The sequence below is a fragment of the Streptomyces platensis genome (assembly GCF_008704855.1).
Taxonomy (GTDB): Bacteria; Actinomycetota; Actinomycetes; order Streptomycetales; family Streptomycetaceae; genus Streptomyces; species Streptomyces platensis.
The window spans coordinates 7,041,594-7,154,765 of sequence record NZ_CP023691.1 but is presented as its reverse complement, the minus strand read 5'-3'; the positions used below and the strand labels follow the sequence as shown (position 1 = coordinate 7,154,765).

At 69.8% G+C, this 113,172-nt stretch carries 102 protein-coding genes and 12 pseudogenes (2 of these 114 running past the window's edge); 51 read left to right on the top strand and 63 right to left on the bottom strand.

Annotation, left to right across the window (positions count from 1 at the left end; genetic code table 11):
• Window positions 1-348, bottom strand: the 5' end (the start) of a protein-coding gene (locus CP981_RS31635; RefSeq protein ID WP_085922672.1) for a glycerate kinase. The gene continues 777 nt to the left of window position 1, outside the view; only the first 348 of its 1,125 coding nucleotides appear in the window; its start codon is at window positions 346-348; its stop codon lies off the left edge, out of view.
• A 214-nt stretch (window positions 349-562) separates the two neighbouring features.
• Here CP981_RS31635 and CP981_RS31630 point away from each other — a divergent pair, with 214 nt between their 5' ends.
• Complete coding sequence (locus CP981_RS31630) at window positions 563-1,066, top strand: NUDIX domain-containing protein (RefSeq protein WP_425282224.1); 504 nt, start codon at window positions 563-565, stop codon at window positions 1,064-1,066.
• A gap of 40 nt (window positions 1,067-1,106) precedes the next feature.
• Entirely contained in the window at window positions 1,107-1,916 is an 810-nt protein-coding gene (locus tag CP981_RS31625; RefSeq protein ID WP_208853010.1) for a DUF4037 domain-containing protein, read from the top strand.
• Between the two features lie 96 nt (window positions 1,917-2,012).
• On the opposite strand, the gene CP981_RS31620 is transcribed toward CP981_RS31625, so the two are convergent.
• The 6 genes from CP981_RS31620 to CP981_RS31595 all read right to left on the bottom strand — a co-directional run bounded on the left by CP981_RS31620 (window position 2,013) and on the right by CP981_RS31595 (window position 9,280).
• Window positions 2,013-2,567: a methylated-DNA--[protein]-cysteine S-methyltransferase gene (locus tag CP981_RS31620; RefSeq protein ID WP_085922675.1), complete on the bottom strand. Its 555-nt coding sequence runs from the start codon at window positions 2,565-2,567 to the stop codon at window positions 2,013-2,015.
• A 10-nt stretch (window positions 2,568-2,577) separates the two neighbouring features.
• On the bottom strand, window positions 2,578-4,050 hold the full coding sequence (locus CP981_RS31615; RefSeq protein WP_085922676.1) for a DNA-3-methyladenine glycosylase 2: 1,473 nt from the start codon (window positions 4,048-4,050) through the stop codon (window positions 2,578-2,580).
• An 88-nt stretch (window positions 4,051-4,138) separates the two neighbouring features.
• Window positions 4,139-4,681, bottom strand: a complete 543-nt coding sequence (locus CP981_RS31610; RefSeq protein WP_085922677.1) for an O-acetyl-ADP-ribose deacetylase — start codon at window positions 4,679-4,681, stop codon at window positions 4,139-4,141.
• A gap of 123 nt (window positions 4,682-4,804) precedes the next feature.
• A complete protein-coding gene (locus tag CP981_RS31605) occupies window positions 4,805-6,226 on the bottom strand; it encodes a phytoene desaturase family protein (RefSeq protein WP_085922782.1) in 1,422 nt (473 codons plus the stop codon).
• A gap of 40 nt (window positions 6,227-6,266) precedes the next feature.
• Window positions 6,267-7,193 carry an inositol monophosphatase family protein gene (locus tag CP981_RS31600; RefSeq protein ID WP_085922678.1) on the bottom strand — a complete coding sequence of 309 codons (927 nt, stop codon included), beginning with the start codon at window positions 7,191-7,193 and terminating at the stop codon, window positions 6,267-6,269.
• A 221-nt stretch (window positions 7,194-7,414) separates the two neighbouring features.
• Entirely contained in the window at window positions 7,415-9,280 is a 1,866-nt protein-coding gene (locus CP981_RS31595; RefSeq protein WP_085922679.1) for a gamma-glutamyltransferase family protein, read from the bottom strand.
• Between the two features lie 260 nt (window positions 9,281-9,540).
• On the opposite strand from CP981_RS31595, the gene CP981_RS31590 reads away from it, so the two are divergent.
• Together CP981_RS31590 and CP981_RS31585 are read left to right on the top strand one after the other, a co-directional pair.
• The gene (locus CP981_RS31590; protein ID WP_143658809.1) at window positions 9,541-10,494 is read left to right on the top strand and encodes a hypothetical protein; all 954 of its coding nucleotides are present in this window, start codon (window positions 9,541-9,543) and stop codon (window positions 10,492-10,494) included.
• Between the two features lie 37 nt (window positions 10,495-10,531).
• Entirely contained in the window at window positions 10,532-11,296 is a 765-nt protein-coding gene (locus CP981_RS31585; RefSeq protein WP_085922681.1) for an SIR2 family NAD-dependent protein deacylase, read from the top strand.
• Window positions 11,297-11,349: 53 nt separating this feature from the next.
• Here the strand turns inward: CP981_RS31585 and CP981_RS31580 are convergent, their stop codons facing one another.
• Window positions 11,350-12,468 carry a methyltransferase domain-containing protein gene (locus tag CP981_RS31580; RefSeq protein WP_085922783.1) on the bottom strand — a complete coding sequence of 373 codons (1,119 nt, stop codon included), beginning with the start codon at window positions 12,466-12,468 and terminating at the stop codon, window positions 11,350-11,352.
• A gap of 435 nt (window positions 12,469-12,903) precedes the next feature.
• On the bottom strand, window positions 12,904-13,107 hold the full coding sequence (locus CP981_RS31575) for a hypothetical protein (protein WP_244329874.1): 204 nt from the start codon (window positions 13,105-13,107) through the stop codon (window positions 12,904-12,906).
• Window positions 13,108-13,445: 338 nt separating this feature from the next.
• Here CP981_RS31575 and CP981_RS31570 point away from each other — a divergent pair, with 338 nt between their 5' ends.
• A complete protein-coding gene (locus CP981_RS31570) occupies window positions 13,446-14,681 on the top strand; it encodes a helix-turn-helix transcriptional regulator (RefSeq protein WP_167536170.1) in 1,236 nt (411 codons plus the stop codon).
• Window positions 14,682-14,766: 85 nt separating this feature from the next.
• On the opposite strand, the pseudogene CP981_RS31565 reads toward CP981_RS31570, so the two are convergent.
• The 3 genes and pseudogenes from CP981_RS31565 to hydA all read right to left on the bottom strand — a co-directional run.
• Window positions 14,767-15,012 (bottom strand): annotated as a pseudogene (locus CP981_RS31565) (cytosine permease); the annotation flags it as partial.
• Between the two features lie 1,258 nt (window positions 15,013-16,270).
• On the bottom strand, window positions 16,271-17,272 hold the full coding sequence (locus CP981_RS31560; protein WP_085922683.1) for a TIGR03842 family LLM class F420-dependent oxidoreductase: 1,002 nt from the start codon (window positions 17,270-17,272) through the stop codon (window positions 16,271-16,273).
• Between the two features lie 11 nt (window positions 17,273-17,283).
• On the bottom strand, window positions 17,284-18,690 hold the full coding sequence (hydA, locus tag CP981_RS31555) for a dihydropyrimidinase (RefSeq protein ID WP_208853009.1): 1,407 nt from the start codon (window positions 18,688-18,690) through the stop codon (window positions 17,284-17,286).
• Between the two features lie 370 nt (window positions 18,691-19,060).
• On the opposite strand from hydA, the gene CP981_RS31550 reads away from it, so the two are divergent.
• On the top strand, window positions 19,061-19,945 hold the full coding sequence (locus CP981_RS31550) for a substrate-binding domain-containing protein (protein ID WP_085922684.1): 885 nt from the start codon (window positions 19,061-19,063) through the stop codon (window positions 19,943-19,945).
• A gap of 130 nt (window positions 19,946-20,075) precedes the next feature.
• On the opposite strand, the gene CP981_RS31545 is transcribed toward CP981_RS31550, so the two are convergent.
• Window positions 20,076-21,389 carry an aspartate aminotransferase family protein gene (locus tag CP981_RS31545; RefSeq protein WP_085922685.1) on the bottom strand — a complete coding sequence of 438 codons (1,314 nt, stop codon included), beginning with the start codon at window positions 21,387-21,389 and terminating at the stop codon, window positions 20,076-20,078.
• Window positions 21,386-22,228 (bottom strand): nitrilase-related carbon-nitrogen hydrolase, encoded by an 843-nt coding sequence (locus tag CP981_RS31540; RefSeq protein ID WP_085922686.1) that lies wholly within the window; start codon window positions 22,226-22,228, stop codon window positions 21,386-21,388. The genes CP981_RS31545 and CP981_RS31540 overlap by 4 nt, the downstream gene beginning before the upstream one ends.
• A gap of 192 nt (window positions 22,229-22,420) precedes the next feature.
• Between CP981_RS31540 and CP981_RS31535 the strand changes: the two genes are divergently transcribed.
• Together CP981_RS31535 and CP981_RS31530 are read left to right on the top strand one after the other, a co-directional pair.
• Entirely contained in the window at window positions 22,421-22,852 is a 432-nt protein-coding gene (locus CP981_RS31535; RefSeq protein WP_085922687.1) for a MarR family winged helix-turn-helix transcriptional regulator, read from the top strand.
• A 131-nt stretch (window positions 22,853-22,983) separates the two neighbouring features.
• Window positions 22,984-23,538 carry an isochorismatase family protein gene (locus CP981_RS31530; protein ID WP_085922688.1) on the top strand — a complete coding sequence of 185 codons (555 nt, stop codon included), beginning with the start codon at window positions 22,984-22,986 and terminating at the stop codon, window positions 23,536-23,538.
• 47 nt (window positions 23,539-23,585) lie between these two features.
• Here the strand turns inward: CP981_RS31530 and CP981_RS31525 are convergent, their stop codons facing one another.
• Together CP981_RS31525 and ggt are read right to left on the bottom strand one after the other, a co-directional pair.
• Window positions 23,586-25,073 carry an amidase gene (locus CP981_RS31525; protein WP_085922689.1) on the bottom strand — a complete coding sequence of 496 codons (1,488 nt, stop codon included), beginning with the start codon at window positions 25,071-25,073 and terminating at the stop codon, window positions 23,586-23,588.
• Between the two features lie 173 nt (window positions 25,074-25,246).
• Window positions 25,247-27,079 carry a gamma-glutamyltransferase gene (ggt, locus tag CP981_RS31520; protein WP_085922690.1) on the bottom strand — a complete coding sequence of 611 codons (1,833 nt, stop codon included), beginning with the start codon at window positions 27,077-27,079 and terminating at the stop codon, window positions 25,247-25,249.
• Between the two features lie 230 nt (window positions 27,080-27,309).
• Here ggt and CP981_RS31515 point away from each other — a divergent pair, with 230 nt between their 5' ends.
• Window positions 27,310-28,053, top strand: a complete 744-nt coding sequence (locus CP981_RS31515; RefSeq protein WP_085922691.1) for a hypothetical protein — start codon at window positions 27,310-27,312, stop codon at window positions 28,051-28,053.
• Between the two features lie 61 nt (window positions 28,054-28,114).
• Here the strand turns inward: CP981_RS31515 and CP981_RS31510 are convergent, their stop codons facing one another.
• Both CP981_RS31510 and CP981_RS31505 read right to left on the bottom strand, forming a co-directional pair.
• On the bottom strand, window positions 28,115-30,046 hold the full coding sequence (locus CP981_RS31510) for an APC family permease (RefSeq protein ID WP_425282177.1): 1,932 nt from the start codon (window positions 30,044-30,046) through the stop codon (window positions 28,115-28,117).
• Between the two features lie 519 nt (window positions 30,047-30,565).
• Entirely contained in the window at window positions 30,566-31,303 is a 738-nt protein-coding gene (locus tag CP981_RS31505) for an SDR family NAD(P)-dependent oxidoreductase (protein WP_085922693.1), read from the bottom strand.
• 264 nt (window positions 31,304-31,567) lie between these two features.
• Between CP981_RS31505 and CP981_RS31500 the strand changes: the two genes are divergently transcribed.
• The 5 genes from CP981_RS31500 (at window position 31,568) to CP981_RS31480 (ending at window position 37,399) form a co-directional block, all read left to right on the top strand.
• A complete protein-coding gene (locus CP981_RS31500; protein ID WP_085922694.1) occupies window positions 31,568-32,203 on the top strand; it encodes a class I SAM-dependent methyltransferase in 636 nt (211 codons plus the stop codon).
• A gap of 124 nt (window positions 32,204-32,327) precedes the next feature.
• Window positions 32,328-34,646 (top strand): MMPL family transporter, encoded by a 2,319-nt coding sequence (locus CP981_RS31495; RefSeq protein ID WP_085922695.1) that lies wholly within the window; start codon window positions 32,328-32,330, stop codon window positions 34,644-34,646.
• Between the two features lie 78 nt (window positions 34,647-34,724).
• Entirely contained in the window at window positions 34,725-35,696 is a 972-nt protein-coding gene (ligD, locus tag CP981_RS31490) for a non-homologous end-joining DNA ligase (RefSeq protein ID WP_085922696.1), read from the top strand.
• A 134-nt stretch (window positions 35,697-35,830) separates the two neighbouring features.
• Window positions 35,831-36,922 (top strand): glutathione S-transferase family protein, encoded by a 1,092-nt coding sequence (locus CP981_RS31485; RefSeq protein WP_085922697.1) that lies wholly within the window; start codon window positions 35,831-35,833, stop codon window positions 36,920-36,922.
• A gap of 177 nt (window positions 36,923-37,099) precedes the next feature.
• On the top strand, window positions 37,100-37,399 hold the full coding sequence (locus CP981_RS31480; RefSeq protein WP_085922698.1) for a hypothetical protein: 300 nt from the start codon (window positions 37,100-37,102) through the stop codon (window positions 37,397-37,399).
• A 34-nt stretch (window positions 37,400-37,433) separates the two neighbouring features.
• On the opposite strand, the gene CP981_RS31475 is transcribed toward CP981_RS31480, so the two are convergent.
• Window positions 37,434-38,762 (bottom strand): aminotransferase-like domain-containing protein, encoded by a 1,329-nt coding sequence (locus tag CP981_RS31475; RefSeq protein ID WP_085922699.1) that lies wholly within the window; start codon window positions 38,760-38,762, stop codon window positions 37,434-37,436.
• Window positions 38,763-38,882: 120 nt separating this feature from the next.
• On the opposite strand from CP981_RS31475, the gene CP981_RS31470 reads away from it, so the two are divergent.
• A complete protein-coding gene (locus CP981_RS31470) occupies window positions 38,883-39,695 on the top strand; it encodes an alpha/beta fold hydrolase (RefSeq protein WP_085922700.1) in 813 nt (270 codons plus the stop codon).
• A gap of 230 nt (window positions 39,696-39,925) precedes the next feature.
• Complete coding sequence (locus tag CP981_RS31465) at window positions 39,926-41,530, top strand: alpha/beta fold hydrolase (RefSeq protein WP_085922701.1); 1,605 nt, start codon at window positions 39,926-39,928, stop codon at window positions 41,528-41,530.
• A 71-nt stretch (window positions 41,531-41,601) separates the two neighbouring features.
• Here CP981_RS31465 and CP981_RS31460 read toward each other — a convergent pair whose 3' ends face one another.
• From CP981_RS31460 to CP981_RS31440, 5 genes are all read right to left on the bottom strand, one after another.
• Window positions 41,602-42,465 carry an amino acid ABC transporter permease gene (locus tag CP981_RS31460; RefSeq protein WP_085922702.1) on the bottom strand — a complete coding sequence of 288 codons (864 nt, stop codon included), beginning with the start codon at window positions 42,463-42,465 and terminating at the stop codon, window positions 41,602-41,604.
• Window positions 42,462-43,106 carry an amino acid ABC transporter permease gene (locus tag CP981_RS31455; RefSeq protein WP_018090409.1) on the bottom strand — a complete coding sequence of 215 codons (645 nt, stop codon included), beginning with the start codon at window positions 43,104-43,106 and terminating at the stop codon, window positions 42,462-42,464. The genes CP981_RS31460 and CP981_RS31455 overlap by 4 nt, the downstream gene beginning before the upstream one ends.
• 19 nt (window positions 43,107-43,125) lie before the next feature.
• Window positions 43,126-44,055 (bottom strand): glutamate ABC transporter substrate-binding protein, encoded by a 930-nt coding sequence (locus CP981_RS31450; RefSeq protein ID WP_085922703.1) that lies wholly within the window; start codon window positions 44,053-44,055, stop codon window positions 43,126-43,128.
• Window positions 44,056-44,069: 14 nt separating this feature from the next.
• Complete coding sequence (locus CP981_RS31445) at window positions 44,070-44,813, bottom strand: amino acid ABC transporter ATP-binding protein (protein WP_085922704.1); 744 nt, start codon at window positions 44,811-44,813, stop codon at window positions 44,070-44,072.
• 174 nt (window positions 44,814-44,987) lie between these two features.
• Entirely contained in the window at window positions 44,988-45,428 is a 441-nt protein-coding gene (locus CP981_RS31440; RefSeq protein WP_085922705.1) for a DUF6278 family protein, read from the bottom strand.
• Window positions 45,429-45,643: 215 nt separating this feature from the next.
• Here CP981_RS31440 and CP981_RS31435 point away from each other — a divergent pair, with 215 nt between their 5' ends.
• Complete coding sequence (locus CP981_RS31435) at window positions 45,644-47,458, top strand: SGNH/GDSL hydrolase family protein (RefSeq protein ID WP_085922706.1); 1,815 nt, start codon at window positions 45,644-45,646, stop codon at window positions 47,456-47,458.
• A 72-nt stretch (window positions 47,459-47,530) separates the two neighbouring features.
• On the opposite strand, the gene CP981_RS31430 is transcribed toward CP981_RS31435, so the two are convergent.
• From CP981_RS31430 to CP981_RS31415, 4 genes are all read right to left on the bottom strand, one after another.
• A complete protein-coding gene (locus tag CP981_RS31430) occupies window positions 47,531-48,316 on the bottom strand; it encodes an exodeoxyribonuclease III (protein ID WP_085922707.1) in 786 nt (261 codons plus the stop codon).
• Window positions 48,317-48,354: 38 nt separating this feature from the next.
• On the bottom strand, window positions 48,355-48,996 hold the full coding sequence (locus CP981_RS31425; RefSeq protein WP_085922708.1) for an MBL fold metallo-hydrolase: 642 nt from the start codon (window positions 48,994-48,996) through the stop codon (window positions 48,355-48,357).
• Window positions 48,997-49,016: 20 nt separating this feature from the next.
• Window positions 49,017-50,300 carry a bifunctional 3-oxoadipate enol-lactonase/4-carboxymuconolactone decarboxylase PcaDC gene (gene pcaDC / locus CP981_RS31420; protein WP_085922709.1) on the bottom strand — a complete coding sequence of 428 codons (1,284 nt, stop codon included), beginning with the start codon at window positions 50,298-50,300 and terminating at the stop codon, window positions 49,017-49,019.
• 298 nt (window positions 50,301-50,598) lie between these two features.
• Window positions 50,599-51,687 (bottom strand): IS110 family RNA-guided transposase, encoded by a 1,089-nt coding sequence (locus CP981_RS31415; protein ID WP_244329873.1) that lies wholly within the window; start codon window positions 51,685-51,687, stop codon window positions 50,599-50,601.
• A 407-nt stretch (window positions 51,688-52,094) separates the two neighbouring features.
• Here CP981_RS31415 and CP981_RS38250 point away from each other — a divergent pair, with 407 nt between their 5' ends.
• The gene (locus CP981_RS38250) at window positions 52,095-52,535 is read left to right on the top strand and encodes a hypothetical protein (protein WP_208853008.1); all 441 of its coding nucleotides are present in this window, start codon (window positions 52,095-52,097) and stop codon (window positions 52,533-52,535) included.
• Between the two features lie 67 nt (window positions 52,536-52,602).
• Here the strand turns inward: CP981_RS38250 and CP981_RS31405 are convergent, their stop codons facing one another.
• Complete coding sequence (locus CP981_RS31405; RefSeq protein ID WP_085922711.1) at window positions 52,603-53,550, bottom strand: LysR family transcriptional regulator; 948 nt, start codon at window positions 53,548-53,550, stop codon at window positions 52,603-52,605.
• Between the two features lie 170 nt (window positions 53,551-53,720).
• Here CP981_RS31405 and CP981_RS31400 point away from each other — a divergent pair, with 170 nt between their 5' ends.
• The 3 genes from CP981_RS31400 (at window position 53,721) to CP981_RS31390 (ending at window position 57,162) form a co-directional block, all read left to right on the top strand.
• Complete coding sequence (locus tag CP981_RS31400; protein WP_085922712.1) at window positions 53,721-54,614, top strand: oxidoreductase; 894 nt, start codon at window positions 53,721-53,723, stop codon at window positions 54,612-54,614.
• 394 nt (window positions 54,615-55,008) lie between these two features.
• Window positions 55,009-56,502 carry an MFS transporter gene (locus tag CP981_RS31395; RefSeq protein ID WP_158092611.1) on the top strand — a complete coding sequence of 498 codons (1,494 nt, stop codon included), beginning with the start codon at window positions 55,009-55,011 and terminating at the stop codon, window positions 56,500-56,502.
• Between the two features lie 183 nt (window positions 56,503-56,685).
• Window positions 56,686-57,162 carry an ATP-binding protein gene (locus CP981_RS31390; protein WP_085922714.1) on the top strand — a complete coding sequence of 159 codons (477 nt, stop codon included), beginning with the start codon at window positions 56,686-56,688 and terminating at the stop codon, window positions 57,160-57,162.
• Between the two features lie 254 nt (window positions 57,163-57,416).
• Here CP981_RS31390 and CP981_RS31385 read toward each other — a convergent pair whose 3' ends face one another.
• On the bottom strand, window positions 57,417-57,953 hold the full coding sequence (locus CP981_RS31385; RefSeq protein ID WP_085922715.1) for a hypothetical protein: 537 nt from the start codon (window positions 57,951-57,953) through the stop codon (window positions 57,417-57,419).
• A gap of 737 nt (window positions 57,954-58,690) precedes the next feature.
• Between CP981_RS31385 and CP981_RS31380 the strand changes: the two genes are divergently transcribed.
• On the top strand, window positions 58,691-59,239 hold the full coding sequence (locus tag CP981_RS31380) for a DUF5994 family protein (RefSeq protein ID WP_085922716.1): 549 nt from the start codon (window positions 58,691-58,693) through the stop codon (window positions 59,237-59,239).
• Window positions 59,240-59,447: 208 nt separating this feature from the next.
• Here CP981_RS31380 and CP981_RS31375 read toward each other — a convergent pair whose 3' ends face one another.
• Window positions 59,448-59,696, bottom strand: coding sequence for a hypothetical protein (locus CP981_RS31375; RefSeq protein ID WP_244329872.1), 249 nt, complete (start codon window positions 59,694-59,696; stop codon window positions 59,448-59,450).
• A 223-nt stretch (window positions 59,697-59,919) separates the two neighbouring features.
• On the opposite strand from CP981_RS31375, the gene CP981_RS31370 reads away from it, so the two are divergent.
• Window positions 59,920-61,158, top strand: a complete 1,239-nt coding sequence (locus CP981_RS31370; protein ID WP_085922717.1) for a PP2C family protein-serine/threonine phosphatase — start codon at window positions 59,920-59,922, stop codon at window positions 61,156-61,158.
• A 423-nt stretch (window positions 61,159-61,581) separates the two neighbouring features.
• Window positions 61,582-62,819 (top strand): annotated as a pseudogene (locus tag CP981_RS31365) (PP2C family protein-serine/threonine phosphatase).
• A gap of 43 nt (window positions 62,820-62,862) precedes the next feature.
• On the opposite strand, the gene CP981_RS31360 reads toward CP981_RS31365, so the two are convergent.
• The gene (locus CP981_RS31360; RefSeq protein ID WP_085922719.1) at window positions 62,863-63,213 is read right to left on the bottom strand and encodes a VOC family protein; all 351 of its coding nucleotides are present in this window, start codon (window positions 63,211-63,213) and stop codon (window positions 62,863-62,865) included.
• A gap of 1,005 nt (window positions 63,214-64,218) precedes the next feature.
• Between CP981_RS31360 and CP981_RS39285 the strand changes: the two genes are divergently transcribed.
• Window positions 64,219-64,371 (top strand): helicase associated domain-containing protein, encoded by a 153-nt coding sequence (locus tag CP981_RS39285; protein ID WP_280117046.1) that lies wholly within the window; start codon window positions 64,219-64,221, stop codon window positions 64,369-64,371.
• Between the two features lie 37 nt (window positions 64,372-64,408).
• On the opposite strand, the gene CP981_RS31345 is transcribed toward CP981_RS39285, so the two are convergent.
• The 4 genes and pseudogenes from CP981_RS31345 to CP981_RS31330 all read right to left on the bottom strand — a co-directional run.
• Window positions 64,409-64,759, bottom strand: coding sequence for a hypothetical protein (locus CP981_RS31345; protein WP_085922720.1), 351 nt, complete (start codon window positions 64,757-64,759; stop codon window positions 64,409-64,411).
• A 1-nt stretch (window position 64,760) separates the two neighbouring features.
• Window positions 64,761-65,831, bottom strand: a complete 1,071-nt coding sequence (locus CP981_RS31340; RefSeq protein ID WP_143658810.1) for an AbiJ-related protein — start codon at window positions 65,829-65,831, stop codon at window positions 64,761-64,763.
• A gap of 254 nt (window positions 65,832-66,085) precedes the next feature.
• Window positions 66,086-66,439, bottom strand: a complete 354-nt coding sequence (locus CP981_RS31335) for a transposase (RefSeq protein WP_244329871.1) — start codon at window positions 66,437-66,439, stop codon at window positions 66,086-66,088.
• Window positions 66,440-66,624: 185 nt separating this feature from the next.
• Window positions 66,625-66,789: pseudogene (locus CP981_RS31330) on the bottom strand (winged helix-turn-helix transcriptional regulator); the annotation flags it as partial.
• A 29-nt stretch (window positions 66,790-66,818) separates the two neighbouring features.
• Here CP981_RS31330 and CP981_RS31325 point away from each other — a divergent pair.
• Window positions 66,819-66,953 (top strand): annotated as a pseudogene (locus tag CP981_RS31325) (NADP-dependent oxidoreductase); the annotation flags it as partial.
• Window positions 66,954-67,122: 169 nt separating this feature from the next.
• Here CP981_RS31325 and CP981_RS31320 read toward each other — a convergent pair.
• Together CP981_RS31320 and CP981_RS31315 are read right to left on the bottom strand one after the other, a co-directional pair.
• Entirely contained in the window at window positions 67,123-68,013 is an 891-nt protein-coding gene (locus CP981_RS31320; protein ID WP_143658811.1) for a hypothetical protein, read from the bottom strand.
• Window positions 68,014-68,024: 11 nt separating this feature from the next.
• Window positions 68,025-68,876 carry a papain-like cysteine protease family protein gene (locus CP981_RS31315; RefSeq protein WP_244329870.1) on the bottom strand — a complete coding sequence of 284 codons (852 nt, stop codon included), beginning with the start codon at window positions 68,874-68,876 and terminating at the stop codon, window positions 68,025-68,027.
• Window positions 68,877-69,661: 785 nt separating this feature from the next.
• Here CP981_RS31315 and CP981_RS31310 point away from each other — a divergent pair.
• Together CP981_RS31310 and CP981_RS31305 are read left to right on the top strand one after the other, a co-directional pair.
• Window positions 69,662-70,207 carry an alpha/beta hydrolase gene (locus CP981_RS31310; protein WP_244329869.1) on the top strand — a complete coding sequence of 182 codons (546 nt, stop codon included), beginning with the start codon at window positions 69,662-69,664 and terminating at the stop codon, window positions 70,205-70,207.
• Between the two features lie 70 nt (window positions 70,208-70,277).
• The gene (locus CP981_RS31305; RefSeq protein ID WP_208853007.1) at window positions 70,278-71,849 is read left to right on the top strand and encodes a DUF5722 domain-containing protein; all 1,572 of its coding nucleotides are present in this window, start codon (window positions 70,278-70,280) and stop codon (window positions 71,847-71,849) included.
• A 59-nt stretch (window positions 71,850-71,908) separates the two neighbouring features.
• Here the strand turns inward: CP981_RS31305 and CP981_RS31300 are convergent, their stop codons facing one another.
• Both CP981_RS31300 and CP981_RS31295 read right to left on the bottom strand, forming a co-directional pair.
• Window positions 71,909-72,211 (bottom strand): PLD nuclease N-terminal domain-containing protein, encoded by a 303-nt coding sequence (locus CP981_RS31300; protein WP_208853006.1) that lies wholly within the window; start codon window positions 72,209-72,211, stop codon window positions 71,909-71,911.
• A gap of 58 nt (window positions 72,212-72,269) precedes the next feature.
• Complete coding sequence (locus CP981_RS31295) at window positions 72,270-72,764, bottom strand: transposase (protein ID WP_244330094.1); 495 nt, start codon at window positions 72,762-72,764, stop codon at window positions 72,270-72,272.
• A 440-nt stretch (window positions 72,765-73,204) separates the two neighbouring features.
• On the opposite strand from CP981_RS31295, the gene CP981_RS31290 reads away from it, so the two are divergent.
• On the top strand, window positions 73,205-75,073 hold the full coding sequence (locus tag CP981_RS31290; protein ID WP_085922723.1) for a virginiamycin B lyase family protein: 1,869 nt from the start codon (window positions 73,205-73,207) through the stop codon (window positions 75,071-75,073).
• A gap of 393 nt (window positions 75,074-75,466) precedes the next feature.
• Here CP981_RS31290 and CP981_RS39605 read toward each other — a convergent pair.
• The 4 genes and pseudogenes from CP981_RS39605 to CP981_RS31275 form a co-directional block, all read right to left on the bottom strand.
• A pseudogene (locus CP981_RS39605) lies at window positions 75,467-75,661 on the bottom strand (IS30 family transposase); the annotation flags it as partial.
• 147 nt (window positions 75,662-75,808) lie between these two features.
• Window positions 75,809-76,177: an aromatic-ring hydroxylase C-terminal domain-containing protein gene (locus CP981_RS39415; protein ID WP_341873691.1), complete on the bottom strand. Its 369-nt coding sequence runs from the start codon at window positions 76,175-76,177 to the stop codon at window positions 75,809-75,811.
• Window positions 76,108-76,800 (bottom strand): FAD-dependent monooxygenase, encoded by a 693-nt coding sequence (locus tag CP981_RS38935; RefSeq protein ID WP_280117045.1) that lies wholly within the window; start codon window positions 76,798-76,800, stop codon window positions 76,108-76,110. The genes CP981_RS39415 and CP981_RS38935 overlap by 70 nt, the downstream gene beginning before the upstream one ends.
• Window positions 76,801-77,126: 326 nt before the next feature.
• Window positions 77,127-77,417 carry a hypothetical protein gene (locus tag CP981_RS31275; protein ID WP_085922724.1) on the bottom strand — a complete coding sequence of 97 codons (291 nt, stop codon included), beginning with the start codon at window positions 77,415-77,417 and terminating at the stop codon, window positions 77,127-77,129.
• An 88-nt stretch (window positions 77,418-77,505) separates the two neighbouring features.
• Here CP981_RS31275 and CP981_RS31270 point away from each other — a divergent pair, with 88 nt between their 5' ends.
• On the top strand, window positions 77,506-77,979 hold the full coding sequence (locus tag CP981_RS31270; RefSeq protein WP_244329867.1) for a MarR family winged helix-turn-helix transcriptional regulator: 474 nt from the start codon (window positions 77,506-77,508) through the stop codon (window positions 77,977-77,979).
• Window positions 77,980-78,334: 355 nt separating this feature from the next.
• Here CP981_RS31270 and CP981_RS31260 read toward each other — a convergent pair whose 3' ends face one another.
• Window positions 78,335-79,243: a LysR family transcriptional regulator gene (locus CP981_RS31260; protein ID WP_158092613.1), complete on the bottom strand. Its 909-nt coding sequence runs from the start codon at window positions 79,241-79,243 to the stop codon at window positions 78,335-78,337.
• A 65-nt stretch (window positions 79,244-79,308) separates the two neighbouring features.
• Here CP981_RS31260 and CP981_RS31255 point away from each other — a divergent pair, with 65 nt between their 5' ends.
• Window positions 79,309-80,271 (top strand): DMT family transporter, encoded by a 963-nt coding sequence (locus tag CP981_RS31255; protein ID WP_425282176.1) that lies wholly within the window; start codon window positions 79,309-79,311, stop codon window positions 80,269-80,271.
• A 197-nt stretch (window positions 80,272-80,468) separates the two neighbouring features.
• A complete protein-coding gene (locus CP981_RS31250) occupies window positions 80,469-80,756 on the top strand; it encodes a hypothetical protein (RefSeq protein ID WP_143658813.1) in 288 nt (95 codons plus the stop codon).
• Between the two features lie 8 nt (window positions 80,757-80,764).
• Here CP981_RS31250 and CP981_RS31245 read toward each other — a convergent pair whose 3' ends face one another.
• Window positions 80,765-81,070 carry a hypothetical protein gene (locus CP981_RS31245; protein ID WP_085922729.1) on the bottom strand — a complete coding sequence of 102 codons (306 nt, stop codon included), beginning with the start codon at window positions 81,068-81,070 and terminating at the stop codon, window positions 80,765-80,767.
• Between the two features lie 51 nt (window positions 81,071-81,121).
• The gene (locus tag CP981_RS31240) at window positions 81,122-81,739 is read right to left on the bottom strand and encodes a TetR/AcrR family transcriptional regulator (RefSeq protein WP_085922730.1); all 618 of its coding nucleotides are present in this window, start codon (window positions 81,737-81,739) and stop codon (window positions 81,122-81,124) included.
• A 123-nt stretch (window positions 81,740-81,862) separates the two neighbouring features.
• Here CP981_RS31240 and CP981_RS31235 point away from each other — a divergent pair, with 123 nt between their 5' ends.
• Window positions 81,863-83,344 carry an amidase gene (locus tag CP981_RS31235; protein ID WP_085922731.1) on the top strand — a complete coding sequence of 494 codons (1,482 nt, stop codon included), beginning with the start codon at window positions 81,863-81,865 and terminating at the stop codon, window positions 83,342-83,344.
• Window positions 83,345-83,647: 303 nt separating this feature from the next.
• Here CP981_RS31235 and CP981_RS31230 read toward each other — a convergent pair whose 3' ends face one another.
• Window positions 83,648-85,342 (bottom strand): IPT/TIG domain-containing protein, encoded by a 1,695-nt coding sequence (locus tag CP981_RS31230; protein WP_280117044.1) that lies wholly within the window; start codon window positions 85,340-85,342, stop codon window positions 83,648-83,650.
• Window positions 85,343-86,589: 1,247 nt separating this feature from the next.
• Here CP981_RS31230 and CP981_RS39600 point away from each other — a divergent pair.
• From CP981_RS39600 to CP981_RS31210, 4 genes and pseudogenes are all read left to right on the top strand, one after another.
• Window positions 86,590-86,988: pseudogene (locus CP981_RS39600) on the top strand (glycoside hydrolase family 15 protein); the annotation flags it as partial.
• Between the two features lie 349 nt (window positions 86,989-87,337).
• Window positions 87,338-87,652 (top strand): annotated as a pseudogene (locus CP981_RS31220) (SDR family oxidoreductase); the annotation flags it as partial.
• 109 nt (window positions 87,653-87,761) lie between these two features.
• Window positions 87,762-88,826: an NAD(+)/NADH kinase gene (locus CP981_RS31215; RefSeq protein ID WP_085922733.1), complete on the top strand. Its 1,065-nt coding sequence runs from the start codon at window positions 87,762-87,764 to the stop codon at window positions 88,824-88,826.
• A gap of 311 nt (window positions 88,827-89,137) precedes the next feature.
• Window positions 89,138-89,365, top strand: a pseudogene (locus CP981_RS31210) (DNA alkylation repair protein); the annotation flags it as partial.
• A gap of 12 nt (window positions 89,366-89,377) precedes the next feature.
• On the opposite strand, the gene CP981_RS31205 reads toward CP981_RS31210, so the two are convergent.
• Window positions 89,378-89,545 carry a hypothetical protein gene (locus CP981_RS31205; RefSeq protein ID WP_190838408.1) on the bottom strand — a complete coding sequence of 56 codons (168 nt, stop codon included), beginning with the start codon at window positions 89,543-89,545 and terminating at the stop codon, window positions 89,378-89,380.
• An 8-nt stretch (window positions 89,546-89,553) separates the two neighbouring features.
• Between CP981_RS31205 and CP981_RS31200 the strand changes: the two genes are divergently transcribed.
• The 3 genes and pseudogenes from CP981_RS31200 to CP981_RS31190 all read left to right on the top strand — a co-directional run.
• The gene (locus CP981_RS31200; protein WP_280117072.1) at window positions 89,554-89,787 is read left to right on the top strand and encodes an MmyB family transcriptional regulator; all 234 of its coding nucleotides are present in this window, start codon (window positions 89,554-89,556) and stop codon (window positions 89,785-89,787) included.
• A gap of 265 nt (window positions 89,788-90,052) precedes the next feature.
• Entirely contained in the window at window positions 90,053-91,015 is a 963-nt protein-coding gene (locus CP981_RS31195) for an alpha/beta hydrolase (RefSeq protein WP_085922734.1), read from the top strand.
• A gap of 114 nt (window positions 91,016-91,129) precedes the next feature.
• A pseudogene (locus tag CP981_RS31190) lies at window positions 91,130-91,282 on the top strand (NmrA family transcriptional regulator); the annotation flags it as partial.
• Window positions 91,283-91,484: 202 nt separating this feature from the next.
• Here the strand turns inward: CP981_RS31190 and CP981_RS31185 are convergent.
• The 5 genes and pseudogenes from CP981_RS31185 to CP981_RS31160 form a co-directional block, all read right to left on the bottom strand.
• On the bottom strand, window positions 91,485-92,129 hold the full coding sequence (locus CP981_RS31185; RefSeq protein ID WP_085922735.1) for a LysE family translocator: 645 nt from the start codon (window positions 92,127-92,129) through the stop codon (window positions 91,485-91,487).
• A 7-nt stretch (window positions 92,130-92,136) separates the two neighbouring features.
• Window positions 92,137-92,457, bottom strand: coding sequence for a hypothetical protein (locus tag CP981_RS31180; protein ID WP_143658814.1), 321 nt, complete (start codon window positions 92,455-92,457; stop codon window positions 92,137-92,139).
• Window positions 92,458-92,509: 52 nt separating this feature from the next.
• Window positions 92,510-92,653 (bottom strand): annotated as a pseudogene (locus tag CP981_RS31175) (IS5/IS1182 family transposase); the annotation flags it as partial.
• A gap of 332 nt (window positions 92,654-92,985) precedes the next feature.
• Window positions 92,986-94,629, bottom strand: a complete 1,644-nt coding sequence (locus CP981_RS31170) for a PLP-dependent aminotransferase family protein (RefSeq protein ID WP_107429494.1) — start codon at window positions 94,627-94,629, stop codon at window positions 92,986-92,988.
• A gap of 778 nt (window positions 94,630-95,407) precedes the next feature.
• Window positions 95,408-96,128 (bottom strand): annotated as a pseudogene (locus CP981_RS31160) (transposase family protein).
• Between the two features lie 175 nt (window positions 96,129-96,303).
• Between CP981_RS31160 and CP981_RS31155 the strand changes: the two are divergent.
• Together CP981_RS31155 and CP981_RS31150 are read left to right on the top strand one after the other, a co-directional pair.
• Window positions 96,304-97,152 carry an oxidoreductase gene (locus CP981_RS31155; RefSeq protein ID WP_085922738.1) on the top strand — a complete coding sequence of 283 codons (849 nt, stop codon included), beginning with the start codon at window positions 96,304-96,306 and terminating at the stop codon, window positions 97,150-97,152.
• A complete protein-coding gene (locus CP981_RS31150) occupies window positions 97,152-97,766 on the top strand; it encodes a TetR/AcrR family transcriptional regulator (RefSeq protein ID WP_085922739.1) in 615 nt (204 codons plus the stop codon). Before CP981_RS31155 ends, CP981_RS31150 begins: the two co-directional genes overlap by 1 nt.
• A gap of 204 nt (window positions 97,767-97,970) precedes the next feature.
• Here the strand turns inward: CP981_RS31150 and CP981_RS31145 are convergent, their stop codons facing one another.
• Both CP981_RS31145 and CP981_RS31140 read right to left on the bottom strand, forming a co-directional pair.
• On the bottom strand, window positions 97,971-98,276 hold the full coding sequence (locus tag CP981_RS31145) for a hypothetical protein (RefSeq protein WP_143658815.1): 306 nt from the start codon (window positions 98,274-98,276) through the stop codon (window positions 97,971-97,973).
• Window positions 98,277-98,429: 153 nt separating this feature from the next.
• Window positions 98,430-99,872, bottom strand: a complete 1,443-nt coding sequence (locus CP981_RS31140) for an FG-GAP-like repeat-containing protein (RefSeq protein ID WP_085922741.1) — start codon at window positions 99,870-99,872, stop codon at window positions 98,430-98,432.
• 661 nt (window positions 99,873-100,533) lie between these two features.
• Between CP981_RS31140 and CP981_RS31135 the strand changes: the two genes are divergently transcribed.
• Together CP981_RS31135 and CP981_RS31130 are read left to right on the top strand one after the other, a co-directional pair.
• Entirely contained in the window at window positions 100,534-101,220 is a 687-nt protein-coding gene (locus CP981_RS31135) for a hypothetical protein (RefSeq protein WP_085922742.1), read from the top strand.
• Window positions 101,217-101,693 (top strand): hypothetical protein, encoded by a 477-nt coding sequence (locus CP981_RS31130; protein ID WP_085922743.1) that lies wholly within the window; start codon window positions 101,217-101,219, stop codon window positions 101,691-101,693. Before CP981_RS31135 ends, CP981_RS31130 begins: the two co-directional genes overlap by 4 nt.
• Before the next feature lie 860 nt (window positions 101,694-102,553).
• Here CP981_RS31130 and CP981_RS31120 read toward each other — a convergent pair.
• Window positions 102,554-102,928 carry a MerR family transcriptional regulator gene (locus tag CP981_RS31120; protein ID WP_085922744.1) on the bottom strand — a complete coding sequence of 125 codons (375 nt, stop codon included), beginning with the start codon at window positions 102,926-102,928 and terminating at the stop codon, window positions 102,554-102,556.
• Between the two features lie 45 nt (window positions 102,929-102,973).
• On the opposite strand from CP981_RS31120, the gene CP981_RS31115 reads away from it, so the two are divergent.
• The 3 genes and pseudogenes from CP981_RS31115 to CP981_RS39590 all read left to right on the top strand — a co-directional run bounded on the left by CP981_RS31115 (window position 102,974) and on the right by CP981_RS39590 (window position 104,674).
• Window positions 102,974-103,855 carry an SDR family oxidoreductase gene (locus tag CP981_RS31115; protein ID WP_085922745.1) on the top strand — a complete coding sequence of 294 codons (882 nt, stop codon included), beginning with the start codon at window positions 102,974-102,976 and terminating at the stop codon, window positions 103,853-103,855.
• Between the two features lie 103 nt (window positions 103,856-103,958).
• Window positions 103,959-104,144: pseudogene (locus tag CP981_RS39595) on the top strand (helix-turn-helix domain-containing protein); the annotation flags it as partial.
• Between the two features lie 158 nt (window positions 104,145-104,302).
• Entirely contained in the window at window positions 104,303-104,674 is a 372-nt protein-coding gene (locus tag CP981_RS39590) for a hypothetical protein (protein ID WP_085922746.1), read from the top strand.
• 21 nt (window positions 104,675-104,695) lie between these two features.
• Here CP981_RS39590 and CP981_RS31100 read toward each other — a convergent pair whose 3' ends face one another.
• The 3 genes from CP981_RS31100 to CP981_RS31090 all read right to left on the bottom strand — a co-directional run bounded on the left by CP981_RS31100 (window position 104,696) and on the right by CP981_RS31090 (window position 107,356).
• Window positions 104,696-105,301, bottom strand: coding sequence for an ATP-binding protein (locus tag CP981_RS31100; RefSeq protein ID WP_244329865.1), 606 nt, complete (start codon window positions 105,299-105,301; stop codon window positions 104,696-104,698).
• Window positions 105,302-105,637: 336 nt separating this feature from the next.
• The gene (locus CP981_RS31095) at window positions 105,638-106,606 is read right to left on the bottom strand and encodes an AraC family transcriptional regulator (protein WP_085922747.1); all 969 of its coding nucleotides are present in this window, start codon (window positions 106,604-106,606) and stop codon (window positions 105,638-105,640) included.
• Between the two features lie 213 nt (window positions 106,607-106,819).
• On the bottom strand, window positions 106,820-107,356 hold the full coding sequence (locus tag CP981_RS31090; RefSeq protein ID WP_150522379.1) for a hypothetical protein: 537 nt from the start codon (window positions 107,354-107,356) through the stop codon (window positions 106,820-106,822).
• Between the two features lie 797 nt (window positions 107,357-108,153).
• On the opposite strand from CP981_RS31090, the gene CP981_RS31085 reads away from it, so the two are divergent.
• Complete coding sequence (locus CP981_RS31085) at window positions 108,154-108,669, top strand: PLAT/LH2 domain-containing protein (RefSeq protein ID WP_244330092.1); 516 nt, start codon at window positions 108,154-108,156, stop codon at window positions 108,667-108,669.
• A gap of 252 nt (window positions 108,670-108,921) precedes the next feature.
• Entirely contained in the window at window positions 108,922-109,173 is a 252-nt protein-coding gene (locus tag CP981_RS31080; protein WP_425282175.1) for a hypothetical protein, read from the top strand.
• Window positions 109,174-109,393: 220 nt separating this feature from the next.
• On the opposite strand, the gene CP981_RS31075 is transcribed toward CP981_RS31080, so the two are convergent.
• Both CP981_RS31075 and CP981_RS31070 read right to left on the bottom strand, forming a co-directional pair.
• On the bottom strand, window positions 109,394-109,882 hold the full coding sequence (locus CP981_RS31075; protein WP_085928151.1) for a hypothetical protein: 489 nt from the start codon (window positions 109,880-109,882) through the stop codon (window positions 109,394-109,396).
• Window positions 109,883-110,093: 211 nt separating this feature from the next.
• Window positions 110,094-111,605, bottom strand: a complete 1,512-nt coding sequence (locus CP981_RS31070; RefSeq protein WP_208853005.1) for an MFS transporter — start codon at window positions 111,603-111,605, stop codon at window positions 110,094-110,096.
• A gap of 110 nt (window positions 111,606-111,715) precedes the next feature.
• Here CP981_RS31070 and CP981_RS31065 point away from each other — a divergent pair, with 110 nt between their 5' ends.
• Window positions 111,716-112,096, top strand: a complete 381-nt coding sequence (locus CP981_RS31065) for a winged helix-turn-helix transcriptional regulator (RefSeq protein WP_244329864.1) — start codon at window positions 111,716-111,718, stop codon at window positions 112,094-112,096.
• Window positions 112,097-112,180: 84 nt separating this feature from the next.
• Here the strand turns inward: CP981_RS31065 and CP981_RS31060 are convergent, their stop codons facing one another.
• Entirely contained in the window at window positions 112,181-112,525 is a 345-nt protein-coding gene (locus tag CP981_RS31060; protein WP_085928149.1) for an ArsR/SmtB family transcription factor, read from the bottom strand.
• Between the two features lie 172 nt (window positions 112,526-112,697).
• On the opposite strand from CP981_RS31060, the gene CP981_RS31055 reads away from it, so the two are divergent.
• On the top strand, window positions 112,698-113,172 hold the 5' portion of the coding sequence (locus CP981_RS31055; RefSeq protein WP_244329863.1) for an MFS transporter. Its footprint extends 746 nt past the window's final position; the window shows 475 of its 1,221 coding nt (coding positions 1-475); its start codon is at window positions 112,698-112,700; its stop codon lies beyond the right edge, outside the window.

The following is a 113,172-nucleotide window of genomic DNA, read 5'->3' as shown; positions in this document are numbered from 1 at the left end:
GGCGCGCAGCAGCTCACCGGTGCCGTACGTGGTGGCCGTCAGGGGCGCGAAGACGCCCTTGGGGAGGTGCTGGAGTCCGGAGGCCTCCGCCATCTCCACCACCGCGGTGCCGTCGCCGCGCAGCGCGAAGGTGGCCGTCACCGGCACACCGGTGGGACCGGTCACCTGCACCCTCTGGGGCGCGAATCCAGCGGCGACAGCCGCCTGTGTCGTGCCGTCGCCGCCGTCCGCGACCGGGACGGCCGAGACCGTCAGCCCGGGGACCGCGCGCCGCAGACCGGCCGTGACATGTCCGGCGACCTCGGCGGCCGTGAGCGAGCCCTTGAATTTGTCCGCGGCGATCAGCACATGTGCTGTGGATGTCCTTGATGCGTCCGCCACCGTGTTTCCCCTTGCTTTCGAACGGGCAGTCGCGCCGCTGTGACCTTATCCGGCACGCGCCACGGCGAACAGGGCACACCGGTCAGCGGTGCCGCCGAGCGCCCCCGGTGTGCGCCCTCGAAGATCCGCCGGGCGGGCGCGGCCCCGGACCCGCGGCGTCTAGGCTCGCGCCGTGACGACCATGGACTACGCCGCTTACATCGCCGGTCTGCCTCGTGTGATCGCGGGCGCGGGCACCCTCTTCCGCGACGCGGAGGGCCGTCTGCTGCTCGTGGAGCCCAACTACCGCGACACCTGGCTCCTGCCCGGCGGCACCGTCGAGGCGGACGCCGGCGAATCGCCCCGGCAGGCCGCCCGCCGCGAGACCGCCGAGGAGATCGGCCTGGACATCGAGCCGGGCGCGCTGCTCGCCGTGGACTGGGTGCGCGGCAAGGACCGCCCGCCGCTGGTGTCGTACCTCTACGACGGCGGGGTGCTGGACGCCGCTCAGCTGTCCGCGATCCGCGTCCAGGAGTCCGAGCTGCTGTCCTGGCGCATGGTGCACTGGGACGAGGCCCAGACGCTGGTGAACCGGGAGATCGCGCTGCGTGTCGGCGCCGCGCTGAAGGCCCTCGCGGCCGGCCGTGGCCCGGCAGAACTGGAAGACGGTGTTCCGCCGAACGGGTATGACGGCCCGTCGAAATGAGGTGGACACCGGGGCGGCCCTGCTCCTTAGGCTGACCGCCATGGAAGCCATCGCAGCCAAGATCGCACAGGTGCCGGGAATCGTCGGGGTGATGCTCGGCGGAAGCCGGGCCCGGGGCACCCACCGGCCGGACTCCGACTGGGATCTGGGGGTCTATTACCGGGGTGCGCCGGACCTGGCGGCGCTGGAGGCGCTGGCCGCGGAGGTGACCGGCGGTCCCGTCGAGGTGTTCGGGCCGGGGTCCTGGGGCCCCTGGGTCAACGGCGGCGCCTGGCTGGAGCTGCCCGACGGCCGTCAGGTGGACTGGATCCTGCGGGACGTCGACCGGGTGCGGCAGGTCTGGGAGGAGTGCCGCGCGGGCCGCTTCGAGATCGGCGTACAGGCCGGTCACCCGCTCGGCTTCTGGTCCCCCGCCTATCCGGGCGAGGCGGCGCTGGGCCGGGTGCTCGCCGACCCCGGGGGCGAACTGGCCCGGCTCCGGCAGGAGACCCAGGACTATCCGGAGCCCCTGCGCAAGGCACTGACCGGCGGCGCCGTCTGGGACGCCGGGTTCTCGGTGGCGATGGCCGGGAAGTCGTACGCGGCCCGGGACGTACTGCACTCGGCCCTGTGCCTCTCCCGCGCCGTCGGCTACCTCGTCCAGGCCCTGCACGCTCACCACCGCACCTGGTGCCTCAACGAGAAGGGCGCCCTCGCCGCAGCCGCGGCCCTGCCGGACACCCCACCCGGCTTCGCCGCCCGCGCCACCGCCCTGCTCGGCGAACTCGGCCGCACGGAAGAGGAGTTGGGCCGCTCGCTGACGGCGGCGGAGGAGCTGGTGGCGGAGGTTCGCGGGGTGACCGGGGGCTGAGAGGGGGGCCAGGACGGGGCCGCGGAGCGAGGGCATCGGCCCGACGCAGGCCCGTCCCAGCTCAGGCCGCGTCGAGCAGGGCCGGCCGGAGCGCCGTCAGGCGCACACCTCGGCCGGGAAGAGGGTGTCGGCCGTGCGCTCGAAGGCGAGCAGACGGCGCTTGCGGTCGAGGCCGCCGCCGTAGCCGGTGAGGCTGCCGTTGGCGCCGACGACGCGATGGCAGGGGACGATGATGCCGACCGGGTTGCGGCCGTTGGCCAGGCCGACCGCGCGGGACGCCGACAGGGCGCCGAGCCGCTCGGCGAGCTGCCCGTAGGAGAGGGTCTCGCCATACGGGATGGTGCAGAGCGCGGCCCACACGCGGCGCTGGAAGGGTGTGCCGCGCAGGGCGAGCGGCAGGTCGAAGGTGGTCAACTCGCCGCGGAAATAGGCCCGGAGCTGAGTGATGGTCTCGGCGAACGGGGGCTCGTCCGGGTCCGCCGGGTCGCCGAAGGTCTCCTGGGGCGGGCGGTGGCGCTGGTCGGTCATGTAAAGGCCGCTGAGGGACTCACCGGTGGCGACGAGGGTGAGCGGCCCCACCGGGGTGTCGTCCAGGACGGTGTGGGTGACGGGGGCGGCGGGTTCGGGTGCGTGCACGGTCACGGCTGTCATGGCTGGGGGCTCAGTTCGTCGGGAGGTGGTTGATGGGGTGGTCGTCGGTCGCCCACAGGTACTGGACGGCGTAGGCGCGCCACGGGCGCCAGAGCGCGGAGTGCCGGATGAGGGCCGCCGGGGTGTGCGGCAGGCCGAGGCCGGCGGCCGCACGGCGCAGACCGAGGTCGGTGGGGGTGAAGGCGTCCGGGTCGCCGAGCGCGCGCATGGCGATGCACTCGACGGTCCAGGGGCCGATGCCGGGCAGCGCCGCGAGCTGCGCCCGGGCGGCGTCCCGGTCGCTGCCGACGCCCAGTTGCAGCGCACCGGAGCCGAGGGCGGCGATGACGCCGGTGAGGGTGGCCCGGCGGGTGCGGGGCATCGCCAGCTGCTCCGGGTCCAGTCCGGCGAGCGCGGCGGCGGACGGGAAGAGATGGCTGAGGCCGCCGTCCGGGTCGTCGATCTGTTCGCCGTGCGCACGGACCAGCCGTCCGGCGTGGGTGCGGGCCGCCGCGGTGGAGACCTGCTGGCCGAGGACGGCGCGGACCGCGAATTCGTCCGCGTCGACCGTTCGCGGGACCCGGCGGCCGGGGGCCTTGTCGACGAGCGGGGCCAGCAGCGGGTCCTCACGGAGCAGCCCGTCGACGGCTTCCGGGTCCGCGTCGAGGTCGAGCATCCGGCGGCAGCGGGCGATGGCACCGGCCAGATCGCGCAGATCGGTGAGGGAGAGGCGGCAGTCGATGTGGTCGGGGCGGGGCGAGAGGGCCACGATGCCGTGCCCGTAGGGGAGGTGCAGGGTCCGGCGGTAGGCGCCGTCCCGCCACTCCTCGACGCCGGGGACCGCGGTGGCGGCGAGATGCCCGAAGAGGTTGTCGGGGTTCAGCGGCTGCCGGAAGGGCAGCCGCAGCGCGAGCGCACCGGGCACCGTCGCCCTCGGGCCCGGCCGGGCGCGCTGCCGCAGCTCCGTAGGGGACAGTGCGAAGACCTCCCGTACCGTCTCGTTGAAGGTGCGGATGCTGGCGAAACCTGCGGCGAAGGCGACCTCGGCCATCGGCAGTGCGGTGGTCTCCACCAGGAGCCGGGCGGTCTGCGCCCGCTGGGCCCGGGCCAGGGCGAGCGGCCCCGCCCCCAGCTCGGCCAGCAGCTGCCGCTCGGTCTGCCGGGTGCTGTAGCCGAGCCGGGCCGCGAGGCCGGGGACGCCCTCGCGGTCGACGATGCCATCGGCGATCAGCCGCATGGCACGGGCGACGAGATCGGCCCGCTCGTTCCACTCCGGGGACCCCGGGCTGGCGTCCGGGCGGCACCGCTTGCAGGCCCGGAACCCGGCCTGCTGGGCGGCGGCCGCGCTCGGATAGAAGCGCATGTTCTCCGGCTTGGGAGGCACCACGGGGCAGCTGGGACGGCAGTAGATACGGGTGGTGAGCACGGCCGTGAAGAACCAGCCGTCGAAGCGGGCGTCCTTGGACTGCACGGCCCGCAGACAGCGCTCGGTGTCGGTGTGCATGACCTCAGGATTCCTCACCCGGGGCGCTCCGGCTGGCGAGAATCCGACATCAACGTGGGGTGACCAGGGCGGCCTGCCGCCCAGCCCATCAGCCCGCCCCGCCCTCCTCCGCCAGGGCCGTCTCGTATGTCTCCCGGGCACGGTCGTCGAAGACCACGAAGCGGATCTCGTCGAAGGCGTCGGGGGACGCGGCGACCGCGGCGCGGACGGTGGCGACGGCGGTGCGGGCCCCGTCGGCGAGCGGCCAGCCATACACGCCCGTGGAAATGGCCGGGAAGGCGACCGTCCGCGCGCCCAAGTCGCCGGCGACCCGCAGGGACTCGCGGTAGCAGGAGGCGAGGAGCTCGGAGCGGTCCTCGCTCTTCGCCCACACCGGGCCGACGGTGTGGATGACCCAGCGGGCCGGCAGCCGGCCGGCGGTGGTGGCGACGGCCTGGCCGGTGGGCAGACCGCCGCCGTAGTGCGCGGCGCGCAGGGCGCGGCACTCGTCGAGGATCTCCGGGCCGCCGCGCCGGTGGATCGCGCCGTCCACTCCCCCGCCGCCGAGGAGGGACGAGTTGGCGGCGTTGACCACGGCGTCCACGGCCTGTTCGGTGATGTCGCCCTGGATGAGGGTGAGGGAGGTGCTCATGGCGACGAGCCTAAGGCGTGTTCCGGCGGATCTCCGGGAACGACGAGCGGGGCGGCCGGGGGCGCCGGAGAGCTACCGTTCCCCGGCCCCGCAGCCCGGCGGCCGGGCCGAACGGCCCCTCGCTCAGCGGTGGTTGGCGCGCAGGCGGCGCCAGACCGTCTTTGCGGCGTAGTGGCCGGACATGCCGTGGACGCCGGGGCCGGGCGGGGTGGCCTGGGAGCAGAGGTAGATGGCGGGGTGGGCGGTCTCGTACGGGACCCGGGCGAGCTTGGGGCGGATGAGCAGGCGCAGGCCGGCCGCGGAGCCGGTGTTGGTGTCGCCGCCGACGTAATTGGCGTTGCGGGCGGCGATTTGGGGCGGGCCGGCGACCGCGCGGGCCAGCACGAGGTCGCGGAAGCCGGGGGCGAAGCGCTCGATCTGCCGCTCCACGACCTCGGTGGCGTCGCCCTCCCAGCCGTTGGGGACATGCCCGTACGCCCAGAAGGTGTGCTTGCCCTCGGGGGCGCGGGTGGGGTCGATCAGGCTGGGCTGAGCGGTGATCAGGAAGGGGACGGCGGGGTCCTGGCCGTGGCTGGCGGCGTTGAGCGAGGCGCCGATCTCGCCGCTGGTGGGGCCGATGTGGACGGTGCCGGCGCGGTGCGCCTCCTTGGCCGTCCACGGGACCGGGGCCGACAGCGCGTAGTCGATCTTGAAGACGCTGGGGCCGTACTTCACGTCGCGGTAGGCGTTGCCCAGTCCGGCGATCCGGGCGAGTGCGGTCGGTGAGGTGTCGAAGACGTACGCGCGGGCCGGCGGCAGGTCGTCCAGGCGCTTGACCTCGAAGTCGGTGTGCACCACGCCGCCATGGGCGCGCAGCAGACCGGCGAGGGCGTCGGAGATGGCCTGGGAGCCGCCGCGCGGGACCGGCCAGCCCTTGTGGTGCGCGGCGAGCGCGAACATCAGGGCCATACCGGAGGTGCCGATGCCGCTGAGCGGGGCGTTGGCGTGCGCCCCGAGTCCGGCCAGCAGTCCGCGGGCCTTCGCGCCCTGGAAGCGGCGGTTGAGGAGGCTGACCGGCTGCATCCCGACCAGGCCGAAGCGGGCGTAGGTCACCGGGTCGTGCGGCAGGCCGAGCCACTGGGTGCGCAGGAAGTCGTGGGCCATGGTGTCCCACTTGCCGACGAAGGGCGCCATCAGCCTGCGGTAGGCGCCGGCGTCCCGCGGGCCGAAGGACATGGCGGTCTCGCCGACGGAGTGGGCGAGCACGGCGGCCGTGCCGTCCGGGAAGGGGTGCGCCATGGGGAGGTCGGGGTGCAGCCATTCGAGGCCGTAGCGGTCCAGCGGCATGGCGGAGAAGGCGGGCGAGCCGATGCCGGTGGGGTGCACCGCCGAGCAGGGATCGTGGCGGAAGCCGGGGAGGGTCAGTTCCTCGGTGCGGGCGCCGCCGCCGATGGTGTCGCGGGCCTCGAAGACCTCCACGGACATGCCACGGCGGGCCAGTTCGGCGGCCGCCGTCAGGCCGTTGGGTCCCGCTCCGATCACCACGGCATCGAGAATCCTCGGCACCTGCGCCACTCCCCTCACGTCCGGCCCTCGACGTCGAGGGTCAGTTGGCGGCTGCCAGCAGTCCGAGGATACGCCGCGCCGTTTCGGCGTCCCGCGCCGCGGTGAAGGGCAGCGCATTGCCGCCCTCGATACGGAACGGCTGCCCGGCGACCGTGCCGCTGGCGCCGCCCGCCTCATGGACCAGCAGCAGCCCGGCCGCGTGGTCCCAGGAGTTCTCCCAGCTGAAGGCCGTGGCGTCGATCTCGCCGCGGGCTATGTGCAGATACTCCAGGCCCGCCGAGCCACAGGGGCGCGGGGCGATACCGCCGGTCTCCAGGGTGGCGAGCACCCGCTTCTGCTCGTCGTCGGTGAAGTCGTAGTGGGAGGTGGCGACATCGAGGACGGCACCGGAGGACGGACTGCCGGCCTGGAGCGGTACGCCGTTCAGCCGGGCGCCGGCGCCGCGGCGGGCGATGGCCATCAGGCCGAGTGCGGGCCCGTACGTCCAGGAGGCCAGCACCTCGCCGCGGTGGGCGAGCGCGACGAGCGTGCAGAAGCCCGGGTCGCCGTGCACGAACTGGCGGGTGCCGTCGACCGGGTCGACGATCCAGACGGGAGCGTCACCGTGCAGCGCGTCGAGCACACTCGGGTCGGCGTGCACCGCTTCCTCGCCGACCACCCGGGAGCCGGGCAGCAGGGCCGTGAGCGAGGCGGTGAGGTGCTCCTCGGCGAGCCGGTCGGCGACCGTGACGAGGTCGTGCGGCCCGCTCTTCTCGACGATGTCCTCGGCGGCGAGCTGCCGGAAGCGGGGCATGATCTCGTCGGCCGCGGCGCGGCGGATGGCGGCCTCGACGGCGGCCCAGTCCAGGGCCGAGAGGTCGAGCGACGGGCTCTCCTGGGCCGGGGCCGGGGTCGCGGCGGGCAGGGTGGCGGCAATCGGGGTAATCGCGGTCTCTCCTGCTTCTTGGGTACGAAGTGCTTCGATCATGTGTCCTATCGAAACACGAGCCACTGACACCAGGGCTGGACTCCAGGTGAATTCCGGATGCCGCGGCGGGCACGGGCCGGGGACCGGGCCTGGCCTGGCCCGGCCTGGCCTGGCCTGGCCCGGCCGCCCGGTGATCTCCGGACGCGCACCCGTCCCCGGCCCGGTGCAGCGCCTCACCGCCTCACGGCCTCACCAGCTCACCACCTCAGCGCCTCAGCGCCTCACCGCCCGGCCGCGTACCCCTGCATCCCCCGCGGATTCGCCGCCGCGGACAGCACTCCGGACTCCGGATCCCGTGCCACCGCGCACAGCCGCCCCTCGGACCAGGCATCACCCACCGTGACCCGGTGACCACGCCGGCGCAGCCCGTCGATGACCCGCTGACCGATCCGGGACTCCACCGTCACGCTGCCCGGCCGCATCCCGCGCGGGAAGAAGGAGCCGGGGAAGGAGTCCTGGTGCCAGTTCGGGGCGTCGATGGCGCCCTGGAGGTCGAGGCCGCCGCGGACCGCCCCGCGCAGCGCCACGGCCAGGAAGAAGTGCACCTGCCACTGGTCCTGCTGATCGCCGCCCGGCGTCCCGAAGGCCATCACCGGGACCCCGTCGCGCAGCGCGAGGGACGGGGTGAGGGTGGTGCGGGGGCGGCGCCCCGGGGTGAGCGAGTTGGGCAGGCCCTCCTCCAGCCAGGCCATCTGGAGCCGGGTGCCGAGCGGGAAGCCGAGCGCCGGGACGACGGGGTTGGATTGGAGCCAGCCGCCGGACGGGGTGGCGGAGACCAGGTTGCCCCAGCGGTCGACGACATCGATATGGCAGGTGTCGCCGCGGGTGGCGCCGTTCCGGTCGGTCTCGGGGGCGACATCTGCCGGTACGTCTCCGGGACCGGCTGTCCCCGGCACCCCGTGCGCGACGGTCGGCTCGCCCGCCCCGCGCCCGGAGGCACCCCGCACGTCGAAGCCGTCCGCGCCCGCCGCGGCCGCCACCGCGTGCTTGCTCAGCCGCGGGGCGCGGCCGTCCGGGCTGCCGGGGCGCAGCTCGTGCGAGGCACGCTCGCCGATCAGGGCCCGCCGGTCGGCGTTGTAGCCGTCGCTCAGCAGGGCGTCGAGCGGGACCTCGGCGGCGTCGCCGTACCAGGCCTCGCGGTCGGCCATCGCCAGTTTGCCGCCCTCGATGAGCAGATGGACGTACTCGGGGCTGCCGTACGCGGGCAACTTCGGTGGCAGCAGCGCGAGTTGCTGGAGGAAGACGGGGCCCTGGGACCAGCCGCCGGCCTTGGCGACGGTCCAACCGTTCCAGTCGTACGTGACGGGTGCCTCGTAGGTGGCGTCGAAGGCGGCCAGGTCGTCGCCGGTGAGGGTGCCCGCGTGGCGTTCGCCGGAGGTGTCCATGGCGGGGCGGGCGGCGAAGGCGGCGAGCGCCTCACCGATGAAGCCTTCCCGCCAGATACGGCGGGCGGCCTCGATCTGCGCTTCACGGCCGGTCCCGGCGGTCTCCGCCTCGGCGATCAGCCGGCGCCACGTGGCGGCCAGCGGCCGGTTCCTGAGCAGCCCTCCGGGGGCGACGGGCCGGCCGTCGGGGAGGTAGATCTCGGCCGAGGAGATCCACTCCGTCTCGAAGAGTTCACGGACCGTCGCGACGGTCGCACCGATCCGCTCGACGGCGGGATGGCCGTGCTCGGCGTAGCCGATGGCGTACCGCAGCACCTCGGCCAGGGACTTGCTGCCGTGATCGCGCAGCAGCAGCATCCAGGCGTCGAAGGCGCCGGGGACCGCGGCGGCGAGCGGACCGGTGCCGGGCACCAGGTCGAGCCCCAGGGACGTGTAGTGCGCCACGCTCGCACCGGCCGGCGCCGGGCCCTGGCCGCACAGCACCCGCACCGGCCCGTCCGCGGGCGCCAGGATGATCGGCACCTCACCCGCCGGACCGTTCAGATGCGGCTCCACGACATGCAGTACGAACCCGGCGGCCACCGCTGCGTCATAGGCGTTTCCGCCGTCCTCCAGGACGGCCATCGCGCACTGGGACGCCAGCCAGTGCGTGGTGGAGGCCATACCGAAGGTGCCTTGGAGGGTCGGGCGGGTGGTGAACACGGTGACTCCTCTGTGCTGCGGTGAGAGCGGTGCGGGGCGGGCCGCTCGGGCGCGGGCGATCGGCCCCTCGCGATCGTACGTAGGGGCCAGGGAGACGGCGGGCGCCATACGGGGATCGCCGGTGCGGGCCACCGCGGCCGGCCGGCGGGCGCCCGCCCCGGGCACGGCCGTAGGCTCGGGCCATCACGGGCCAGGCAGCTGCCAGGCACCCGTAAGTCCCCCCAGCCCCCCAGTCCCCCCGGAGAAGCGAGGTGACACCCGTGCAGCGCACCACGCTCCCCCGCTCCGCAAGCGGCGTCCGCTGGGACGGGCTGGCGCTGGGCGTCGACGGACCGGCCCGCCCGCCGCTACGCGCCGAAGTAGCCGACGGGCGGCGGCTGGTGCTCTTCCAGGGCGATCAGGTCGTCCTGCTGGCCCGTCAGCGGGTCACCCATCGCGGGGTGCATTACGCGCGCACCGGCCGGTACACGTCGCCCGTCCCTCCGTTGCGTGCCGCTTTGGCCCACACGTATCGGGAGAGCTCCGCGGACCAGGACGCCTGGCTCGCCCGGTGGGCGCACCACTTCGCCACCGCGCTACGGGAGAGCAGCAACGGGCCGCTACATGAAGGGGGTTGGCAACTACAGCCGGGGATGTCGTCCTACGCGGTCGACGCCTACTGGGACACCCTGGCGCAGCACGATCCGGACCGCGGCCATATCGCCTGGTTCAGCGGAAGTCCCGCACACGACAGCCGCGACATCCTGCCGCTGCGTCCACTGTCCGCCCCGGACGCCCCACGGGTGAGGGCCTTCCGGCGCCAGTACCGCGAGGGCGTGCTGCCACCCGTGGTGCTGTGGGGGATCAGTGCGCTCGACACCGCCGTGGTGCTGGACGGCCATGACCGGCTCGCGGCCGCGCTCGCCGAGGGCGGCCGTCCGCCCGTACTACGACTGAACCGCGAGGGGCTGCCCGAGCTGCACGCCCTCCTGGCCGAGCCGGATCTCCGCGCCTACCAGGAACGCATCGCCGCCCTCCAGCGGCAGCGGGACGCCGGCGATCCCCTCGCACCATCCAAGATCGCCAACGAGGGACGACGGCTGGCGCGCGAGCTGCACCGGACCTGCTCCGGCTCTCACCTCACCCGGGGCTGGCCCCTCCCCGGCGGCCCCGCCGCCTGGGACGCACTCGCCCGGCAGCACGCCCCCGGCTGGCACCCCGACACCGATAACTGACAAGACGGCCGGCCCACGACCTGCCTACGCTCACCCCATGACCGGTTTCGACCCCACCCCCGACCAGCAGCCCCACCGTCCCCTCGTCGCGATCCTCTCCGGAGCGGGTATCTCCACCGACTCCGGGATTCCCGACTACCGCGGGCCGAACGGGCTGTGGCGGCGGGACCCGGAGGCGGAGAAGCTGGTCACCTACGACGCGTACATGGGTGATCCGGAGATCCGGCGGCGGTCCTGGCGGATGCGGCAGGACAGCCCGGCGTTCCGGGCCCGGCCGAATGCCGCGCACGAGGCAGTGGCCAGGCTGGAGCGGTCCGGGACCCCGGTGCGGGTGATCACGCAGAACGTCGACGGCCTGCACCAGCGCGCCGGGATGCCCGACCGCAAGGTCCTCGAACTGCACGGCACGGTACGCGCGGTGACCTGCACCCGCTGTCATGCCCGGTCTTCGATGGAGGAGGCGCTGGCGCGGGTGGCCGCGGGCGAGCCGGATCCGGCGTGCCTGGTGTGCGGCGGGATCCTGAAGTCGGCGACGGTGATGTTCGGCGAGCGGCTGGATCCGCAGGTGCTCGGTACGGCACTGGGCGTGGCGAAGGCGGCGGAGGTCTTCCTCGCCGTCGGTACGACGCTTCAGGTGCAGCCGGCGGCCTCGCTCGCGGGGGTGGCCGCGGAGCACGGCGCACGCCTGATCATCGTCAACGCCGAGCCGACCCCGTACGACGAGCTCGCCGCCGAGGTGATCCGCGAGCCGATCGGCAGTGCGCTGCCCCGGCTGCTGGCGGAGCTGGCCGAGGGCACATGAGCGAAGTCCCCGCCCGTGCGCCACGCGGGGGCAGCGCACAGACAGGGCCGGTCTCAAAGGGCCCAGGAGTCGGCCGGGTCGTCCAGCCACACCCGTTCACCCTCGGCTGTCACGGTCAGGCCGAACCGGGTGTGTTCAGGCTTTCCGTGGTGGACCCACCATCGGAACGCGTTTTCCACCTGTTCCCAGAGCCGGCGTGGACCTTGTTGCCAGACACGGGCCGTCTTCCCGTCGCGGAACATCACACACGCCCATGAGTGGTCGCTCAGGCTGTAGAACCAGACCGGCCGCGCGCCGTCGCTCTTGTTCGCCACGATGAACGAACACCGGGGAACACGGAGGCCCATGGCGAACCGCTCCGGCCCGAATTGCTCCCCGACGAACTCCGTTTCGGTGAGCGTCGTGGCGGACTCGACACCGTCCGCCACGCTCCCCTTGACGTACGCGGAGTGCGGGCGGGGGACGAACCGCTGAGACCGGAGCTTCATGAACTCCACGGGGCCGGTGAACCTGCCGGACGCGCTCTCACCATCCGGCGCGACCACCAGGCGTGCCACCGCGTCGGCGTGGCTGTAGTGCGTCCCCCACGGCGCCACGATGACACCGCCCGGCCGGCATTGCTCCACCCACGCGAACGGAATGGACCGGAGGCCACACGTAGCGATGACCCGGTCATACGGCGCCCCTTCCCGATAGCCCTGGAACCCGTCGCCGTGGACGACCTGGAGAGGGATTCCCAGCCGCTCCACCGTCGCCATGGCGGCTGTGGCCACCGCCCGGTCCACCTCCACCGTGGTCACGCACCCCGGGCCGGCACGGTGGACCATGAGCAACGCATTCCAGGCTGTGGCCGTGCCGATCTCCAGAGTCTTGTGGCCTGGCTGGAGTTCCAGGTCCTGGAGCATCCGGAACACCACGGAGGGCATGGACACGGAGCTGGTCGGCACGTGCCCGGGTTCGCGGCCGGAGTGCTGCCCGTCGTCCCACTGAGTGACGATCGGTACGTCGGAGTCCGCGTACTCCTGCCACTTGACGGGATCTTCCGCCCTGGACACGGCCACGCTCCGGCCGCCCTCCATATCGAACGGCCACATCAGGTCCGGCAACACGGTGGACCGGGGAACGGCCGCGTACGAGGGTGCCCAGTCGGGGGAAAGGGCCCCTGAAGACATGAGGACGCGCCCCAGCCCGTCAAGGCCGGGACGCCCCTTGGGTACGTCGGTGGTCACTGCTCAGACAGCCTTGGGCGGGTTGGGGACACCGGGGCCACCGTCAGGGGACGGGGGCTGATGCGGGCCGGGGTACGGCTTCCCCGGGAGCTTGTCGCCACCGTCGTTCGCAAGGATCATGATCACGTTTCCTCCTGTGTGCTCTCACTGATAACTGCCCCCGGCCGGCTGCCGCTGTCCATGCACATGACGGCCGGGGCCTTGGCCGCCCCTATTCCGGGGGCGGAGTCTTCTGGGAACGCGCGCCCGCCTCCACGGGTACGCCGTCGTGCTGGGGGTGGCGCCGGAGCAACACACGACAGTCCACGACACGGGTCCGGTCACGGGCCCTTTCGGCCGCCTCCAACTCCCGTTGCAGGTCAATGCACTTCGTGCAGCTCACGGCATACCTCGCAGTCGTGCCCGCTGGAGTGCCGCCAGTGCCTGGAGCTGTCGTCCCTCGTGCTCGGTGCCGGGTCGCAGACGGCGGTAAGCCACGTCCCAGGTAAGGCCCGTGGGCCGTTCCAGTCCGACCATGAGTCCCCTCACGTCTCGTACCACGGCCACCATGTCGGCGTCCCGGTCGAAGACGACAGTCCCCACCGGGACCTCCTCAGGTGATCTGAAGGACGCGGGTTGCACCTCAGTTGCGGTCATCCCATACCTCCCTTCCGTGTGGATGGCCCGCGATGACGGCGTTACAGCTCCGGACGGTCAACGAGCGCTCGTCCCGGCGCGCCGACTCCCTCTCCCGGTCGCAGGACTGGCACACGTCGCACCCATTAACGGCAACGGGTTCCAGCGCCGGACCGGCAGACCTCACGACGACCGGGGCGCGATCAGCGGCAGCCATTTCACTTGCCATAACGGCCAGCATTCCGGCCCCCGTGTGCTTCCGGAGCAGCCTGCGTGTATGCCTCTGCGTAGGCCAGACTGGGGTCATGACCGGGGAGACCATCCAGGCAATGATCAGACGCCTTCGCAAAGCGCGCGGCTGGTCACAGGAACGCCTGGCGGAGAAGGCGAACGAAGTTGCCCGCGATCTCCCCACGCTGGGACTGAATGCCTCTCTGAGTCGCCAGGACGTGTACCGGTGGGAGGCAGCGAAGCGGAAACCGCGCGAATGGCTGCCGGTCCTGGCCATCGTCTTAGGAGTGTCCAGGGAGGAACTGGAGGCAGCGACGGCTGTAGAGGAAACGACCGCTCTTCCCGAAACGCGCACGGTGGACGACTTCCTTCGGCCCGGTGATCCCTTCGCCCCGCTCGTCGACGGTCCCGGCCGGCGGATCGGCCGATCCACAGTGACGGACCTGGCCGACCGGGTGCACGGCCTCCGACTGGCGGACGACGTGGTGTACGGACGTGACCTGATCGGGCGCGCACGCCGCGATCTGAGGTCCTCGGTGGACCTCTACCGAATGACCACGCACACAGAAGCCGTTGGGCAGGGTCTACTCCGGGCGATCGCGGAGCTGGCCCAGATTGTGGGTTGGGTGGCCAGTGACGCCGGAGAGTACGCGGAGGCGGAGAAGGTCTACCGCCTGGGGCTATCTGCCGCGCGGAAAGCCGGAGATGGCACCCTGGCGGGTCAGCTTCTGGGCACGCTGGCTTACCAGGTAGCCAATCAGGGTGATCCGCGTGAGGCGGTGGCTATGGCGGTGGCCGCGGTGGACGCCGCCGGGCCGGACGCTCCGTCCCGCGCACGCGCGCTTTTCCTGGACCGCGTGGCGTGGGCACACACCCGGGCCGGCTGTCCTCAAGAGGCGATTCAGGCACTGGGCAAGGCCCACGAAGCGCTCACGGACGAGCACGGGGCGGATGAACCGGACTGGACTTACTGGGTGTCCGTTGAGGAGCTGGAGGTCATGGACGCCAGGGTCTACACCGAGCTGCACAGACCACTCCGCGCCGTGCCACTCCTGTCCGAGGTCTTGGACCGCTACGACGCAACGCACGCACGGGAGTTGGCGCTCTACCTTTCCTGGTTGGCGGTGGCCTACGCGGACGCCAACGAGCCGGAAGAAGCGGCAGCAACCGCGGAACGCATGCTGGCTCTGTCCACCGGCGGAGCCTCTGAGCGAACCGCCGAGCGGACGCGGGTGGTTCTTGAGAGCTTGAAGCCCTTCCGAAAGGTGCCGGAGGTAGCAGCACTCCTCGGGGAGTACCCGGCCGCCTGAGGCGCGGATATGGCTGTGCCCCCCTTGGAGGTCTTCGCCATGACCGAGGCTCAACGGCTGTTAACCACGCTCGTGATCAACATGCCTAGGACCTTGTCCGGCCCCTCATGGCCGGAGCCATCAGCACTGTGTAAAGCGTCAACGCAACACCGAGCCCCACCGCCCAGCCGTAGTCGGCCAGGGGCTGGAGGAACGGGATCAGACCGTCGGCCGGGAACGGCCCCTTGCCCGGCTGGGAGTAGGTGCCGCCCACCGCCAGCAGGCCGCCGGTGACGAAGGCGAGGACGGCGCGCCAGTTCCAGCCGGCGGTGTACCAGTAGCGGCCGCCGGGGAGGAGAAAGCCCTTCTTCCTGCTGCCCAAGCGGACCATGCTCAGGCTGATGGCGGAGCAGTGAAGGACGTCACCTTGTCCATTGACGCCGTGGTGTACATAAAGGCGTGTTGTACATGACGGAACACGATTATCGACCGGCGCCGGAGGGGGTAGCCGCGCCTCCAAACTCACCTCTTAAGAGGTGCGTAAGCTAGCTGGCTTCAAGATTGAGCTAGCGCAATCTTGAAGCCAGCTAGCTTAATCTCGAAATTCGTCAGTCTCACCGTTAGATGGATTTGCTGAACGGTGGGACTGAAGGTCCCTCAGCGAGACCAACAGGCAGGTGAGAGCCCGGCCTTGCATGCATGCCTGCCACGCTTGCTCGCTTGCTAGCAAGCGGATCTCCCCATGGAACTCGCCGACCTCCCTGGGGAGCATGTCGACCTCCCTAGGGAGCATGCTGGCTCTCGCCATTGTCTACATTGACTACACAATGCGCGGCGTTGAAGAAAAGCACTCTCGGAATCCCGGATCAAGGCGACAGCATCGCACCGGCAGCGCTACCGTTGCGACGACAACAACGCCGCCCTCATGGGCGTTATTTGGCGTTCCCGAACGCAGGAGAGAGAGCCGTGGGCGACCCTCAGACCCCAATCATCAAGATCCACACCAAGAGCGTGCGGCTCTCTGTGTACCGCATCCCACCGTGGTTACTCGTTTCCTTCGCAACCATTGTGGGATCGGGCAGTGTTGGGTGGGCCATCACCAACCGGTAGCGTCTGAGGAGAAGCGAGTCCCCCATTGCAGCCGCGTAAGCCGGTCAGGACGACCTGGCGCTACTCATCCACATCAGGCGGCAGCGGTGAACTCCTCCTTCTCCGGCTCCACGTAGTCCTCCGGCATCGCCCAGGTGATAGTCACCCGCTTCATCGCTGTTGAACCTCTTCTGCCCCCGGGAGCCGGATCACGCGCAACTCATCAATGGCCAGGCGGAGAAGGTTCCGGCGGAGCGGTAGGTCCGCTTCGTCCCACGCGACGCCCCCTTCCTCCTCCAACAGGAACGACATGTCCACGTCGTTGCCCGCCACCGGTGCTGATCCAACGTCTCCTGAACCTCCGTCAAAACCTGCCAACAAGGGTGCGGTCGCGGGCATGCGGGGACCTCTCGTCCGGGTGCGGGCCGCCGGGCGGTGCGGCGGTGGCCCGGTTGCCGCGCCCGGCCGACGGGCCGGGGCGGCGCGCGCGGGGCCGCAACGCGCCTGCGCCCGGGGCCCGTTCAGTCGGCGAACGCGGGAAGGATCTCTGCTCCGTAGGCGTCGATGGTGGATTCCTTGGCGTCGTGCATGGCGTAGAGCGCGAACTGGTCGACGCCCAGGGCCTGGAGCTGCCGCAGCTTGTCGAGGTGTGCGGCGGCCGGGCCGAGCAGGCAGAAGCGGTCGATGACCGCGTCCGACACAAAGCCCGCGTCGGGGTTGCCCGACCGGCCGTGGTGGGCGTAGTCGTAGCTCTCCCGGGACGCGATGTACGCGGTCAGCTCGTCCGGCACCATGCCGGAGTGCTCGCCGTAGCGTGCGACGAGGTCGGCGACGTGGTTGCCGACCATGCCACCGAACCAGCGGCACTGCTCACGGGCGTGGTCCAGATCGTCGCCCACATAGGCCGGTGCGGCGACACAGATCGTGACATCGGCCGGGTCGCGGCCGGCGTCCACCGCGGCCTTCCGCACCGCCTTGATCATCCACTCGGTGAGGAAGGGGTCGGCCAGCTGGAGGATGAAGCCGTCGGCCAGCTCGCCGGCCATGGCGAGGGCCTTGGGCCCGTAGGCGGCCATCCACACCGGGAGCTTGCCGTCCTTGATCCAGGGGATCTTGATCCGGTGGTCGCCGACGTACGCCTCCCGGCCCTCGGCGAGATCGCGGATGACGCGGATCGACTCGCCCAGCCGGGCCAGGGTGTTGGGCGGGCGTCCGGCCACCCGCATCGCGGAGTCGCCGCGCCCGATGCCGCAGACGGTGCGGTTGCCGTACATCTCGTTGAGGGTGGCGAAGGTGGAGGCGGTGACCTCGGGGGTGCGGGTGGAGGGGTTGGTGACCATCGGGCCGACGATCATCCGCTCGGTGTGTTCCAGCACCCGGCTGTAGATGACGAACGGTTCCTGCCACAGGACGGCCGAGTCGAAGGTCCAGCCGTAGCGGAAGCCGTTGCGCTCGGCGCGGCGCATCAGGGACACAACGGCGGAGGCGGGCGGGTCGGCCTGTAGGACAACTCCGAAGTCCACAGCGGCGCTCCTTAGATGAGGTACTGGCAGGTGCCACGCGGGATGTACTGGCCGTGTCCCGCGCGTCCGGTGAACTCCCGCCGGTCGAGGACGAGTTCGCCCCGCGAGAGCACGGTTTCGACCTGCCCGGTGAGGCGTTTGCCCTCGTACGGCGAGTAGTCGACGTTCATGTGGTGGGTCTCGGCGGAGACGGTCTGTTCGACGGTGGGGTCGTAGATGACGAGGTCGGCGTCGGAGCCGGGGGCGAGGGTGCCCTTCTTGGGGTAGAGGCCGAACATGCGGGCCGGGGTGGCGCAGGCGATCTCGATCCAGCGGCGGCGGCTGATCCGGCCCTCCACGACGCCTTGGTGGAGGAGGTCCATCCGGTTCTCCACGCCCGGCATCCCGTTGGGGATCTTGGAGAAGTCGCCGCGGCCGAGCTCCTTCTGTCCCTGGAAGCAGAACGGGCAGTGGTCGGTCGAGACCACCTGGAGGTCGTTGGTGCGCAGCCCGCGCCACAGCGCCTCCTGGTGCTCACGCGGCCGCAGCGGCGTGGAACACACGTACTTGGCGCCCTCGAAGTCCGGCTCGGCGAGGTTGTCGGTGGACAGGAACAGATACTGCGGGCAGGTCTCACCGAAGACGTTCAGCCCCTTGTCGCGGGCCTGGGCGATCTCGGCGAGAGCTTCCTCGGCGGAGACGTGCACGACATAGAGCGGGGCGCCGGCCACCCGCGCCAGCTGGATGGTGCGGTGGGTGGCCTCGGCCTCCAGGAGGACCCGGCGGACCTCACCGTGGTAGCGCGGGTCGGTGCGGCCCTCGGCCAGCGCCTGTTCGACGAGGACGTCGATGGCGATGCCGTTCTCGGCGTGCATCATGATCAGCCCGCCGTTGCCGGCGGACTGCTGCATGGCGCGCAGGATCTGCCCGTCGTCGCTGTAGAAGACGCCGGGATAGGCGGTGAAGAGCTTGAACGAGGTGACGCCCTCCGCCACCAGGAGGTCCATCTCCTTGAGGGTGTGCTCGTTGACGTCCGAGAGGATCATGTGGAACGCGTAGTCGATGGCGCACTGGGCGTCGGACTTGGCGTGCCAGGCGTCCAGGCCGGCGCGCAGCGACTTGCCGCGGGACTGGACCGCGAAGTCGATGAGGGTGGTGGTGCCGCCCCAGGCCGCGGCGCGGGTGCCGGTCTCGAAGTTGTCGGAGGAGAAGGTCCCGCCGAAGGGGAAGTCCAGATGGGTGTGCGCGTCGACGCCCCCTGGGATGACGTATTTCCCGGTGGCGTCGAGGACGCGGTCCGCCGTCCCGGTCCAGCCGTCCGCGGTGTGGCTGCCGTGTGCCGCGAGGGCGGCGACCCGGCCGTCCTCCACCAGGACATCGGCGTGGACCTCATCGGCGGCGGTGATCACCAGTCCGCCCTGCACGACCGTACGGCTCACAATCCTGCTCCCTTCCACACCAGCGACATCGGCGGCACGGGAAGGCGGAGCTCGACGCGCACCATCCCCTGGCAGGTCTGCTCCGCTGACGCCACGCCACCACCGGTCTACACCCGTAGATCACGGTCGAGAAGGAGACCGTAGAAGCATGTCACCCACGGTGGCAATACCGTGACCGTTAATCAGCGGAGACGTTCGTGTTGCGCCGACGATCAGCTGGACGGTTCAACGCGGGGCACGGGCGAGGGGTGCGTGGTACCCGCGGGAGGGGTGCGGGAGTGACGCGTTGGGCAGGTATGCGCCGAACCGGCGGGCGAACCTGGCGGGCTGCCCGGCATTCTGACGGACGAATCGGAAAGGCGGCGGGTTCATGGACCAGCGCACACCGTGGGAGTTCTCCGACGACCGGGGGCGCCTGGCGGTGGCCGGCGACCGGCCGCTCAGGATCGTGGCGTACATACAGGCGGGGGCGACGCTGTGGGACCACGGTATACGCCCCGTGGGGCTCTTCGGGTCCCAGCACGACGGCGCCGCCCCCGACCCCGCCAAGGCCGGCGAGCTGCCGCTCGCGGAGATCGGCTATCTCGGTTCGGGCGGCGCGCTGCACCCGGACACCCTGCTGGAGGCGGCGCCGGACCTCGTGGTGGCCGTGACCTATGACGGCGAGCAGGTCTACGGGCTGGAGCCGAAGATCGCCCTGGAGCTGGAGGCGCATGTCCCGGTCGCCACCGTCGCGGTGGGCCCCGGCCGCAGCCTGGCGGGGGTGCGCGAGCGGTTCGCGGCGCTCGCCGGTTCGCTGGGCTGCGGCGAACCCCTGGGCCGGGCACGGGAGTTGGACGCCGCGGAGGACGCCCTGCGGCAGGCGACCGGCGGGGCCGTACGGCCGCGGGTGCTGGCGCTGTCGCCCGCGGGACTGGAGCGGGTGCATCTGGCCCGGCCCAGCTCCTGGCCGGATCTGCGGGCGCTGACCGAGCACGGGGTGGGGCTGCTGGAGCCGGCTGGGGGCGCCGGGGTGAACTGGTCGACCGTCGGCTGGGCGGACGCCGCGGCGCTGGCGCCGGACATCGTGCTGATGGACGTACGGGCCAATGCCGCCCGGCCCGAACAGCTCCGGTCCGACGCCCACTGGCGCACGATCGAGGCCCGGTCCCGGCTGCTGCCGTGGAATCCGGAGGCCCCGTGCAGCCGGCGCGCCCACACCCGCTTCTTCACCCTGGTGGCCGACACGGTGCGGGAGACCGCCGGGACCGCCTGAGGTGTTGCGGGGCCTGACGCGTGTCATGCGCTGCGGTCCACGTCCGCGTTGTCCGGCACGGCACTCCCGCGCGGATACCGACCGGGGGCCGGGGCCCCGCGCCTGACGAAACCCCGGCCACGGCCGTGCCCTACGCCGGAGCCAGCCGGCCCTGCGCCGCCCGTAGTGCGTCCGCCAGCAGATCCGCGCCTTCTTCCGCTTCGGCGATGGTCAGCGTCATCGGGGGTGCGATGCGCAGTGAGGCGCCGCCCTGGCCGCCCTTCCCGATCAGCAGGCCGCGTTCGCGGGCGGCCTCCAGCACCAGGGAGGCGGCCTCCGGCGAGCGCTCGTCGGTGCCGGGGCGGACCAGTTCGATGCCGATCATCAGGCCGCGGCCGCGCACTTCCCGGACGAGATCGAGACCGGCCGCGACCGCCCGCAGCCGCTCGATGAGCAGGCCGCCGACCCGCCGGGCGTTGCCCTGGAGGTCGTGTTCCAGGAGATAGCCGAGGTTGGCCAGGCCCGCGGCCATGGTGACCGGGCTGCCGCCGAAGGTGGAGATGGAGTTCGCGGAGAGCGAGTCCATCACCTCGGCGCGGGCCACCACCCCGCCGATGGACATCCCGTTGCCGATGCCCTTGGCGAAGGTCAGCATGTCGGGCGGGCCGTTCTCGGCGTGCGCCTGCCAGCCCCAGAAGTGATCGCCGGTACGGCCCCAGCCGGTCTGCACCTCGTCGCTGATCCAGAGGATGCCGTGCCGGGCGAGCACCTCGCGGAACGCGGCGTACAGGCCGTCCGGCGGCATGGTGAATCCGCCGACGCCCTGGACCGGTTCGGCGATCAGCGCGGCGACGCCGCCCGCGGTCTGCTGGAGCATGTCCTCCAGGTCGGCGACGCAGGCCTCGGTGTACGCATCGTCGCTCAGCCCGGCGTACGGGCCGCGGCTGCGCACTCCGCCGTGGACGTACAGCGTCTGGAGGGGCGAGAGGCTGGTGGGTGACCAGCTCTGGTTGCCGGTGATGCCGACGGTGGAGAAGGACCGGCCGTGGTAGCTGTTGCGCATCGCCAGGACCTGGTTGGAGCGGCGGTACGTGGTGGCCAGGAGGAGCGCGGCGTCGTTGGCTTCCGTACCGGAGGTGGTGAAGAAGACCCGGGCGTCGGGGATGCCGGAGAGCGCCGCGATCCGCTCCGCCAGCTCGACCATGGGGCGCGAGAGGTAGAGCGTCGAGGTGTGGATGATCCGGCCGGCCTGTTCGGCGACGGCCTTGGTGACCTCGGGCAGCGCGTGCGCCGTCATGGTGGTGAGGATGCCGCCGAAGAAGTCGAGATAGCGGTTGCCCTCGGCGTCCCAGACGTGGCGGCCCTCGCCATGGGTGAGTTCGAGGGGTCGCTCGTAGTAGAGGCTCAGCCAGGAGGGGAGGACGGATTGATGGCGGGCGTGCAGGCTCGCGGGGTCGTGGGTCATGGCTGCACCAGCCCGTCGTAGGCGTCGGGCCGTCGGTCGCGGTAGAAGGCCCACTGCTGCCGGACCTCGTCGATCATGTCGAAGTCGAGGTCGCGGATGACCAGTTCCTCCTTGGAGTCACTGGCGACCTCGCCGACGAACTGGCCCCGGGGGTCGACGAAGTAGCTGGTGCCGTAGAAGTCGTTGTCGCCGTACTCCTCGACGCCGACCCGGTTGATCGCCGCGATGAAGTACTCGTTGGCGACCGCGGCCGCGGGCTGCTCCAGCTGCCAGAGGTAGGCGGACAGGCCGCGGGAGGTGGCGGAGGGGTTGTAGACCAGCTGGGCGCCGTTGAGGCCCAACTGCCGCCAGCCTTCGGGGAAGTGGCGGTCGTAGCAGATATAGACGCCCACCTTGCCGACGGCGGTGTCGAAGACCGGCCAGCCGGCGTTCCCCGGCTTGAAGTAGTACTTCTCCCAGAAGCCCTTGACCTGCGGGATGTGGTGCTTGCGGTAGGTGCCCAGGACCGTGCCGTCGGCGTCGATGACGGCCGCGGTGTTGTAGTAGAAGCCGGACTGTTCGACCTCGAAGACGGGGACGACGATGACCATGCCGGTCTCGCGGGCCAGGTCCTGCATCCGCCGGACGGTCGGCCCGTCGGGCACCGGCTCGGCCCAGCGGTAGTGCTCGGGGTCCTGGACCTGGCAGAAGTACGGGGCGTTGAAGACTTCCTGGAAGCCGATCACCTTCGCGCCCTGCGCGGCGGCCGCTCTGGCGTACTCCTCATGCTTCGCGATCATCGATTCGGTGTCGCCGGTCCAGGTCGCCTGAACCAGTGCGGCACGCACAACATCGGCCATGAGCTGCTCCTTTGTCGATGCGTCAGCCTGCGCCCGCGCATGATCTACGCCGCGATCTACGCGTGTGGAGGTGACCGTAAGCCCCGTCACGGACCGTGGCAAGACCATCTCCACCGTGGCGCGTCCGGCGGCGCACCGCAGAATCGACAGGGAAACTTGTAAGTTTGCCTGTCGATTTCGTACGCTGGACAGATGCCGGAAAAGAACGTGGAACGCCTGGCGACGGACCTCGGCGCGGCCGTCGCGCAGCTCATGCGGCATCTGCGCGCCGCCTCCCCCCAGGGCGAGCTCACCCCGACCCAGCGGGCGGTGCTCTCCCGGATCCACACCGGCGGTCCGGCCACCATCGCGGCGCTGGCCCGCGCCGAGCTGGTGCGCCCGCAGTCCATGCGGCTGACCATCGGGGCGCTGGAGGAGCGCGGCATCCTCGCCCGCAGTCCGCATCCGACGGACGGACGGCAGGTGGTCTTCTCCCTCACCGAAGAGGGCCGCCGGGTGGTCGGCGCCGTCCGCCAGGCCAAGCACGACTGGCTGGCGGAGGCCCTCGCCGACCGGCTGACCGCGGAGGAGCGGCAGACCCTGGACACGGCGGCCGGGCTGCTACGGCGGCTGCTGCCGGAATGAGCGAGAGCGCCGCCGGCGCAGGCGCCAGGGCCGCCACGACGGGCGCGCCGGGCGGTTCCGGTGCGTCCGCCGAGGGCTCCGGCCGCGCCTTCGGCGCCCCGCCCCCGCCCCACACCACACAAGGAGCACCCATGCCCGTCACCACCCTCGACGCCACGACCGCCCTGGTACTGATCGACCTGCAAAAGGGCATCGCGGCCCTGCCCACCGCCCCGGTGCCGGCCGCCGAGGTCATCGAGCGCGCCGCCGGGCTGGCCGCCGCGTTCCGGGCGCGCGGGCTGCCCGTCGTCCTGGTGAACGTCACCGGTGGCGCCCCGGGCCGTACGGAGCACGCGCGGCCGGCCGGCGAGCCGCCCGCCGACTGGGCGGAGCTGGTGCCCGAGCTCGGCCGGCAGCCCGGCGACCTCACCGTCTCCAAGCAGGGGTGGGGCGCCTTCCACGGCACGGACCTGGACCGGGAGCTGCGCCGCCGCGGGGTGACCCAGATCGTCCTCGGCGGCATCGCCACCAGCATCGGGGTGGAGTCCACCGCCCGTGCCGCGTACGAGCACGGCTACCACGTCACCCTCGCCACCGACGCGATGACCGACCTGGACGCCGACGCGCACCGCAACAGCGTGGAGCGGGTCTTCCCGCGGCTGGGCGAGACCGGTACGGCCGACGCGATCCGCACGCTCCTCGGCTGAGGCTCAGGGGCCGTCCGCCCCCGGCTCGGCGCCGTCCGCCCCGCAGCTCAGGGGCGGACGGCGTCGTGCGGCGCGGGATGGCCGGCCGGCCGCCGCTCGTGCCAGCGCAGATCGTCCTGGAGCTGGGCGGCCAGCGAGATCAGCTGCGGCTCGCCGTGGGCCGGGCCGAGCAGCTGGGCGCCGAGCGGCAGGCCGTCGGCGCTGAACCCGGCGGGCACGCTCACGCCCGGCCAGCCGAGGACGTTCCACGGCCAGGCGTACGGGCAGGCGGCGATCATGGCCTGATCCGTACGCCAGCCGCTGAGCTTGGCGAGGGTGCCGATACGGGGCGGCGGGGTGGCCGTGGTCGGCGTCAGCAGGACGTCGTAGGGGCCGAACAGCGCGCCGATCCGCCGCTGTTGGCGCCGCTCGGCGGCGCGCGCCCGGCGCAGTACGGGCCCGCCGAGCAGCCGGCCCATCCGCGCCGCCTCCCGCGTACGGCGGTCCAGCAGCGAACGGTCGGGGACTCGGTCCGCCCACTCCCCCACCCCGGCCGTGGCACGCGGGACGAAGGCCAGCCCGACCAGCCCGTAGTCCGGCTCCGCCTCCTCGACGAAGTGTCCGAGACGGGCCAGCGTGCGGGCCACACCGGTCACCGCGGCCCGGACGTCCGGGTGCAGCGGCTTGGGCGTGAAGGTGAAGGCGGCCTTCCAGGACAGCGCGATCCGCAGCCGTCCCGGGTCGCGGCCGGCGGCCTCGCGGGCGGCGATGGCGGGCGGCCGGTGCAGATCGCCGTCGTGGTTGCCGCTGGCCACGTCCAGCAGCAGGGCCGCGTCCTCGACCGTACGGGCCAGCGGGCCGATGCCGGTGATCCCCTGGAAGGACTCGGGGTCCGGCCAGGTGGAGATGCGGCCGCGCTGGGGTTTGATGCCGACGAGATGGGACCAGGCGGCGGGGATCCGGACCGAGCCGGCGCCGTCGGTGCCGAGGGCGGCGGGGACCAGCCCGGCCGCGACCGCGGCGGCCGAACCGCCGGACGAGCCGCCCGGGGTGTGGGCGAGGTTCCACGGGTTGCAGGTGTTGCCGAAGGCCGGGCCCTCGGTGAACGGCCACTGGCCCAGTTCGCAGGCGTTGGTCTTGCCGACGATGATCGCGCCGGCCGCCCGCAGCCGCCGGACGACCTCGGCGTCGCGCTCCTTGGGCGGGAATTCCCCGGCGCAGCCGAACGCGGTCGGTTCGCCCGCCACATCGGTGTCGTCCTTGACCGCGACCGGCACCCCGAGCAGCGGCAGCCGCTCCCCGGCCGCGAGCCTGCGGTCGGCCTCCGCGGCCTCCGCCGGCGCCGCCTCGGCCCGTACCCGCCGGAAGGCGTTGACCGTGGCCTGGGTGGCCTCGATGCGCTCCAGCGACCGCCGTACCAGCGCGGTCGAGGTCACCCGGCCCTCGGCGAGCGCCCGCGCCTGCTCGGCGAGGCCTTCCAACTCGCCCGCCGTGGCACCGATGTGCCGGACCGGGACCTGCCCGGTCTCGCTGTCCTGGCTCTCGTCAACGCTCACGCTGCGTGCCCTCCCTGGGACCGCTCATTCGAACGAACGGTCCCAGGAGGCTAATCGCCTCCGCCGTGGCCATCAACGACGCCGCGCGGGGCGGTACATCGACGACACACGGACGGCACACAGCGGTCCGTCCGTGTCAGCGGTGTGACATCCCGGCTCCCGTACCGGGGGCGTTACGAGCGGTGCACGACCCGCGCGGAGCCGCCGCCGCGCCGTACCTTTTCAGCCGCCGCCAGCCAGCGGCCGTCCGGCAGCCGCTGGACGCCGGTCGCCGCGCCGATCTCCGGGTTCTCCTTGAAGGCATGGCCGAGCGCTTCGAGTTGCCGGCGGACCGGGCTGTTCCACAGACCGGGTTCGAGCTCGGTCAGAGCCGCGTTGCGCTGGCTGGCCCGCGGCGCGGCGATGGCGTCGACCAGCGGCATTCCGCGGTCGAGGTGGTTGACCAGGGTCTGGAGCACGGTGGTGATGATGGTCGCGCCGCCGGGCGAGCCGAGCGCCACCACCGGTCGGCCGTGCCGCAGCACGATCGTCGGCGACATCGACGAACGCGGCCGCTTGCCGGGGCCGGGCAGATTCGGGTCATGCACCGACGGGCTCGCCGGGGCGAAGGAGAAGTCGGTGAGCTCGTTGTTGAGCAGGAAGCCGCGGTGCGGGACGACGATGCCGCTGCCGCCGGTCTGTTCGATGGTCAGGGTGTAGGCGACGACATTGCCCCACTTGTCGGCGACGGTCAGATGGGTGGTGTTCTCCCCCTCGTACGTCGTCGGCGCGGCCCGGCCGGCAGCGGCGCAGCGCGCGGGGTGGCGCGGGTCGCCGGGCGCGAGCGGGCTGGTCAGCGCCTTGTCGTCGTGGATGAGGCAGGCGCGGGCGTCGGCGAACCGCTGGGACGTCAGGCCCTTGGTCGGGACGTCCTCCTGTGCCGGGTCGCCGACCCAGCGGCCGCGGTCGGCGAAGGCGATCCGGGCCGCCTCGATGTAGCGGTGCAGGAACTGCTTCTCGCTCAGCCGGGAGAGATCGCTCTTCTCCAGGATGTTCAGCGCCTCGGCGACGCTGGTGCCGCCGGAGGAGGACGGCGCCATGCCGTAGACGTCCAGGCCGCGGTAGCCGGTGCGGGTCGGCGCCTGGCTCAGCACCCGGTAGGCGCGCAGATCCCCCGCGGTCAGATCGCCGGGCCGTACCGTGCGCGGGGAGCCGGTGCGCACCGGCGGTGTGCGGACCGTGCGGACGATGTCCCGGGCCAGCGCACCGTCGTAGAGCGCGCCGACGCCCCTGTTCGCCAACTCCCCGTACGTACGGGCCAGATCGGGGTTCTTCAGCGTCGAGCCGACCACCGGGAGCTTGCCGCCGGGCAGGTAGAGGCGGGCGGTCGCCGGGAAGTCGCGGAAGCGGGCCTCGTTGTCCGCGGTCTGCCGGCGGAAGGTCTCGTCGACCGTGAAGCCGCCCGCGGCCAGCCGCTGCGCGGGCCGCAGTACCTGGCGCAGGGACCGGCTGCCCCACTTGCGCAGGGCGGTGTCCCAGGTGGCGGCGGTGCCCGGGGTGCCGACGCTCAGCCCGCTGGTGACGGCGTCCTCGAACGGGAGGGGCTTGCCGTTCTCCAGGAAAAGATCCTTGCCGGTGGAGCGCGGGGCGGTCTCCCGGCCGTCGAGCGTGCGTACGGTCCGGGTCCGGGCGTCGTAGGAGACGAAGTAGCCGCCGCCTCCGATGCCCGCGGAGTAGGGCTCGGTGACGCCGAGGGCGGCGGCGGTGGCGACGGCCGCGTCGACGGCGTTGCCGCCCTTCCTCAGGACCGCGATACCGGCGGCCGAGGCGTCCGGGTCGACGCTGGAGACGGCCCCGCCGTGGCCGACGGCGACCGGAGTCTTCTCCGGTGTGGCGGTGGTGGCGCCGTCCCGGTCGGCGGCGGGCCGCGCGGACGCGGCGGTTCCGGCGGCGGCCGGGACCGCCACCAGGGAGCCGGCCAGCGCGGCGGCCGCTCCCAGGACGGTGAGGCGTCGGGCTCTGGTCATACCGGGGTTTCCTCCCAGAGGTGGGCGGGGGGCGGCAGGGGCCCGGAGCCTACTCGCGGCAACAGCCCGCCGACAGAGGGCATTTCGGGCAGGGAGGTCCCGCAGGGGCGGGGGATCAGCCACACCTTTTCCGTACGGATCAGGTATGCCCGTATGGACCGGGACAAGCCGTCCCAGCCACCCGCCCCGCCCTCGAACACCCACCCGGAATGCCGCTACGCTCCCCGGCCATGGACGACACCCTGCTGCTCCTGACCGTGGCGGCCGCGGCCCTGATCGTGGGCCTGGCGGCGGGCTGGGCCGTGCATTCCGCGGTGACCCGCCGGAAGCTCACCCGTGAGCAAGGCTTCTTCGGACTGCCGGACGGTTCGGAGTGTGTGCTGGTCACCCACCGGGACAGCTCCTCGGCCCACTGGAGCATCCCGCGCCATGACGCGCTGGCGCTGCTGGGGCTGGCCGCGGTGATCGAGAACTGCGGGGCGCATCCCGAGGTCGCCCCGCACGACACCGGTCTCCAGGGCTTCGGGGCGCGTACCGAGTTCTGTGTCGGCGACCCGACCGCGCACCGCCGGCTGGCGGCCCACCTGGCCAATCTGCTGCCGGGGGTCGCGGTGCACCCCGGTGACGAGGCCGGGATGGACCGCGGCACCTTCACGATCGGCGGCTCGGCGTACCGGATGGAGCCCGGCGCCGTCGAGTATGTGCTGCTGGCCCGGCTGACCGCCGGTGAGGGCGACCGCCCGGTGTTCCTGGCGGCCGGCCAGCGCCCGGTCACCCACCGGGCCGCGGTCCGCCACCTCGTCCGCAACCGGGCCAAGCTGACCCGTAAGCACGGCACCGACGGCCAGTTCTGTCTGCTGCTGAAGGTGGTCAACTCGCAGGCGTACGGACCCGATGTCGTCGAGCTGGTCGCGGATGTCACCAAGGCCGCGCTCACCGCCCCGGAACCGAAGGGGCACCGGGCGGCGGCCTGAGCCCGCCAGGACCACGGTCCGGGCCGCGCGCCCTCGCCCGGCACGTGAGGCACCGGACCTGCTACGTCTCCCCCGGCTCCTGGCCGGTCGGGAGCCGATAGGGCACATTGGCCACCGTCACGCCCGGCGTGAACAGCAGCCGGGCCTTCAGCCGCAGGGCGCTCTGGTTGTGCAGCGGCTGCTCCCACCAGTGGCCGACGAGGTATTCCGGGATGACGACCGTGACGGCACCGCCCGGATACCGTGCACAGACGTCCAGGACGGCGTCGATCACCGGCCGGGTGAAGTCCCGGTAGGGCGAGCTGAGCACCTGGAGCGGTACATCGATGTCATGGGCGTCCCACTGCTCGCGCAGCTCCCGCACATCGGCGGGGTCCACCGCGACGGTCAGCGCCGCCAGCGAGGTGGGACGCATCGCGCGGGCGTAGCCGAGAGCCTTGAGGGTGGGCGCGTGCAGCGAGCTGACCAGCACCCGCACATGGTTGCCGGCCGGCTCCCAGGGCCGGGCGCCGGGTGCGACCGCCAACTCCCGTTCGAGGCGCCGGTAGTGCTGGTGGATGCCGCGCATCCCCAGGAACAGCAGCGGCATGGCGATCACCACGATCCAGGCGCCGTGCAGGAATTTGGTGATCAGGACGATGATCAGGACCAGCCCGGTGAGTACCGCGCCGACCGCGTTGATCGCCTGGGAGCGCCGGTGCCGGGCCCGCTCCCGTGACGGCAGCCCGGGTCCGGCGAGGACGGTCCGCCAGTGCCGGACCATGCCCGTCTGGGAGAGCGTGAAGGAGACGAAGACGCCGATGATGTAGAGCTGGATGAGGCGGGTGAGCTCCGCGTCGAACAGGATGATCAGCCCGATGGCGGCCAGCGCGAGCAGGATGATGCCGTTGGAGAAGACCAGCCGGTCCCCGCGGTTGTGCAGCTGACGGGGCACGAACCCGTCCTCGGCGAGGATCGACGCCAGCATCGGGAAGCCGTTGAAGGCGGTGTTGGCGGCGAGGATCAGCACCCCGGCCGTGAAGGCCTGGAGCAGGTAGAAGAGTGTGTCGAGGTCGCCGAAGGTGGCGCGGGCGATCTGGGCGAGCGCGGTGGAGGTCGGAGTGTCCGGCGGCAGCCCGAGTTCGGTGGGCTGCACCGCGACATGCACGTCGTAGAGCATCGCCAGGATCGTGATCCCGCCGAACATGGTCACCGAGAAGAACCCCATGACCAGCAGCGTGTTGGCGGCATTGCGGCTCTTCGGCCGGCGGAAGGCGGGCACCCCGTTGCTGATCGCCTCGACCCCGGTCAGCGCGGTGCAGCCGGACGCGAAGGCCCGCATCCCCAGCAGCACCAGTGCCAGGCCCGTGTAGGGCGAGACGGCGTGCAGCGGCAGGTCAGCGGACTCGGCGCGGATGCTCGCACCGGTGGCCATCCGTACGGCCGCGACCGCGAACATCAGGTAGATGAAGAAGACGAAGCCGTAGGTGGGCACGGCGAAGACCCGGCCCGATTCCCGTACCCCGCGCAGATTCATCAGGGCCAGCAGGGCCACGAAGCCGACGGACAGCGCCACATCATGGCCGCCGAGGGACGGAATCGCGGAGGTGATCGCGGCGACGCCGGACACCACGGACACCGCGACGGTCAGCACATAGTCCACCAGCAGCGCGCTGGCCGCGGTGAGCGCCGCGTTCCGCCCGAGGTTCTGCGCGCTGACACGGTAGGCCCCGCCGCCGCCGGGATACGCGTAACAGGTCTGCCGGTAGGACGCCACGACCACGACCAGTACGAGCACGATGGCGGCCGCTGCGTACCAGGTCAGCTGGAGCAGTGCGACCCCGCCGAGGCCGACGACCAGCAGGATTTCCTCGGTGGCATAGGCGACCGAGGACAGCGGGTCGCTGCAGAAGATCGGGAGCGCCAGTCGCTTCGGCAGCAGCGTCTCACCGAGCCGCGCACTGTCCAGCGGACGGCCCACCATCATCCGCTTCGGCCTGAGGAAAGGGCTCACAGTCGGACAAACTAGGGGCCGCCCGGTGGCCGGAGAGGGAGGCTCGCGGGTCCGCGCCGCAGCGCGGCCGGTGCCCCCGGCGGCGGCTGCCGGCCGGCGAGACCTCCCGCTCCGGACCGGGCGCCTCTCCCCCGCACCCCGAGGTCGCATGGACTGGTATCTGCCGCGGCTGCTGGACGACGGCTCTCGTCCGGTCCGTATCGAGGCCTGACGGCCCGCACGGCCGGTGGGTCCGGCCACGGGTGAGACCGGTCACCCGATGCGCCGGAAGCCGATTCGATGGTTTATCGTTCAATTGGAAGCGCGTGCCGTCCCGACGGCGCCGCAGGGCCCGCCGCCGGGAAAGCCGGCCACCGCCGCACGGCAGCAGGCCCGGAGGCCGCCCCCGTCGCCGCCCGCGCCCCCCGAAACCGCCCCGGCCGAATTCCCCCGTTCGGCCGGGGCTTCCCCTTTCCCGGGGCAGGCCGCTCGGCTTTCCCGGCGCAGACTTCTCAGCGCCGGACTCCGGGCCCGGGCCTCTCAGCGCAGATGCGACGCCCCGTTGACGTCCAGTACCGCGCCGGAGGACCAGAGCGCCTCGGGCGAGGCGAGATAGTGGACGGCGGACGCCACATCCCCGGGCGCGGCGACCCGGCCGAACGGGCTCTGCTGCCGCACGTCCTCCGTGAGGCGGTCCGCGACCCGCTCGGTCTCCACGAATCCCGGGGCCACGGAGGCCACGCCGATGCCGTACGGCGCCAGGTGGACCGCCAGCGACTGCCCCATCGCGTGCAGCGCCGCCTTGGCCGCGCCGTACGCCGGGTGATCCGGCTCGCCGCGGAACGCCCCGCGCGAGCCGATGTTGATGATCCGCCCCGCCGCCTCCCGCTCGATCATGTTCCGCGCCGCGCAGTAGCTGACATGCGCGGCCCCCAGCAGATTCACGTCCACGACCTGCCGCCAGGCGTTCTGCCAGTCCTCGAACGAGGTGCGGTCCAGGGGGTGGGCCACATTCTCGGCGGCGTTGTTGACCAGCACATCGACGCCGCCCAGCCCGTCCACCGCCGCGTCCACCAGCGCCGCGGCCCCCTCGGGCGTACTCACATCCCCCTGCACCAGCACATGCCCGCTCCCGGCCAGCCCCGCGTACGCCTCCTCCGCGGCCGCCCGCCGCGACGCGTAATGCAGCGCGACCCGGTCCCCGTGCGCGGCGAAGACCTCGGCCACCGCCCGCCCGATCCCCCGCGACGCCCCGGTCACCAGCACCGCCCGGCTCATCGGCCCTCACCCGCCACGACACCCGTACGACGGCAACAGCCGGAACACCCAAGGGACATACCGGGCTCCACAAGCGCCCAGAACAGGTTCATCAACAGATCGGTCCTCACGTCGTGCCGGCCACAAACGGTCGAAGGAATCGTAAGGAGCCGGGGAAGCGCAGGGATGCGGGGGTGGTTCCGGCGGGGGCGGGGCGGCAAGGGGCCGGCCTGAAGCGTGTCGCGAATCAGACGGGACGTTGCGGACCCGTCCTAGAGTCGGCGGATGCCCTTCGACCACAACGACCGTTATCACCGTCTGCTGTTACGGCAGCTGCCGCGGGACTGCCGCACCGCCCTCGACGTCGGCTGCGGGACCGGCCGGTTCGCGCGGCGGCTGGCCGGGCTGGGGATCGAGGTCCATGCCGTCGACCGGTCGGCCGATGTCCTCGCGCGGGCCCGTGCCGCCGGGGAAGCGGTGGGCGGGGGTGGCCTGCCCCGTTACGAGCACGCGGATCTCACCCGGCTGAAACTGCCCGACCGGCACTACGGGTTCATCTCCTGCCTGGCGAGCCTGCATCACATGCCCTTCGACACGGTCACCGCACTGCGTCAGGCGCTGGCGCCGGGCGGCGTGCTGGTCATCCTGGGCTGCTATGCGGAGAGGTCGGCGACCGACTGGTGGTGGGGCCTGGCCGCGTCGCCCGTGAACGCGGTGGCCCGGCTCGGCGTCGCGGCCTCGGAACGGCTCCGGCCGGCCGGTACCGCTCCGCTGAAGGCGCCCATCGCACCGCCGGACATGCCGCTGCCCCGTATCCGCCGGGAGGCCGCCGCGCTGCTTCCCGGGTGCCGGATCCGGCGGCTGCTGTTCTGGCGCTATCTGCTGGTGTTCCACAACGAAGCGCCGCCCGCGGGCGCTTGACGCCGGGGCGCACCCGTTCGGCCGACACCCGTATTCCCCGGTGGGCATGCCGCCGCGGCGGAACCGGCGTTGACTGCTGCATGTCCGTATGTGCCAGGAGCGCCGGCCCGCATCGGGAGCACCTATGTCGTTGCCGAGGAACCCGAGCGGGGCGGCCGCGGCCGGCACGTCCGGCGGCAAAGGGGCGCTGCGCCGGATCGGCGAGTGGTGTGCCCGGCACTGCGTCATCGTTCTCGTGCTGTGGCTGGTCGCCCTGGCCGGGCTCCAGTTCCTCCAGCGGACGTACGGCGGGGAGTACTCCGACGACTTCGCGCTGCCCGGTGTCCAGTCGACGCAGGGGCGCGAGGTGCTCCAGAAGCACGAGCCGAAGGCCGGGGGCTACAGCAGCCAGGTGGTGCTGCACGACGCGGCCAGGCCGCTGACGGACTTCCGCAGCGACATCGACAGCGCCGTCACCGCGCTCGGCAAGCTGCCTGACGTGCTGTCCGCACAGAACCCGCTGCCGCCGCCCGGCGCCCCGTCCGCCAAGCCGCCGCCCGGGACGCCGAACGTCGGCCCGCTCTCCACCGACGGCCGGACCGCGTACATCACCATGCGGTTCAGCGTGCAGCCGTCCACCCTGAAGCCGGACTATCTGAACGGGGTCGACACGGCTGTGCGGCCGCTGCGGTCCGCGGGCGTGGAGGTGGAGTACGGGGGTCCGCTGGGCGAGCTGGCCCGGCCGGAGCCCGACGACCGGACCAGCGAGGCGATCGGCTTCGGGGTGGCGATCCTGGTGCTGCTGGTCGGCTTCGGGAGTGTCCTGGCGGCCGGGGTGCCGCTGCTGACCGCGCTGATCGGCGCCCTGTGCGGGCTGGCCTGTCTGGGGCTGATCGCCGCCGTCTTCATCTTCGCCACCGTCTCCCCCACCCTGGCCACGATGATCGGCCTCGGTGTCGGTATCGACTACGCGCTCTTTCTGCTCACCCGGCACCGGCAGAACCTGATGGACGGTGCGGACCCGGTCACCGGCGCGGGCCGGGCCGTGGCCACCAGCGGCCGGGCGGTGCTGGTGTCCGGCTGCACGGTCATCATCGCGCTGATGGGGCTGTGGGTCTCGGGCGTCTCCTTCATCGGCAAGCTGGGGGTGGCGGCGGCCATCACCGTGGTCTCGGCGGTGCTCGGCGCGCTCACCCTCGTCCCGGCGCTGCTCGGCCTGACCGGCCGCCGTATCGACCGGCTCCGGGTCCGCCGCCCGATCGCCGAGACGGACGCCGGACCGGGCGAGGAGGCACACGGCACCTGGCACCGGTACGCGCAGCGGGTGGAGCGCCGCCCGTGGTGGTATCTGGCGGGCGGGGTGCTCATCGTGGTCGTGCTGGCCATTCCGGTCTTCTCGATCCAGCTGGGGCACATCGGCGACGGCGCGGACCCGAAGTCGTTCACCGACCGGCGCGCCTTCGACCTGATGTCCTCGGCGTTCGGCCCCGGTTCCAACGGCCCGCTGACCCTCGTCATCGACGAGTCCGCGGTCCCGCAGGCGGACCGCACGATGCTGGCGACGCAGGCCGGGAAGGTGCTCACGGACGTCCCGGGCGCGGCGTTCCTCACGCCGCTGAAGGCCACCCCGGACGGCGCGGTGCTGACCGGCACGGCGTACTCCGCCCAGGCCCCGCAGAACGCGGACACCACGGATCTGGTCAACCGCCTCAAGCACGACCTGCTGCCGGCAGCCGTGAAGGGAACCGACGCGCACGGCTATGTGACGGGCACGACCGCCGGCCAGGTGGACTTCCTGGATATCGTCGCCAGCCGGCTTCCGCTGATCATCGCCGTGGTCGTGGCCCTCGCCTTCCTCATCATCCTGGCCGTCTTCCGTGGCGTGCTGGTCGCGGTGAAGGCGGCGGTGCTCAACGTCCTGTCGATCGCCGCCTCGTACGGGGTGGTGGTGGCGGTCTTCCAGTGGGGCTGGGGCGGGCCGGCGCTCGGGGTGTCGGGCACGGTGCCGATCGAGAGCTATGTCCCGATGATGATGTTCGCGATCGTCTTCGGGCTGAGCATGGACTACGAGATCTTCCTGCTGTCGCGGGTGCACGAGGCGTGGCTGCGCACCGGAGACGCGAAGGCGAGCGTGGCGCATGCGCTGGAGATCACCGCCCGGGTGATCACCTGTGCCGCGCTGATCATGGTGAGTGTGTTCGCCGCGTTCATCATCAGCGACAACATCGTGGTGAAGATGCTGGGCCTCGGGCTGGCGGTGAGCGTGCTGATCGACGCCACCGTGGTGCGACTGCTGCTGGTCCCCGCGGTGATGACGCTGCTGGGCCCGGCGGCCTGGTGGACGCCCCGGTGGCTGGACCGGATCATGCCGCATGTCCGAACGGAGGGCGAGGAGCAGCTCCCCGCGCAACGACCGCCGCGCGGGGACACCCCGCGGACCGGGACCCGGCCGGGCAGCGGCTGAGCACCCGCGGCGGGACCGCCCGAAGACCCGGCGGCCTGCCGATCTGCGAACGCCCCCGTCTCGCCCGATCATCGAACCATGGCCCCGTCCGCCGAGCGTGGCTCGGCCTCGTACCCGGTGATCCGGCCGATGCTGGCCACGGTCGGCCCGCTGCCTGCCGAGCACGAGGAGGCGGCCTGGGCGTTCGAGGCCAAATGGGACGGGGCACGCTGCATCATCAACACCTCCGGTGACGGCACCGTCCGGCTGGTCACCCGCGCGGGCAACGAGGCCACCGGCACCTACCCGGAGCTGGCGCCGCTGGGTGAGCAGCTGCGGGGCCGGCCCGCGGTGCTCGACGGTGAGGTGGTGGTGCTGGACGCGCGTGGCCGGCCGGACTTCGGGCTGCTTCAGCGCCGGATGGGCGTGGTGAACCCGCGCCGCACGGCCCGGCTGGCCATGGAGCACCCCGTCCACCTCGTCCTCTTCGATCTGATGTACCTGGGCGGCTCGCTGCTCGGCTCGCCGTATTACGAGCGCCGGGCCCTGCTGGCCGGGCTGGGGCTCCGCGGCCCGAACTGGTCGGCGCCGGGGTATGTGGAGGGCCATGCGCAGCAGGTGTGGGAGGCCTCGTTGCAGGCCGGTCTGGAAGGGGTGGTGGCGAAGCGGCTGAGCTCGGCGTATCTGCCGGGTGTGCGGTCACCCGAGTGGCGCAAGACGAAGCATCTGCTGACCCTCGATGTGATCATCGGGGGCTGGACGGAAGGCCATGGCGGACTGGCCGGACTGCCCGGTTCCGTGCTGGCGGGCGTGGCGGAACCCGCGGGGCTGCGCTACGTCGGCTCGGTGGGCTCGGGGCTGTCCGACCGGGAGCGTCATGAGCTGGCGCGGTATCTGGGAGTGATCCCGCTGGACCGGTCCCCGTTCCTCAACCCGGTGGACGTGCAGGGGGCGCACTGGGCCGAGCCCCGGCTCGTCGCCGAGATCACGCTCACCGGCTGGACCTCGGCCGGCCGGCTGCGGCACCCGACCTGGCACCGGCTGCGGCCCGATCTCACCCACCTCGGCTGAGCGGGGCCGCCGGTGGGCCGGGCCGCGGCACGAAGCCGGGTGAGCCGGGCGGCTGACGCAGGGGGATACCCGCCCCCGTCCGGGAAGGCTCGCCCTGAACACCCGGAGCAAACCGCAGACGGAAGGAGTCGGTGATGCCTCAGCCCGACGCCGGCAACAACGGCGGCCCCACGGACGGCGCCTCGGGCGCCACCACGGAGGGCAACGTCGCGTACGGCAGGAAGCCCTTCAAGCGCTCCAAGAGCCACTTCGCGGACCGCATCACGGCGGACGGCCGCGACGGCTGGCCGGTCGAGGCCGGCCGCTACCGGCTGGTGGCCAGCCGCGCCTGCCCCTGGGCGAGCCGCGCCGTCATCTCCCGGCGGCTGCTCGGCCTGGAGGACGCGATCTCGCTCGCCATCACCGACCCGCTCCAGGACGACCGCAGCTGGCGCTTCACCCTGGACCCCGGCGGCCGCGACCCGGTCCTCGGCATCCGCTTCCTCCGCGAGGCCTATGACGCCCGCGAGACGGACTACCCCGGCGGGGTCAGCGTCCCCGCCATCGTCGATGTGCCCAGCGGGCAGCTCGTCACCAACGACTTCCAGCAGATCACCCTGGACTTCGCGACGGAGTGGACGGCGCTGCACCGGCCCGGCGCCCCCGATCTGTATCCGGAGCCGCTGCGCGAGGAGATCGATATCGTCATGGCGGGCGTCTACCGGGACGTCAACAACGGGGTGTACCGGGCGGGTTTCGCCACCGGGCAGAGCGAGTACGACGCCGCGTTCCGCGATCTTTTCCGGCGCCTGGACCTGCTGTCCGAGCGCCTCCTGGACCGCCGCTACCTCGTCGGCGACACCCTCACCGAGGCCGACATCCGGCTGTTCACCACACTGGTCCGCTTCGACGCCGTCTACCACGGGCACTTCAAGTGCAACCGCTTCAAGCTGGCCGAGGACCCGGTGCTGTGGGCCTACGCCAAGGATCTCTTCCAGACGCCAGGCTTCGGCGACACCGTCGACTTCCATCACATCAAGCACCACTACTACCGGGTACACACCGGCATCAATCCGACCGGCGTCGTCCCGGCCGGCCCGGACCTCTCCAGCTGGCTGACGCCGCACCACCGCGAGGAGTTGGGCGGCCGCCCGTTCGGCGACGGCACCCCGCCGGGCCCGGTGCCGCCGGCCGAGGAGGTGCCGCCCAGCGGACGCCCCGAGCATCTGCTGACCGGCGGCTCCTGACCCGCACCCCGGCCGCCGGAATCCGGCCCCGGCGCCCGGGCCGTGAGATCCTGAGAACAGGGACAGACACCCACCAGCGGTGCACCGGGGCCTCCCGCGGACGCGCCGAGCACCCGGACTCCCGGTTCGCCGCCGCGCGCCACCCGCCCCACACCCTCCATGCGAGGAGTGAGCCCGATGAGGATGGTCCTGACGGCCCGGATACCGACCGAGACCGGCAACGAAGTCATCCAGAACGGCAGTCTGCCGAAGATCATGGAAGCCGCCATCGCCGCCCTCCAGCCGGAGGCGGCCTACTTCACCCTCGACGGCGGTGAGCGCACCGCCTACTTCTACTTCGACATGAAGGAGTCGTCGCAGATGCCGACGCTCCTGGAAGCATTCTTCATGGACCTGCACGCGAAGGTCTCGCTCCAGCCGGTGATGAACACGGCGGAACTGCGCACCGGTCTCGGACATCTGATGAGCGGCACCTGATGCGCGGCGCCTGAGCCGCCCGGCCCGGCGCCCCTCACTCCGCCCCGGTGTCCTCCGGCGCCCCCTGCGCCAGCCCGGCCAGAACGCCGAGCGCCTCGGCCAGGACGTCGACGGGCGGCGAGGCGAGCGCCAGACGGACGGCGTTGGGCACGTGGCCCGAGCCGATGGCGAAGGCTCCGGACGGGGTGACCGCGATCCCGCGGCGCGCGGCGGCCGCGACGAAGGTGTCGGCCCGCCAGGGGTCCGGCAGCTCCCACCAGCAGTGATACGCCTGCGGATCGGCCCGGACCCGGAAGCCGGCGAGCTTTTCGGCGGCGATCCGCTGGCGTGCCGCGGCATCGCCGCGCTTCTCCTGTTCGGCGGCCGCCGCGGTGCCGTCCGCCATCCAGCGGGTGCCCGCGTCGAGCGCGAAGCGGGAGGCGGTCCAGGTGCCCGTTCGCAGGGCGGTCGCGAAGTCCTGTGCGGTGCCTTCGGGCACGGTGAGGAAGCCCAGCGAGAGTCCGGGCGCGAGGCGTTTGGACAGGCTGTCGATGACCACGGTGCGCTCCGGCGCGAGGGCGGCGAGCGGGGACAGGTCGTTGCGGAGGAATCCGTAGATCGCGTCCTCGATGGCGTACAGGTCCAACTCCCGCAGCAGTGCTGCGACTTCCGCGCGCCGGTGGGCGGGCATGGTGGAGCCCAGCGGGTTGTGGAGGGCGGGCTGGAGGTAGACGGCGCGCAGCGGAGGGGCGGCGCGCAGCGCCTCGGGGGTCAGGCCGTACTCGTCCATGGCGAGGGGGACGAGGGTGATGCCGAGGCGGGCCGCGACGCCCTTCACCACGGGGTAGGTGAGCGATTCGACGCCGAGCCGCTCCCCGGCCGGGACCAGTGCGGCGATCGCCGCCGCCACCGCCTGCCGGCCGTTGCCCGCGAAGAGCAGCTGCCGGGGATCGGGGGTCCAGTCACCACGGGCGAGGTGCGCGGCCGCGGCCTGCCGGGCCGCGGCCGTGCCGACGGCTCCCACCGGGCGGAGCGCGGCGGCCATCGCCTCGGGACGCAGCAGCGGGCCCAGGCTCTTGGCGAGCAGCGCGGGATGGGCGGGCAGCACCGGGAAGTTCAGCTCCAGGTCGACCCGGGCCTCCCCCGGCTCGGCCAGCGCGGGATCGGCCGCGGGCGCCGCGCTGCGGACGAAGGTGCCGCGGCCGACCTCTCCGACCGTCAGCCCGCGTCGGCTCAATTCCCCGTAGACCCGGGCCGCGGTCGAGCTCGCGATCTGCCGGTCCCGGGCGAACCGGCGCAGCGGCGGCAGCCGGTCTCCCGGGCGCAGGCGCCCGGCGGTGATAGCGGCCGCGAGGTCATCGGCGATCGCGCGATAGTCGTCCATCGGTCACTCCCGCGAGGCACTGCCACAACATTGCACCGAGTACATTTTTTATATTGCACCGAGAGATTGCCCTCTCTAGCATCGAATCGTCAAGCCGCAGCAGAGGGGATGGACGGTCCAATGGGTTCGGTCATGTGCGAAGAGATCACCGTGGGATACGAGGACGAGGGCAGCGGTGCACCGCTGGTGCTCGTGCACGGCCACCCTTTCGACCGTTCGATGTGGCGCCCGCAGACGGAGCACTTCAGCCGGGCCGGATGGCGGGTGATCGCGCCGGATCTCCGCGGCTACGGGGAGAGCACGACCGTCCCCGGCAAGACCCCGCTGGAGACCTTCGCCCGCGACCTCCTCGCCCTGCTCGACCGGCTCGGGATCGAGCACTTCGTCCTCGGCGGCCTGTCCATGGGCGGCCAGATCGTCATGGAGTGCTACCGGCTCTTCCCGGAGCGGATACGGGGCCTGGTGCTCGCCGACACCTTCGCCGCCGCGGAGACCGACGAGGGCAGGGCCGCGCGCCACGCCATGGCGGAACGGCTGATCCGCGAGGGCATGACCGGCTACGCACAGGAGGTGCTGGCCAAGATGGTGTCCTGGCACACCCTCACCCACCGGCCGGACGCGGCCGCCCACGTCCTGGCGATGATGAAGGCCACGGCACCCGAGGGCGCGGCCGCCGCCCTGCGCGGCCGCGCCGAACGCCCCGACTACCGGGAGCTCCTGACGCGGGTGTCCGTACCGGCCCTGGTGGTGGTCGGCGCCGAGGACACCTATACGCCCGTGAGCGACGCCCGCGACCTCCACGCACGGATCCCGGACGCCACCCTGGCGGTCATCGAGCAGACGGCCCATCTGCCGAACCTGGAGCAGCCGGACGCATTCAACGCCGTACTGGTGGAGTTCCTCAACTCCCTGCCGCAATCGGCCGCCGAGTAGCGGAGTTCTCACCACCGGGGCCGCAGTCCACCAGGCGGCGGCTCCGGGGGTTCCCCCTACCGCACACCCCGACTCCCCCTGGACGTATGGGCGTTACCCAGCCGTAACCTACCGATGGGTTACCAGAGGTAAGGAGTGGACCTTACTCTCCAGTCACATTCGGGCGTGCCGTGCGCCCCACCTGTCCCCGGACAGCGTGCGGCCGCCCGCATCGAGATCTGGAGCAGAAGATGACGCCCTCCCGTATGACGCCGCGCGTCGCGATCGGCACCGTCTCCGCGGCCGTCCTCGCCGCCACGGTTCTTACCGGCGCACCGGCCACCGCCGAGGCGGCCACCCCGGAATCCGCCCCCACGACGGCGACTTCGGGCGGCTCGGTCTCCCTCCGGTTCGTCGACATCGAGGGCGACGGCGGTATCACCCTCAAGGCGAACGTCTTCACCCCGGCCGGCGCCGACGGCACCCGGCGCCACCCGGTCATCGTGCTGCCCACCAGCTGGTCGATGCCGCAGGTCGAGTACCTGGCGCAGGCCAGGAAACTGGCCGGCAAGGGCTATGTGGTCGTCGGATACAACTCGCGTGGGTTCTGGCAGTCGGGCGGGGAGATCGAAACCGCCGGCCCGAAGGATGTCGCAGACGCCTCGAAGGTCATCGACTGGGCCCTGGCCCACACCCCGGCCGATCCGCAGAAGGTCGGTATGGCCGGGGTCTCCTACGGCGCCGGGATCAGCCTGCTGGCGTCGGCGTTCGACAAGCGGATCAAGGCGGTCGCGGCGCTCAGCGGCTGGGGCGACCTCGTCGGCTCGATCTACAGCGGCCGCACCGAGCACCGGCAGGCCGCGGAGTTCCTGGGCGCCACGGGCGCGCTGACCGGACGCCCCAGCCCCGAATTCCGCACGATCATGAAGGACTTCCTCGCCTCGAACCTGGACAAGGAGAAGGACCTGATCGCGTGGGGGCGCAAGCGCTCCCCCGCCGCCTACCTCGACAAGATCAACGCCAATGGCGCCGCCATCATGCTGGGCAACGCCTGGGGCGATTCGATCTTCCCGCCCAACCAGACCGCCGACTTCTACGAGAAGCTGACCGGCCCGAAGCGCCTGGAGTTCCGGCCCGGTGATCATGCGACGGCCGAAGGACTCGGGCTGTTCGGACTGCCCAACGACACCTGGACCGACACCCAGCGGTGGTTCGACCACTACCTCAAGGGCGCGGACAACGGCGTTGACCGGGAGTCGCCGGTGCTGCTCAAGTCCCGTTCCACCGGCGCGTACGAGGGCTACCGGAGCTGGAAGGACGTCCCGTCCGCGCAGCGGCGGATCGGGCTCGACGGCAGCAAGCAGATCAACACCAACTGGGACTCCGGCGCCAACGGCGGGCTGGTCATTCTCTCCAGCATGCTGGACCAGTTCCTCCGGCTGCCCCCGATGGCGTCAATCCCGCTGCTGCCCCGTCCCCTCGCCGCCGTCTGGCAGTCCGAGCGCTACGACACCGGGCAGCGGGTCCGGGGCACCACCCGGCTGCACACCACCCTGACCAGCACCGCCGAGAGCGGCACCGCCATCGCCTACCTCTACGACGTGGGCCCGCTCGGCCTCGGCAAGCTGGTCACCCACGCGCCGTACACCTTCCACGGCAAGACCCCCAACCAGCCCTTCGGCGTGGACCTGGAGCTGTTCTCCACCGCCTACGACGTACCGGCCGGCCACCGTCTCGCCGTGGTCGTCGACACCGTCGACCCGCTGTACATCGAGCACAACCCGTCCGGCGCCCGCCTGACGTTCTCCTCCCCGGCCAACGACCCGTCCTATGTAACGGTGCCGGTGCGCGACTAGGAACCCGGCGACGGCGGGGCGTCCACAGCGGCGCTCCGCCCGGCCCGGAGGCCGGAGCCGCCCCCACCCCCTCAGCCCCGCGGCCGATGGCCCCCCGGCAGCAAGGTGCCCGGTTCCGGCGGGGCCACCTCGACCGCCTCGACCTTGGGGTTGCGCCGCTGGCGTCGGGAGACCCAGTTGGCCAGCCAGGACAGCAGCATGCACATCCCGATGTAGATCGGCGAGATGATCATGACGACGGGGATGAACGGCAGGTCGTAGTCGAGGTTGGACGCGATGAGCTTGCCGGCGTGCAGGAATTCCTCGTAGGTGATGAGGAAGCCGAGGGAGGTGTCCTTCAGGGCGACCACCAGCTGGCTGATGATCGCCGGGAGCATCGCCCGGACCGCCTGCGGCACCAGGACATGCGTCATGACCTGAGTCTTGCGCATGCCCAGGGCGTAGGCGGCCTCCCGCTGGCCGCGGTCGACGGAGTTGACGCCGGTACGGAAGACCTCGGCGAGCACCGAGCCGTTGTAGAGGGTCAGTCCGGCCACCAGGGCGGGCAGCGGCTCCACCTTCAGGGCGACATAGATGAAAAAGATCATGACCAGTACGGGCATTGCCCGGAAGAACTCCACCAGCAGGGTGCTCACCCAGCGGGCGATCCGGTGCTCGGAGAGCCGGCCGGTCGCGAGCACCGCGCCGAGCGCCACCGACAGGACCGCCGCGAAGCCGAAGGCCTTGAGGGTGTTGCCCAGGCCCCGGAGCAGCAGATCCTGAATTCCCGTATAGGTGAAGGGAGTCCACTTCGCCGCGACGAACTGGCCGGTGGCGAAGAGGAGGTAGATGATCCAGGCGATCAGCGCGAGGATCACGAGCGTCCCGCCGAGGCCGTAGAGCCGGTGCCGCTGCCGGGTCCGCGGGCCGGGGACGTCGTAGAGAGCGGTGGTCATCGGGCGACTCCGAAGCGCTTCTCCAGCACGTTGAAGATCGCGCTGATGGTCAGGGTCACGAGCAGATAGCCGACGGCGATCCAGACGAAGGTCCAGATGATGCTGTAGCCCATCTCGTTGAGCGGCTTGTAGACCCCGAGCAGTTCGACGACGCTGAAGGCGCCGGCGATCGCGGAGTTCTTGGCGAGCGCGATCAGCGTGGAGCCGATGGGCGGGATGACGGACCGGAAGGCCTGCGGCAGCACGATGTCACCGAGGGTCTGCGGGAACGTCATGCCCAGACTGCGGGCCGCCTCGCCCTGCCCGACCGGCACGGTGTTGATGCCGGAGCGCACCGCCTCGCAGATGAAGGCGGAGGTGTAGCAGCCCAGCGCGAGGATGGCGAACAGCTTGAAGGGCAGCACCAGGCCGAACCGCGGCAGCCCCAGCACCACGGCGAAGAACAGCAGCGTCAGCGGAGTGTTGCGCAGCACCGTCACCCATGCCGTGCCGAAGGCCCGCAGCGAACCGACCGGTGCGACCCGGAACGCCGCCATCAGGAAGCCGAGGGCGAGGGCGAGCAGGGAGGCGTAGACGGTGAGTTCGACGGTGCCCAGCAGGCCCTCCCCGTAGAGGGAGAGGTTGTCCAGGAGAACGTTCATCGGTCCGTTCCTTGCCGGCTCAGGTCGCCGGGTAGCGGTCGATCGGGGGCGGCTTGGGCGCGGGCACTCCGGACAGGCCGAGGGTCGCGTCGTACGCCTTGCGCCAGAGGCCGTTCTTCTCGGCCGCGGCGAGGGCGTCGTCCAGCGCGAACCGCAGCGCGTTGTCGCCGCGGGGGACGCCGATGCCGTACGGCTCCTCGGAGAACGGCTTGCCGACCACCCTCAGCTCGTCGGGCACCTTGGCGGCGTAGCCCAGCAGGATCGCGTCGTCGGTGGTGACCGCGTCGACCTGGTAGGTGAGCAGGTTGTCGACGCACACCGAGTAGGTGTCGTAGGCGACCAGGATCGCCTTGGGGTACTCGGCCTGGATGCGCTGGTACGGGGTCGAGCCGGCCGCCGAGCAGACCCGCTTGCCGGCCAGGTCCTGCGGTCCCCTGATGTCCTTCTCGTCGGCGCGCACCAGCAGCGCCTGGCCGGCCATGTAGTAGGGGCCGGCGAAACCCACCAGCTTCTTGCGCTTGTCGTTGATGGTGTACGTACCGACGTAGAGGTCGATCTGGCCGTTCTGGAGGGCGGTCTCGCGGTTGGCGGAGGCAATCGTCTTGAACTCGATGGTGTGCGGCGGGAAGCCGAGGGCCGCGGACATCATCCTGGCGATCTCGATGTCGAAGCCGGCATAGCGGCCGGAGGCCGGGTCCCGCTCGCCGAGGTAGGGCTGGTCCTCCTTGACGCCGATGACGAGATGGCCGCGGCGCTTGGCCTTCATCCAGGTCGGGGACTCGGGCAGGGAGAAGTTCCTGGCGACCGGGTAGTGGGGCAGCTCGCTGCCCGTGGGGCCCTTGACCGGCGGGCTGCCGGCCCGGCCGCAGCCCGCGAGGGCCAGCGTGAGCACGGCGAGCGCGAGCGCCACGAGGGCGCGGCGCAGGGGCGAGGAGTGAGTGTGCGGCATCGCGGCGCCCCCGTTCAGTGCTTGAGGATCTTGGAGAGGAAGTCCTTCGCCCGTTCGCTGCGCGGCGCGGTGAAGAATTCCTCGGGGGTGCGGTCCTCGACGATGCGGCCGTCGTCCATGAACACCACACGGTTCGCGGCGGAGCGGGCGAAGCCCATCTCATGGGTGACCACGACCATCGTCATACCGTCCCGGGCGAGGCGGCGCATGACTTCCAGCACCTCGTTGATCATCTCCGGGTCGAGGGCGGAGGTCGGCTCGTCGAAGAGCAGCGCCTTGGGGTCCATGGCGAGGGCGCGGGCGATGGCGACGCGCTGCTGCTGGCCGCCGGAGAGCTGAGCGGGATATTTGTCGGCCTGGGAGGCGAGCCCGACCCGGTCCAGGAGTTCGCGGGCGTGCCGGGCGGCCTCGTCCTTCTTCTGCTTCCGGACCTTGACCGGCGCCAGCATCACGTTGGCCAGCACGGTCTTGTGGGCGAAGAGGTTGAAGGACTGGAAGACCATGCCGACTTCGGCACGCAACTGGGCCAGCGCCCGGCCCTCTTCGGGCAGTGGTCTGCCGTCCAGCTTGATGCTGCCCGACTCGACGGTCTCCAGGCGGTTGATGGCCCGGCACAGCGTGGACTTCCCGGATCCGGAGGGCCCGATGACCACGACCACCTCCCCGCGGCCGACGGTGAGGTCGATATCCCGCAGGACATGGAGTTTTCCGTAGTGCTTGTTGACCCCGCGCAGTTCAATCAGCGCATCACCGGCCATATGCAGACCTGCCCACTCTCATCCGTACAGCGGAGAGCCCGCAACCTACCGGGGCTTATGGGGCACTTCTCCGCTGACACGCACGTATGCGCGGAGATGGGCGGATAAATCAGGGTTACCGATGAACGTCCCGCGGACGCGCAACGGGTGCCGTCCGGTCTCCTGGCGTCGGTCTCAGCTCTCCGAGACCTCGGCGTAGACCTGGGACAGTTCGGGCGCGCCGGTGTCGGCCCATTCATGGCCCGCCGTCACCACATCGATTTCCCGCCCGGACGCCAGCCGGACCACCGGCTGCCCGTCCGGCCAGACGTGCCACACCGCGCCGCGCACCGTGCGGACCAGCACCGTGCCGAGGTAGAGGCCGGCGTCGTTGCCGAGCCAGGGCAGCACCTCGGGATCGTCCCGCCATACGGGCTGGAGCTGATCCAGCAGCTCCAACGAGCGTACGGAGTCGTCCAGTTCCACCCCCGCCGTGGCGGCCTGGGCCCGCAGCAGTTCGCACTCGGACAGCAGCTCGACGACGCTCTCGGGATCGGCCCGCACCGACTCCGCGAGCGGTACGGACCGGTGCGCCTGCTGACGCTTGCGCCACTTGTCCAGAAAAGACATGTTCATGGTGTGCAGGGTCCCACCCGACCCACGGACGGGGCCACAGGCGCGCGGCGCCATCGTGCCCCGTTCGTCACCTTGACGCTCCCCCTCCGTCTCCCTACCTTCATGGCGCTCGGATCGGATCTGCTGGATCCGCAGGAGCCCCTGCCCCTCGCGGGACCGGCCTGGATCGCAGCGCACCACCCGCCCGTTGGCGCCACCCGGAGGGATACGGACCGATGCGTGTACGACGATGGGGCACCGCCCTGACACTGCTGCTCACCGCGGCCGCACTGCCGGCCACCGGCCTCGGCACGGCCACCGCCGCACCGGCCGGCCCGGCCCGGCCCTCGCCCCGCCCTCTGCCCTTGGCCGGGCACTTCGACAACCGGGCGGTCAGCGACAACTCCGCCCCCGGCGCGGCCGACTTCGACGGTGCGGGCCGTTCACTGTCCGCCCAGGACCTGGCGGCGGCCGGCTGGTCGCCGGGGAGCGCTCTGACCCTCGACGGGACGCGGCTCGGCCTGCCGCGGACGGCTCCCGGCGCGCCGGACAACGTGGTGGCCGACGGCCAGGCGGTGGCGGTCCGCGGCCGGGGCGAGGCGCTCACCTTCCTGGTCGCCGGGACGGGCGGCACGGCCGCCGGTACCGGGACCGTGCACTACCGGGACGGCTCCCGCAGCAGCTATGAACTCACCGCGCCCGACTGGCGGTCGGGGCCGCTGAGCACCAAGGCGGTCGCGCTGCCGCATCTCAACGCTCCGGACGGGCAGTCGGCCGGACCGGCCCGGCTGTACGCGGTGACCGTACCGCTGCGGGCCGGGCGGGAGGTGGCCTCGGTGGTGCTGCCCACGACGGACGGGGCGGCGGGCGCGCTCCATGTGTTCGCGGTGTCGGTACGCGACACCGGCCGCCGCACCGGGAGTTGGGCGGCGAGCACCGCGGGCTACCGGGCGGTCGGGCCCTGGACGGACCGTACGCTGCGGCTGGTCGTGCACAGCGGCGCGGGCGGGCCCCGGGCACGCATACGGCTCGCCAACACCTTCGCGGGCACCCCGGTGGACATCGGGGCGGCCAGCATCGCGGTACGCGGCGCGGGGGCGGCGGCGGACCGCGGGCCGACACCGCTGACCTTCGGGCGGCAGACCGGGACGCGCATCGCGGCCGGGGCCGAGGCGTTCAGCGATCCCGTGGACTTCACCGTGCCGGCCGGCGCCGATCTGCTGGTGAGCATCCATCTGCCGGGGACGGTGACCGCGGCGCCGGTGCACCAGGAAGCGGCCCAGTTGTCGTATCTGAGCGCGGCGGACAGCGGGGACCGCACCGCGGACGCCGGGGGCACGGCCTTCCCGGAGACGATGACCGTCTGGCCGTTCCTGACGGGGGTCGACGTCGAGGGCGGTCCCGGTTCGATCGTGGCGCTGGGCGATTCGATCACCGACGGGGTGAAGTCCACGAGCGGCACCAACCGGCGCTGGCCCGACGTCCTCGCCCGCCGCTTCCAGGCGCAGCACACACTGCCGCGCTACGGCGTGCTCAACCACGGCATCTCGGCGAACCGCATCGTCACCGACCGCTATCCGGGCGACGGGGTCAGCACCGACACCGGCGGGGTCAGCGCCCAGCACCGGCTGGAGCGGGATGTGCTGGCACAGCCCTCGGCACGGACCGTGGTGATCTTCGAGGGCATCAATGATGTGCGCTGGGGGACGTCATCGGACGAGGTCATCGCCGGTCTGCGGGCCCTAGCGCGACGGGCCCACGAGCGGGGGCTGCGGGTCGTGGCGGCGACCATCGCGCCCTGTGAGGGCTACCCCGACTGCACCCCGGCCGTGGAGGCCCGCCGTCAGGCCGTCAACGCCTTCCTCCGCGCCGACGCCGGCACCGTCTTCGACGCGACCCTGGACTTCGACGCCGTGGTCCGCGATCCGCAGCGGCCCCAGCGGATGCTGCCCGCCTACGACAGCGGCGACCATCTCCACCCCGGCGACGCGGGACTGAAGGCGCTGGGTGAATCCGTGGACCTCCGGAAGCTGCTGCCGGGGCGGCGCTGACGCGGCGGTGCCCGTCGCACGGACGGCGGGCGGCAGGCCCCGGGGGCGCTCCCCCGGGGCCTGCCCTTCGGCTCAGCCCTGGACGTCGAGATCCACGACGACCGGAGCATGGTCCGAGGCGCCCTTGCCCTTGCGCTCCTCGCGGTCCACATAGGCGTCCGAGACGGCCTTGGCGAACGGCGCGTTGCCGTAGACCAGGTCGATGCGCATCCCGCGGTTCTTGGGGAAGGCGAGCTGGCGGTAGTCCCAGTAGGTGTACGGACGGTCGTACTTGAGCGGCCGCGGGACGACGTCCGACAGGCCCGCCTCGCGCAGCGCCGTCAGGGCGGCGCGCTCGGCGGGCGTGACATGGGTGGAGTCCACGAACACGGCCGGATCCCAGACGTCCTCATCCGTCGGTGCGACGTTGTAGTCGCCGAGGACGGCGAACGGGCGGGCGCCCGCCGCGTCCTCGGCGACCGCGGTCTTCAGCGCCTCGAACCAGCCGAGCTTGTAGGCGTAATGCGCATGACCGACCTCGCGGCCATTGGGGACGTACACCGACCACACCCGGGCCGGGCCGCAGGTCGCCGAGACGGCCCGCGGCTCCTGCACCCCGTCGTAGTCCGGGCCGCCGGGGAGGCCCATGACCACGTCTTCGAGCCCCACCTTGGACAGCAGGGCGACACCGTTCCACCGGCCGTTGGCGTTGACCGCGGCCTCATAGCCGAGCTCGCGCAGCTCGTCGTGCGGGAACTGCTCGGCGGTGCACTTGGTCTCCTGGAGGCACAGCACGTCCGTGCCGGAGCTCTCCAGCCAGGCCAGCAGCCTCGGGAGGCGGGCGGTGATCGAATTGACGTTCCAGGTCGCGATGCGCATGTCTGTAAACCTACAGCGAGGGTCTGACAGTCCGGCCGTCAGCCGAGTGAGGTGCCGGTGCCGGGCGCGAGCCGGCCGTGATCGGTGCCGCCCAGCTTGTCGATCATGGAGTCGTAAATCGGCCGGGCATGGTCCTGGAGCAGGCTGTCGTGAATATCGATGGCCCGTCCCGGCGCGACCTCCCGGACGTAATCAATCACCTCGGCGACCTTGTTCCAGGGGGCGTGCACGGGCAGCAGGAGGGTGTCGACCGTACGGCCCTCCGGGACGGTGAGGGCGTCGCCCGGGTGGAAGACCGCGCCGCCGTCGATGAGGAAGCCGACATTGGTGACGCGCGGGATGTCGGGGTGGATGACGGCGTGCAGCTGGCCGTGCACCTCCACCTCGAACCCGGCGGCGGTGAAGGTGTCCCCCTCGCCGACCGTGTGCACCCGGCCGGGGAACGCGGCCGACAGCTGCTCGGCGACGCTGGCCGGTGTCCAGATCTCGGCCGCCGGGTTGGCCTCCATGCCCGCCCGCAGCCGCTCCTCGTTGAAGTGGTCCATGTGCTCATGGGTGACGAGGATCGCGTCCGCACCGACGGCCGCGTCCGCTTCGCTGAAGACACCGGGGTCGATGACGAGGGCCCGCCCGTCCTTCTCCAGCCGGACACAGGCGTGCGTCTTCTTCGTGAGTTCCATGGGGCCATCTTGCCCCGCCCTCACGCCTCCGGCGTGGTCTCCTCCCGGATCACCCGCTGGGCGACGGCGAACGCGGAGTTGGCGGCCGGGACACCGCAGTAGATGGCGGTGTGCAGCAGTACTTCCTTGATCTCCGTGGGAGTGAGGCCGTTGCGCAGGGCCGCCCGGACGTGCAGGACCAGTTCGTCGTGGTGGCCGCGGGCGACCAGCGCGGTGAGCGTGATGATGCTGCGGGTGCGGCGGTCCAGGCCCGGCCGGGTCCAGGTCTCGCCCCAGGCGTAGCGGGTGATGAAGTCGTGGAAGTCGCCGGTGAAGTCATCGGCGTTGGCCTCGACCCGGTCGACATGGGCGTCGCCGAGCACCTCGCGGCGGACCTTGATGCCCGCCTCGTAGGTGGCCCCGCGGACCTGCTCCGGCTGAGCGAGGCCGGACTCTATGGCGGCGGGCGGCGCCTGCGGGGGCGGCGGGGGCGCGAGCTGCGGCTTGGGGGCGGCGGCACCGAGAGCGGTCTGGCCGCCGGGGCCCGGCTTGTCGTGCCAGGCGGTGCTGAAGTGCCGGATGAGGAGTTCGGTGACGGCCGCGGGCTGCTCCACGGGCACCAGGTGCGACGTGCCCGGCACCAGCGCCAGGCTCGCATCAGGAATCCCGGCGACCAGGCTGCGGGCGTCGGTGGTCGGCGTGACCTGGTCCTCGGAACCGACGACGACGAGCGTGGGCACCCCGACCCGGCCGAGCGAGGACCGTACGTCGTAGGAGGCCAGCGCCTCGCAGGCGGCGATGTAGCAGCCGGGATCGGTGGTCCGCACCATCTGGACGGCCCATTCGACGATCGCGGGCTGGGCACCGGCGAAGCCCTGGGTGAACCAGTGCTCGGGCGCGGTGCGGGCGATCGGGTCGAGCCCGTTCGTACGGATGACCACACCGCGCTGGCGCCAGGCGTCGGCGGTGCCGTAGCGCGACGAGGTGGACACCAGCGCCAGCGAGGTGACCTGGTGCGGGCGGGTGAGCGCCAGCTGGGTGCCGATGGCTCCGCCGATGTTGCACCCGGCGTAACCGAAGCGGTCCACCCCCAGGGCGTCGAGGGTGGCGATCAGCCGGTCGGCCAGCTCGGCGATGGAGGCCGCCGCATGCGCGGGCGAACCGCCATGCCCGGGCAGGTCGAAGCGGATGACCCGCCAGTGGCGGGTCAGCTCGGGGATCTGCCGGTCCCACATGTGCCATGTGGTACCCAGCGCGGCGCCGAGGACGAGTACGGGGGCGTCGTCGGGGCCATCAATCCGGTGTTGCAGGGTCTTCTCACTCACCCGGCCACGCTACCGGGCCTCTGACGCCGTCCTGACGCCCGGGTCAGGAAGAGCCGCCGGAGTGCGCCCGCCAACCACGCCCGAAGCGGAGTTTGCGCAGGTCAGGACCTCTACCGCCTAGACGACCTGGACAACCGGATGACCCGGCTCGTCGTAGCTCACCATGATCCGCCGGGCCGGACGCCGGTGCCTTGCTCGTGATCAGGACCGGGGCGTCTACCGGCCCATCAAAGCGGCCTTGCAGGGTGTGCAGATGTCTCACTTACCCCCTACGCGCTCTCAGATCTCACAGACGCCCCTATGACAGGAGGCCGGTGGATGCCGGTCTGACCAGGTTGAAGACCTCGCGGGCGGCATATCGCTCGAGGCAACGGATGATCTCACGACGGGTCTTGCCCTCCCGGGTGCGGCGTTCGTAGTACCCCTGGGTGCGGGGGTCGAAGCGCAGCCGGGTGAACACGATGCGGTGCAGGGCGGCATTCGCCTGTCGGTCGCCACCGTGGTTGAGCCGGCGCGAGCTCCGGCGGCCCGAAGAGTATTCGATGGGGCTTACTCCGCACAGGGCGGCGAAGGACGCCTCGGTGCTCAGCCGCTCGGGATTGTCTCCCATCGTGATCAGGAGGGTGACGGCGCTGTCCGGGCCAATACCCACCGGTGTGAGCAGCTGCGGGGCGTGGCGTTCGACGAGCCGGGTCAGGCGCTGATTCAGCTCATCGATCTGCCGGGTGTGGTGCTCGATGCGCTGGGCGAGCAGGCTCAGTGTGATGCGGGTGGCTTGGGGCACGGTGTCCCCGTCGCTCGGGCTGAGGCGTGCGCAGGTGCGGAACAGCTCGCGGTTGCCCAGGCCCGACAGTCGTTCCCGCAGGGCCGGGTCGGCGACGACCAAGACGGCCTTGAGCTGGTTGATCGCCTGGGTGCGGGCCTTGACCGCGGAGTCCTTGGCGAGTTTGAACATCCGGGCGCTCTGCACCGGACCGTCGCCGGTCTTGGCCCGCGCCGTGGCGCGACCGCTGAGCACGGCCCGCGCAGCGGCCTGCGCGTCGAGCGGGTCGGACTTCCCGCGCAGACGGCGGGCCGTGCGGTCGGGCCGGTTCACTTCGTACACCTCGACGTCCTGCGCCAGCAGGTAGCGGGACAGGCCCGCTCCGAAGGTGCCGGTGCCCTCCACGCCGGCCCGGCGCACCGTCCCCAACTTGCCGGCCCAGGCGAGCAGCCGCCGGTACCCGACCGCCGTGGCCGGAAAGGACTTCGTGCCCAGGATCTTGCCCAGTGGGCAGAGCACTGCGGCGACATGGACCTCGCCGTGCGTGTCCACCCCCAGGACGACCTCCCCCAGAGTGGGAGGATCTGTACTGGTGGCCGACGTCTTGCGCTTTCTGGATGTCATGGCGGTTCGCCTCCCGCGTGGTGACGTGCTGGATGGCTGGCACCTGCCTGGATGGGCGGTCTGGACTGTGATGGCGCCTGATCGATGGCAAGGCCCCTATGGGGACACGCCCTGTGCCTCGGTGACAGCAGGCACCATTGCGCAACGGCAGTCGACATGCCCGTGACTAGACACTTCGGTCATATATCTCATGAGTCAGACCCCCGTCCAGAACGGTGCTGCACAACCGTCCCACTGCCCCCGGCACAACCGCATCTCCCGACCATTCCCGGGAGGCTTCGTCCGAACCAGTGCTCAACCTGGCCTCGACAGACTGACGATGAGTCGACTCCCCGTTCACTCATGACCGGCGTTGACAGACAAGCTCTGTAGATGCTGCGCGAGTTCCTCGCTCGCTCCCCCGATTGGTGCTGTTCGAGCGTGTCTGCCGGCCGGTGGCGGTACGGGAGACGCCTGGTGCCTGGTATCGCCGGTGGCGGCTGGTAGCGGTGGACGGCACCGTCGTCGATGTCCCCGACACCTGCGACAACGGTGAGTTCTTCGGCCGTCCGGGATCGGGCCGTGGGCAGCAGCGGAGCGCGTATCCGCAGGTGAGGGTCGCGGCGTTGGTGGAGTGCGGGACGCATGCGGTGTTCGCCGCGGCGACGGGACCGCGCTCGCGAGAAACCGGCCCCCACCCACAGCGAACTGCTGGCCCACCCGCCCAAGTGGTGCGCCCAGTTGGAGGCGGGACGGAGCGTGGCTACATGTTCGGTGAGTCCGGGCCGGACCTATCCGTACGGGGGGCGTGGGGGATGGGCAAGGCGCCGGCGCACAAGCTGCTGCTCGCTGAGGTGGCGGCGTACTGACCGAAGTTCCACGGCAAGGTGCCCAAGGTGCCGCCGAGCAGCGAGAGTTGACTTTCACCGCCCGCCCTCATCCCGGGGCCGGACCTGCGCCGTCCGCGCTTTCTCCGTCCGACCTGCCAGCCCCGTCCTCCCGCAGAGCGGCAGCGAGTTCGCGTACCACCTCGGCGAAACCCCGTACGAGGGGGCTGCTCGCGCCGTCGTACCAGGCCAGGGCGACCCTCAGGGGTTCGACGTCGGTGAGCGGGACCCAGGACATGTCGGGGCGGGCGTAGTACAGGGCCATGCTCGCCGGGGCGAAGCAGACCGCGGCGCCCTCGGCGACCTGCTCCAGCATCTCCTCGACGTTGTCGTTCTTCGGGCCCCAGCGCGGTGCGGAGCCGTCCGGTCTGGGGTTCACCGCCCACCAGTCGACCCAGTCGCGTGGCGCCCGCTCCGTCCACAGCAGCGGCTCGTCCTTGACGTCCAGGATGCCTATGCCCTTACGCCCCGCCAGCGGGTGCCCGACGGGCAGGCCGACGACCCGGGGTTCGGTGTGGACCACCTCGGCGTGCAGGTCGGCGAGATCGGCGGGCAGCCAGACGAAGGCGACGTCCACCCGGCCGTCGCGCAGGGCGGCCGCCTCCTGGCCCCAGTCGAAGCGCTTCGGTTCCACCCGGACGTCCGGATTGCGGCGGGCGAACTCGGCCCTGGCCCGGGTGGTCAACTCGCCCGCCCCGCTTGCCTCGAAGCCGACCCGGAGCACTGCCATCTCCTGGCACCGGTGGCGTTCCGCCGCGGCGACGACACGGTCCGCCTGGCGTACGGTCCGGCGCGCCTCGGCCACCACATCGCGCCCGGCAGAGGTTTGGTGCACGCCGCCGGGGTGCCGCTCGAAGAGGGCGACGCCGAGTTCCGCCTCCAGCTTCCGCAGCGCGTACGACAAGGCCGGCTGGCTCACGTACAGCCGCGCCGCCGCCCGGCCGAGGTTCCCCTCCTCGGCGATGGCCACGAGATAGTTCAACTGCCGTAACTCCATGGGGAGATCATAACCAGCGGCGATAAACGCTCTTTATGGGTCGTGTTGATCTCTGTCTTGGACGGCGGGGCCGGGCGGCAGCCGTAATGGAGACGCACGCCGGGACACCGCCCCGGCCGTGTTCGCCGACCGGCGCCCGGTCGGCTTCCGGAACCACCCTGGAGATCCCCATGAGCGACAACGCCCGCACCGGTGCTGCCCCCGCCGCCGCCCCCACCCGCTCCGCAACCGGCAAGGTCTGGCTGATCACCGGCGCCAACTCCGGTTTCGGGCAGGCGATCACGCGGGCGGCCCTCGCCGCCGGTGACACCGTGGTGGCCGCCGTCCGCCGCCCCGAATCCCTCGACGAACTCGCCGCCGCGCACCCCGGCCGCGTCGTCCCCGTCGCCCTCGACGTCACCGACCCGGCCCGCATCACCGCCGTCGTCGCCGAAGTGATCCTCTGGTACGGGCGGATCGACGTACTGGTCAACAACGCCGGCCGCGGACAGATCGGCGCCGTCGAGGAGACCACCGACCGCGAACTCCGCGACCTGATGGACCTGCACTTCTTCGGCCCCGCCGCGCTCACCCGCGCCGTACTCCCGCACATGCGCCGTCAGAGCTCGGGCGCCGTCGTGCAGATGAGCAGCATGGGCGGCCGGTTCTCCTTCCCCGGCGTCGGCGCCTACTCGGCCACCAAGTTCGCCCTGGAGGGGCTGTCCGAGGCGCTGGCCCTGGAAGTCGCCCCGCACGGGATCAAGGTGCTGGTCGTGGAGCCGGGGGCGTTCCGGACCGGGTTCGCCGGCGGCGGTGCGCTGCAGCAGTCGGCGCCCCTGGGCGCGTACGAGGAGACGGTCGGCCCGGTCCGCGCCGGGCTCCCGGACAGCGACGGCAAGCAGCCGGGGGACCCCGAGAAGGCCGCCGCGGCGATCCTGACCGCGTTGGCCGCCGAGCAGACCCCGCTGCGACTGGCCCTCGGCAACGACGCCGCCGACGCCATCGCCGCCCAGCTGAAGTCCGCCGGCGAGGAGGCGGCCGCCTGGGAGGCGGTCAGCCGGGGCACCGACTTCGACGAGGAGTGAGAGGAGCGGGCGGTCAGGCCCTGGCGGTGTGTCCCGGAACGCTGAGGCGGGACCGGGAAGAGCCCCTGCCGGGAGACCGTCTCGCCGGGAGCTGTGGCAGCCCCGGGCGTGACACTCCCGGGCGGCTCGGCCTCCGCATCCGCACACCGCCGGTACCCCGCCGGCCCCGTCGACTGCCCTGCGTGGCAGACGAGTGGAAAGTAACTCAGTCGCCGGCCGTTCCGGCTGCGAGGGATTCGCAGCACACCGAGCACCGGCAAGACCTGGAAGGAAGAACCATGGACCGCAACGGTGACGTACGTGACGAGGGGGTGGCACTCCCCGGTGAAGGGACCGAAGCGACAGGTGACGTCCACTGCCTTACGTCGCCGCCTGCGCACTTGGGAGGGACGCTGTGAGCGGGCAGACTGCAGCCGACGCGGGGGGTAGCGCCCCGTCCGGCCCCGAGTCGACCGGCAACCGGCCCCGGCTGGGTCTCCGGTCCACGGTGCTGGTTGCCTGTCTGGCCTTCTTCGTCATCACGCTGGACACCACCGTGGTCAACGTCGCCCTGCCGAGCATCGGTCAGCAGTGGGGCGGCCAGGTCTCCGCACTGCAGTGGGTGGTCACCGCGTACACCCTGCTCTTCGCGGCCCTGCTCCTGTCGGCCGGTACCATCTCCGACCGTATCGGCGCGAGCCGCGCCTTCACGATCGGGCTGTCCGTCTTCACCCTGATGTCCGCACTGTGCGGGCTGGCACCCAACCTCACTGTGCTCATCGCTGCGCGGGCGATCCAGGGCGCCGGAGCCGCTGTGATGATGCCTGCCTCGCTCGCCCTGGTGCGCCAGGCGTACGACTCCCCGGCCCAGCGCGCTCGCGCAATCGCACTGTGGACCGCCGGTGGTGGTGCGGCGGTCGCGGCCGGCCCGGTTGTCGGCGGCGCGCTCACCACCGGGCTCGGCTGGCGGTGGATCTTCTTCGTGAACCTGCCGGTCGGCGTCTTCGCACTCGTCGGCATGCTCCGGGCACCCCGCTCCCCACGAGGACACTCCCCGATGGACCCGGTCGGCCAGGTCACCGCCGTACTCGCCCTCGCGGCCCTGGTGTTCGCGGTCATCACCGGAGGGTCGGGCGGGTGGACGAGCCCGACGACGATCTGCGGCTTCCTGGTCGCCGTACTCGCCGGAACCGCGTTCCTCCTGGTCGAGTCCCGGCAGAGCGATCCTGCCGTACCGCTGACGTTGTTCCGCATTCCCTCGGTGGCCGTCTGCACCAGCGCGGGTCTCGCCCTGAACTTCGGCTACTACGGCCTGGTCTTCGTCTTCACGATCTTCTTCCAGGAGCACCGCGGAGCCTCAGCGCTCACCGCGGGACTGATGTTCCTTCCGATGACGGCCTTCACCACCCTGGTCAACCTGCTCGCCGGCAAGCTGACCAACAGGTACGGGCCACGCCTCCCGCTGATCCTCGGCCAGGTCATCCAGACGGTCGGCATCCTGGGTTTGCTCCTCGTCCGTCGGGACACCCCCACTCCCTTGCTGCTGGCCCTGCTGGTGCCGCTCGGCATCGGCGGCGGACTCGCGATCCCGCCGTTGACGTCGGCGATGCTGGAGTCGGTGCCGCACGAGCGGGCCGGCCTCGCATCCGGAGTACTCAGCGCCGCCCGGCAGTTCGGCGGCGCGATCGGAGTCGCCCTGCTCGGTGCACTGATCGCCGACTCCGCCCACTTCATGACCGGGATGCGGATCAGCCTGGTTGTCGGGGCGGCCGTGCTGGTGGCCACCACACTCGGCGTGGCGCTCTTCCTGCCCGGCAGCCCCAAGCCCGCGGCTCCCTCGACACCCGCGCCGGGCACCGAGGAGCCTGCCACGGTCTCCTTGCGCCCTGGTGGCTTGGAATCACGGTGACGGGTGGGACGGTCGGGGTCGCGTCGGCCCTGGCCGATGACTGACCGTGCCCACCTCGTCGGTTGAGGCCGACGGTCCGGTCACGCGGCAGCAAGAAGGTCCACCAGCTGGAGACAACTGAACCAGCCCAGCGGGCACACGCTGAGCCTGGCGGTTCAACCGACCCCGGCGGGGTGTGAACGCATGAACGACACGACGACAACCAGCACGGCAGGCCCCAGGCCCCCTGTCGTCCTTGAAGACGACAGCCCCGCCGGCATCCCTCGCGCCCGCAACGTCGCCCGCGCTTTCGCCGACAGCCTCGCCCCGGCCCTGACCCCCCATACCGCAGAAACCCTGGCCCTGGTGGTCTCCGAACTCGCCACCAACGCCCTGCGCCACTGCGGCGGCCACTACATCCTCGAACTCAGCGCCACCACCGACGCGGTGAACGTCACCGTCAGCGACCTCAACCCGGCGCCCCCGCGCGAACGTACCCCCGACCTCAACGACGGCACCGGCGGCTTCGGATGGCAGATGATCCGCCGCCTCACCGACAACATCACCGTCACCCCCGGCCCCGGCCAGGGGAAGACCATCCACGCCCGCCTCACACGATGCCCCCGCCCACGACGGCCTTGCACCGGTTGGCTGTCCATCTCCGCGCGCCCCGACGCATGACCAACCTGCGGAGGGCCAGGCGTCCCGTCTCATTTGATCTTGCTGGTGACCGAGGCTGTGACCAGGGATGAGGCGAAGGCAGGTGAGACGGATCTTCGGCGAGTCTCAGTTGATGTTGTCTCCCAGCAGCACTTCCATAGAGCTGTCGCACTTGATGTTGTCGGTCAGTCGTCTTCGACTGCTGTGCGTCGGCGGAAAGACCGAGCTGCCAGCGGCGCCGGTGGTGCCTTTCGGCGCCCACGCTGAATCTTCTGCTATTCACTCCCCACCGGGGGTCCGTCACCTCGGGCATAGAAGGATTCGACCCCGTGCCATGGGGACGGGCCGCCCAGTGTCCGGGCAAGGTGTTCCTGCGACGTATCGAGCGAGCGGCGAGCCGCGTTGACGAACTTCAAGTGCGCCTCGTGCAACCCGCTGTGGATCGGCCGGAGCTCTTCGAGGTCTGTCGGCTGACGGCCGTGGAAGAGGATGGTGAACTCCTCGATGATGTCGCAGAGTTGCTCGGCCGCCGTGACGGCTTCCCGGCTTGCCACCAGGCACATCGATTGCAGCGCGGCGTTGAACGGTTCCCAGACGACGGCAGGCCGGCGCTTGTCGAGGAACGCGTGGCGGAGCTCCATCTCCACGGTGCCGAATGCCTGCAGGAACTTCTCGTAGGCGGCCGTCCTCGACTCCTGAAGCCACTGCCGGTTCTGACTACGGCGGCCGACGATGCCGCCTGCGATGACACCCACGATGGTGGCGGCAACGCCACCTGCGGTCGATATCAAGAGCCCCCATGGGACAGCCACGTCACGTCTCCCTCACGGCTGTGTGTCACCTTCGCCAGCGATCCTGGACTGGACATACCGAGCTAAGGCGATCGCCTGCTCCACGCTTCCGGCTGATCACGAGAATCCCATCAGACCGGTCCAGTTACACCCCGTCAACGGCCCACCATGGGCGAATCGGACAACGTCGGATGAGACGGAGGCAAGGTCGCATGAGACGGGACACCGGGCCAACTCTCACGCTCAGCCGAGCCACCTGAAGCACTCACGGGCCAGGTCGAGCGCTCGGTCGCACTTGGCCGGCCCCGGGCTCCGGTCGGGAAAGTCCCCGATCGCGTCACAGGCAGGCGTCACACGGTGACGCCTGCTGAACGCGAACGCCGGCAGCTAAGTCCAGCGGCTGATCGACCTGTCCAACGCCCTCCTCGTGACGGAGACGACCTTCGGGCCCCTTCCCGCCGAGTCTGCCAAAACAGGCTTTACTACACCCGCGACCGGGACTCGATTCCCATGATTCGCAACACGTTCCGTACTGCCGCATTCCTGTAGCGGCAGCCTGCGACAGACCATATGCCGATGAGCGCGGGCGACGTCAGAAGGCTCTGATATCCGTCACCCCGAAACCGTCCGGCGGGCTGTATCCGGGAGTACCCTGGAATTACCGAGGACATTTCGCATAAGAGTTTCTAAGCTCCTGTCGTTCTCGGCGATTCACAACACCGGGCCGGTGCACACCGGCCCGGGGACAGGTCCGCGTCATGACCGCGACCATTCTGTATATGCCGGCGGTCGAGGAGCGGACCTTTTCGCTGCCGCTGCGTCTCGCGCTCGCCTCGACGGACACCTCTGGTGCTCTTCTGGACGGTGCCTGGTGGCCCCGCTCCCGCGACCTGGCGGCGGAACTTCCTGCGTTGACCGCGGTGCTGGATCCCCTTTGGGGGCGCATCACCCATGTCACGGTGAACCCGACCCTGTGGCCGGTCATCCCACGGAAGGTGCCCGTTGACGGGCATGTGGTGAGGGTCGGCTGGTTCAAGGCCGAGCAAGACCCCCACAAGCTGTTGTTGCTCTCCTACACCGTCGGCCGCTGGGACCTGCTGGTGATTCCGCCGCAGACGGATCCGGCCATCGCCGCGTGGCTGATGACCGCGGCTACCGGTCCGCTGCGCAGCCACACAGCGAGTGATCTGCTGGAGAGGGCCGAATACCAACGGATCATGACAGAAGCCGACCAAGCCCGAGAAGCGGTCTGGGACTCCGAGGGCGGCCATGGCGCCCGTGAGACCGCGCCAGCACGCTCGGCGTGAATCCCGAAACGGCCCCGGTGAAACCGCCGGGGCCGTCCTTTCAGGCGCAACACGTGAGAGTGCGCAACCCACAATCCACGGTACACCTGCAGGTAGTTTCCGACGTTATTCCGTAGGCTGACACGAAGGATGAGCACATTGCTCGGACCTCAAGCACCGACGACCGGACTCAGCAGCCGACAGCGCCCGGCGACCGGCAGAGTTCTTGCTATTCCGTATTACCGCGCCACTGCCCCTCGACACGGAACCAGAGTCCCGGAGCGTAGATCGAATCGACGACAGCGGCTTCGCCTTTGGTCACCCTGAGGATCCGCAATGCGCCGCTCGGAAGCAGGTCGTACTCGTACGTGGCGGCCGACTCACCTTCGGTGATGTCGTCGTAGGAGATATCTGCAGCGGCCAGCTCCGCGTATTCCTTGGGGGGCCGGTTCTCCACCAGCTTGATGAACACGCTCATACCATGACGATAGATCCCTCGCGGATTTCTCGCGTGACATGCCGCCTGCGGAGCAATGGATCAGGCAGATCCGACAACCGTTGCACGCTGCTCTCATCGATCACTGCCATGCCGGGAGTTCATTTGCGCACATCCTTCAAGGGAATTCCTGAGAACGTCCGACCTCGTATGGCCCGCGCCACCGCGGGCACCACCCCTACAGACTGTCGGCAAGGGGCCGGCGATGGCCGGAGGTGAACGCCGGCCCCGGACAGGGGGCCCGGGCCGGGCGGAAGGGTTCGGGGAGCAACTTCTGGGGGCCTTGCTGGACCAGGGGCACGGGTCTCCGCCGCATCTGCTCGGTCCGCTGATCGCGGAACAGGTGGGCAGGCTCGGCGGCCGCGAGATCGCGATCCTGCTGCAGGACTACGGACAGCTGGTGCTGGTGCCGGTGCCCGGCGAGGGGCTGATGGCCGGTGAGCCGCAGCCGATCGACGATTCCGACGCCGGCCGGGCCTTTCTGGACGGGCGTCGCGTGGAGGTGGAGCAGGCCGACGGTGTGCGGGTCTACCTGCCGCTGCTGGACGGCGGGCACCACGTAGGCGTCGTGGCCATCACCCTGGACGCCGTCGACGACGACGACCGGCGGCTGCTGCGCAGGATCGCGGCTCTGGTGGCCGACATGCTGGTGACCAAGCATGGCTACACCGATCTGTTCTTCCGGGTCCGGCGCAGGGAACCGATGAGCGTCGCCGCGGAGATCCAGTGGTCGGTCCTGCCACCGCTGGCGATGTCCGTGCCGCGGGTCGCGGTGGCCGGGATGCTGGAGCCCGCGTACGACGTCGCGGGTGACAGCTTCGACTACGCCCTCAACGGCGACATCCTGCACGTGGCCGTGGTCGACGCGATGGGCCACGGTCTGGACGCCGCCACGATGGCCACGGTGGCCATCGGCGCCTACCGGCACGCCCGGCGCATCAGCATCGGGCTGTCCGAGATCTACGCGTTCATGGACCGGGCGATCGCCGGCCAGTTCGGCCCCGACCACTTCGTGACTGCCCAGATGATGCGGCTCAACACGGCGACCGGGCACCTTCAGTGGGTCAACGCGGGACATCCCGCGCCCCTGCTCATCCGGGGACAGCACGCCATCCGGCAGCTCCACAGCCCGACCACCCTGCCGGTCGGCTTCGGCGGTCAGGAACCCCGGATCAGCAACCTGGCCCTGGAGCCGGGCGACCGCGTCCTGTGCTTCACGGACGGCTTGATCGAGGAGCACGAAACCGGCGGGGAGGAGTTCGGCGAAGCACAGCTCACCGACTGGGTGGACCGCATCGCGCGCACCGGGACCGAAGTACGGACGGTGGTCCGCTCCCTCTCCCACACCCTCATGCGGGAACGAGGCGGAATCACCACGGACGATGCAACTCTCCTCCTGATCGAGTGGCGCGGCGCCACGGACGACCACCAGAGCTCCCGATAAGGGGGACAGGACTCCCGCGCGGGACGGCCGGCTGCCTCCGCGCTGGCCGGCCGTACGGTCGTCACGTCGCGCCAAACTCTTGCCGTAAGCCCCCCGTAACGCAGTGATTCGTCTGCGCAATGACGGCGGCGAGGCTGAGCCCGTAGATATGCTCGGCCCCGCCGCGCACCAGTAAGAACGGTCCGCAGCCGTCAACACAGGTGCAGATCTCACCGCCCCCGACGGCATGCCGCAGGACCATCCACCCGCCCGACCTGCACGAACCCGCTCATGGATCACGGGACTCCCAAGCTCAGAGCGCGGGTTCGATTCCCGCTGAGGCATCAGTGGGGACGGGCGGATGGTGGCGTCGCGCCGAGCGCGGGCGTCGGGTGCCTCGTAGATTGATGAGTGAGGGCCGGGGAAGGGACGGGCAGGGAGCCTGTGACCACACCGGAGATCGATCACGCGGCGCTGTTCGCCGCCACGCCGAGTCCCTGTCTGGTGCTGGACCCGGACTTGGTGATCGTCGACGTCAACCAGGCCGCTCTGGAGGCGACCGGCCGCATCCGCAGTGACCTGGTGGGGCAGTACATCTTCGACGCCTTCCCGGACAACCCCGCAGACCCCGACTCCGACGGGGTGCAGAATCTCGACGCCTCGCTGCACCGGGTCCTGGCCTTCGGCGAGCGCGACACACTGGCGCCGCAGAAGTACGACATCCCCGTCGCCCACCGGCCGGGGGCCTTCGAGGAGCGCTGGTGGTCCCCCATCAACACCCCCGTTCTGGGGCCGGACGGGTCGGTGGCGTGGATCCTGCTGCGGGTGGAGGACGTGACCGCCTTCGTCCGCTCCCGCCACCGACGGCCGGGCGGGAAGCTGAGTGAGCGCGAGGAGGCCATGGAGGCCGAGCTGTACGCCCGAGCGCGTGCGCTGCAGCAGCTGAACGAGGAACTGCGCATGGCGCACGCCCGCGAACGCCAGGTCGCCATCACCCTGCAGGAAGCAATGCTCCACTCCCCGGACCTAGCCCGGCACGGGAACGTCACCGTGCGCTACCGGCCGGCCATCGGCTCGCTGAACGTGTGCGGCGACTGGTAAGACGTGGTCGACCTGCCCGAAGGCCGCTTCACGGTGGCGGTCGGCGACGTCGTCGGCCACGGCCTGGAAGCCGCCGCCGTCATGGGCATGCTCCGCAGCGCCCTGAGCGCCGCCGCCCGGGCGGTCGAGGGGTCCGCAAAGGCGCTGGAGGTACTGGACCTGTATGCGCGCTCGGTCGAGGGGGCGCTGGCCACCACCGTCGTCAAGGCAGTGATCGACACTGACAGCCGCCGGATCGACTACAGCAGCGCCGGCCACCTGCCGCCCGTGTGCTGCATCCCGACGGCACCTGCCAGTGGCTGGACCAGGCCACCGACCCACCGCTGGGCACCCGCCCCCAGCAGGTCCCTCGCCCGCAAGCCAGCCTGCCCTACGACCACGGCGACACTCTCGTGCTCTACACCGACGGGCTCATCGAACGCCGAGACGAGGACATCGACACCAGCCTGACCCGCCTGGCAGACGCCCTCTCCAAGGACACCCGGCTCAGTCCCGAACGCCTGGCCGACGCCCTGCTCACCCGTCTCGGCGTCACCGGCGGAGCCGGCGACGACATCGCCCTGGTCACCGTCCGGCTGTGACGCCGATCTCAAGCGGCCCCGGCAGCCCCGGATGGTGGGTGTCTCAAAGGTCGGTGGCCCGCTCGTGGCGGGGCTCGTACATGCCTACCTCACTGCCACCCGGCAGCCGGAACCTGGTCAGCCGGCCCCAGCCGGCATCCGTAACCGGCTGCGTGAACTCGACCCCTTTCGCGGTCAGTTCCTGCATGGTCGCTTCGACGTCATCGCACATGAAGTAGAACTCATGCGACTCCGGGCCCTGGGTGGGATGCATGGCGAGCTCGGCCGGCGGCAGCTTAAAAATCAGCCAGCCGCCGCCCGCATCAACGTGCGGATAATCCAGCACATCCCTGAAGAACATCCGGTCGGCTTCCGCGTCGCGGCTGTAAATGATGACGTGTCCACCGTTGATCACACGGCGATCTTAGAACTCGCGCAGATAGGTGTGGGGGTGCCCGTGGCAGCAAGGCAGGCGCAGGTCAGCCGGTCTGGGCGATGGTGCGCACGGCGTCGAAGGTCTCCTGTTCGTCTTGTTGGTCCCCGTAGTCGCTGAGTTTCACCACGACGGTCCTGCTTACGGGGTCGCCCCGGACAGTCGGCCGTCCACCACGGCTACCGCTACCGGATGCTGCACCTCGGTGAAAATCTTGTCCGGGAGGTTCTCGCCGACGCGGCTCCCGGCAGCGCCGGGCTGTCCCTCTTCGCCACCCGGTGGTGGACAACCCGGCCCTGACCCGCCATGCCGCCACGCGGCCGGCAACCCTGCCGGACCGGCAGGGCCGGGTAGACCGAGCCGCCATAGCCCGGGCCCGCGGTCTGCTACGGCAGCAATTCGCCGAGAACATCACCGCCGACGAGCTGTCCCGGGTGGCCGGATGCAGTCACTTCACGCTGCACCGGGGCTTCCGCGCGGCGTATGGCTTCGCCCCCAGCGACTACCAACGCGATCTGCGGTTGCGCCGCGCCCGCGTACTCCTGGCCGAGGGCACGACGCCATCGAGGCGGCCGCCGAGGCCGGCTTCCCCGACCAGGCCCATCTCACCCGATGGTTCACCCGCACCTACGGTGTCACCCCGGCTGCCTATCGCACGGCGTTTCACAGAGAAAGCCGGCGGCCGCAGAGCACAGCTCAGAGCTTCCTGCCACAACGGGGCGGCCGTCACCCATCACGGGCCTGCAGCGGTCATGAAGCCGATCAGGCCGCAGCGGGCCCCGGGCTGGTGGGGCGGAGAGCGGAAGGCGGCGGGACACGTTCAGCCGTACCTCAAAGATCACGATCTACAGCTGCCGTGACGGAACGCCACCGCAAGCCCCCCGCACAACGAACCCCCACCGGAGCAAGCCAGCGGGGGTTCCTCACCTCTCACCTGCTATCACACAGCCCCTATGACGGGGGCCAGGACTGTACGGGCCTGACCAGGTGGAAGACCTCCCAGGCAGCGTAGCGTTTGAGGCATCGGACGATTTCGCAGTCCGACTCGGCGCCTGGGTGAGCAACCAGCGCTCCCGAGCCGCAACACTGTCTCCAGGGCGAGTGGAGCAGCTGTCAGCGATCGGGGGGCGCTGGGTGTAGCGGCGTACCAGCGGCCAGCGGGCAGGTTTCTGGTGCTTCACGCACTGCTGTCCGGCGGGTGGTTCAGGAGCTGGCGGAAGAAGTCAATGAGCAATGGCTGGGCGGCGTCACGGTCACGTAGTTCGTCGTGGCCGAACCGGAATACCTCGTAGCCGCGAAACCTCAAGTCCCGGTCGCCAGCCATGGCCTCGGCGTACTTCGTGCTGTCTGGGACTGTGCCGTGGTTGCGGGTGTAGTGCTGGATGCCGTCCACTTCCAGCACCACCCGCTTGCTCCCGGGCAGGAGCATAAGGAAGTCCATACGCAGGTTCTGCAGGGCCCGCTCACCGCGCTCGCGTACGGTCTTGGGGTCCCAGTGCAGCCATATCTCCGGCAGGAGAGCCGGCACGTCACTCAGGTGGCTCCGGTAGATGCTGTGGTAGATCCAGAAGGTTGTGCTGCCCCTTCGACTCCCGCGGCAGGGAGGCTGCCATGCGACGGTACAAGGACCGGCCCGCCTGGGCCGCGTCGGTGCTGTTGCGAGCCTCCTGCCACCAGGACAGCAGGTCCCGCCAGAGCAGTCCGTCCTGCCCTACAGTCCGGTCGTACACCAGCACTTGATCGGCTCGTTCGGCAACCTCAATGTCGTTGTCGAGCGCGCTGGTGAAACGGATGTCCGGCTTCCCCAGTGTGGCAAAAATGAGGTTGCGCGGCCGCCGGGCAGTACCCCGGCCAGGCTGGACGAGGACGTACAACGGATAGCCGCCTTCCTCTCCCTCCTGCCGCAGTTGCGCGCCTAGAGGCTTCAGGTGACGGTTGGCCAGCTCAACGACGCGACGCTGGGCCTGCTCGTCGGACAGGGCCGTGGAGGAGGCCAGCCCTTCAAGGAAGCGTTGGAAGCGAGGGTGTGTGGCCTCGAACGCGCCGAGGTTCTCGAAGAGGTCCTCGGTCGACCAGTCCCCCGGAAATCTGACCACGTGGCGCTCGATGTCATGGCGCAGGGTGCCGTTGTGCGGACCCCATACGTCGAAGTCGTCCTCGCCCAGATCCCATAGTCGGCCCAGTAGGGCAAGGAAGCGGTCCGGGTAGCGGAGATGGTCGGACAGATCGAGGTCTCTGGCAAGCTCACGCCTTGTCCGGGCAGGGACTTCGATGTAGTGGCGTCCGAGCCACAGCACGTCCTCCAACGCAATCCGCTCGCCAGCGTGCAGAGGCTCGCTGTCGACGACCGCTTCAGCAACCTGCGGCAGTCGACTGTCCGGGCAAGCATTCAGGCTGGCCGACAGGCGCGTATGCTTCGTCGCCAGGCCATCATCGGGTGGAGGAGCCGGAAGGCCGAGACGCTCACACACCGTCGGCAAGTCTTTGTGACCGTAGCGCTGGTACAGCGTAACCATCACATCCTCGATCAGGCTCCGGATCCGCACCAGGTCCATCTGCTCCCCCATCCCACAGTCGACATCACGGTCAGCCTTCAGCATTCACCAACGGCGCCAGCGAATGGCGGGCCTTGGCCCGGACTACCGGCTGGGAATCAGTGCCCTCCCACGGTCAGCGGCCTGCTGACTTGGAAAACTCACCGATCGGGCTCAACCCGCGCGAATCGGCCCGCAATCCGCCCCATCAGGACCTCGAACGCCTCCTGTCAGCGGGCAGGTCTACGCTGTGACCCACGGCCGCCGCATGATCTTCAGTCTTCACACACCGATGATCAACGGTGGCCATACGGACGCCCCTATAACAGGAGGCCGGTGGATACCGGTCTGACCAGGTTGAAGACCTCGCGGGCGGCATATCGCTTGAGGCATCGGATGATCTCACGACGGGTCTTGCCCTCCCGGGTGCGGCGTTCGTAGTACTCCTGGGTGCGGGGATCGAAGCGCAGCCGGGTGAACACGATGCGGTGCAGGGCGGCATTCGCCTGTCGGTCGCCACCGTGGTTGAGCCGGCGCGAGCTCCGGCGGCCCGAGGAGTATTCGATGGGGCTGACTCCGCACAGCGCGGCGAAGGACGCCTCGGTGCTCAGCCGCTCGGGATTGTCTCCCATCGCGATCAGGAGGGTGACGGCGCTGTCCGGACCGATGCCCACCGGTGTGAGCAGCTGCGGGGCGTGACGTTCGACGAGCCGGGTCAGGCGCTCAGCTCGTCGATCTGCCGGGTGTGCTGTTCGATGCGCCGGGCGAGCAGGCTCAGTGTGATGCAGGTGGCTCGGGGCACGGTGTCCTCGTCGTCCCCGTCGCTCGGGCTGAGGCGTGCGACACCCGAGATCTGGCCTCAGTCGCTAGGGGCGACCGGGGCGGGATCGGCGTCGAGCGCATCGAGTACTGCGTCGCCGTTCGCCCGCGCCCACTCGGTCAGCACGTGGATCGGATCGATCAGCGTCGCCCCGAGCGGGGTGAGCTCGTACTCGACGCGGGGAGGCACCTCGGCGTAGGCGTGGCACCCAGCAGGCGCTCGGCGGTCCCGAGGTGCTCACCATCGTGGACGGGCCCGAGCCCCGGCCCCTGCCGACCGAGGTTCTTGTCCGCGTCCAGGCGATCGGGCTGAACCCGCTGGAGGCGCGCCTGCGCGCCGGTGAGTTCCCGCTGATCGGCCGGCCGCCCGCCTGAGCCCTACCGATGGCCGTCGGCATGCGGTCGGTGAAGTGTCCTACAGGGAGCGGTGTTTCATGGGAGGGACGCCGGACCCCATGGGCGGGAATCCGGCGCCTGAATCCTCCTCAGTGGGGTTTGGCTGGGCTTCGCAGCGGAACGCCCAGGTCAGCGTGAGCCATCAACGAGCCTGCAGCCGCTTGTGGTTGCGGCGCCGTACCGCGATGACGCCGCCGGCAAACGCGACCGCCACCACTGCCGAGGCGCCGAGTTGCAGAGGAGCCGAGGACGAAGATGACGGCGTGGACGGAGAGGACGGCGTGGACGCCGGACCGAAGCCGCCCGCCAGTCCTTTGCGGTCGTAGGCGGACCCCGGCATCTTGTCCGCGTAGCGGCTGTGCACCAGCTTCTGGTAGGCGGCGAGCGTCACCGTCCGCTTGCCTCCCAGCCCCGAGGACGCTTCCCGGTTGAGCGGTTCGACGGTGTTGTTCTTCAGGCGGTACCAGGCGTGGATCTGCGGTTCGGTGAAGACCTTTGAGTGGTCCGTGGTCTGTTTGCCGTAGGTGAGATCGCTGTCGCCGTCGCGCACGCCCATCAGGTGCCAACCGCCGCTGCCGCCACCGCTCTTGGCCGTGGAGGAGAGCAGGACCGTGGCCTTGTGCCCGCTGGCGTCGTTCGCCCGGGAGGCCAGGTACGACAGCCGTGTGACGTTGCCCGCGGTGGGCTTCGTTTTCCCGGTGACGAATCCGGGTGCGAGCTCGTACAGCGCGACCGGGTCCTTGAAGCTCAACGCCTGCTGGTCATTGTGTGACCCAGGCGCCATCGGCGCCGCCGCACCCGAGCCGCCGTCGGCGCCTGCGTTCGCCGTCGCGCCGAGGAATCGGGAGACCGCGTTGTGCACATGCGCGGTCTTGAGCACCTGCCGTGCGCCCTCGTAGTCGGGAATGCCGCTCGGGCCATCGGCCGCCTGTGCCGGGCCGCACAGGGCGGTGGAGAGCAGGGTCGCCGCCGCGCCGAGAGTAAGGGCGAGACGAGTAGCACTTTGCTGTAGAGAAATCTTCTTGCTGCGCATTGCTGCCCGCCTTACTTGTGTATCCCGATGCGGGAGTGGGTCCATTGGAACCTTGAGTTGTTGACGTAGTCGTTGTAGTTCCACCAGGTGTAGGTCTGCGTGGTCTTCCAGGGGTCACCGACCGCGATCATTTGCGATGACGGGTCGTAGCCGTAGATGACGTTCATGTGGCCGCCGCCGGAATTCCATCCGATACGGACGGCGAAAGGGCGTTTGCCGTCAATCTCCTTGCCCGTCTCCGAGAAGGAGGCATTGCGGTCGAGGTCGTATCCGGTGTCGCTCAGGCCGATGCTGGACAGACCGTTGGCCACGTCGTCGAGGGTGGCGGGCTGGTTGTCACAGCTGAGGTTGCCGTTCTGGGCGGCAAGCCGGCAGAAGTCCTGCTGGCTGTAGTTGTTGTAACCCCAGTACTTGGCGATGGTCAGACCGCTGGCGTCCCAGCACCACTGGTCCTGAACCTGCTTCTGCATGTCTATCTTGAGGGCCACGCGCCCGCTGGGCTTGGGATGCCGGGACGAGCAGGTCGGCAGGTTGTCGGTGTTTCCTTTGATGAACGCGTTGGCTATGTAGAAGTGCCCGGAGTCCGACCAGATCCAGCGAGGGTCGTTCTCCACGGCCTCACCCTGGACGCGGCAGGTCATCGAGACCTTGCTGCCGACTGTGGCCTGACCGACGATGCGGGCGGAAAGGCTGGCCGATGACCTTTCGTTGATGCCGCGGTAGCTGCCCTGGCCGCCGGTCACGGTGCCGGTTACGGAACCGGCCTTGGCGTTGCCACCGCTGAGCAGGAACCCTGCGGTGATCGCGATCAACGCGACCACCGTTAATGTTCTCCACAGCGTTTTGAAGCGAGGAAGACGCATATATGGACTCTTTCGAGGTGTGGGGGATTGTATTGCCCGGCCATCGGGCGGATGACGCCGGCGTATGCCGAGTCGTCACCTGGCGAAGCCCCTATGGGGCAGCCGATGCGCGTTTCACGAAATGCGGTCTGGACCTGCCTGTCGGCATTTTTGGCGTGCGCGCTCTGTTGCCGCTTACTTTCGCTGCGCATGTTCACGCCACGCGCACGGCGAACGGCAGCGAACACCAGCGACGCCTCCCTGGCCGTCACACTCGGAATGCGCAGGGGAATTAGTACAGCATCTTCACCGGCTGTTCAAATGACACTCCGTCAACTCCCCTTAGCTACTGGAGAGTTTAGGGAAATATGCAAGGCCGCCCATGCCGCAAGACCCCTCGGCGACTCAACGAATTACAGGAACTTGGGCGCGTTTGCGTAATTTGCGACGTCGCACTGAGTATGTCGCCCTGATACTGACAGTTACCTGGCGGTCGGCTTCTTCTGTGCGGGTTGTCGTTTCTGATAGCAGGTGGAAAGGTCAGTCAACTGTGCGGTAATAAGAACTCTCCGTATAAACAAGCACCTTGGGCTTTGCTGCGGCGAACCACCTATTACGATGAGCGCCAACTGATCGCCGTTGAGGCGGTGTTCGCCTCAGGAGAAGGAGTGCCCGTGGGGAAACATGCACGAAGGCGCCAGAGCCGGTTGGGCGCACGGGTCGCCGGCACCACAGGAGCACTGGCCGTCGTCCTGAGTGCCGGAGTCGGGTCGGCTGCCGCCGCCGGGAAGAGCACCGGTACGCCCATGACCGCGGCGGCGGCATTGGACGACGTGGCGCAAGCCCCGCACCAGGCAGCGGCGTTGGACGCGCCGCCAGCCCCGGGCCAGCTGGCTCTCCCTGCCCCGACCGGGCGCTACCGTGTCGGAACGGTCGACCTCCACCTGCGCGACGCGTCACGCATGGATCCGTGGATGCCCGGACAGCAGCGCGAGCTGATGGTCTCGCTGTGGTATCCGGCCACGCATACCAGCAACTATCCCGCCGCACAGCTGCCGGTCAGCCAGCAGGTACTGCCGGGCGGGGTGACCCTGCCCACCACTGCCGGGCACACCGGCGCCCCGGTTGACCGCAGGGCAGGCAAGCTGCCGGTACTGCTGTACTCACCCGGGCTGCACGGGCACCGGGGCCAGTCGACTGCACTGGGTCAGGACTTGGCCAGCCGCGGCTACTTGGTCATCACCCTCGACCACACCCACGATTCCGGCGACGTGGTGTTCCCCGGCGGGCGGCATGAGGTGAACATGATGCCGCCAGGTACCCATTACCCAGAGGTCGACTTCATCCGCTGAACCGACGGGAGGCCGCCGTCGGCCGCTGCACAGAGCGACAGTACGTCGCGCCCCCCGCATGAGGAGAATTGTGTCCAGAGCAGCCAGGTATCTCGCGGCCCTCATGCTGCTCATCTCCGCCCTCGTCCTTCCTGAGGCTCTCCAGCCCACTGCCGGGGCCGAGACGGCTGCGCTGCCGTACCCGACGCGGTCCGACTACCGCATCAAGGGCATCCAGCCGGACTTCTGGTCCGACAAGGGCGAGATCGCCGGCAACAACGCCGGCGGCGTGTCCATGAACCTCGTCTGGGCGGCCTGGGAGCCCAGCGCCACAACAGCGCCCTGCGCCGCCGGTGAGCAGGAATTCGACGGTCACTGCTTCACAATCCGGCCCGAGGTGGACTCGGCCATCAAGCAGTGGACCGACCGGGGCCTGGTGGTCACCGCCATCGTCTACGGCACGCCCACCTGGGCCCGCCAGGGCAGACCATGTGATCCCGCACCCGGCTACGAGGTGTTCTGCGTGCCCAACAATCCGGCCGACTTCGGACGGTTCGCCGGGATGCTGGCCCAACGTTACGACGGCCTGCACGGACACGGCCGGATCGCCGACTTCGTGATCGACAACGAGGTCAACACCAACACCTGGTTCAACATCGGCTGCGGCAAAGGCAAGCCCTGCGACACCACACAGTGGCTCGACCAGATCGCCGCCAACTACAACGCCGCCTACGACCGCATCACCCCCCAGCAACCCACCGCCAAGGTACTGACCTCACTGGACCACCGCTTCGGCACGGCCTACGACCAGCCATCCGGCAACGACGCGACGCTGTCCGGCATGACCGTGCTCAAGGGGCTGGCCGCCCGGGCGAGATCGCGCCACTGGCGGGTCGCCTACCACCCCTACGCCTCAGACCTGTTCAAGCCCGTCCTCTCCGCCGACGACTACCCCAAGGTCACCCACGGCAACATCGGCGTAGTGGTGGGCTGGCTACGCCAGCAGTTCCCGCACACGCCCTCCGCCTGGACGATCCAGCTCACCGAGAGCGGCATCAACTCCGGAGACGGGTCCAGCGAGCCACAGCAGGCCGCAGCCGTGTGCGACGCCTTCCGCAATGTGCTCGGCACGCCGGGCATCGAGAGCTACATCTACCACCGGATGCAGGACGACCCCGGCGAGGGCGGTCTCAAGCTCGGCCTCCGCAGACAGGACGGCTCCGCCAAACCCACGTGGTCCACCTGGGCAATGGCCAACCGCAACGACCTGCCCACACCTCAACTCTCCTGCGGCTTCGAGCACCTTCCCTACACTCTGCTACGCCGCGGCCACCACCCCGACCGGGGACACATCACCTCCTCCCGGCTGCTGCCACCCGGCTTCACCCAGCAACAGACCTGGAAGCTGCTGCGCCACCACGCTCACGAGACGGCCATGCTCTACGAGTGCAAGGTGGGGGGCCACACATTGCTGACCCGCGACCCCGGCTGCGAAGGCCAGTTCCCCATGGGCCCCGTCGGCTACGTCCACACCAGCCAGGTGAGCGGGTCGGTACCCCTCTACCGCTGCTACATCCCCTCCACCGGAGACCACTTCGTCTCCGGCGCCGCCGACTGCGAAGGCCACACCAGGGAGGCCGTGCTCGGCTACGCGTTCCCCTAGCCTCTCTCAGCAGGGCCGGGGCTCGCGGCGCGCCCATGCGGCCCGCTGACGCAGAGTATTCAGGTGTTCTGTCGCGGAGTGAGGCGGCGCCGGCCGATGAGTAACCACAGCAGGCTGCCCAGGAAGGGCGCGACGAAGGCGAACACCAGCCACACCAACTTCATCCCGCCATCCATCCGAGCCCTCACGATGCTGATCAGAGCACCGACGAACTGCACGACGTAGGCGGCCGACAGACACCTGCCGCGTAAGGTCCCCCCTCTGCTGCACTTCGGTCGCCGCACCCGCATCGCCACCGCTGCCCTGCACTGCGCCGTCGAGAACGGCGAGCCGGAGCACAGCAAGGTTGCGTCGAACACCACGCACCAGGCCCATCTCCGAACGCAGGAACCCCCGCCGGAGCCAGCCGACGGGGGTTCCTCACCTCTCACCTGCTATCACACAGCCCCTATGACGGAGGTCATGACTGTGTGGGCCTGACCAGGTAGAACACCTCGCGGACGGCGTAGCGTTTGAGGCATCGGACGATTTCGCGTCGGGCCATGCCCTCCTTGATGCGGCGTTCGTAATAGTCCTGGGTGCGTGGTCGAAGCGCAGGCGCGTCTGCACGATCCGGTGCAGGGCGGCATTGGCCTGCCGGTCGCCCCCGCGGTTGAGGCGACGGTACTGCCGACTGCCCGAGGAACGCTCGACAGGGCTGACCCCGCACAGCGCGGCGAAGGGCGCCTCACTACCCAGGCGTTCCAGGTTGTCCCCCACCGTGACCAGCAACGTGACGGCCGTGTCCGGCCCGATGCCCACCACAGTGAGCAACTGCGGAGCATGGCGCTCCACGAGCCGGGCCAGGCGGCGTTCCAAGTCCTGGATCTGGTCGGTGAGCTGCCCGATTCGCTGGGCCAGCAGACCCAGGGTCATGCGGGTGGCGTGCAGCACCGTCTCTCCACCGTCCTCGTCGTTCTTCGGCAGTTCGTCGTCTCGTACGGCGTGCCGGGGTTGGGCTGCGCATTGGTCTGTCCGGGTGATATTCGAGTCAGGACGGTGTTGTTCTGTTAGCCATTTCGGGTTAATGGTGGGGACCGTTTTCCGGTGGGTTGCCCATCTCTCCGGGGAGAGATGGGCAACCCCCTGTGGTGCGCGGGTGCGTGGTACATGTCGGTGTGCCCTCTTGCTGTCCCGGTGTGCAAGCGGTGATCCGGTTCGCGTATACCGGCGCCGTGCGGCGCGGGCCCCGGTGGGAGTTCTTGGGCGGCCCTCTCAGCTCAGAGAGGTGTGTCATGGAACCGACTACGGGTTGGTGGGGAGCTCCGGCGGTGGCCGGCGGGTTTCGGCCGGTTGTACCGGCCAGTGGATCCGAGGTGGCCGCTGTACGGGGGCTTGTGGCCGCGCCGTTCAGTGCGGCGTTCTCCACGGTGACGATCCCGGCGGGCACGACCCCGCTGGCGGTGGCGGTGGCGCCGAACGGCAACGTCTACGTCGGCAACGCCAATTCCAACAACGTGACGGTGATCAGCAGCACCACGAACACCGTCCTGGCCACCGTCCCCGTCGGCTCAAGCCCGGCCATGATTGCGGTGGCGCCGAACGGCAACGTCTACGTCACCAACCAGAGCTCGAACAACGTCACGGTGATCAGCAGCGCCACGAACACCGTCCTGACCACCGTCCCCACCGGCGGGGGCCCGTTCGCACTGGCGGTGGCGCCGAACGGCAACGTCTACGTTGCCAACAGCACTTCGAACAACGTGACGGTGATCAGCAGCGCCACGAACACGGTCCTGGCCACCGTTCCCGTCGGCGCGGTCCCGGACGCGGTGGCGGTGGCGGCGAACGGCAACGTCTACGTCGCGAACCGGAACGCGAACACCGTGACGGTGATCAGCAGCGCCACGAACACCGTCCTGACCACTCTCCCCACCGGTGGGTTCCCGGGCGCGGCGGCGGTGGCGCCGAACGGCAACGTCTACATCGCCAACCAGACCTCGAACAACGTAACGGTGATCGACAGCGCCACGAACACGGTCCTGGCCACCGTCCCCACCGGCACGGTCCCCGGGGTGATCGCGGTGGCGCCCAACGCCAACGTCTACGTCACCAACACCGTTTCGAACAACGTGACGGTGATCGACAGCGCCACGAACACGGTCCTGGCCACCGTCCCCGCCGGCGCGGCCCCGTTCGGGGTGGCGGTGGCGCCGACCGGCAACGTCTACGTCGGCAACAGCAATTCCAACAACGTGACGGTGATCAGCAGCACCACGAACACGGTCGTGGCCACCGTCCCCGTCGGCGCGTTCCCGTTCTCGGTGGCGGCGGCGCAGAACAGCAACGTCTACGTCACCAACGCCAATTCGGCCAACGTGACGGAGATTTCGCCGTTGACGGTGACGACCTCGCCGGCGTCGCCGGTGTGCGGGCAGCCGGTGATGTTCAACATTTCCGGGGGGACTCCGAACGGGAGCGCGGTGGTGGACTTCGGGGACGCCAGCCCCACGGTCACCGTCCCCCTGGACGCCACCGGGAGTGGGCAGACCACCCACACCTACACCGCCGGTACGTTCACCGCGACCGTGAACGGCAACCCCACCTCCGTCACCGTGAGCCCCAACCCCACAACGACGACGCTGTCGGTGACGCCGAACCCCTCGACCTGCGGGCAGAGCGTGACCGTATGCGCCACCATCACCCCGGCACCAGCCACCACCTCCGTGCCGACCGGCACGGTCACCTTCACCCTCCCCAACGGCCAGACCCAGATGGTCCCCGTCAACGCATCGGGGCAGGCCTGCTTCACCACCACCGCTCTGACCTCCGGCACCCTCACCGCCACCTACAGCGGTGACAGCTGCTTCACCGGCTCCAACGCCGGCACCCCCGTCACCGTGAACCCCAACCACACAACGCTGACCGCGCAGCCAGGCACGATCCGGCTCCGGCTGACCCCGCTGCCCGAGTTCTACATCCCCACCCTCAGCGCCACCCTGACGACCACCTCCGGGATGCCGGTGGCCGGTCAGCCGGTGACCTTCACCGCCACCACGCTCTTCGGCCCGGTCAACCTCGGCACCGCCATCACCGATGCCAACGGCACCGCCACCCTCCACAACGCCGTCGTCCCCGTCTTCGCCATCGCCACCCCCTTCTACACCGCCACCTTCCCCGGCACTGCCTGCTACACCGCCGCCACCACCCACAACATCCTGCTGTTCATCCCCCTCCCCAGCTGACCTCGTCGGCTCCGAAAACCCCAGGTCACCTTGTCTGCTGCGACGGGAGGAACACTTCGTGACCCAGCTGCACGAGTTGGCCGCCCAGACCCGGCCTTCATCTCGTGCATGCCGTCGATGGGGCCAGAATTCGGCAACGGCGCATCTGCGAGGCTGAAGGCGTCGAGGTGCCGTACTAGGAGTCGCTCGCGACTACGAGGCTCCGCCGGGCCCCGGCGGCCTCCCGTCCGGCGACTGGGATCCATGGCCCGAATCCCCCGAGACCCCTGGACGATCCGCCTCGGCGAAGCCAGCAGACCGACGACGGCCTCGTCGGCTACGTCCTCGCCGGCGAGTGCGTTCGTCGTCGCGCAGGTACCTCGTCGGCGAGGGCACGGGCTCCTGCCCTGCGAGAGCAGGAGCCCGCCGCCGCTTCGGGTCGGTACGGCCGTTTCGCCATTCGCGGCCGGTCCGGTCATGGACGCCAACGCGTCGGCTTGCCTCTTTGTTTGTCAGCCCCATCTGCACAAGCCGGAAGTATTCCTCCCGCTCAGCCCGGAGCTTCCGAGGCCCCTGAGCCTTACGGACCTTACGGATCTCGAAGTCCATCGCACCCCTTGAGCTGGGGTGTTGCGACGACCGCTAGAACTGAAGGCAAACAGGCGGGGCTTCGTCGTGTCACAGCCCCTATGGGCGTGGTGGTCCAGGGCGGTGTGCAGGTAGGCGTGGCCGGCGGGTGGGCTCGTCGAGCGGCGTTCAGCGGCACAGGGTGCGCAGGGTGGTGAGGCAGTCCGCGGCCCGGCGCTGCGGGTCGGTGTCGGTGCCGGCCCAGGCGATCCGGGCGTCCGGCCGGATCAGGACGGCGGTGACGTCCCGCCAGATCGCTTGCGTCGCCTCGGAGTTGACGGCTCCCGCCCGCTGCTCCAAACCCTCCGCGGGGCACGGTGTCCGCGTCCCGCCGAGGTCAAGCAACAGTGGTCGGCCGTGGTGCATCAAAGGGTGGGCGGTGGGCGCGTCGGTCGCGTCGAGGGCAAGGCCGGCCAGTCGGGTGCCGTTCAGCGGGTGCGCGCCGGGTGTGGTGTCGGCGGGGAGCGGGTCTCGAAGCCGGCGATCCGGCGGGCCCACCGGCGGTTGGTCTGCGGTTCGGCGAGCGCGGCGGACCAGACCTCGCGCAGGGCGATCTGCTCCGGGCTCACCGCGGCGAACAGGGCGAGCTGCGCGCGGGTGTTGTCGATGACGGCGCGGGCGGCCGGTCGGCGCTCCGTGTCGTAGCTGTCGAGCAGTCCGTCGGGCGCCCGGCCCTGGAGGGTGGCGGCCAGCTTCCAGCCCAGGTTGGTGGCGTCCTGGATGCCGAGGTTCATGCCCTGCCCACCGGCCGGGAAGAACATGTGCGCCGCGTCCCCGGCCACCAGCACCCGTCCGGCCCGGTACCGCGTGGCCTGGCGGGTGGCGTTGCCGTAGCGCGACAGCCACCGGGGGTTGCGGATGCCGAGGTCCCGTCCCAGCAACGTGCGGGTCTGCTCGCGCACCTCCTCCAGGGTCAGCGGTTCGCCGGTCCCGCGGTGCATGGTGGCCGTGGAGAGTCCCGCCAGCCGGTGGACGCCGTCGCCGATCGGGGCCGCCAGGAGCGAACCGTCCGGCCCGGTGGCGGCGAGCGGCGCGGTGGGCGGATCGTCGAGTTCTACGTCGGCGAGCCACCCGGTCAGTGTGGTGTCCTGGCCGGGGACGATGCCGACGGCCGAGCGCAAGCATAAAGGGGTGGACCGCCCCGACGGTGGAGAAGTCCAGCCGGGTGATCGCCGCCCCGAAGTGACCGGTCGGCACCGGGGTTCCGCGTTCGATGAACCGCTGCGCGAGGCCGCGGGTGGCGAAGGTGTCCAGCGTGCCGGCGGCGGGGCGGCGTCAGGGCGATCGCAGGCCACGTGGGGCAAGCCCGGCGGGACAGCCCCGGACGGGAAGCCGCGATGAACCGGATCGTCACCGACCCGCGCACCGCCCGACGATTCGACGCCCGGCGCGCGTGCGCCTGTTCGCTTCCCCGGGTGCCGGACGGCCGCCGGCAGCACACGCCGCGTTACGCGGCATCGGCGAGGATCCGCTCCACTGCCGGGGAGCGGGGCCGGAAGACGTCGTTGAGGCCGATGGCGCGCAGGACGGGAGCGAGTTCCCGCATTTGCGCGACAAGGGCCGCGTACTCGGGAGTGCCCTCGGTGAGTTCGTCCAGTCGTAGGGCGTTGGCGACGAATGCGGCCACCGAACCCTTGCGGACAGTCAGCCCGTTGATCCCGGTCGAGTCGATGCCCTCGGGCAGGACATCTTCCGGGCGCACGGCGGGCTGGTGCTGGTGCGAAGAGGAATGCGACATGACTATCCTTTGCGTGCTTGATGTACGTGCTTTCTGCACGCAGATTACGATAGCAGGACTCCGTGCTTCTTGCACGTATCATCGAGGGGTGAGCAAGACGACACGTGACAGCACGTCCGCCGCCCGCGTGGCCTCAGCCATCGGGGCACTGACCCTGCGCGCCACCCGTGCCGGGCTCTACGGCCGGCTGACCTCCGGGGTGGAGGGCGTGGACGCCACGACCTACCCCGTGCTGTCCGGGCTCGCCCGCGTGGGGCCCGTGACCGCCACCAAGCTCGCCGAGGCGATCGGGATGGACCGCACCGTCACCACCCGGTACGCGACCAGGCTGCAGGAGGCCGGGCTGATCGCCCGCCGTCCCGACCCTGCTGACGCCCGTGCGACCAGGCTGGCCCTCACCGTCGAGGGCGAGAGGGCAGTCACGGCGTTGCGCGGGGCGATGGAGTCCTTCGTGGCGGAGGAGATGGCGACGTGGCCGCCGGATGAGGCCACCGCCTTCGCCACACGCCTGGAGCGTCTGGCACAGTCGCTCGCCCAGGGCGAGGGGGACCGTTCGCGTTGATGCGGGCTCGGATGGAACGAGCGCCCCAGACAGATCGGCCGGCTGGAAGATCACTGAAAATGTTGGGAGTTTTGGCTCCGGATCTTGTGGTCCGAAGCCAGTCCGGTGGGCATACAGGGTGATTGGGCCGGGGAGGCGATCGGGCCCGATGTGCGGGAGACCTGCCGGGAGTTGATCCTGCCGGGCAGCGTCTTCGCATTCCTGGCCGAGCACCGCGAAATGCTGTTCTCGGCGGTGATGTTCGCCGATATGTATCCGTCGTCCAACGGGCGGCCGTCCATGCCGCCCCAGGCGCTGACCGCCGTCACGGTGCCGCAGAGCCTGCATGGCCACCTGGGTCGCCGAGCCCGCTGCCCTAGGTGTGGTGTTCGGGGAGGTTGGCGACGCGGCTCATTTCTGCCAGGAAGGCCCGCACGCGCGGCGTTTCGGTCTCGGTGCCCGTGGCCACGAGCACGCTGCGGGACACGGTCGGCCGGCAGCGAACGAAGCGCACGCTGCTGGGAGCCGAGGTACGGACCACGCGCGGCACCAATGTCACTGCGAGTCCAGCCGCGACCAGGCGGAGTTGCGTGGCGTAGTCGGACACGCAGTAGCGCACCTCCGCTTCCACCTCGTGTGCGCGCAGCAGTTGCCGCAGTGCTTCGTGCGCGTCGCTCCCCGCAGGACAGCTGGTCCAGAGTTCTCCGTGGAGTTCATCGAGTGCCACGAACTCCTGGCCGGCCAGTGGGTGTCCCTCCGGAACCGCCAACTGCGCGTCCTCGTGCATCAGGAGGGTGGTGCGTACTCCGGGCGGCAGGTGCGCCGGGTGGTGGTCCCAGCTCTCCGTGACGACGGCGTCGAGCTGGCGTGCTTGGAGCATCGGGATCATGTCGACCGCTTCGCCGTCGCGCAATGAGGGTTCGAGGCGGGGGTGGCGTTCGATGAGGCGGTGCAGCACGTCAGGGACCAGTGTGCGGAGAACACTGGCGACACCACCGATGCGCAGGGGTCCGGCGACGAGACCGTGCAAGTTGGCGAGGTCTCGTTCGGCGTCCGCGAGCGTGGACACCATGGTGTGTGCCGAACCGGCGAGGATGTGGCCGGCGCTGGTCAGCCGGATGCCACGGCCGTCCCGCTCAACGAGTTGGCATTGGACCTCCTTCTCCAGTTTTCGCACGTGCTGGGACACTGCGGGCCCTGTGATGTGCAGAGCGGCGGCTGCTTCGCTCACGGAGCCGAAGCGTGCGACGGCTGCGAAGACCCGTAGCCTCTCCCAAGTGATCACGTAAGCCAGGCTAATGCTTTTGGCTAATGAATCTTGAATAGTGCTCCCCGGCTCACGCTGGGATCGTGGATGTTGTGGATGCGACCTCAACGCTCTCCGTGGCGACTTCCGATGACACCGAGCGGGCTCCCCGGCGCAGTTCAAGAGCCCCAGCGGGGTTGGTCATCGGTGGAGCCGCCTGTTTGTCCGTTTCGGCAATGTTCGTCAAGCTCGCCGACATCACCGCAGGCACCGCGGCATTCCTGCGCTGCGCCCTTGCCCTGGGCATTCTTGTGCCACTGCTTGTTCACGAGATACGGCGCAATGGACGGCTGGCGCGGAAACTTCAGGGATATGCGGCGCTCGCAGGCGTCTTCCTCGGCATTGATTACGTCATGTGGACCATGAGCATCCTGGATGTGGGGGCTGCAGTCGCCACGGTGCTCATCAACGTACAGGTCATTGCCTTCCCGTTGCTGGCGCGGCTCATCGGCGGCACGGTCATGTCTCGTCGTTTCCTGTGCACCACGCCCGTGATGTTGGGTGGCATCACTCTGGCCAGCGGCGCTCTGGAGGGCGGTGCGGAAGACGGCAGCCCGGTGCGCGGCACGCTGCTGGGCGTGGGCGCCGGTGTTGCCTATGCCGCCTATCTGTATCTCAACCGGCTGTCAGGTGAGCGCAGCCCCGTGCACGTGGTGACGCCGGTCTGCATTTCCACCGCGGCCGCTGCGGTGACCGCGGGGGTGGTCGGTCTGTTCACCACCGGCATCACCCTGTCGATGTCGCCGGCCTCGTGGGGCTGGATCATCGCGCTCGCTCTGCTGGGACAGGTGGCGGCCTGGCTGTTGATCAGTACCGGGACACCTCGGCTCGCGCCGAACACTTCTGCCGCCTTGTTGCTGCTGCAGCCGGTCATGGCCATGGGATGTGGCCTGTTCATCCTCAGGGAGACGGCGACTGCGTGGCAGCTCGCCGGCTGCGTGGTGGTGATCGCCGCGGTGTGGTTCTCGCATCGCCCACCGTGCAAGGGCGCAGACAGCGGGCCCTGACGGAAGTACCGGTACGCGCCACTGCGCCGGATGGCTGCCGGCCACCTCCGCCTGGACACGGCCCACCCGCTGGACCTCCCTGGCCCTCCCCACAGGTTCGAACGCCCCGTCCAACGCCGCCTCGTCCGGATGGGACCAGGGCCTCGCCTTGGTCCCGGTGGTGATCAGCTGGCGGTCGTAGGGGTCTGCCGGAGTTTGTGGCGTCGTTGCCGGGCGAGTCGCCGTTGCGGGGGAAGTACGGGGAACCGGCGGAGTACGTCGTCCAGTGGCTGCTGCCGGTCGGTGCGGCCGTGCTGGGCGTCGTGCTGCTGGTGGCCGGCGAGGTAGCAGCCGACGTCCTACTGCTGGCCGGCGTCGGCGCGGTGGGTTTCTGGTTTCCCCGTCTGGCGGCGGCTGCGGAGGAGGCGCGGGCCGTGTGGGCGCGGTCGTTGGTCTGCCGGCAGTGCCCGGCCGTGTTTCCGCGGGAGGATGCGGTGACGGTCTGAGTGTTTGGTCAGGGCTCATGAGGCTCTTGGTGAAGCTGACCCAAGAGCGTTTTAGAGCAGATCGCTCTGAGGGCTTTTCCAGCATTCCCCAAGGCGTGGAGGGCGCGCTCCGTGTGCTCGATTGGCTTCGCGAAATGAGGGTCTTTACGGTCGAAGCGGAGCGGCGTCAGGAGCTTCGCACCCAGCGGAAGCGCCAACGCCGCCTTGAGCAGGCTGTGGGCCACTTCGGCCGCGTAGGCGGGGCCCAATAGATAGATGTCCACGCACGCCATTCCGAGGCTCTTGCACTCCGCGTCGTCGTAGGCGATCAGCAAGCGGGGGACTGGTGCGCCGATCAGGTTGGACCCCCGGTGCCGGGCGTCGGCTCAGCGTCCGCCGACCGTCCCGCCTCGGTCCAGGACGGCCTCGACCGCAGCGAGCAGCCGCTCCCCCGCACGGTCGACGCTCCCGTTCTGGGCACTGATCTGAGCCCCCTCCATGAGGAAGGTGATCTCTGCGGCGGCCTCGTCGGGAGCCCGCACACCGGCCCTCTCGCACATGCCCGTGAGCCGGCGCCGTTGGGTGGCCTTGTGGTCCTCGATCAGCCGGCGGGCCGGATGTCCCCGGTCGGGCAGGCCGGCAATGGAGTTGACGAAGGGGCAGCCCCGCTGCGCGATGTCCGGCAACCCCTCGGCGATGAATCGCGTCACGGCGAGGACCTGGGCCCGGCCGTCGCCGGGGTGCTCGGCCTCCGTCCGGTCGAAGGCTGTCGAGTACCCCGCTGCGACGATTCTCAGCCACTCCTCGATCAGGGCGTCCTTGGTGGCGAAGTGCCGGTACAGGGCCATCTTCGTGGTCTTCGCCTGCTCGGCGATGGCCTGGACCCCGACGGCCCTGATGCCCTCGCGCAGGAAGAGCTCCTCGGCAGCGTCGAGGATGCGCTCACGCGGGGGCAGGCGGGCCACTCTCGTGTCCCGGCCGGGCCTTGGGGGGCTGCTCGCCATCTCCGCCTCACTTCGGTCGCCGTCGCCGACCTCTCTCCGCCCATGCTACGTTACCGACCGACCCCGAACGATACCGATCGGTATCACACGGGACCGATCGGACGCACCGCGAGGCTGAGCATCGTGAAGCTGCACGAATACACCGAGTACGACGCCGTGGGGCTGGCCGAGCTCGTCGCACGAGGAGACCTCACCGCCGCGGAACTCACCTCCGCGGCCCAGGACGCGATGGCTGCCGTCAATCCCCGCATCAACGCCGTCGTGGAGAACTGGCCGGCCGAGGACGCACCGGGCCCGGGCAGCACACCGCTGGCCGGTGTCCCGTTCCTCATCAAGGATCTGGCCGTGGCCATGAAGGGCAAGCGCGTCGAGCTGGGCAGCCGCCTCGCCGCCGGCAATGTGGCAGCGGCGGACTCCTTCCTCATGCGACGGTTCAGGCGGGCCGGCCTGGTGACGCTGGGCCGTACGGCGTCCCCCGAATTCGCCTACAGCACGACCACGGAGCCGGTCCTCCACGGAGCGACCCGCAACCCCTGGGACCTCACCAGGACGCCGGGAGGTTCCAGCGGCGGGTCGGCCGCAGCCGTCGCCGCCGGCATCACCCCCCTCGCGCACGCCACCGACGCGGCCGGCTCGATCCGCGTCCCCGCCGCCAGTACGGGGCTGTTCGGACTCAAACCCACCCGCGGCCGCGTCTCCATGGGTCCGGACGCCGACGAGGTCTTCAACGGGTTGGCCGTGCACGGCGCCCTCAGCCGGACCGTGCGCGACAGCGCGACGCTCCTCGACCTGATCCAGGGCCCCGAAAGCGGCGATCCCTACTTCGCGGCACCTCCCCGACGCCCATACGCCGAGGAGAGCACCCGCGACCCCGGCCGACTGCACATCGGACTGCTCACCACCCCCTGGAACGGACGCGTCGTGGAACCGGCCGTACACGAAGCCACCCTCGCCGCCGCCCGCCTGCTGGATGCGCTCGGCCACCGGGTCGAACCCACCGGCGTCAACCTCGGGGTGAGCTGGGAGGAATTCGTCCTCGCCAACGCCCGACTGTGGACAGCGAACCTGGTGACATGGATCGACGGCTTCGCCGAGGCGTTCGGCCGCCCCGTGAACGAGACGACCGTCGAGCCCGAGATGCTGGCGAGCTACACCTGGGGACGCCGGGTGAGCGGTGCGGAGTTCGTGCAGGCCCTCGAAGTGCGCAACCGGGTTGCCCGGTCGATCGGCGCGTACTTCGACCGTCACGACGTACTGCTGACACCCACCCTTCCCGAACTTCCCGTAGCCATAGGCACCTACCACCATGGAGCGGAGGGGGCGGACGGCCGGGGCTGGCTGGAGCACCTGTTCCACAGGTCGCCGTTCACCGCAGCCTTCAACGTCGCCGGCACCCCCGCCATGTCGGTGCCGCTGGCGGCCGATCCGGCCACCGGCATGCCCATCGGCATCCAGTTCGCCGCCGGGTACGGGCGCGAGGACGTTCTGCTCCGCCTTGCCGGGCAACTGGAGAGGGCCGCTCCCTGGGTGCAGCGCACGCCCCCCGTATGGGCGGGCACGGCGCCGAGTTCTGGTGCTGACAGTCCCCGGCCCGGCGTGCGGTGAAGACATGGCCGTGGCCAGGCCGAGCCTGGCCGGAGTGATTATGCGGGCACGGCAGGTGCGTCAGTGCGGGCACTGTGGAAAGCCGCTGCCAGCGAGCGCCCGCCCCGACGATTGGCCCTGAAGCCGGGCCCGGCGGTGCACGGACCCGGGGGTGTGAATCGGCGCACCGCCGCCCTGCGGCCGCAGGTGCCGGACACGACGAGCGGCCCCACGAGCGGACCCGCAGCGGGGGCACGCAGGCGTACAGCGTGCAAGGCCACCCGGCCACGGCGCTCGCGCCGTGCCGTGGCCGGGCCGGCGGGGTCAGACGGCGGGGGCGTCGAGGTAGGTGTAGGTGGTGGTGGTGCTGCCGCCGAGGGTGGTGACGGTGACGGTGATGTCGCCGGCGGGATGGGGTGGGGCGGTGGCGGTGATCATCTGGTCGGAGATGACGGCGAACGGTGCGGGCGCGTTGTCGAAGGCGACCTCCTGGGTGGTGGCCAGGCGGTCGCCGGTGAGGGTGACGTCGGTGCCGCCGCCGGTGGATCCGGAGGCGGGGCCGGCGCCGGTCACGGTGGGGGTGTCGAGGTAGGTGAAGGTCAGGCCGCCGGCGCTGCCGCCGGGGGTGATGACGGTGACGGGAACCGGGCCGGGGGACGGGACGGCGGGGATGGTGACGGTGACGGCGGTGTCGGTGGCGGACTCGATGGTGGCCGTTCGGGAGCCGAAGCGCACCGAGGTGGCTCCGGCCAGGTTGGTCCCGGTGATGACCGCCGTACCGCCGCCCGTGACGGGGCCCATGGCGGGTTCGCCGCCGTTGGTGGTGATCCCGGTCAGCAGCGGGGCGGGGAGGTAGTGGAAAGTGCCGAAGACGGCGGTGCCGCCCGGGGTGGTGACGGTGACAGGGACCGCGCCCGATCCGGCGGGGGTGCGGACGGTGACCGAGGTCGCGGTGTCGGCCAGGATCGTGGCGGGGGTGTCGCCGAAGCGCACGGCGGTGGCTCCGGCCAGGTTGTGGCCCCGGAGGGTCACGATGGTGCCGCCGGCGGTGGTGCCCTGGCTGGGCACGAGCGTCAGGGCGATCACGCTGACGGCGTTGTCGGTGTTGTCCGTCACGTACAGCCGGTTCCCGGCGGGGGTGACCGCGATGCCGACGGGGCCGTTGCCCACGGGGATGCTGCCGGTGGCGGTGTTGGTCGCGGTGTCGATCACGGTGACGGTGTTGTCGGTGAAGTCGGTGGTGTAGGCGGCGGTCCCGTCCGGACTCACGGCCACGAAACGCGGCAGGGTGCCCACCCCGACGGTGGCGACGGCGGTGTTGGTGGCGGTGTCGATCACGCTGACGCTGTTGCCGCCCGCGTTGCAGACGTAGGCGCGGGTGCCGTCCGGGCTGAAGGCGACGATCACGGGCACGTCGCCGGCGGTGAAGCTGCCCGTGACGGTGTTGGTCGCGGTGTCGACCACCCTGACCGCGCTGTCGCCGACGCAGCAGACGTAGGCACGGGCCCCGTCGGGGGTGACGGCGACGCCGACCGGCGCGGGGCCGGTGGTCACGGTGGCGGTGACGGTGTTGGTCGCCGTGTCGACCACGCTGAGGGTGTTGGCGGTCTGGCCGGTGACGTAGGCGCGGGCGCCGTCCGGGGAGAGCGCCACCCCGACGGCTCCGGCACCGACCGCGACGGTGGCCGTGAGGGTGTTGGTGGCGGTGTCGACCACCCCGAGGGCGCCGGCGTCGTTCAGGGTCACGTAGACGCGGGTGCCGTCCGGGGAGACCACCGTGAGGGTCGGGCCGCCCGCAGTGGCGACGGTCGCGGTGACGGTGTCGGTGGCGGTGTCGATCACGCTGATGGTGTCCGACCCCCGGTTCGCGACATAGCCGCGTCCCCCGTCCGGGGACAGTGCCACCCCCAGCGGGGAGAGGCCGACGGGGATCGTGGTGTCAGCCGCCAGCACAGTAGAGCGCTGCCGGGGCAGCGCGACGGCGGACAGCAGCGCATCGGGTCGGGTCAAGTCGGTCACGGCGCGGCCTTTCTGAGTGCGGATCGGGGACCCGCAGGCCACTGCCCCGGGCTGAGATCAGTCCCGGGGACAGTGGCTGCGGTTAATGCCGCCGCGAGACTCTCCGCCTGCGGCGGGTCGGCCCGCGCTGGAGGCGGCCAACGGTCCTCGTTGATGCCACGCAGGAGAACCGCTGCGACCGCTCAAGCACGGCCCCCGGCAAGGGATGGGCAGCCCACCGGTTCCACTACTCAAAGTGACCCATAATATCAAATGGGTGACAAGGCTTGGTTGTGCGAATCACCCGAACAGCCCACTGCGTGACGCCGGCGGCTTCTCGAAGGCCCCGCCTGGCCGGGCGGGAAAGCCGCGCCACGACGTGTGCAGCGCCGGCCCCCGCAGCGGCCACGGCCGAGCCTTGGCGTGGCGTCAGGCGACGGAGTGGGTCCCGGCGCCCGTGTAGGTGCCCATCGCCGCGGCGGCGGGGATCGTGATCACCACGGTGGGGGTCCAGCCCGTGGAGCTGTTCCCGCTGCCGGTGGAGGTGAAACAGGGGAGCGCAAGGCAAGCGCCAAGGGCACGCCACCTCAGCAGGGTGCGACGCAATGCGGCGTAGTGGGCCGCGTATCCGCCTCGATCTTGCGTTTTCGGCGCTGTGGACAGGTGCTGGGTACAGGGTGCCGAGGAAGGCCGGAACGAACACCGGCCGGGATCCCTGCCACGGCTGGAAACGGCTAGGGTCTGTCGTTTGGATCAGGCCGGATCAGGGAGCGGGGTCTGGTGCGTGCAGCTGCAAGGCGGAGGAGGGAGTCGACGCGGAGCGTCGGCGAGTGACGAGATGTCTGGAGCACCGGCACAGCACAAGTCCGTCCGTTATTGCCGATCGCTGAGCACGGCTTGATCGGGAATCTGCGCACGGTGGCGCTGGTGGGTACCAACGGGGCCATCGACTGGTATTGCTGCCCTCTTTCGACTCCCCGAGTGTTTTCGCGGCCATCCTGGACGCGGACCGGGGCGGGGCGGGGCGTTCGCGCTGGCTCCCACCGTGCCGGCCAGCACCAAACAGTTCTACTTCCCGGACACCAATGTGCTGATCACCCGCTTCTTCACCGAGGACGGGCTGGGGGAGATCCAGAACTTCATGCCCGTGGCGGACTCCGGCGCATCCGACCGCGACCGGCTCATCCGGCGGGTGGTGTGCGTTCGGTGCCGCTGGAGCGAGAGGAAAGGGACGTGGGGACGGAATGTGAACTCTCCCAGGGCGACATGGTGGTCTGCTCGACGCCGCAGTGCTGATGATGCCGCTGACCAAGTTCGTCTCCCCCAGCGATCCCGTGTGGCTGTCCCCCCTTGACGCCCTGGGCCGCGAACTGGTCTCTGACTCCCTGGTCTGGCGCTACGACCCCAAGGCCGGCCCAAACGGTCTGGAAGGCGAGGAGGGCACCTTCTCCATCTGTTCCTTCTGGTACGTCGAGGCCCTCACGCGCGCCGGGCGCCTGAACGAAGCCCAGCTGGCCTTCGAGAAGATGCTCGCCTACGCCAACTACCTCGGCCTGTACGCGGAAGAGATCAGCCACACCGGAGACCAACAGGGCAATTTCCCCCAGGCTTTCACTCACCTTGCCCTGATCAGCGCCGCCTTCAATCTCGACCGCGCCCTGGGGTGACCTCCCCCGCTCCGCAGTCTGCAAGAACCTGACGATGTGGCAGCTCGGCCCGCTGTACGGCTTCTCGCCCGCGACCGTACACCAGTTGGCCCGAGAGCTCTTTCCGCTTCTCACGCGTGAGACGGCCCGAGCCTCTCAGAAACCAGTCGAGCGGCTGTGGATCGTGGACGACACATTGAGCCCAGTCCGAGGCCGCACGGCAGGCGCCTCTTCCGCACCACCCGGCTCCGCCGAGCGACGGGGAGCCGAGCGGCTGACGATGGAGGTGTACCGACGTGACCACGCTGCTCCCAGAAGGAGGCAGACGTCATGACATCCCCTTCCGAGGCCCCAGGCCCCGCTTCCTCACGTGGACTATTCAGCGGCCAAAGCCGCCCTGAGCAACCTGACCAAGGCGCTGTCGGAGGAGTTTGCTCCCCGTGGTGTCCGCGTCAACGCCGTCGCTCCCGGCCCGGTACGCACCCCGTTCTGGACGGCCCCCGGCGCCTTCGCCGACACCGTCGCGGCCAGTGCGGGCGCCACGGCGCAAGAGGCACTTGACCAGGTCGTACCTCAGCAGATGGGCATCTCCACCGGACGCATCACCGAACCCCAGGAGGTCGCTGACCTCGTTGCCTTCCTGGCCTCCCCGCGCGCCGGCAACATCACCGGTGCCGAATTCGTCATCGATGGAGGCCGATCAAGACCACCTGACATGAACGCGAGCCAACCGGGCCGGTGGGCGCTTCTGTTGCCGCCAGGGGCGGGACCATCCCCCGGAGAGAGGACGTTACGTGAGCGTGCAACGGGTGGGCATCGTCGTCCACGGAGGACGTCCCCGTGCCCTGGAAGCTGCCGACGTCGTCCGGCGATGGTGCGAACGCCGGGATGTCGGCTGCGTCGCCATCGACGTGTGGAGTCAGGACGGAGAACGACAGGACGCGCGGGAGGAGGTCGACGCTGCCGGCAGCCCCGACCTGATCGTCACGCTCGGAGGAGACGGCACCTTCCTCCGCGGAGCACGCCTGGCCGCACAGAACAACGCCCTTGTCCTGGGAGTTGACCTGGGCACCCTCGGCTTCCTGACCGAGGTCCCGGCCGACCACGTCGAGTACGCGCTGGACACCATCCATCGCAGCCAAGTGGACATCGAGACCCGTCTGATGCTGACGATGCGGGCGTCCTGTCCGCTGAAACTCCCCGAGGAGCTGGAGACCCTCCTGCGCTACGGTCGCGGTCCCGCGCTGCCGCCTCCGCCGGTGCGTCCCGAGTGTGCTGCCGCCCTGGACTGGGGGGTGGCTCTGAACGTGACCGCCCTCAATGACATCGTCCTGGAGAAACTGGCACGCGACCGGCAGGTCTCCCTCGGCGTGTACCTCGCGGGCCGACTGCTCGCCTCCTACTCCGCCGACGCCGTCCTGGTCGCCACCCCCACGGGGTCCACGGCCTACAGCTTCGCCGCCGGCGGCCCCGTCATCTCCCCCGGAGCCGACGCCATCGTCTTCACCCCGGTAGCTCCGCACATGACCTTCAACCGCTCGGTGGTCGCCGCACCCCACGAACCCGTCGCCCTACGCGTCCTGGGCCACTCCGGCCGGGCCGCGGTGAGCGTCGACGGCCAATTGCGCGGTGTGCTGGACCCAGGAGACTGGATCGGTGTCTACGCGGCTCCGCAGCGCCTGCGCGTCGCGCGGCTGGGACCGACCGACTTCTACGGCCGACTGCGTGAGCGCATGCGCCTGACCGACGCCCCCGCGACAGCCGACGCCGACATCGCCCCCATGTGGCCCCACACCAGCCCGGTCCCCGACGACCTCGCACATCTGCGCCTGCCACCCGCACCATCAGACACCGGCTGAACCGAGCCCCCGCTTGTACGGGCCCTCCCCCGCTCCCGGCCTCCACGCCGGTGCCGGCACCACCCTCAGCCACCGCTGCCACCCTGCCCCGAGCCGGGCCTCACCGACCTCGTGAAGATGCGGGATTTCGTGTCTGCCGCTGCCGCCGCACCGGCGCGAACGGCAGCCGGCCGACTTCCGCCGTAGGCTGAATCCCGCGCGTGAGGGACAGGAGGCTGAGGTGGCCGGGACGACGGTGGCCGAGGTGATGGCCGAGCTGGCCGCGCTCGAAAACCCGAAGACACGCCAGGTGAACGAGAAACACGGTGACGATCGACGTCATCGACGCAAAGATGAAAGACGCCCCGGACCGCCTGCAATGGGCGATGAACCACTGCTTGGCACAGATCGGCATCGAGCACGCCGAGCACCGCACCCGTGCCCTCGACATCGGTGAGCGCCTGGAGGTCCTCAAGGACTACCCGACGCCCCGGGGCTGCACCTCCCCGTTCGCGCCCATCTGGATCACCGAGATGGTGCGCCGACAGCACAACAAGTAGGAAGGTCCGTGCTCAGGACCCCGCGAGGTTGCCCGGTCGCTCAGCCGCGCGGGCGGACGTGGAGGGCTCCTCCGTGAAGAGGCCGTCGAGCCGTTGTCCGTACTCCTGCTTCGCCGCCGTGAAACGGTCCTGCGGCAGCTCGTTCGCGTCGTACACCGCGAACGGCTCGAGCGGTGCCATGCCGGTGAATCAGAACCACGCACAGCGCCGAGTTCCGGCGGATCTGGGGCTATGGCGAGGTGGTGATGTGCGCGGCAGGGCGCAAGCGGCTGCGACACCCGGAGGCCGGGCTACTCACCCTGGACCACGAGACGCTGCACGTACCAGCAGCACCCGGCGAGACCGGCCTGGTGGTGCACGTATTCAGCGCCGAGGAGGACAGCCAAGAGGCCACCGCATCGGCCGGCCGGCCACGGCCATGACGTGACATCGACTACCGCGACGGCCTGGGCCCGGCTCTGCCGCCATCACGGCGGCTTCGCCGGTGGGTATTCCGTACCTCGTCCATCGGCGTCCGCAGTCGAGGATCACAAGGGCCGCGACTACGATGGGCATATCGCCCGATCGAGGGCTTGATCAGGGGCTCGGCCGGAAACCGGACGTGCGGTGACGTCGAGGCCCCGGTGGGGCGTTACGCGCCTGGCCCTCTTCACCATGGGCTTCTCGGTAGTGACAGGGAGCATCGTCATGACTGCTCGATCCGCCTCGATCGTCCTGGAGCCGCCGGCGCAGGAGCTTGCCGACGCGACTTCGCACCACCCGTTCCTGTACGAGCTGAAGCCCATCGAAGCGCGCAAGGTTCTGGACGACCTACAGGCTGCGCCGATCGACAAGCTGCCGGTCGACGAGGAGTGGATCACCGTACCGGCCTCCGTGGGCGACGTGCGGGTGCGCATCGTCAAGCCGGAGGGCGTTACCGGAATGCTGCCCGTCGTGCTGTACATGCACGGCGGCGGCTGGGTGCTGGGCAACGCCGACACCCACGACCGTCTGGTGCGGGAGCTGTCGGTCGGGGCCCGCACGGCGGTGGCCTTCGTGGAGTACACCCCGTCACCAGAGGCCCACTACCCCGTGGCAATTGAACAGGGCTACGCCACCGCGCAGTGGATCACGCGCGAGGGGGCGTCGAAGGGCCTGGACGCGCGGCGCATGGTGGTGGCCGGCGAATCGGTCGGCGGCAACATGACCGCTGCGCTGGCCCTCATGGCCAAGGAGCGCGGTGATGTCACCTTCGTACAGCAGTCGATGTACTACCCGGTCACGGACGCGGCCATGGACACCGCCTCCTACGACGAGTTCGCCGATGGCTACTACCTCAGCCGCAAGCTGATGGAGTGGTTCTGGGACGCCTACACCACGAACCCGAAGCAGCGTGCGGAGATCACCGCCTCTCCCAATCAGGCCACGGCCGAGCAACTCAGCGGCCTGCCGCCCGCCCTGCTGATCGTGGACGAGGCCGACGTGCTGCGCGACGAGGGCGAGGCGTACGCCGCGAAGCTGCGGGGCGCCGGTGTCCCGGTCACCACGGTGCGCTACGACGGCACGGTGCACGACTTCATGATGCTCAACTCGCTCAGCCAGTCCAAGGCCACCCGCGCAGCCGTCGATCAGGCCATCTCGTTCCTGCGCGACGCCCTCGGAACTGCCTAGCTGTCGCGCGTCATCGTTATTGACAGCGCGTCCGCGCCAGTGACTGGTATGGGCGGCGGCAGCCGCCGGGTGATGCGGTCGAACAGCTCCGTCAGCGGCTCGCCGACCTCCCGCATGCCGGCGGAACTCGCCGACGACACTCTGGACATCCTCGGTTCCCCGAACCCGGCCGAGCTGCGCGTCAGCCAGGACGTCCAGCGGGTCCTCGGCCGCGCCCCGCACCCCTTCGCCGACTGGGCCGCCCACAATGTCGCCGCGTTCCGCTGAGACTGCTCAGCACCGCCGGAACCGCTCCTCGCGCTCCGCGATCCAGTGCTGATGATCGCGGAGCCTGGCCCCGGAGTTGAGGCACGGGCTCGCTCCGGGCCACGGCGAATCTAGGCGCGACCAATTCCTCCTGCGTCCGCAATGCCCTGAGTGCTTTCGGGCCAGGGCCAACGCTGTCCGCTCATGACCCGCCGTACAGTCTCTAGTCGGCGCGGCCTGTCGCGGCAACCGTTACGCCCAGGCCGATCATCGCGAAGCCGCCGGCCCCGCCGATCATCGACAGGCGGCGGTCCGAGCGGGCGAACCAGGAACGGGCCGCCGAGGCTCCCAGGCCCCACAGGGTGTCTGTGACCAGGCCGATCGCGACCGGGACCAGGCCCAGCACCATCATCTGAAGGGGGACGTGGCCCGCTGAGTGGTTCACGAACTGGGGCAGCACCGCCGCGAAGAAGACGATGCCCTTCGGGTTGGTGATGCCGACGAACAGCCCGTCCAGGACCGTGCGCAGGTCGCCACGCTGCTCACCCACTGGGGCCTCCATGGCCGCCGCGCGCATCTGTTTGCGGTGCCGGAACGCCTGCACACCCAGGTAGACGAGATACGCCGCTCCGGCCATCTTCACGCCCATGAACACTGCCGCCGAGCTCTCCACCAGGGCGCCGAGGCCCCACGCCACGGCGATCACCAGGACGTAAGAACCAACCAAGTTGCCCAGGACCGTTGCGAGCGCTGTGCGGCGACCATGTGCAAGGGCTCTGCCGATCACGAAGAGCACGCTCGGCCCCGGAATCACGATCACCAGCAGGGACATCGCCGCGAACGCGAAAATGCTCTCCGTGGACACCATGCGCCCGTCACCTCCTGAAATGCGCTCCAGGGGCCAATACAAACAGAAGGCTGACCGTCCGCTCCAGGATCATCCACATGCCGATATCACCGGGCCCGACGAGCGCTGCCCCCCCCCACGCAGAACAGCCCGCGCACACGATCACCCGACGCGCCACAGCACCGTCACCAAAGCGCCCTCCAACACTCCAGGCCGTGAAGGCCCCCTCGCCCAGCTCCGGGAGACCTTCGCCGAGGCCCAGGCGATCTTTGACGACATCCGTCGCGGCCGCCTCCTCCTTCACGCCCACGCCCTGGACGGCCGCACCACGGTCGCGGTCGGGACTCACCTCCACACGGCACCCCCGAAGAACAGGCCGACACCCTGAACATTTCCCTTCCTCAGGCTGATGTGGCGAGATGCAGGCAGAGGACGGCCTGGACGAGGCTCGTGATCCGGGTGGTCGAGCAACGTAGCTTGCGAAGGAGCCGCCAGGACTTGAGAGTGGCTACGGCTTGCTCAACGAGGGCCCGAATCTTCGCGTGGATTGATTACTGACTTCGGCTCGTCAGGGTGACGGTCGTCGAACATCCGGATGCTGGTGGGGTGTTGGACCGCGCGGCTCCTCTGGCCGGCTGGTGGGGCAGGGGGATTACGCAGCTCAGGCCTCCGGCGAGGGATTGATCTCTTCGCAGACGGGACGGACGGCGGCGGCGGTGGTCTTCGAACTTCCGGTCGAAGCGGAGGTTGCCGGCAGCCAGGGGCGGTGACGGGCCCAGGGTTGCGCCCTCGGCCAGTTGCCCCGTACGCGGGGATATACGGGGCAACATCGCCAGGAGGCGGGCGGGCGATTGCGGTCCGGCTGCCCGCCTGCGGGTCAGCGCTGGTGGGGAAGTGGGGGCCGCTGCGCGTCCTTGTCCGCGGAACGGTCGAATGCTCCGGGCTTGGCGAGGTCCTCGAGGAGTTCGTCAATCAACTCCTGGGTGACGTGCGGCATGACGTAGACGTGGCTGTAGTCGTGGCGGAGTCCACCGAGATTGAGTGGCACGCAGGCCAGTGAGTACTTCTGCGTGATCTCAGCCCGCGGCTGCTGGAACCAGACGCTGAGCGCGTGATCGCCGTGACCGACCTCGATACCGTCCTCGGCCCAGGGCTCACCGCGTTCCCGCAACTGCTCGCTCAGCCGGCGCAGGCGTTCGGCCGTGTACTCGGCGATCCGCAGGACCTCGGCGGCCTGTCGCACCTGCTGCTCCTCGCTGAATTGGGCGAGGTGGTTCCACATGGCCAGGGAGGCGAAGCCGCTGCGGGAGCCGGCGAAGGTGCTGTCGGGAGAGGAGACGACCGCCGGGTCGGACGGCGGGCGCAGCTTGGATCCCGCGCGGGACATGTAGATCCCGGTGGGGACGGGCGCGCCGGGGTACTTGTGTCCGCTGGTGACGATCGAGGACACCTCGGGGATCCGGAAGTCGAAGACCGGCGGCGCGGTCTCGATGAGTCCGCTGTCGCGGGCCTTCTCCAGGTAGGGGGCGTAGGCGCCGCCGAGGGCTCCGTCGACGTGGATCCAGTACCCGTTGCGGATGCTGACCCGGGTGGGGTCGTCGGGGTCGAAGCGCACGGCGCGGTCGACGAGGCCGTGCCGCTCGAAGACGGGTCGCAGGCGCTCGCAGGCGCCCTGAACGTCGTCGTAGGCGCCCTTGAAGACGCTGCCGATGTTGAAGTTGACCAGGACGGGGTGGCCCTTGGCGGCGAAGAAGTCCACGAGGGCCACCAAGGCGTCGACATCTACCGTGCCCGGACCCTCGTCGCCGCCGGTGGTCGGGACTCCGCCGAGCGGCCACCCGTTGTACGTCTGCATGCCGGTGCCGGCCACGTCGATGGGGCACTCGCCCGGGTAGAGGCTGCCGCCCAGGTCGTAGAAGGTCGGGATGTCCAGCACCCGCATCGCCTTGATGTGCGAGTAGTGGGTCTCCTGCGAGAAGAACGCTACCGGCATGTAGGCGTTGGGGTTGTCGTCGGGGTGTTTGGCCCGCAGGTAGCTGGTGCGGCAGCTGGCATCGCCGGAGACCTCGTCACGCACCAGGGCGTTGCCGTCCAGGTAGTCACGGGCGTTCCACATGGCGTACAGGTTGCCCTCGGTGCTGCCCATGGACAGCACGTATCCCCATCCGTCCTCATTCCCAGGGCTGGCCGGGTCCTCGGGCAGCGGGGCGTGCCACAGGCGGGCGTAGTGCTCCAGGACCGCCCGCTCCAGCCACCGCGAGTGCAGGCTGTAGTTGCTGTCGACGAACGGGTCCCCGATGTTGTTGATGTGGTAGCCCAGGAAACGACCCAGCGCGGCGTGGCCGTCGAGCGACAGGTTCACCTGGTAACCCAGAAGGCGCTCCCGCTGCCCTCCCAGGTACCCCTCCAACTTGGCAAGGACCGCGGTCCGCTGCTCATCGGTGTAGGCCTCGGTACCCAGCCGGTAGTCGTCGTTGACCGGTCGTGCCGTGAGATGCGTATCGAAGTGTTCGGTAATCATTCGATGTCCGATTCTGAGCGAAACTGCTGCAAGTGGGAATCGCCGTCAGGCGCCAAGAGTCTCGGGAATCGCTCGGATCTAAGGGGGCAGGTGGTTGCGCGAGTCAGCCGCCTATACGACGGTCAACGGGCGGTTGCTGAATTGGTCGGTCGCCTGTCGTTGAACTGTCGAAGCGGCGGTTGCCGCGGAGCCGCGGGTGTCCTGTCCAGGAACTCGCGGTACACAAGATATGCGTGACGCGCCGCCCCGATTGCCCATCCTTCTATATTTATCTCCATCTAGTTATTTCAAGTGGAAAGCGTTTGAGGCCAGTTATCCAGGGGTGCCTTCAGGAGTGACGTTTCGGCAACTCTCGGAAAGGCAGTTTTGTGCCGCAGGAGTGTGCTGCCGTCGTGTTCTCTTTCCGGCCGGGACCAGTCCCGGGCGTCGCCAGCTACGACCTACAACCCGGCCCGCGCTCCTGCCGTCCTCGCCCGGGGCCGGCTCGGACACGCTCGCCGAACGCAACGGCGAGCAGATCGCCCTCCACCTGACCGGTCACACCCGCGCGGTCGCCGCCGACGTACGACGCCGCGCCGACCAGGTGCCCACGGACAGCGGCCCCGGGCGCTCGCCGACGTCGTCCAGCGCGAGGCATAAGACCGGCTGCCCGCGACGCTCGAAGGCACCAGGAGCTGTGTCCACAAGCGTGCCCGCCTGAGAGTGCAACACCGCGACGCGTTGCGCACCTGATCGGCAACCGCATGATCCCGCGCGGGGACCAGGGTGCCATCGACGATCAGCACAGCGTCCTTACGAAACCGCTGACGGGGCTGGAGCACGAGCGCCGGTCCGAGGTGGCCGTGATGCGGTGAGCGGCCGAAAGCATGGCGTGATGGACGCCGTCGCCTTTGAGGCGGCAGTCGCGAAGGATCTTCCAGCTCTTCCTGCGTGCGAAGACGTGCTCAACGCGTGCCCTGATAGCCGCCGTCGGCAATCGTCGTCGTGTTCCCGACGGCGGCTTTGGCGCCGGACTCCTTCCAGCCTCGGGAGTCATGCCGGTCACCCGGGACGGGCCGACCGACGACTACGACCCGTCGGGTATCGGCATCGATCACAACCTGATGGGCCGTGGAGTATCGATAGTTCTTCGACTGCTCGGCCACCGAGTGGTCGCGGGTGGGCACCAGGGTGCCGTCGACGATGAGGACGGTGTCCCTGCGGAACCGGCTCCGCTGCCGGAGTGCCAACAGCGGACCGAGGTGGTCAATGATGCGGTCTGCGGCCGACTTGGAGATCCCGAACAGCGGCGCCAGCTGGCGCATCGTCAAGTTTGTGCGCCAGTACGCCGTGACCAGCAGGACGCGATCCTCCAGCGAAAGACTCCATGGCCGGCCGCGCGGTCGATCTGCGGCTTGCTCACGTCGCACTGCGGCTACCAACTTGCCGAAGCAGCGCGGGCTCAGCCCCGTAAAGGGACCTGTCCAGGACGGCACTGACGCCGTGATCACTCCAGCCACACCGTGATCGTTTCAGCCGAAGCGAGCGGGTCGGTGAGGGGCCGGATTGACCTCGGCTGAGCATGATGCCGTTGGGGGCGGAAGAATCAACATCACGTTGATTAAACTCGACGCCGTGTAGACTTTCTGGGTGAGGGGCAGTCCAGCTCCTGGCGAGACCTTTTCTGGAGGAGCAGTGCAGCAGCAGAAGTGGCTCATCACCGGCGTCAGCACGGGCCTCGGCCGTGCCTTCGCCCAGGCCGCCATGGCCGCCGGGCACACTGTCGTGGGAACGGTCCGTTCCGAGGAGGACCTGCGGGCCTTCGAAGGGCTGAAGCCCGGGTACGCTCACGGCCGCATCCTGGATGTGACTGACGGCGACGCCGTGTCGAGTGTGGTCGCGGAGGTAGAGGAGAGCGTCGGTCCTTTGGATGTCGTCGTCGCCAACGCGGGCTACGGCCTGGAGGGCACCTTCGAGGAAACCCCGCTGGCCGAGGTGCGGCGACAGTTCGAGGTCAACGTATTCGGGGCAGTGGCCACCCTGCAGGCAGCCCTGCCCCACATGCGCCGGCGCCGCCGCGGACACCTGATGGCCGTCACTTCCATGGGCGGGCTCATGGCCGTGCCCGGCATGTCCGCCTACTGCGGCAGCAAGTTCGCCCTGGAAGGCATCCTGGAAGCACTGGGCAAGGAGGTCGCACAGTTCGGGATCCACGTGACGGCGATCGAGCCCGGGTCCTTCCGCACCGACTGGGCCGGACGGTCCATGACGCGCGCCGCCCAGTCCATCGATGACTACGAGGAGCTGTTCGCCCCTATCCGTGAAGCGCGGCAGAAGGCCAGCGGGAATCAGCTGGGTAATCCGGCCAAGGCTGGGGACGCCGTCGTGCACATCGCGTCGGTCGAACAGCCGCCGGCCCACCTTGTCCTTGGCTCGGATGCGCTGCGACTGGTCACTGCCGCGCGCACCGCTGTGGACGAGGACATCCGCGCATGGGAGCCCCTCTCCCGTACGACCGACTTTGCCGAGGGTGCTCAGCTCTGATGCCCAGCCACCACTCTGCGCGGAGCCGGCGCGCCACCGAACGCAAGGGCGATGTCCGGGAGCGGGCCATTCTGGACACCTGCGAGGCTCTGCTGGCACAACAGGGCTATGACGCCATGACTGTCGGCGACATCGCCCAGGGCGCTGGCATCACACGTGGCGCCCTGTATTTCTACTTCGGCTCCAAGCAAGAAGTGGTCACGGCGCTCGTGGCCCGGACTGTCGAGCATCTGTGGGAGCGGTCCCGGGCCACCGCGCAGACTGACGAGCCGCGCCGGGCCATCGCAGCAGCCATGCGGCGTACGGTCGAGCTGTGGAACGAGCACGGCCTGGTCATGCGCACGGCGATCGACCTGTCGTTGACCGTGCCGGAGATCGGCGAGCTGTGGAGCCACACGGCAGACTTGTTCATCACGGCCATCGCCGCCGTCCTGGAACGAGCCGGCGTTCAGGCCGGCACCGAACCAGAGCAAGCGTCGGCGATGGCACGCGCCCTGTGCTGGATGATCGAGCGGACCTTCTACCACGCCTCGCAAGAGTCCCGCGAGGAGTTGCAAAAGGCATCTTCGACTTGCGAACACATCTGGCTGATCAGCGCCGGCCTGATCACCTGATGCATCTGGTGTGGACGGTGAGGCGCGAAACCGAACCCCGTGACTCCGAGGCCCACCGTCAGGCACTCCGCCAGCGGAAATCCCGCGAGGCACAACGTCCGCTCCCAGCCCGATCAACGGGAGCTGGTGTCCACAACTCCCGTGTAGGGGCCTTCCCGATCAGGTTGCGAGCCCTTGGAAGGTCACTTACGGGACAGCCCTTGGTCACAGGGTGCCCAGCCACTGGATCGGAGGCGTGAAGGCGGCGAGCCCAGTCAGGCCATAGTGTTCGGCACCCACTGCAAGCGTTCTGGTCAAGTCCTGGTCCGTAACAAAGGTCGGAACCGACGACCGCATGCGTTCCTGCATGAGGCAACTCGTCGACCGGTACGGTTTTCCGCCCGCAGGCGCCGCCGGGATCGTCGGGAACTTGTGGGCAGAGTCGGCCATCCTGCCGAATCGCATCGAGGGCAGCTCGCCGTCCACCCCGATGCGAGCGAAGAACTTAGCCGGAGTAACCACGAATTTCACAGCCGCCCAAATTATGGATCGGTTACCGACCGGCAGGAACGGCCGCAGCCGTTCCCACTCGGCATCTGTCAGATCACCCTGCCCCATGTCGGCGACGACGAGCCCACCGGCCGACAGGCACGTGATCTGCCGAACAGGCCCCAGCGTGCGGGCCTACTTCGCCGGGTTCGTCAGCTCCGTGCCGAAGCGGCCCTTCGTCGCCGGGGAACCCAGGTCACTCGGGTCGATGAGTGCCGAGTCCTTGGCGCTCAGTCCGTCGGTACCCGCGTACAGCAGGGCCGCCGCGCCGACACCCTCGGTGCGGTTCGGGATGCCGACGGCCAGGTCCGCCTTGCCGTCACCGTTGTAGTCGGCCGGCGAGACGGACGTACCGAACTTGTCGTTGCCCTCCATGGAGCCAGGGACGCCCTCGGTGTCGAGCGAGAAGGTCTGCGCCCCCTCGTCGGTCAGCCAGTTCGCGGTGCCCTTGAGCACGTTGATGGCACCGGCGTTGTTATAGCCCCCGGGCGCCTCGGCGCCGGTGTTGCTGACCACCAGGTCGTCGTGGCCGTCGCCGTCGAAGTCGGCGAGCCGGATGGCCTCACCCTCCTGCGCTTTGCCCTTCCAGTCCACCGGCTTGGCGGAGTCGAGCCCGCCAGCGGTGCCGGGGTAGGTACGCAGCTTCTGCTCCTGCGGACCGTCCGAGAAGCCGGTGTCCGTGACGACGTCCTCCTTCCCGTCGCCGTTGATGTCGCCGACGACGGGGCGGTACTGCGCGAACGGCAGCGGGATGTCCTTGCCCAGCGGCGTGCTCTTCAGACCCCCGGACGAGCCGGGCAGCACGCCGAGCGTGCCCTCATCGGAGGGCGAGTCCTCGGAGGCGACGGTGACGAGATCGGTGTAGCCGTCCCCGTTGATGTCGCCGGAGGCCAGGTGCTCGACGCTGACGCCGCCGCCGGGCGGGGTAACGCTGGTCATCTTCGGGGTCGCGGTCTCCCGCAGGTTCTTCGCGCCCTTGACGAGCTGCACCTTCGTGCCGTCGGAGATGGCGAGGTCGCTGAGGCCGTCCTTGTTGTGGTCGCCCACGGCTATCTGGTCGCCGAAGTGCGCGTTGGCGGCGACCTTCGGCGCGTGGAAGGCAATGGCGTCGCGGGACAAGCCGCTCTTGGAGCCGAAGACGATCGTGACGGAACCGGCCTGCGTGGTGCTGCCGATGGCCTCGTTGTTCGCGGCGACGACCAGGTCGGCGTAACCGTCCCCGTCCACGTCGCCGCGCACCACGGTCGAGCCGAAACCGTCCTTGGCCTCCGGGGTGCCGGGCACCCCCGGGCTGGCCTGCGTCAGTGTGCTGTTCCGCTTGGGATCGATGCCACCCTTGGCGCCGTAGGTCACGCCCACGTAGCCCGCCTTGGACTTCCCGGAGACGACGCCCTCGGGCGCTCCCACACCGAGGTCGGCGTGGCCGTCGCCGTCGAGGTCGCCCTGGGTGATCTTGCTCCGCTCGGCAGCACTCGTGGAGGGCTGGTCCTGGCCCCGCCCGTTGCCGTCCGTCGGTGCTGCCATGGCGCCGCCGGCCGCGGCCGCTACTAAGGCGGCGCCCAGAGCGCCTGCCACCATGCTCCTGGTTCGGTTGCGCACAAATCCTCCAATGGGTAACACATCGGTCGCCCCTCGGACCGTCCCCCTGAGCTGTGGGGCCGGTGGGACGGAAGAGGTGCTACAGAGACAGACAGAAACAAAAGCGAGACGGTTGCAGAATGAACGGAAAATAACTCGGTCCAACACCTTCGCGCAGCGCACGGCAACTCTGCTCCGGGGCACCGCACTTGGCGCCTACCGTCCACCCCACGATTCACTGCTTCATGCCGCACAGCGAGTGGCCGACCAGCGTTCCGGTGATGCTCAACCGCCGGCCCGGCGACGGTCTTCGGTAGATGCGGTACGAGTCGTGCCCACTCATCGTTCGTCAGACCGCCCCGCCCCGGGCCCCGCCCCGCCTCACGAACAGGTCAGCGCCCGGGGCAAGACGGTCACATGATCCGCCGGACAAGTCCTAGGGACTGCCCGACGGGTCAGGCCGGCAGCGTCAGTAGCGTCGGCCGACCCGGGCGCGGCATGCCCCGGGCCCGTCCCCCCGAGGTCCTGGCAGCCGGTACAGCATCCGGCACCCAAGCTTGGAGAGTGCCGAAAGGTGGCCCCTGATGTTTCCAGTTGAATGGCTCCTTTCCCCGACCGGTCGCCGCTACCGTGAAGGCACTCGGAACGGGGGACCATCGAGATGCGCTTCCTTGACAGACTGGTCGCGTTCTTACGCTCATGGGGCAGCAGCTACCAGTGGGCGCGCCGGCAGGCGCGGGAGCTGCAGCAGACGCCTGAAACTGTCCATGAGTACGGGGTGGGCCAAGCCGGCGAAACCATCAGGCTGACACCGTTTGACGCCACACTCCTATGGAGCGAGCGGCGCCCGCAGCGGAACCTACAGGCGGCCAGCAGCATCCACCGGCTGATCACCAGCCCGGGCGAGCCCAGGCTCACATACGCCGATCTATGGGTGGCACTCGCGGAGCAAGGTGTCACACAGGGCCTCCCGCTCCAGGACCTGAACGACCCCGTCGAGGTCACGAAAGGCTTCTATGCGGACCTGCTGTCCAGCGTCAGTGCAGAGCACGGACTCTGGCAGAGGGTCAGCCGCTGGCAAAAGGAGGTTCTCGAAGCTCTCGAAGGCTCTCATGAACCACCCAGCGGGCCCGCTCGCGCGTCTTCTCTGAACAAGATCAAGCAGGTCAGCGCCCCGGTGCCCGATCAGCTGCCTGAACAGCCTCTTGACCCAGAGGAAGCAAAGGCCGCAGCGCTTGCGGCGAAAGAGAACATCGAGGACGCCCTTGCCCGGCTCTTCCTCCGCCTTGGCCCCCCGCCAGAACCCCACACCCGTGCAGGAACGGACGATGGAGGGGCGCAGCAGTGAACGCGGACAACAGCAGCGAAGTGCCCGTGCCTCAAGTCGATCAGCCAGCGGTCCTCGCCGCGATGGAACTCGCCATGAAGTGGGGGCAGACACCTGGTGGGCCGGAAGTACTCCAGATGGCTCTGGGCGCGCTGGAGCCGCAACTGAAGCGGGAACACGAGGCCCTCTTGCGAAAGTTGAGCATGCGGGAGAAGGCGGATAACCAGAGGGCCAGGGCCGAGCGGGAGCGACAGCAGCTTCAGTTCCGGACGACGAGTTTGATAGTCGGGGCGATCCTGAGCGTCGCCATGCTCGCGGCCGGCGTATACGTCGCCAAGGACGCTTGGTGGCTCGCGTGCCTTCTCTGCGGCCCGAGTCTGATCTCCATGGCTGCCATCACTATCCTGCGACGCCACGACAAGGAGGCCATGAGATCCGTGGCGGACGCAGCTAAACGGGCCACAAGCGCTGCCTCACAGACACAGACTCCTTAAGACCAGCGGTTGATACCTCAGCATCGGCTCACTCGGCCTGGACGACACGGTGCTCGTCCCGCGGCTCGGCATGCACCTGGACGTGCTGGCCGTCATGACCACCACGGCTTCCCAGGCTGCCCGCACCGGCGGCCCTGCACGCCCTCAAGGCGCGAGGCATCCGATCCCTCGCACTCGCCACCGGGTACGCGCACCAGGCCGTACCCGTACTCGGACGCTAGATGACTCTCCAGCACCACAACGCACTCCACATGGTGCGTCGCAGGAAACACCTCCAGGCCACATTGTGAGGTTTCGGCCGCAGGTGGAAGGCGCCAAGCTCTGGGCAGCGAAGTGTCTCGAATTCGTGCCTGAGTGAACGAGATGTCCGTCCGTCGCGGAGAGCCCTAGGTGTGATCCGGCGGTATGGAGGTGGCTACACCATGGAGTGCAGATCACCGTGTCCGAGTACGTTCTGTCCGAGCCGATGGACAAGGAGTGGATCCGGCGATGCACCGCCGAGCTGGCTCCACGGCTAGCGCCGGGGGGCGACGCACTGGCCTACGTCATCGACGCCCCGGACGGCTCGATGGCCGCCTGCGCCCTCGGGCTCATCCGTCGCGTGCTCCCGGCACCGCCCTCCCCTGGAGGCTGGCAGGCCGCGTGCACGTGGTCGCCACACACCCGGATGCCCGGCGCCGCGGCTACGCCAGAGCCGTGTCCGCGCGCTGCTCGACGAGCTCCGCACCAAGCCCGCGAGACTCAGCTGTTGCGGGACATGACGTTGGTGACGGCAGAGCAGGCCCCACGTTGCTGCTGCGCCGTGAGGAAAAGCCAAAGGGGGGCCACTCGGCGCTTGAGCTTGCCAGTGGGTGGGTGGCTCAGGCTTCGCGGACGAAAGTCGAGCAATCTGGACATTCATCGAGGTATCGATGCCGACAGTCAGCGGTGTGTTGCAGGAAGGCAATCGCCTCCTGCCGCTGTATGACTTCACCTTCAAGTTCAGCGATCTTGGCCCTCACGATCGCCTGCGCCGCCGACTTCTTCGGCGCCATGGCGGCGGTGGCCTCGGGCAATGAGAGACCAACGCGCCGCAGTTTCAGGACCGTGCGTGCCTGTTCCACAGCCCTGTCGTCGTAGACGCGGTAGCCATTTTCCTCGCGACGCACGGTGAGTGCCCCAACATCTTCCCAGTGCCGCAGCACGTGGGCTGCGATTCCGAGTTCTGCGGCTACTTCTCCAATCGTCTTCACCATTCGCGCCTTGCCTTCATGTCGACCTGAACCCTTAGCGTCTCGATCATGCCTGATACCACTGGCCCCAGGGGCACCCCTTGCCGTTCATCAATCCTGGTCACCGGCGCAGCCGGCAACCTCGGCCGTGAGGTCGTCGACCGTCTCCAAGCACACGGTGCGCTCGTACGATGCCTTGTGCGCGATCAGACTGGTCCGCGCCCCGGAGTCGAGTGGGCGGTCGGCGACCTCACAGACGCCGCTGCCGTGCGCGCGGCACTCGTGGGCATCGACGCCGTCTTTCTGATCTGGCCACTGCTCGACTCGGCCCCTGCCCACGACCTGGTTACGGAACTCGTCGCAGCGGCCCCCCGTGTCGTCTACCTGTCCTCGACAGCCATAGACGACGAAGCCGCCCGCCAGAGTGATCCCATCGTTCAGGTGCACGCGGACATGGAAGCCCTGCTCCGCAATGCTGGTCTGCGCCCCCTGGTACTACGTAGCGACACATTGGCGTCCAACGCGCGGGGCTGGGCGCCGCAGCTACGGGCGGGCGACGTGGTGTCAGGCCCGGACATGGCTCGCACAGCCGTCGTCGACGAGCGCGATGTCGCTGATGCGGCCGTAGCCGTATTGCTCGCGCAGCACAACCCACTAGATTACGAACCGCACCTGTTGACGGGCCCCGAGGTACTGAGCCGCACCGACCAGGTCGCTCTCCTTGGTGCCGCGCTCCGGCGCCGTCTGCGCTTCCAAGCGGTCACCGCTGACGTCGCACGGTCACGGATGCTCACAGACGGACGTCCCGAGCGGCTGGTGGAAGCGCTGATCGCCGCCTCGATGCGCCGGCCGGAGTCAAACCACACCACCGATCATATTGAGCGCCTCACTGGCCGACCGGCCGGCACCTTCGCGAGGTGGGCCGTCGACCATGCGGCCGAGTTCAGCTGACGGAAGATCCGCGGCACGGCCCACCCGCCCGCCCCTTACGGACATACTCGATGACCTGCGTGGATCGCCAGGTCCGCCATCGGTCGTCGACAGGAAGGCACTTCTGGCGCACGCCGACGCTCCGCCGTCCATCGAAGGGCGACGTCGCCTTGTCGAGCGATGTCGCACACGACCGATCTCACATGTTGCTGCCGAGATGGGCATCTCCCGTGCCTGCGCGTCGAAGTGGGTCAACCGCTACCGACGCCACGGTGGGCTCGGCCTGCTGGACCGATCCTCAACACCCCACTGTCAGCATTCTCGAAGATCTCTCGCTTCGTCCGATCGATCTGCGATCGGGATGAAGGCGAGGCGTCAGCCGCATCCGGAAACCGTGGGGCTGCTGCGCCAGCCTCGTCAAGTACCGTGGTGGCCGCTTGAACCGATTCATATCGAGAGGTCGACGCCGTGCCCACCGCGAGGTTCTTCTTCGACGCAGGATCAGGCGGAGTCCTTTGGGCGGTCACACCCGAGGACAAGAGGACGTGGGGGTACCTGGTCGATCTGGACCGACTACCGATCAGTCCCGACCTCCATGACAGCCTGTGCAGGCTGATAGAGCGCTATGACACGTCGCTGAACTGGGGTTACCCCCCGGACCCGGGACCGTGGCGTGAAGCGGAGTGTCACAACTTCAACGAGGCGGTACGCCAAGCACTCGGCCGCCTTCGCGATGAGCTCGGCCCGGCATGGCAGATTTACGACGAGTTCGACGCACTCGCCGAAGACCCGGACCTCGACCGCTACCTGGCTGACCCAGCCGGATTCGTTCGCATCTGACCTCGCGGAACGTATGTGCGACTACGTGGCATCCCGTGAGTTCTCTGAGCCCGGATGGGGCCCCGGCCCTGTGGCCGGGAAAGCCGTGGTCAACGAACCGATCCAGCCGGTGACGGCCATCACCTCGCGTGCGATGTCCGCGACAGCACGTCCGTCCGTCGCGACCCTCACCGCATCGGCAGGAGTCCGCTGATCCAGCAACCGCGCCTTACGCGTACTGCTCTCCCACTCCGTCTCCAGCTCCGAGCCAAGTTCCCGGCGCTCCAGCCGTGCACGTGTAGTGGCGTCGGTGGCCGTGAGCAGAACCCTAACGATCCGCACCCGGCTACCCATGGCCCGCTCGAACATGCCGGTCGCCTCAGGCATCACGCTCAGCGTGTTCGTGTAGATCAAACGCCGGTAGCCCCGCCGGGCGTAGTTCGCCCACACCGCCGTCAGATTGCTCTCAGTGATCTCCGCGCGGTGAGGGTCTCCCTCCGGAGCCGGATGCACCTGCCCCATGAAGTCACCATCGATGACCGCGTGAGGAATCGCAGCGCCCCGCAACAACGCTGAAACCTCCCACCCCACACTCGTCTTGCCAACCCCGGCCCGTCCTCCGATGAGCAGCACTTCGGCATGATCCATGGCCGCAGCCTGCCAGCCCACCTCTGTCTGGTGCGATCGAATATTGATCAGCCAAGATCGCGATCTACAGCTGGAGTACTAAGCCGTCCATCCAGGGCTACAGGCTCTACCCCTCGGGAAGATCACCGCTGTGCGGACGCGCGTCACGGGACCAAGCAATGCTGACGAGAGCTCTGAGCCCGCCAGGAAATCTCCTCGGCCCGGAAAACCACCGGAGCGGGGCCGCGCTGTGTTCGCGGGGGTCTTGAACACCCCTTCGCCAGCACGTGATTTCACGGTAGGCGGTAGCGGCATGGATTTCGTTAGCGTTGAGTAAACACCTATTTGGCAATGCGTCTACTCGGCGAGGTGCTGGGCTTGGTGGCGGTACTCCATGGGTGGTGTGCCGTAGACGGTGCGGAAAGCGCGGGTGAAGTCGGATGCGCGTGGGTAGCCGCAGCGGGTGGCGATGGCGTGGATCGGGGTGGTGCGCGAGGTGGGGTCGGCCAGTTCTCGGCGGGCGCATTCGAGGCGTTGCCGGCGGATCCATGCCGCGACAGTGGTCTCTTCGTTCTGGAAGAGGCGGTGGAGATAGCTGGTGGAGATGTGGTGCGCGGCGGCGATGGTGCACGGGGTCAGTTGCGGGTCGTGCAGGTGCTGCTGGACGAAGGCGCGGACGCGCAGTACGAGGGTCTGTCGGTGGGTATCCGGTGGGAGCGAGCTGTCGGCGTCGAGGAGATGGGCCAGCAGCGAGGAGAGCAGGTCGACGATGATCGAGCCCAGCCGGGGGCCGTCCGCGGGGCCGTACGGTCCGGTGCCCTTCGCCAACTGCTCCAGCAACTGCGCCAGCAGGCTCCCGTACCCCTCCTCTGCCGGCAGCCGCCGGGTGAGCAGCAGGTCGGCCCGCTCCTTGCGCAGCGGAACCAGTTTTCTGGGCACCTCCAGGCCCACCGCGTGCAGGACGCCGGTGACACAGTGGAACGGCTGTGAGGTGTCCGCCACATGCATCTCCCGGGGGCCGTGGACGGCTTCCCGGCCCGCATGGGTGACGCCGACCGCCCCGGCGATCGGGAGCGTGACGTGGTAGTTCTCCGGATCGGACTGCCGAATCAGACGGGGCGTTCTCCGCCAGCTCATGGGCTCGACCATTGTTGGCCACACGCTGACCGGTCCCAATTCCAACAGCCGTGTCTGAGCCTGAAACTGCGCCGCGCGGTCGCTGTTCATGTCCATGGGGCAGAGCGTCTTCGACATCAGCTCCCGCCAGCCGTCGAACCGCTCCGCCGGCGGTAAGTCGTCAGTCCGGAACAGCCTCTCGGTAAGCATCTCTTCCTCCTCAGCTGCCTCACGCGCCCTTGAACAACACGTGCCTGCTTCCTGATACGGAAGTTCAGGAGTTCACCAGTCGCCGATACGCAGCAGATAAATGCCCTGGTGGAGAGCACCGTGCGTCACCGGCTCACATCGCATATCTGTCCAACATGAGTGCCTTTTCCTTCCCGGGCCCGGTGACAGGCCGGGCGAAACCGCACTGGAGCACTACGAGCGGGTGGCGGCGTGTTCCCGCAGGAAGGCTCCGGCGCGAGCGGCGGCCTCTTCCTTCGTCGCGTACCAGGTGCCGTCCTCGGCGGCGCCGCGCGCGCCGTCCGCGCCTTCGCCCGCCCAGGCCCAGCCGCCGGACGACGGGTCCTGCACCAGTTCGGCTGTGCCGCCGAAGAGTTCGAGCGCCGTGCCCGTCTTCGCCGCCGCGGCTGCGGGACGGGGAACCGCGTCGGGCCACTTCTTGCGCGCGCCCTGGCGGGTTATGCCCCAGACCGCACCCATCTGCTCGTAGTTCGCGCCGTAGGAGCCGGCTGTCGCCGCCGCGCGCGCCGTCAGCTGCTTGACCTCCGTATCCACCACCTTCCAGGCGGCGAGGACGGACAGCGTCACCTCAACCGGATCCGCCTCCCACATGCGGGCCGTGGACAGCCCTGACTGGCGGGAGCGAATGGCCGCTGCGAGCGGGTTAAGGGCATCAGTAAGGGCCTTGCCCAGCTCGGCCCTCTCTTCTGAGGTGATCCCAATCGAAGTCATGCGACAACTTTAGTTACCACTACCCCTCTCGGTAACTCTAGTTCCGGCCACTCGGTCGGGCGGCACCGCGCCGTGGCCGACAAAGTGGTCCGCCACGCGGTGGAGAGTGACGCGGCCGCGCTGGAGGAGCTGAGGAGCTCGGAGCGGGGCGCACACGCGCAAGGGAAAGGCCCGGAGAAGGAGGGAGCGTGCCTTTGCGTCTCGGCCGGTCACTGTCCTGCACAGCCCGAGTCCCGCCCAGACGATCGTGATCTCGGGGTGCCTCAGCCGCAGCCGCAGCCGCAGCCGCAGCCGCAGCCGGAACAGCGCACAGCGGCAGGCCCTTGGCGTCTACGACCAGGTTGTTGCGGTCATTGATCCTCTTCGCGCCGTCGAAGCCGCGCGAATCCTCCAGATGGTCTCCGCGGCTCCACGGACTGGGAGTCGATGACGGTGGCGACCGCGCCCGGCGCCCGCGAACGCGCTGTACGAATGCGGCTCCACCCCGACCCTGGCGGTTGCGGGCGGTCCGCACTCGCCGCCCTCGGACTCGACTGGCCAGGCTGAACCATCCCGAGGCGTCACTCGGGTGGCTGTCTCACCGCCGTGTATCCGGCGGAATGTGGACGGATTGCGCAGAGGTGTGGACCCACTGCTAACGACCTTCGCCAAGGGCCCCGGCAGGCTGGTCGGTGACGGATTCCCGGACATACAGGTGAGGCACATCAGAAGCCTCGTTGCCCGGGGTCCAGACGACGAGATAAGGAAAGGGTACGGGGCGTAGCCACATCACCAGCCGAAAGGAGCATGTTTTGAAGATGCGTATCGGTCGTGTCGTCGCAGGCACGATGGCGCTTGCCGCCGCCACCATCATGGCGACCTCAGAAAGCGCCGCTGCCGGCGTCACACCCCGCATCGGATCGGACCACACGTATTCTGGGCGGCAGAACACACCATCCAATCCCCTGCACAAAGGGATCGGTGTGGCTGCTCAACGCCAATACCGCGTTGCCGTGTACACCGGCAACAGGGCGGGTGCTGGCACCGACGCGAACGTCTACCTCACCATCTACGGCACCAGGGGTTCCGTAGGACACAAACTCGACAACTCCGAAGACAACTTCGAGCGCGGCAAGACCGATCGCTTCACTCTCGGTCTCCGCGATGTCGGCCGGGTCACGAGCATCACAATCAGCCACAACAACAAAGGTGAGAAACCTGGCTGGTACCTGAACAAGGTCACGATCGGCGGCAACGCCAACTTCCCTGCCTACCGGTGGCTCGCCAAGGACGAAGATGACGGCAACACCTGGGCGAACCTTCGACGCCGCTGAGCACCACTACTTTCCGAGACCCTCACCGCACTGGGGAGTGAGCAACCTCTGCGGATCGGAGGGCGCGGCGACGCAGGCCACGCGGTGTTCTCGTACGGTGCGGAACGCAGTTGGCGGCGGAGCTACGGGAGGACACTAACGATGCCCCCTGGGACCCGATGGCGACCCCGGGGGCATCGTTCGTGCGGCTCGCACGGTTCGAGCGGGCTCTGGCACAGATCTCGGGCAGCGGACGCGGAGGGGCACCGCAGTATGCCTTTCATTGCCTGGCCCTCGCCGCGGGCCGAGCCCGCAAACGGTGTGTTCTGGAAGACGCCGGAGATCGCCGCATGGGCGAAAGGGCGGGCGTTCGCCTGGATCGATGACGAGATCACCGAGGCGGATCGCGCCTGGGTGAGGGAGCATCACAGCGGTCCCGCCCTACTGCACCGAGTTGACCCCCGATGCGGCCTTACCAGCGACGGCTTCGCCGCACTCATCGCATGGGCGGCCGGCCTGCGCTGACGGCGAGGCGGCCTACGCCATCGCGAACTGGGCCTGTATCGCTGGGAAGTATGGAGCAGAGAGGACCTCCGGGGCGGCCGGTCGGTCGCCCCGGCCGCCTCGGACTGCCCGTGGGAAGTCACCCGCCCCGACACGATGGCGAGGCGCAGTGAGCACACCCCGCCCGGCTTCTTGGGGCCACTCGCTGCGGCCCCTGGATGTCTCCCCCACTCGCCCCGCTCTACCTCGTGGCCTGTTCCAGGAGCTGGTGCATGACATGGGGGTGCCGGCTTTCGGCCTGGGTCCACAAGGCGCGTGCTGTGTCGTCCTCCAGTTGGATGAAGCAGGCCAACAGCAGCGACTGCGGCCGTCGTTGGACGAGCAGCTCGCCGCTCAGACCGAGTGTGGGATCGGCGGAGAGAAGCACGAGGTCCGGAGTGCTGTGCCGCACCGGCCAGCCGAGCACGAAGTCTTCGGACCTCGCCGGGCCGAGCTGCAGGCCAAGAGCGGTCCAGCCCTGTGTGAGGGCATGCCGCGTCTCAGGGGGCGCGTCTTCCAGGATGGCTCGCGCCCACTGCTCGGCGGTGCGGTCCTGAGCCGGGCCGAGGTCGGCGAGCACGGCGTTCTCGTAGTCGATCCGGGCAAGTGTGCTGAGCGGATGCACCTCGGGTGGCACCGGGACGTGGCGCACCCTGCTCGGGATCTGCGGGTCTGTTGTGGAATCAAGCATCTCTACCCCTTACATGCGGTGTTGCTCTGTCGTGCGGCGTTGCATAACTGTATGGGTGGATGCCCGCGCACCCGCGCCGACGTGCTGGCCACGGCCACCAGGCCGCTCTTGGCCCGGGCGCCGGGCGCCGAGAGCACCGGAGGCCGAAGGTCGAAGGCCGAAGGTCGAAGGCCGAAGGTCGGGAAGCATCCCGGTGAGCAGACGTCAACCGTCAGGTGTGCCCGCGGTGGCAGCCGGATTCGCGCAGGCCTCTCCAAGCCAGGGCGCCCAGCAGTACGAGGACAACGGCGGCGCTTCCGGTCGCCACTGCGAAGCCGGTGTCGAAGGCGTGCTCGGCAGCGCTCTGCAACGCGTCGCCGATCCGGCCCCCGGTCCGTGCGGCCACTTCGGTCGCGGCACCGAGCGAACTGCGTGCGGTCTCCCACTGGTGGGCCGAGGCGCCGGGCACCGGGGCGAAGTCGGAGCGGTACACCAGAGACAGCACGGTTCCCAGGACGGCGAGGCCGAGTCCCGCCCCGAGGGAGAAGGAGGTTTCCTGAACAGCTCCGGCCTCTCCCGCCCGTTCAGGTTTCGCCGCGCCCAGAATCGCGTCCGAGCCCAGGGTCATGACCGCTCCGGAACCGAGTCCCGCGGCCACCAGGGCGGCGTAGTTGCCCGTGGCACCGCACAGCGTGAACGCGGCCAGTGCCAGCGCGCACAGCAGCAGTCCGCCGGACAGGGCCCGCCGGCGTCCCCACCGCGCGGCGAAGCGCGGCGCCAGGGCCGCGCCGCCGGCGTTGGCCAGCGCCAACGGCATCAGAGCCAGGCCGGCGCCCAACGGCGAATATCCTTGCAGGAGTTGGAAGCGCTGGGTGAGAAGGAAGAGCAGCGCGGTGTACGCGCCGTAACACCCCAGGATGCACAGCGCGGAGAGGGAGAACCAGCGGTCGGCGAACTGTGTGACGTCCAGCAGCGGTTGGCTGATCCGGCGCTGCCGGACGACGAAGCCGATCAGGAGCGCCACGCCAAGGAGCCCGGTGGCCCAGACCACCGGCCGGGACCCGTCGTGCTCGCCCAGTTGCTGGAAGGCGTATACGACAGTGCCGAGCCCCATGGCCGACATCCCGGCGCCGGCCGCGTCCCAACGGTGCGGCCGGGTGTTGCGCGACTCGGGCACCAGCAGGGCGCCGCCGGCCACGGCGAGCACCACGATCGGCACATTCACCAGGAACACCGAACCCCACCAGAAGTGCTCGATCAGCAGCCCGCCCAGGAGCGGCCCCACGGAGACTCCCACGCTGTTCGCCGCGGTCCACAGGCCGATCGCCACCGACCGCTCCCGGTCGGCGGGGAATATGGCCCTGATGATGGCGGGCGTAGTAGCCATCATCATCGTGCCCCCGATCCCGAGTGCCGCCCGAGCGGCGATCAACTGCCCGGGGGTGACCGCCAGCGCCGCGGCCGCCGACGCGACACCGAAGACCGCGAAGCCGGCCATCAGCATCCGCTTGCGCCCGAACCGGTCTCCCAGTGTCCCGCAGGCGATCAGCCCGGCGGCCACGGTCAGCGCATAGCTGTCGACGATCCAGAGGAGCTCGGATCCGCTCGGCAAGAGCTCTCTGCTGATCGTCGGCACCGCCACGTTCAGCACCGTCAGGTCCATTCCGACCAGGAGCAGGCCGGCGCACAGCACGCTCAGCGCCGCCCATCGGTGAGGGGTCGTCTGTTGGGTCTCAGTCAGCACCACACCACTGTGTGCAGCGGGAACTTCCGCCACAAGTACGGTCTTTCCTGTGCCTTGGGGGCCCTTCGGCCGCATAGTTCCAGTCGGTATACCTGGCTACAGTGATGATCATGAGGCGAGAACGCGAGCAGGTGGAAGCGATGGCCGAATGGTGCAACACCGAGGTGGTGCTGTCGGTCGTCGGCGGGAAATGGAAGCTGCTGATCATCCGGTACCTCTTGTTAGGCACGCACCGATTCGGCGCACTCAGACAGGCCATGCCCACCGTCACCCAGCGGATGCTCACCCGGCAGCTTCGGGAGCTGGAGGAGGACGGTCTCGTATCGCGGAAGGTCTACGCGGAAGTGCCGCCGAAGGTGGAGTACACGCTCACCGAAGTCGGCGAGAGCCTGCGGGACATCATCGGTCAGCTCGACACCTGGGGCAGCTGGTACCGCGAGCTCCGGACGCCCCCGGCGCGTGACGACGAGCAGTCGACGTCTGACAGCTGAGGCCTGGCCGGGGAGACGCGTTATCCGCTTCAGCCCCCGCCCCCGTCGTCGGATCTGCGGATATCCGGCGCGCCGACGACAGGGTTACCAGTCAGCGAGCATGTCTCGCCCATGGCGAATGGCGAGATCGAGGAGGCCCGGGAAGCGGTCGTCGATGTCGTCCCGGCGCAGTCGGTTCAGTCGCCGGGTTCCCTCGTCGCGCTGACGGATCACGCCGGCTTCCCGCAGCACCCTGAAGTGGCCGCTCTGGGTGGACTTGCTGACGGACAGGGCGAACGTCGTACACGCCAGTTCGCCGTCGGGTTCGGCGTCTGCGAGGCGGGCGACGATGGCCAGACGTACCGGGTCGCCGAGGGCGGCCAGGACGGTGGTGAACCGCAGTTGGGTGCGGTCGGGGTGCACAAGCTTCGTCGCGGTACGGCTCGCCATGCCTTCAGCATAACGCCATGTTCGGGGCTGACGAACATCTGCTATGTTCGCACATCTCGAACATGAGCCTGAGGAGGCACGCATGCCGCTCGATCAGCCGGTCCCCGCACAGAACCGCGAAATGCCACGCCGTCACCGCAGAACCGAGCCGTCCGGTTCACCGGAAGCCGACGTGGAGCAGCGACCCCGCCCAGCCGGCCGACGGTTCTGGGCCACGGCATACGCGCTGCTGATCCTGCTGACGGGAACCAATCTGCCCACCCCGCTGTACGGGGACTACCAGGAGCGATTCGGATTCTCGCCACTGGTCGTGACGCTGATCTTCGCGGCATATGTGGCCACGCTGATCCCTTCCCTGCTGGTGGCCGGCCCGCTGTCGGACGCCATCGGCCGCCGGCGAGTGCTGCTGCCTGCGGTAGCTCTGGCCGCACTGGGGTCGGTGGTGTTCGCGCTCGCCACAAGCACGGGGTGGCTGTTCGCGGCTCGCGTGCTGCAGGGGATGGCGCTCGGCGCGGCATCAGGACCGTTAACCGCATCACTGGCGGAGCTGGAGCCGAACGGCAACCGGCGCAAGGCGGCGCTGGTTTCGACCGTGGCCTCCGTAGGTGGTCTGGGACTCGGGCCCGTGCTGGCCGGTCTCCTGGCTC

Bases quoted from the DNA above. Each gene is read 5' to 3' on its own strand.
- CP981_RS31620 (WP_085922675.1), bottom strand. From the start codon at position 2,567: ATGACAGCCGTGACCGTGCACGCACCCGAACCCGCCGCCCCCGTCACC.
- CP981_RS31205 (WP_190838408.1), bottom strand. From the start codon at position 89,545: ATGGCACCGCTCGAGCCGTTCGCGGTGTACGACGCGAACGAGCTGCCG.
- CP981_RS31530 (WP_085922688.1), top strand. From the start codon at position 22,984: ATGCCCGTCACCACCCTCGACGCCACGACCGCCCTGGTACTGATCGAC.
- CP981_RS31610 (WP_085922677.1), bottom strand. From the start codon at position 4,681: ATGAGCACCTCCCTCACCCTCATCCAGGGCGACATCACCGAACAGGCC.
- CP981_RS31445 (WP_085922704.1), bottom strand. From the start codon at position 44,813: ATGGCCGGTGATGCGCTGATTGAACTGCGCGGGGTCAACAAGCACTAC.
- CP981_RS31310 (WP_244329869.1), top strand. From the start codon at position 69,662: ATGACCGCGGCGGCGGCATTGGACGACGTGGCGCAAGCCCCGCACCAG.
- CP981_RS31580 (WP_085922783.1), bottom strand. From the start codon at position 12,468: ATGTCTTCAGGGGCCCTTTCCCCCGACTGGGCACCCTCGTACGCGGCC.
- CP981_RS31440 (WP_085922705.1), bottom strand. From the start codon at position 45,428: ATGAACATGTCTTTTCTGGACAAGTGGCGCAAGCGTCAGCAGGCGCAC.
- CP981_RS31060 (WP_085928149.1), bottom strand. From the start codon at position 112,525: ATGGCGAGCCGTACCGCGACGAAGCTTGTGCACCCCGACCGCACCCAA.
- CP981_RS31550 (WP_085922684.1), top strand. From the start codon at position 19,061: ATGGACCAGCGCACACCGTGGGAGTTCTCCGACGACCGGGGGCGCCTG.
- CP981_RS31090 (WP_150522379.1), bottom strand. From the start codon at position 107,356: ATGACTTCGATTGGGATCACCTCAGAAGAGAGGGCCGAGCTGGGCAAG.
- CP981_RS31455 (WP_018090409.1), bottom strand. From the start codon at position 43,106: ATGAACGTTCTCCTGGACAACCTCTCCCTCTACGGGGAGGGCCTGCTG.
- CP981_RS31415 (WP_244329873.1), bottom strand. From the start codon at position 51,687: ATGACATCCAGAAAGCGCAAGACGTCGGCCACCAGTACAGATCCTCCC.
- ggt (WP_085922690.1), bottom strand. From the start codon at position 27,079: ATGACCAGAGCCCGACGCCTCACCGTCCTGGGAGCGGCCGCCGCGCTG.
- CP981_RS31435 (WP_085922706.1), top strand. From the start codon at position 45,644: ATGCGTGTACGACGATGGGGCACCGCCCTGACACTGCTGCTCACCGCG.
- CP981_RS31120 (WP_085922744.1), bottom strand. From the start codon at position 102,928: ATGGTGAAGACGATTGGAGAAGTAGCCGCAGAACTCGGAATCGCAGCC.
- CP981_RS31625 (WP_208853010.1), top strand. From the start codon at position 1,107: ATGGAAGCCATCGCAGCCAAGATCGCACAGGTGCCGGGAATCGTCGGG.
- CP981_RS31080 (WP_425282175.1), top strand. From the start codon at position 108,922: ATGCCTTTCATTGCCTGGCCCTCGCCGCGGGCCGAGCCCGCAAACGGT.
- CP981_RS31140 (WP_085922741.1), bottom strand. From the start codon at position 99,872: ATGGTGGCAGGCGCTCTGGGCGCCGCCTTAGTAGCGGCCGCGGCCGGC.
- CP981_RS31400 (WP_085922712.1), top strand. From the start codon at position 53,721: ATGAGCGACAACGCCCGCACCGGTGCTGCCCCCGCCGCCGCCCCCACC.
- CP981_RS31425 (WP_085922708.1), bottom strand. From the start codon at position 48,996: ATGGAACTCACGAAGAAGACGCACGCCTGTGTCCGGCTGGAGAAGGAC.
- CP981_RS31065 (WP_244329864.1), top strand. From the start codon at position 111,716: ATGAGGCGAGAACGCGAGCAGGTGGAAGCGATGGCCGAATGGTGCAAC.
- CP981_RS31630 (WP_425282224.1), top strand. From the start codon at position 563: ATGGACTACGCCGCTTACATCGCCGGTCTGCCTCGTGTGATCGCGGGC.
- CP981_RS31340 (WP_143658810.1), bottom strand. From the start codon at position 65,831: ATGCTGAAGGCTGACCGTGATGTCGACTGTGGGATGGGGGAGCAGATG.
- CP981_RS31585 (WP_085922681.1), top strand. From the start codon at position 10,532: ATGACCGGTTTCGACCCCACCCCCGACCAGCAGCCCCACCGTCCCCTC.
- ligD (WP_085922696.1), top strand. From the start codon at position 34,725: ATGGCCCCGTCCGCCGAGCGTGGCTCGGCCTCGTACCCGGTGATCCGG.
- CP981_RS31390 (WP_085922714.1), top strand. From the start codon at position 56,686: ATGAACGACACGACGACAACCAGCACGGCAGGCCCCAGGCCCCCTGTC.
- CP981_RS31085 (WP_244330092.1), top strand. From the start codon at position 108,154: ATGCGTATCGGTCGTGTCGTCGCAGGCACGATGGCGCTTGCCGCCGCC.
- CP981_RS31375 (WP_244329872.1), bottom strand. From the start codon at position 59,696: ATGAGCGTGTTCATCAAGCTGGTGGAGAACCGGCCCCCCAAGGAATAC.
- CP981_RS31320 (WP_143658811.1), bottom strand. From the start codon at position 68,013: ATGCGCAGCAAGAAGATTTCTCTACAGCAAAGTGCTACTCGTCTCGCC.
- CP981_RS31185 (WP_085922735.1), bottom strand. From the start codon at position 92,129: ATGGTGTCCACGGAGAGCATTTTCGCGTTCGCGGCGATGTCCCTGCTG.
- CP981_RS31135 (WP_085922742.1), top strand. From the start codon at position 100,534: ATGCGCTTCCTTGACAGACTGGTCGCGTTCTTACGCTCATGGGGCAGC.
- CP981_RS31075 (WP_085928151.1), bottom strand. From the start codon at position 109,882: ATGCTTGATTCCACAACAGACCCGCAGATCCCGAGCAGGGTGCGCCAC.
- CP981_RS31600 (WP_085922678.1), bottom strand. From the start codon at position 7,193: ATGATCGAAGCACTTCGTACCCAAGAAGCAGGAGAGACCGCGATTACC.
- CP981_RS31095 (WP_085922747.1), bottom strand. From the start codon at position 106,606: ATGCTTACCGAGAGGCTGTTCCGGACTGACGACTTACCGCCGGCGGAG.
- CP981_RS31405 (WP_085922711.1), bottom strand. From the start codon at position 53,550: ATGGAGTTACGGCAGTTGAACTATCTCGTGGCCATCGCCGAGGAGGGG.
- CP981_RS31485 (WP_085922697.1), top strand. From the start codon at position 35,831: ATGCCTCAGCCCGACGCCGGCAACAACGGCGGCCCCACGGACGGCGCC.
- CP981_RS31315 (WP_244329870.1), bottom strand. From the start codon at position 68,876: ATGCGTCTTCCTCGCTTCAAAACGCTGTGGAGAACATTAACGGTGGTC.
- CP981_RS31475 (WP_085922699.1), bottom strand. From the start codon at position 38,762: ATGGACGACTATCGCGCGATCGCCGATGACCTCGCGGCCGCTATCACC.
- CP981_RS31100 (WP_244329865.1), bottom strand. From the start codon at position 105,301: ATGGATCATGCCGAAGTGCTGCTCATCGGAGGACGGGCCGGGGTTGGC.
- CP981_RS31195 (WP_085922734.1), top strand. From the start codon at position 90,053: ATGACTGCTCGATCCGCCTCGATCGTCCTGGAGCCGCCGGCGCAGGAG.
- CP981_RS31370 (WP_085922717.1), top strand. From the start codon at position 59,920: ATGGCCGGAGGTGAACGCCGGCCCCGGACAGGGGGCCCGGGCCGGGCG.
- CP981_RS31480 (WP_085922698.1), top strand. From the start codon at position 37,100: ATGAGGATGGTCCTGACGGCCCGGATACCGACCGAGACCGGCAACGAA.
- CP981_RS31275 (WP_085922724.1), bottom strand. From the start codon at position 77,417: ATGTCGCATTCCTCTTCGCACCAGCACCAGCCCGCCGTGCGCCCGGAA.
- CP981_RS31570 (WP_167536170.1), top strand. From the start codon at position 13,446: ATGACCGGGGAGACCATCCAGGCAATGATCAGACGCCTTCGCAAAGCG.
- CP981_RS31460 (WP_085922702.1), bottom strand. From the start codon at position 42,465: ATGACCACCGCTCTCTACGACGTCCCCGGCCCGCGGACCCGGCAGCGG.
- CP981_RS31295 (WP_244330094.1), bottom strand. From the start codon at position 72,764: ATGACCCTGGGTCTGCTGGCCCAGCGAATCGGGCAGCTCACCGACCAG.
- CP981_RS31515 (WP_085922691.1), top strand. From the start codon at position 27,310: ATGGACGACACCCTGCTGCTCCTGACCGTGGCGGCCGCGGCCCTGATC.
- CP981_RS31450 (WP_085922703.1), bottom strand. From the start codon at position 44,055: ATGCCGCACACTCACTCCTCGCCCCTGCGCCGCGCCCTCGTGGCGCTC.
- CP981_RS31470 (WP_085922700.1), top strand. From the start codon at position 38,883: ATGGGTTCGGTCATGTGCGAAGAGATCACCGTGGGATACGAGGACGAG.
- CP981_RS31465 (WP_085922701.1), top strand. From the start codon at position 39,926: ATGACGCCCTCCCGTATGACGCCGCGCGTCGCGATCGGCACCGTCTCC.
- CP981_RS31545 (WP_085922685.1), bottom strand. From the start codon at position 21,389: ATGACCCACGACCCCGCGAGCCTGCACGCCCGCCATCAATCCGTCCTC.
- CP981_RS31170 (WP_107429494.1), bottom strand. From the start codon at position 94,629: ATGATTACCGAACACTTCGATACGCATCTCACGGCACGACCGGTCAAC.
- CP981_RS31115 (WP_085922745.1), top strand. From the start codon at position 102,974: ATGCCTGATACCACTGGCCCCAGGGGCACCCCTTGCCGTTCATCAATC.
- CP981_RS31150 (WP_085922739.1), top strand. From the start codon at position 97,152: ATGCCCAGCCACCACTCTGCGCGGAGCCGGCGCGCCACCGAACGCAAG.
- CP981_RS31540 (WP_085922686.1), bottom strand. From the start codon at position 22,228: ATGGCCGATGTTGTGCGTGCCGCACTGGTTCAGGCGACCTGGACCGGC.
- CP981_RS31495 (WP_085922695.1), top strand. From the start codon at position 32,328: ATGTCGTTGCCGAGGAACCCGAGCGGGGCGGCCGCGGCCGGCACGTCC.
- CP981_RS31380 (WP_085922716.1), top strand. From the start codon at position 58,691: ATGACCGCGACCATTCTGTATATGCCGGCGGTCGAGGAGCGGACCTTT.
- CP981_RS31430 (WP_085922707.1), bottom strand. From the start codon at position 48,316: ATGCGCATCGCGACCTGGAACGTCAATTCGATCACCGCCCGCCTCCCG.
- CP981_RS31505 (WP_085922693.1), bottom strand. From the start codon at position 31,303: ATGAGCCGGGCGGTGCTGGTGACCGGGGCGTCGCGGGGGATCGGGCGG.
- CP981_RS31615 (WP_085922676.1), bottom strand. From the start codon at position 4,050: ATGCACACCGACACCGAGCGCTGTCTGCGGGCCGTGCAGTCCAAGGAC.
- CP981_RS31535 (WP_085922687.1), top strand. From the start codon at position 22,421: ATGCCGGAAAAGAACGTGGAACGCCTGGCGACGGACCTCGGCGCGGCC.
- CP981_RS31500 (WP_085922694.1), top strand. From the start codon at position 31,568: ATGCCCTTCGACCACAACGACCGTTATCACCGTCTGCTGTTACGGCAG.
- CP981_RS31240 (WP_085922730.1), bottom strand. From the start codon at position 81,739: ATGGCGAGCAGCCCCCCAAGGCCCGGCCGGGACACGAGAGTGGCCCGC.